The organism is Arthrobacter sp. 05T444, assembly GCF_056395905.1.
In genome coordinates, this window is sequence record NZ_JBFTKK010000003.1 from 57,672 (window position 1) to 171,375 (window position 113,704).

General features: G+C 63.4%; 106 protein-coding genes, 7 tRNA genes, 2 pseudogenes and 1 riboswitch (2 of these 116 only partly in view). Of the genes and pseudogenes, 51 read left to right on the forward strand and 64 right to left on the reverse strand.

Features of this window, described 5'->3' with window-relative positions; all coding sequences use genetic code 11:
* Positions 1-336 carry the start of a CaiB/BaiF CoA transferase family protein gene (locus AC1DD3_RS04440; protein WP_476881047.1) on the reverse strand. The gene continues 813 nt to the left of window position 1, outside the view, so 336 of the gene's 1,149 nt are visible here — the first part of the coding sequence; the start codon lies at positions 334-336; the stop codon falls past the left edge of the window.
* A 64-nt stretch (positions 337-400) separates the two neighbouring features.
* A complete protein-coding gene (locus AC1DD3_RS04445; protein ID WP_476881048.1) occupies positions 401-1,606 on the reverse strand; it encodes an FAD-dependent oxidoreductase in 1,206 nt (401 codons plus the stop codon).
* 118 nt (positions 1,607-1,724) lie between these two features.
* Between AC1DD3_RS04445 and AC1DD3_RS04450 the strand changes: the two genes are divergently transcribed.
* From AC1DD3_RS04450 to AC1DD3_RS04490, 9 genes and pseudogenes are all read left to right on the forward strand, one after another.
* A complete protein-coding gene (locus AC1DD3_RS04450; RefSeq protein ID WP_476881049.1) occupies positions 1,725-2,663 on the forward strand; it encodes a LysR family transcriptional regulator in 939 nt (312 codons plus the stop codon).
* A 172-nt stretch (positions 2,664-2,835) separates the two neighbouring features.
* The gene (locus AC1DD3_RS04455; protein WP_476881050.1) at positions 2,836-3,027 is read left to right on the forward strand and encodes a ferredoxin; all 192 of its coding nucleotides are present in this window, start codon (positions 2,836-2,838) and stop codon (positions 3,025-3,027) included.
* Positions 3,024-4,208: a cytochrome P450 gene (locus AC1DD3_RS04460; RefSeq protein WP_476881051.1), complete on the forward strand. Its 1,185-nt coding sequence runs from the start codon at positions 3,024-3,026 to the stop codon at positions 4,206-4,208. The genes AC1DD3_RS04455 and AC1DD3_RS04460 overlap by 4 nt, the downstream gene beginning before the upstream one ends.
* Positions 4,209-4,216: 8 nt before the next feature.
* Positions 4,217-5,623, forward strand: a complete 1,407-nt coding sequence (locus AC1DD3_RS04465) for an MmgE/PrpD family protein (protein WP_476881052.1) — start codon at positions 4,217-4,219, stop codon at positions 5,621-5,623.
* A gap of 1 nt (position 5,624) precedes the next feature.
* Positions 5,625-6,446 carry an HTD2 family dehydratase gene (locus AC1DD3_RS04470; protein WP_476881053.1) on the forward strand — a complete coding sequence of 274 codons (822 nt, stop codon included), beginning with the start codon at positions 5,625-5,627 and terminating at the stop codon, positions 6,444-6,446.
* Positions 6,447-6,795: 349 nt separating this feature from the next.
* Positions 6,796-7,362 (forward strand): annotated as a pseudogene (locus tag AC1DD3_RS04475) (recombinase family protein).
* 481 nt (positions 7,363-7,843) lie between these two features.
* Positions 7,844-8,746, forward strand: coding sequence for a formyltetrahydrofolate deformylase (purU, locus tag AC1DD3_RS04480; RefSeq protein WP_476881054.1), 903 nt, complete (start codon positions 7,844-7,846; stop codon positions 8,744-8,746).
* Between the two features lie 2 nt (positions 8,747-8,748).
* Positions 8,749-9,264 (forward strand): tetrahydrofolate dehydrogenase/cyclohydrolase catalytic domain-containing protein, encoded by a 516-nt coding sequence (locus AC1DD3_RS04485; protein ID WP_476881055.1) that lies wholly within the window; start codon positions 8,749-8,751, stop codon positions 9,262-9,264.
* A gap of 1 nt (position 9,265) precedes the next feature.
* Positions 9,266-9,661, forward strand: a complete 396-nt coding sequence (locus AC1DD3_RS04490) for a hypothetical protein (protein WP_476881056.1) — start codon at positions 9,266-9,268, stop codon at positions 9,659-9,661.
* Positions 9,662-10,288: 627 nt separating this feature from the next.
* On the opposite strand, the gene AC1DD3_RS04495 is transcribed toward AC1DD3_RS04490, so the two are convergent.
* Positions 10,289-11,215 carry a LysR substrate-binding domain-containing protein gene (locus AC1DD3_RS04495; RefSeq protein ID WP_476881057.1) on the reverse strand — a complete coding sequence of 309 codons (927 nt, stop codon included), beginning with the start codon at positions 11,213-11,215 and terminating at the stop codon, positions 10,289-10,291.
* A gap of 139 nt (positions 11,216-11,354) precedes the next feature.
* Here AC1DD3_RS04495 and AC1DD3_RS04500 point away from each other — a divergent pair, with 139 nt between their 5' ends.
* Together AC1DD3_RS04500 and AC1DD3_RS04505 are read left to right on the forward strand one after the other, a co-directional pair.
* A complete protein-coding gene (locus tag AC1DD3_RS04500; RefSeq protein WP_476881058.1) occupies positions 11,355-12,674 on the forward strand; it encodes a hypothetical protein in 1,320 nt (439 codons plus the stop codon).
* 11 nt (positions 12,675-12,685) lie between these two features.
* Entirely contained in the window at positions 12,686-13,996 is a 1,311-nt protein-coding gene (locus tag AC1DD3_RS04505; RefSeq protein WP_476881059.1) for an MFS transporter, read from the forward strand.
* A gap of 395 nt (positions 13,997-14,391) precedes the next feature.
* Here AC1DD3_RS04505 and AC1DD3_RS04510 read toward each other — a convergent pair whose 3' ends face one another.
* On the reverse strand, positions 14,392-14,949 hold the full coding sequence (locus AC1DD3_RS04510; RefSeq protein ID WP_476881060.1) for a cysteine hydrolase family protein: 558 nt from the start codon (positions 14,947-14,949) through the stop codon (positions 14,392-14,394).
* 69 nt (positions 14,950-15,018) lie between these two features.
* Here AC1DD3_RS04510 and AC1DD3_RS04515 point away from each other — a divergent pair.
* The 4 genes and pseudogenes from AC1DD3_RS04515 to AC1DD3_RS04530 form a co-directional block, all read left to right on the forward strand.
* Positions 15,019-15,111: pseudogene (locus AC1DD3_RS04515) on the forward strand (hypothetical protein); the annotation flags it as partial.
* Positions 15,112-15,220: 109 nt separating this feature from the next.
* Positions 15,221-15,613, forward strand: coding sequence for a hypothetical protein (locus tag AC1DD3_RS04520; protein WP_476881128.1), 393 nt, complete (start codon positions 15,221-15,223; stop codon positions 15,611-15,613).
* A gap of 10 nt (positions 15,614-15,623) precedes the next feature.
* Entirely contained in the window at positions 15,624-16,199 is a 576-nt protein-coding gene (locus tag AC1DD3_RS04525; protein ID WP_476881061.1) for a HutD/Ves family protein, read from the forward strand.
* 882 nt (positions 16,200-17,081) lie between these two features.
* Positions 17,082-18,110 carry a DUF4192 domain-containing protein gene (locus tag AC1DD3_RS04530; protein ID WP_476881062.1) on the forward strand — a complete coding sequence of 343 codons (1,029 nt, stop codon included), beginning with the start codon at positions 17,082-17,084 and terminating at the stop codon, positions 18,108-18,110.
* 9 nt (positions 18,111-18,119) lie between these two features.
* On the opposite strand, the gene AC1DD3_RS04535 is transcribed toward AC1DD3_RS04530, so the two are convergent.
* From AC1DD3_RS04535 to AC1DD3_RS04550, 4 genes are all read right to left on the reverse strand, one after another.
* Entirely contained in the window at positions 18,120-19,169 is a 1,050-nt protein-coding gene (locus AC1DD3_RS04535) for an alpha/beta hydrolase (protein WP_476881063.1), read from the reverse strand.
* Positions 19,170-19,296: 127 nt separating this feature from the next.
* The gene (locus AC1DD3_RS04540; protein ID WP_476881064.1) at positions 19,297-19,746 is read right to left on the reverse strand and encodes a hypothetical protein; all 450 of its coding nucleotides are present in this window, start codon (positions 19,744-19,746) and stop codon (positions 19,297-19,299) included.
* The gene (locus AC1DD3_RS04545; protein ID WP_476881065.1) at positions 19,743-20,771 is read right to left on the reverse strand and encodes a hypothetical protein; all 1,029 of its coding nucleotides are present in this window, start codon (positions 20,769-20,771) and stop codon (positions 19,743-19,745) included. Before AC1DD3_RS04545 ends, AC1DD3_RS04540 begins: the two co-directional genes overlap by 4 nt.
* Positions 20,768-21,256: a hypothetical protein gene (locus AC1DD3_RS04550; protein ID WP_476881066.1), complete on the reverse strand. Its 489-nt coding sequence runs from the start codon at positions 21,254-21,256 to the stop codon at positions 20,768-20,770. Before AC1DD3_RS04550 ends, AC1DD3_RS04545 begins: the two co-directional genes overlap by 4 nt.
* Before the next feature lie 488 nt (positions 21,257-21,744).
* Between AC1DD3_RS04550 and AC1DD3_RS04555 the strand changes: the two genes are divergently transcribed.
* Positions 21,745-22,359, forward strand: a complete 615-nt coding sequence (locus tag AC1DD3_RS04555; protein ID WP_476881067.1) for a DUF433 domain-containing protein — start codon at positions 21,745-21,747, stop codon at positions 22,357-22,359.
* On the forward strand, positions 22,356-22,802 hold the full coding sequence (locus AC1DD3_RS04560; protein ID WP_476881068.1) for a PIN-like domain-containing protein: 447 nt from the start codon (positions 22,356-22,358) through the stop codon (positions 22,800-22,802). Before AC1DD3_RS04555 ends, AC1DD3_RS04560 begins: the two co-directional genes overlap by 4 nt.
* 499 nt (positions 22,803-23,301) lie before the next feature.
* Here AC1DD3_RS04560 and AC1DD3_RS04565 read toward each other — a convergent pair whose 3' ends face one another.
* Positions 23,302-23,631, reverse strand: a complete 330-nt coding sequence (locus tag AC1DD3_RS04565; protein ID WP_476881069.1) for a hypothetical protein — start codon at positions 23,629-23,631, stop codon at positions 23,302-23,304.
* A 71-nt stretch (positions 23,632-23,702) separates the two neighbouring features.
* Here AC1DD3_RS04565 and mobF point away from each other — a divergent pair, with 71 nt between their 5' ends.
* The 7 genes from mobF to AC1DD3_RS04600 all read left to right on the forward strand — a co-directional run bounded on the left by mobF (position 23,703) and on the right by AC1DD3_RS04600 (position 35,359).
* Positions 23,703-27,083, forward strand: a complete 3,381-nt coding sequence (mobF, locus tag AC1DD3_RS04570; protein WP_476881070.1) for a MobF family relaxase — start codon at positions 23,703-23,705, stop codon at positions 27,081-27,083.
* 540 nt (positions 27,084-27,623) lie between these two features.
* Positions 27,624-27,812, forward strand: coding sequence for a hypothetical protein (locus tag AC1DD3_RS04575; RefSeq protein WP_476881071.1), 189 nt, complete (start codon positions 27,624-27,626; stop codon positions 27,810-27,812).
* 420 nt (positions 27,813-28,232) lie between these two features.
* The gene (locus tag AC1DD3_RS04580; protein WP_476881072.1) at positions 28,233-29,174 is read left to right on the forward strand and encodes a toll/interleukin-1 receptor domain-containing protein; all 942 of its coding nucleotides are present in this window, start codon (positions 28,233-28,235) and stop codon (positions 29,172-29,174) included.
* 501 nt (positions 29,175-29,675) lie between these two features.
* A complete protein-coding gene (locus AC1DD3_RS04585; RefSeq protein ID WP_476881073.1) occupies positions 29,676-33,014 on the forward strand; it encodes a type ISP restriction/modification enzyme in 3,339 nt (1,112 codons plus the stop codon).
* Positions 33,015-33,059: 45 nt separating this feature from the next.
* Complete coding sequence (locus AC1DD3_RS04590) at positions 33,060-34,169, forward strand: DUF3644 domain-containing protein (RefSeq protein WP_476881074.1); 1,110 nt, start codon at positions 33,060-33,062, stop codon at positions 34,167-34,169.
* A complete protein-coding gene (locus AC1DD3_RS04595) occupies positions 34,166-34,873 on the forward strand; it encodes a hypothetical protein (protein ID WP_476881075.1) in 708 nt (235 codons plus the stop codon). The genes AC1DD3_RS04590 and AC1DD3_RS04595 overlap by 4 nt, the downstream gene beginning before the upstream one ends.
* 96 nt (positions 34,874-34,969) lie before the next feature.
* Positions 34,970-35,359 carry a hypothetical protein gene (locus AC1DD3_RS04600; protein WP_476881076.1) on the forward strand — a complete coding sequence of 130 codons (390 nt, stop codon included), beginning with the start codon at positions 34,970-34,972 and terminating at the stop codon, positions 35,357-35,359.
* Positions 35,360-35,895: 536 nt separating this feature from the next.
* On the opposite strand, the gene AC1DD3_RS04605 is transcribed toward AC1DD3_RS04600, so the two are convergent.
* The 9 genes from AC1DD3_RS04605 to AC1DD3_RS04645 form a co-directional block, all read right to left on the reverse strand.
* Positions 35,896-36,381 (reverse strand): hypothetical protein, encoded by a 486-nt coding sequence (locus AC1DD3_RS04605; protein ID WP_476881077.1) that lies wholly within the window; start codon positions 36,379-36,381, stop codon positions 35,896-35,898.
* Between the two features lie 741 nt (positions 36,382-37,122).
* Positions 37,123-37,635 carry a single-stranded DNA-binding protein gene (locus AC1DD3_RS04610; protein WP_476881078.1) on the reverse strand — a complete coding sequence of 171 codons (513 nt, stop codon included), beginning with the start codon at positions 37,633-37,635 and terminating at the stop codon, positions 37,123-37,125.
* Positions 37,636-37,697: 62 nt separating this feature from the next.
* On the reverse strand, positions 37,698-38,753 hold the full coding sequence (locus AC1DD3_RS04615) for an ArdC-like ssDNA-binding domain-containing protein (protein ID WP_476881079.1): 1,056 nt from the start codon (positions 38,751-38,753) through the stop codon (positions 37,698-37,700).
* 196 nt (positions 38,754-38,949) lie between these two features.
* Positions 38,950-39,459 (reverse strand): hypothetical protein, encoded by a 510-nt coding sequence (locus AC1DD3_RS04620; RefSeq protein ID WP_476881080.1) that lies wholly within the window; start codon positions 39,457-39,459, stop codon positions 38,950-38,952.
* The gene (locus AC1DD3_RS04625; RefSeq protein WP_476881081.1) at positions 39,446-41,266 is read right to left on the reverse strand and encodes a type IV secretory system conjugative DNA transfer family protein; all 1,821 of its coding nucleotides are present in this window, start codon (positions 41,264-41,266) and stop codon (positions 39,446-39,448) included. Before AC1DD3_RS04625 ends, AC1DD3_RS04620 begins: the two co-directional genes overlap by 14 nt.
* Positions 41,267-42,727, reverse strand: a complete 1,461-nt coding sequence (locus tag AC1DD3_RS04630) for an ATP-binding protein (protein ID WP_476881082.1) — start codon at positions 42,725-42,727, stop codon at positions 41,267-41,269.
* Complete coding sequence (locus tag AC1DD3_RS04635; protein ID WP_476881083.1) at positions 42,724-44,208, reverse strand: SCO6880 family protein; 1,485 nt, start codon at positions 44,206-44,208, stop codon at positions 42,724-42,726. Before AC1DD3_RS04635 ends, AC1DD3_RS04630 begins: the two co-directional genes overlap by 4 nt.
* Entirely contained in the window at positions 44,201-45,592 is a 1,392-nt protein-coding gene (locus AC1DD3_RS04640) for a type IV secretion system protein (RefSeq protein WP_476881084.1), read from the reverse strand. The genes AC1DD3_RS04635 and AC1DD3_RS04640 overlap by 8 nt, the downstream gene beginning before the upstream one ends.
* Before the next feature lie 12 nt (positions 45,593-45,604).
* Complete coding sequence (locus tag AC1DD3_RS04645) at positions 45,605-45,892, reverse strand: hypothetical protein (protein ID WP_043480665.1); 288 nt, start codon at positions 45,890-45,892, stop codon at positions 45,605-45,607.
* Positions 45,893-46,073: 181 nt separating this feature from the next.
* On the opposite strand from AC1DD3_RS04645, the gene AC1DD3_RS04650 reads away from it, so the two are divergent.
* Entirely contained in the window at positions 46,074-46,358 is a 285-nt protein-coding gene (locus AC1DD3_RS04650; RefSeq protein ID WP_476881085.1) for a hypothetical protein, read from the forward strand.
* Between the two features lie 391 nt (positions 46,359-46,749).
* Here the strand turns inward: AC1DD3_RS04650 and AC1DD3_RS04655 are convergent, their stop codons facing one another.
* Positions 46,750-48,900 (reverse strand): KAP family P-loop NTPase fold protein, encoded by a 2,151-nt coding sequence (locus AC1DD3_RS04655; protein ID WP_476881086.1) that lies wholly within the window; start codon positions 48,898-48,900, stop codon positions 46,750-46,752.
* A gap of 356 nt (positions 48,901-49,256) precedes the next feature.
* On the opposite strand from AC1DD3_RS04655, the gene AC1DD3_RS04660 reads away from it, so the two are divergent.
* On the forward strand, positions 49,257-50,306 hold the full coding sequence (locus tag AC1DD3_RS04660; RefSeq protein WP_476881087.1) for a hypothetical protein: 1,050 nt from the start codon (positions 49,257-49,259) through the stop codon (positions 50,304-50,306).
* Positions 50,307-50,370: 64 nt separating this feature from the next.
* Entirely contained in the window at positions 50,371-50,874 is a 504-nt protein-coding gene (locus AC1DD3_RS04665) for a hypothetical protein (protein ID WP_476881088.1), read from the forward strand.
* Positions 50,875-51,050: 176 nt separating this feature from the next.
* Here the strand turns inward: AC1DD3_RS04665 and AC1DD3_RS04670 are convergent, their stop codons facing one another.
* From AC1DD3_RS04670 to AC1DD3_RS04680, 3 genes are all read right to left on the reverse strand, one after another.
* Positions 51,051-52,172, reverse strand: coding sequence for a C40 family peptidase (locus AC1DD3_RS04670; protein ID WP_476881089.1), 1,122 nt, complete (start codon positions 52,170-52,172; stop codon positions 51,051-51,053).
* Positions 52,172-52,645 carry a hypothetical protein gene (locus tag AC1DD3_RS04675; RefSeq protein ID WP_476881090.1) on the reverse strand — a complete coding sequence of 158 codons (474 nt, stop codon included), beginning with the start codon at positions 52,643-52,645 and terminating at the stop codon, positions 52,172-52,174. The genes AC1DD3_RS04670 and AC1DD3_RS04675 overlap by 1 nt, the downstream gene beginning before the upstream one ends.
* 300 nt (positions 52,646-52,945) lie before the next feature.
* The gene (locus AC1DD3_RS04680) at positions 52,946-53,848 is read right to left on the reverse strand and encodes an RNA polymerase sigma factor (RefSeq protein ID WP_476881091.1); all 903 of its coding nucleotides are present in this window, start codon (positions 53,846-53,848) and stop codon (positions 52,946-52,948) included.
* A 191-nt stretch (positions 53,849-54,039) separates the two neighbouring features.
* Between AC1DD3_RS04680 and AC1DD3_RS04685 the strand changes: the two genes are divergently transcribed.
* A complete protein-coding gene (locus AC1DD3_RS04685) occupies positions 54,040-54,363 on the forward strand; it encodes an ArsR/SmtB family transcription factor (protein ID WP_209753282.1) in 324 nt (107 codons plus the stop codon).
* Here AC1DD3_RS04685 and AC1DD3_RS04690 read toward each other — a convergent pair.
* Positions 54,317-54,820, reverse strand: a complete 504-nt coding sequence (locus AC1DD3_RS04690) for a hypothetical protein (RefSeq protein ID WP_476881092.1) — start codon at positions 54,818-54,820, stop codon at positions 54,317-54,319. The genes AC1DD3_RS04685 and AC1DD3_RS04690 overlap by 47 nt on opposite strands.
* Positions 54,821-55,062: 242 nt before the next feature.
* On the opposite strand from AC1DD3_RS04690, the gene AC1DD3_RS04695 reads away from it, so the two are divergent.
* Positions 55,063-55,323, forward strand: coding sequence for a winged helix-turn-helix domain-containing protein (locus tag AC1DD3_RS04695; protein ID WP_476881129.1), 261 nt, complete (start codon positions 55,063-55,065; stop codon positions 55,321-55,323).
* 58 nt (positions 55,324-55,381) lie between these two features.
* Positions 55,382-55,627: a hypothetical protein gene (locus AC1DD3_RS04700; protein ID WP_476881093.1), complete on the forward strand. Its 246-nt coding sequence runs from the start codon at positions 55,382-55,384 to the stop codon at positions 55,625-55,627.
* 18 nt (positions 55,628-55,645) lie between these two features.
* On the opposite strand, the gene AC1DD3_RS04705 is transcribed toward AC1DD3_RS04700, so the two are convergent.
* Positions 55,646-56,776, reverse strand: a complete 1,131-nt coding sequence (locus tag AC1DD3_RS04705; RefSeq protein ID WP_476881094.1) for a tyrosine-type recombinase/integrase — start codon at positions 56,774-56,776, stop codon at positions 55,646-55,648.
* 88 nt (positions 56,777-56,864) lie between these two features.
* Positions 56,865-56,946, reverse strand: a tRNA-Leu gene (locus tag AC1DD3_RS04710).
* A gap of 205 nt (positions 56,947-57,151) precedes the next feature.
* Here AC1DD3_RS04710 and AC1DD3_RS04715 point away from each other — a divergent pair.
* The gene (locus tag AC1DD3_RS04715; RefSeq protein WP_056625858.1) at positions 57,152-57,757 is read left to right on the forward strand and encodes an ANTAR domain-containing response regulator; all 606 of its coding nucleotides are present in this window, start codon (positions 57,152-57,154) and stop codon (positions 57,755-57,757) included.
* Between the two features lie 157 nt (positions 57,758-57,914).
* Here AC1DD3_RS04715 and pyk read toward each other — a convergent pair whose 3' ends face one another.
* From pyk to hisI, 11 genes are all read right to left on the reverse strand, one after another.
* Positions 57,915-59,405 (reverse strand): pyruvate kinase, encoded by a 1,491-nt coding sequence (pyk, locus tag AC1DD3_RS04720; protein ID WP_230116645.1) that lies wholly within the window; start codon positions 59,403-59,405, stop codon positions 57,915-57,917.
* A 70-nt stretch (positions 59,406-59,475) separates the two neighbouring features.
* The gene (locus AC1DD3_RS04725; RefSeq protein WP_230116646.1) at positions 59,476-60,933 is read right to left on the reverse strand and encodes a glutamate synthase subunit beta; all 1,458 of its coding nucleotides are present in this window, start codon (positions 60,931-60,933) and stop codon (positions 59,476-59,478) included.
* Positions 60,926-65,542, reverse strand: a complete 4,617-nt coding sequence (gene gltB, locus AC1DD3_RS04730; protein ID WP_230116647.1) for a glutamate synthase large subunit — start codon at positions 65,540-65,542, stop codon at positions 60,926-60,928. The genes AC1DD3_RS04725 and gltB overlap by 8 nt, the downstream gene beginning before the upstream one ends.
* 265 nt (positions 65,543-65,807) lie before the next feature.
* Positions 65,808-67,187, reverse strand: a complete 1,380-nt coding sequence (lgt, locus tag AC1DD3_RS04735) for a prolipoprotein diacylglyceryl transferase (RefSeq protein WP_476881095.1) — start codon at positions 67,185-67,187, stop codon at positions 65,808-65,810.
* 9 nt (positions 67,188-67,196) lie between these two features.
* Complete coding sequence (trpA, locus tag AC1DD3_RS04740) at positions 67,197-67,985, reverse strand: tryptophan synthase subunit alpha (protein ID WP_230116781.1); 789 nt, start codon at positions 67,983-67,985, stop codon at positions 67,197-67,199.
* 11 nt (positions 67,986-67,996) lie between these two features.
* Positions 67,997-69,325, reverse strand: coding sequence for a tryptophan synthase subunit beta (gene trpB, locus AC1DD3_RS04745; RefSeq protein ID WP_476881130.1), 1,329 nt, complete (start codon positions 69,323-69,325; stop codon positions 67,997-67,999).
* 105 nt (positions 69,326-69,430) lie between these two features.
* Positions 69,431-70,249, reverse strand: coding sequence for an indole-3-glycerol phosphate synthase TrpC (trpC, locus tag AC1DD3_RS04750; protein ID WP_476881096.1), 819 nt, complete (start codon positions 70,247-70,249; stop codon positions 69,431-69,433).
* 2 nt (positions 70,250-70,251) lie between these two features.
* Complete coding sequence (locus AC1DD3_RS04755) at positions 70,252-70,539, reverse strand: HGxxPAAW family protein (protein ID WP_230116650.1); 288 nt, start codon at positions 70,537-70,539, stop codon at positions 70,252-70,254.
* Positions 70,540-70,637: 98 nt separating this feature from the next.
* The gene (locus AC1DD3_RS04760) at positions 70,638-71,273 is read right to left on the reverse strand and encodes a Trp biosynthesis-associated membrane protein (protein ID WP_230116651.1); all 636 of its coding nucleotides are present in this window, start codon (positions 71,271-71,273) and stop codon (positions 70,638-70,640) included.
* Positions 71,273-72,943 carry an anthranilate synthase component I gene (locus tag AC1DD3_RS04765; RefSeq protein ID WP_476881097.1) on the reverse strand — a complete coding sequence of 557 codons (1,671 nt, stop codon included), beginning with the start codon at positions 72,941-72,943 and terminating at the stop codon, positions 71,273-71,275. Before AC1DD3_RS04765 ends, AC1DD3_RS04760 begins: the two co-directional genes overlap by 1 nt.
* A 67-nt stretch (positions 72,944-73,010) precedes the next feature.
* The gene (hisI, locus tag AC1DD3_RS04770) at positions 73,011-73,454 is read right to left on the reverse strand and encodes a phosphoribosyl-AMP cyclohydrolase (protein ID WP_230116653.1); all 444 of its coding nucleotides are present in this window, start codon (positions 73,452-73,454) and stop codon (positions 73,011-73,013) included.
* Positions 73,455-73,566: 112 nt separating this feature from the next.
* On the opposite strand from hisI, the gene AC1DD3_RS04775 reads away from it, so the two are divergent.
* Positions 73,567-74,211: a TIGR03085 family metal-binding protein gene (locus tag AC1DD3_RS04775; RefSeq protein ID WP_230116654.1), complete on the forward strand. Its 645-nt coding sequence runs from the start codon at positions 73,567-73,569 to the stop codon at positions 74,209-74,211.
* Between the two features lie 104 nt (positions 74,212-74,315).
* Here AC1DD3_RS04775 and hisF read toward each other — a convergent pair whose 3' ends face one another.
* From hisF to AC1DD3_RS04845, 14 genes are all read right to left on the reverse strand, one after another.
* On the reverse strand, positions 74,316-75,092 hold the full coding sequence (hisF, locus tag AC1DD3_RS04780) for an imidazole glycerol phosphate synthase subunit HisF (RefSeq protein ID WP_230116655.1): 777 nt from the start codon (positions 75,090-75,092) through the stop codon (positions 74,316-74,318).
* Positions 75,093-75,152: 60 nt separating this feature from the next.
* Positions 75,153-76,013, reverse strand: coding sequence for an ATP phosphoribosyltransferase (gene hisG / locus AC1DD3_RS04785; protein ID WP_230116656.1), 861 nt, complete (start codon positions 76,011-76,013; stop codon positions 75,153-75,155).
* 59 nt (positions 76,014-76,072) lie between these two features.
* Positions 76,073-76,336, reverse strand: coding sequence for a phosphoribosyl-ATP diphosphatase (locus AC1DD3_RS04790; protein WP_476876018.1), 264 nt, complete (start codon positions 76,334-76,336; stop codon positions 76,073-76,075).
* Between the two features lie 130 nt (positions 76,337-76,466).
* Positions 76,467-76,949, reverse strand: a complete 483-nt coding sequence (ribH, locus tag AC1DD3_RS04795) for a 6,7-dimethyl-8-ribityllumazine synthase (RefSeq protein ID WP_230116658.1) — start codon at positions 76,947-76,949, stop codon at positions 76,467-76,469.
* A gap of 16 nt (positions 76,950-76,965) precedes the next feature.
* The gene (gene ribA / locus AC1DD3_RS04800; RefSeq protein ID WP_230116659.1) at positions 76,966-77,667 is read right to left on the reverse strand and encodes a GTP cyclohydrolase II; all 702 of its coding nucleotides are present in this window, start codon (positions 77,665-77,667) and stop codon (positions 76,966-76,968) included.
* Positions 77,664-78,374 (reverse strand): 3,4-dihydroxy-2-butanone-4-phosphate synthase, encoded by a 711-nt coding sequence (ribB, locus tag AC1DD3_RS04805; protein WP_230116660.1) that lies wholly within the window; start codon positions 78,372-78,374, stop codon positions 77,664-77,666. The genes ribA and ribB overlap by 4 nt, the downstream gene beginning before the upstream one ends.
* Positions 78,371-79,009 (reverse strand): riboflavin synthase, encoded by a 639-nt coding sequence (locus AC1DD3_RS04810; protein ID WP_230116661.1) that lies wholly within the window; start codon positions 79,007-79,009, stop codon positions 78,371-78,373. The genes ribB and AC1DD3_RS04810 overlap by 4 nt, the downstream gene beginning before the upstream one ends.
* Positions 79,009-80,124, reverse strand: a complete 1,116-nt coding sequence (gene ribD, locus AC1DD3_RS04815) for a bifunctional diaminohydroxyphosphoribosylaminopyrimidine deaminase/5-amino-6-(5-phosphoribosylamino)uracil reductase RibD (protein WP_230116783.1) — start codon at positions 80,122-80,124, stop codon at positions 79,009-79,011. The genes AC1DD3_RS04810 and ribD overlap by 1 nt, the downstream gene beginning before the upstream one ends.
* A 184-nt stretch (positions 80,125-80,308) precedes the next feature.
* Positions 80,309-80,455, reverse strand: a riboswitch (FMN riboswitch).
* Positions 80,456-80,610: 155 nt separating this feature from the next.
* Positions 80,611-81,267 (reverse strand): ribulose-phosphate 3-epimerase, encoded by a 657-nt coding sequence (gene rpe / locus AC1DD3_RS04820; RefSeq protein ID WP_230116662.1) that lies wholly within the window; start codon positions 81,265-81,267, stop codon positions 80,611-80,613.
* Between the two features lie 41 nt (positions 81,268-81,308).
* Positions 81,309-82,901, reverse strand: coding sequence for an RsmB/NOP family class I SAM-dependent RNA methyltransferase (locus AC1DD3_RS04825; protein ID WP_230116663.1), 1,593 nt, complete (start codon positions 82,899-82,901; stop codon positions 81,309-81,311).
* On the reverse strand, positions 82,898-83,818 hold the full coding sequence (gene fmt, locus AC1DD3_RS04830; RefSeq protein ID WP_230116664.1) for a methionyl-tRNA formyltransferase: 921 nt from the start codon (positions 83,816-83,818) through the stop codon (positions 82,898-82,900). Before fmt ends, AC1DD3_RS04825 begins: the two co-directional genes overlap by 4 nt.
* Positions 83,815-84,417 (reverse strand): peptide deformylase, encoded by a 603-nt coding sequence (def, locus tag AC1DD3_RS04835; RefSeq protein WP_230116665.1) that lies wholly within the window; start codon positions 84,415-84,417, stop codon positions 83,815-83,817. Before def ends, fmt begins: the two co-directional genes overlap by 4 nt.
* Before the next feature lie 175 nt (positions 84,418-84,592).
* Positions 84,593-85,438: a cytochrome gene (locus AC1DD3_RS04840; protein WP_230116666.1), complete on the reverse strand. Its 846-nt coding sequence runs from the start codon at positions 85,436-85,438 to the stop codon at positions 84,593-84,595.
* Positions 85,439-85,537: 99 nt separating this feature from the next.
* A tRNA-Val gene (locus AC1DD3_RS04845) sits at positions 85,538-85,609 on the reverse strand.
* Positions 85,610-85,861: 252 nt separating this feature from the next.
* Here AC1DD3_RS04845 and AC1DD3_RS04850 point away from each other — a divergent pair.
* The 6 genes from AC1DD3_RS04850 (at position 85,862) to AC1DD3_RS04875 (ending at position 86,819) form a co-directional block, all read left to right on the forward strand.
* Positions 85,862-85,934 (forward strand) — tRNA-Gly (locus AC1DD3_RS04850).
* A gap of 47 nt (positions 85,935-85,981) precedes the next feature.
* A tRNA-Cys gene (locus AC1DD3_RS04855) sits at positions 85,982-86,052 on the forward strand.
* Positions 86,053-86,090: 38 nt separating this feature from the next.
* Positions 86,091-86,165 (forward strand) — tRNA-Val (locus tag AC1DD3_RS04860).
* 56 nt (positions 86,166-86,221) lie between these two features.
* Positions 86,222-86,294, forward strand: a tRNA-Gly gene (locus AC1DD3_RS04865).
* Between the two features lie 51 nt (positions 86,295-86,345).
* Positions 86,346-86,417: transfer RNA gene (locus AC1DD3_RS04870), tRNA-Val, on the forward strand.
* A 156-nt stretch (positions 86,418-86,573) separates the two neighbouring features.
* The gene (locus AC1DD3_RS04875; RefSeq protein WP_476881098.1) at positions 86,574-86,819 is read left to right on the forward strand and encodes an antitoxin; all 246 of its coding nucleotides are present in this window, start codon (positions 86,574-86,576) and stop codon (positions 86,817-86,819) included.
* A 163-nt stretch (positions 86,820-86,982) separates the two neighbouring features.
* Here the strand turns inward: AC1DD3_RS04875 and zapE are convergent, their stop codons facing one another.
* Entirely contained in the window at positions 86,983-88,020 is a 1,038-nt protein-coding gene (gene zapE, locus AC1DD3_RS04880; RefSeq protein ID WP_230116668.1) for a cell division protein ZapE, read from the reverse strand.
* Between the two features lie 221 nt (positions 88,021-88,241).
* Here zapE and AC1DD3_RS04885 point away from each other — a divergent pair, with 221 nt between their 5' ends.
* From AC1DD3_RS04885 to ybaK, 3 genes are read left to right on the forward strand one after another with little or no spacing between them, the layout of a single operon-like run.
* Positions 88,242-89,162, forward strand: a complete 921-nt coding sequence (locus AC1DD3_RS04885; RefSeq protein WP_230116669.1) for a sulfurtransferase — start codon at positions 88,242-88,244, stop codon at positions 89,160-89,162.
* A 52-nt stretch (positions 89,163-89,214) separates the two neighbouring features.
* Entirely contained in the window at positions 89,215-89,673 is a 459-nt protein-coding gene (locus tag AC1DD3_RS04890) for a SufE family protein (RefSeq protein ID WP_230116670.1), read from the forward strand.
* Between the two features lie 18 nt (positions 89,674-89,691).
* Positions 89,692-90,216 carry a Cys-tRNA(Pro) deacylase gene (gene ybaK / locus AC1DD3_RS04895; protein ID WP_230116671.1) on the forward strand — a complete coding sequence of 175 codons (525 nt, stop codon included), beginning with the start codon at positions 89,692-89,694 and terminating at the stop codon, positions 90,214-90,216.
* 15 nt (positions 90,217-90,231) lie between these two features.
* On the opposite strand, the gene AC1DD3_RS04900 is transcribed toward ybaK, so the two are convergent.
* A complete protein-coding gene (locus tag AC1DD3_RS04900) occupies positions 90,232-91,500 on the reverse strand; it encodes an alpha/beta hydrolase family protein (protein ID WP_230116784.1) in 1,269 nt (422 codons plus the stop codon).
* A 197-nt stretch (positions 91,501-91,697) separates the two neighbouring features.
* On the opposite strand from AC1DD3_RS04900, the gene AC1DD3_RS04905 reads away from it, so the two are divergent.
* From AC1DD3_RS04905 to AC1DD3_RS04945, 9 genes are all read left to right on the forward strand, one after another.
* A complete protein-coding gene (locus AC1DD3_RS04905) occupies positions 91,698-92,189 on the forward strand; it encodes a hypothetical protein (RefSeq protein WP_476881099.1) in 492 nt (163 codons plus the stop codon).
* 14 nt (positions 92,190-92,203) lie between these two features.
* A complete protein-coding gene (msrB, locus tag AC1DD3_RS04910) occupies positions 92,204-92,668 on the forward strand; it encodes a peptide-methionine (R)-S-oxide reductase MsrB (protein ID WP_476881100.1) in 465 nt (154 codons plus the stop codon).
* Positions 92,669-92,813: 145 nt separating this feature from the next.
* Positions 92,814-94,217 (forward strand): DUF6421 family protein, encoded by a 1,404-nt coding sequence (locus tag AC1DD3_RS04915; protein WP_476881101.1) that lies wholly within the window; start codon positions 92,814-92,816, stop codon positions 94,215-94,217.
* The gene (locus AC1DD3_RS04920) at positions 94,214-95,017 is read left to right on the forward strand and encodes an SDR family oxidoreductase (protein ID WP_476881102.1); all 804 of its coding nucleotides are present in this window, start codon (positions 94,214-94,216) and stop codon (positions 95,015-95,017) included. Before AC1DD3_RS04915 ends, AC1DD3_RS04920 begins: the two co-directional genes overlap by 4 nt.
* 51 nt (positions 95,018-95,068) lie before the next feature.
* On the forward strand, positions 95,069-96,157 hold the full coding sequence (locus tag AC1DD3_RS04925; protein WP_230116676.1) for a threonine aldolase family protein: 1,089 nt from the start codon (positions 95,069-95,071) through the stop codon (positions 96,155-96,157).
* 82 nt (positions 96,158-96,239) lie between these two features.
* A complete protein-coding gene (locus AC1DD3_RS04930) occupies positions 96,240-96,896 on the forward strand; it encodes a DUF3000 domain-containing protein (protein ID WP_230116785.1) in 657 nt (218 codons plus the stop codon).
* 57 nt (positions 96,897-96,953) lie between these two features.
* Positions 96,954-98,276: an HRDC domain-containing protein gene (locus AC1DD3_RS04935; RefSeq protein ID WP_476881103.1), complete on the forward strand. Its 1,323-nt coding sequence runs from the start codon at positions 96,954-96,956 to the stop codon at positions 98,274-98,276.
* A 118-nt stretch (positions 98,277-98,394) separates the two neighbouring features.
* Entirely contained in the window at positions 98,395-99,711 is a 1,317-nt protein-coding gene (locus tag AC1DD3_RS04940) for a thiolase family protein (RefSeq protein ID WP_476881104.1), read from the forward strand.
* Positions 99,708-101,864: a 3-hydroxyacyl-CoA dehydrogenase NAD-binding domain-containing protein gene (locus tag AC1DD3_RS04945; RefSeq protein ID WP_476881105.1), complete on the forward strand. Its 2,157-nt coding sequence runs from the start codon at positions 99,708-99,710 to the stop codon at positions 101,862-101,864. Before AC1DD3_RS04940 ends, AC1DD3_RS04945 begins: the two co-directional genes overlap by 4 nt.
* 46 nt (positions 101,865-101,910) lie before the next feature.
* On the opposite strand, the gene AC1DD3_RS04950 is transcribed toward AC1DD3_RS04945, so the two are convergent.
* The 4 genes from AC1DD3_RS04950 to AC1DD3_RS04965 form a co-directional block, all read right to left on the reverse strand.
* Positions 101,911-102,867 (reverse strand): DMT family transporter, encoded by a 957-nt coding sequence (locus AC1DD3_RS04950; RefSeq protein ID WP_230116680.1) that lies wholly within the window; start codon positions 102,865-102,867, stop codon positions 101,911-101,913.
* Positions 102,864-103,469, reverse strand: coding sequence for a TetR/AcrR family transcriptional regulator (locus AC1DD3_RS04955; RefSeq protein WP_476881106.1), 606 nt, complete (start codon positions 103,467-103,469; stop codon positions 102,864-102,866). Before AC1DD3_RS04955 ends, AC1DD3_RS04950 begins: the two co-directional genes overlap by 4 nt.
* Positions 103,470-103,588: 119 nt before the next feature.
* Complete coding sequence (locus AC1DD3_RS04960; RefSeq protein WP_230116682.1) at positions 103,589-104,380, reverse strand: TIM barrel protein; 792 nt, start codon at positions 104,378-104,380, stop codon at positions 103,589-103,591.
* A complete protein-coding gene (locus AC1DD3_RS04965) occupies positions 104,377-105,498 on the reverse strand; it encodes a Gfo/Idh/MocA family oxidoreductase (RefSeq protein ID WP_230116683.1) in 1,122 nt (373 codons plus the stop codon). Before AC1DD3_RS04965 ends, AC1DD3_RS04960 begins: the two co-directional genes overlap by 4 nt.
* Positions 105,499-105,602: 104 nt before the next feature.
* Between AC1DD3_RS04965 and AC1DD3_RS04970 the strand changes: the two genes are divergently transcribed.
* On the forward strand, positions 105,603-106,613 hold the full coding sequence (locus AC1DD3_RS04970; RefSeq protein ID WP_476881107.1) for a LacI family DNA-binding transcriptional regulator: 1,011 nt from the start codon (positions 105,603-105,605) through the stop codon (positions 106,611-106,613).
* Here the strand turns inward: AC1DD3_RS04970 and AC1DD3_RS04975 are convergent.
* From AC1DD3_RS04975 to dxs, 8 genes are all read right to left on the reverse strand, one after another.
* Positions 106,610-108,136: an ABC transporter ATP-binding protein gene (locus tag AC1DD3_RS04975; protein ID WP_476881108.1), complete on the reverse strand. Its 1,527-nt coding sequence runs from the start codon at positions 108,134-108,136 to the stop codon at positions 106,610-106,612. The genes AC1DD3_RS04970 and AC1DD3_RS04975 overlap by 4 nt on opposite strands.
* Positions 108,133-108,894, reverse strand: coding sequence for an energy-coupling factor transporter transmembrane component T family protein (locus AC1DD3_RS04980; RefSeq protein ID WP_476881109.1), 762 nt, complete (start codon positions 108,892-108,894; stop codon positions 108,133-108,135). The genes AC1DD3_RS04975 and AC1DD3_RS04980 overlap by 4 nt, the downstream gene beginning before the upstream one ends.
* A gap of 4 nt (positions 108,895-108,898) precedes the next feature.
* On the reverse strand, positions 108,899-109,720 hold the full coding sequence (locus AC1DD3_RS04985; protein WP_476875991.1) for an ECF transporter S component: 822 nt from the start codon (positions 109,718-109,720) through the stop codon (positions 108,899-108,901).
* 143 nt (positions 109,721-109,863) lie between these two features.
* On the reverse strand, positions 109,864-110,913 hold the full coding sequence (locus AC1DD3_RS04990; RefSeq protein ID WP_476881110.1) for a nucleoside hydrolase: 1,050 nt from the start codon (positions 110,911-110,913) through the stop codon (positions 109,864-109,866).
* Complete coding sequence (locus tag AC1DD3_RS04995; protein WP_476881111.1) at positions 110,913-111,890, reverse strand: aldo/keto reductase; 978 nt, start codon at positions 111,888-111,890, stop codon at positions 110,913-110,915. The genes AC1DD3_RS04990 and AC1DD3_RS04995 overlap by 1 nt, the downstream gene beginning before the upstream one ends.
* A gap of 71 nt (positions 111,891-111,961) precedes the next feature.
* Positions 111,962-112,180 (reverse strand): helix-hairpin-helix domain-containing protein, encoded by a 219-nt coding sequence (locus AC1DD3_RS05000; RefSeq protein ID WP_230116690.1) that lies wholly within the window; start codon positions 112,178-112,180, stop codon positions 111,962-111,964.
* A 33-nt stretch (positions 112,181-112,213) separates the two neighbouring features.
* Entirely contained in the window at positions 112,214-112,774 is a 561-nt protein-coding gene (locus AC1DD3_RS05005; protein WP_476881112.1) for a hypothetical protein, read from the reverse strand.
* Positions 112,775-112,885: 111 nt separating this feature from the next.
* Positions 112,886-113,704 carry the 3' portion of a 1-deoxy-D-xylulose-5-phosphate synthase gene (dxs, locus tag AC1DD3_RS05010; RefSeq protein WP_476881113.1) on the reverse strand. It continues 1,155 nt past the right edge of the window, so the window shows 819 of its 1,974 coding nt (coding positions 1,156-1,974); its start codon lies beyond the right edge, outside the window; the stop codon is at positions 112,886-112,888.

Below are 113,704 nucleotides of genomic sequence, written 5' to 3' on the forward strand. Positions count from 1 at the left end.
ACCACGCAGAGCTTCAGCGCCAAGCCCAAGACGCTCTGCCGCACCGGGAGCCAGGTTCTGCACGAACACATCCGCGCTGCGCACCAACTCGTGAACCGCATGATTGCCCTCCGGGCTCTTCAAATCCAGAGCCACCGACTCTTTAGACCGGTTCAACCAGACAAAGTGGCTTGCCATGCCCTTGACAGTTTCGTCGTATCCGCGGGCAAAATCGCCTGGACCGGGCCGCTCGACCTTGATGACCCGAGCGCCCAAATCGGCAAGTTGGCGCGTTGCGAACGGCGCGGCGACTGCTTGTTCGAGCGAGACGACGGTGATACCGCTCAGAGGAAGCATGTAAAGACTCCTGACGTGATGATGCCGGATAGCTGGCTGTTTCGGTGATGCTGGAAGGAGATTCCTAGACCCTCATCAACGAGGGCGTCTCCAGCGTTTTCGTGAAGTAAAGGACCTCTGCCGCGAGCTCAGGATCCGCGCTCATGCGCCGGAACACCTCCAGGTCCTTGTCCCTGCGGACCGGATCCGACGAGTGAAAGATCAACTGTTTGTTGGCTATGGCGCGGGGACTGGCTTTTGTTATAAAGGCGGTGCGGCGCAAATCCGCGTACGCATCGAGGACGGTATCGTCCGCCTGCCCGGAGATCACAGCGCCCAAGGCCTCGTTGAGAACATAAGAGTCGAACAGACCCATGGTCAGTCCGAAGCCACCCGTGGGATTCGTGGCGTGGGCCGCGTCGCCGGCAAGCAGGACACGGCCAACGCGGTACGTCGGAGCGCTGCGCTGATGCATGCGATAGGGGGCAATGGCCTCCAGCGTCGTGCCCCCGGCCACCTCGGGGCCGAAGATCTGCTCCAGGAAGCGCGGGAGCCGGTCGACGACCCCTGCTTCGGGCAGGACGGCGTCTTCCATGTAGGTGTAGCGCCACAGTCCATGCGGACCCGAATTGTCGATTTTCACGATAATCGCTCCCAAAACCTCGTCCACATAGAACGTGGTCTGGGCCCAGCCCGGACGGTCGTCAGGAAACCGGACATTGGCGGCAACGAACCGCTCGGGCCAGGTGAATCCCTCGAACGGAAGATCCAAGGCCTGCCTGACAGCTGAGCTCGCGCCGTCGGCGCCGATGAGCCACTGAGCGCGCAGCTCGACACGACTACCCTCGTGATCGGCCGTGACCGTCACCGCTGCGTCGTCCTGCGTCACTCCTGTGACCTTGTGTCCCCAGAGCACTCGCGCGTTTGGGAACTGCTCAAGGTGGCGCAAGATGATCTTAGCCAGTGCTCCCTGGCCCAGGTGGAGGTTGTAGGGGTGCGAGACGCGACCCTCCAGCGCCTGCAGGCCGTAGTTGATGGTTTCTCCCGTGTCCCGGACGTAATGGGCATAGTCCTGCTTGAGGAACCCGGCCTGGGTAGCGTCGTCGAAGAGGCCGAGCCGGTCAAGCCCGTCCAGAGTGGACCAGTGGTAGAGGATGGCACGGGGGGCATCCTGCGGTTCGGACGCGCGTTCGACGACGGTGACGTCGAGTCCCTGCTGTGCCAGGCCCAGGGCGTTGAGCAGACCGGTAGGACCGGCTCCGGCTACTATCACCTGCTGCTGGTATTTCATGTTGCCTCCGTAGTGGACGTGCGTAGCGAAGTGAGCGTGGCCGCCCTCACATCAACCGTCACCCAGATCGATGCATACATCAAATACCAATTTGTAGCGGTTGCCATATGCTAAATGCATGGATCTCCGGAATGTTCGTTATTTCATCGCCGTGGCTGAGAACGGCTCCATCACCGAGGCGTCACACGCTCTGCGCATCTCGCAGCCGCCGCTGAGTATGGCGATGGCCAAACTCGAGAAGGAAGTCGGGGTGACATTGTTCGAGCGCAAGCCCCGCGGGATCGAACTAACGTCCGCTGGTGAGTATCTTCACCACGCGGGTCAGCGCCTGCTGGCCGAGGAGCGCAGAATCGCGGACACCCTGCGATCCATGGGCCAAGGGCTAGCTGGAGAACTTAAGTTGGGGTGTGAGCCGATGTGCCTGTGGCGGATCGGAAGCACCAAGATCTCTCAATTCCTCTCGATTTACCGCAACGTGACGCTGGATCTGACCGACGCCAATCCCAAGGTGCAGTTAGACCGGCTCGCCGACGGCACCCTGGATTTGGCGATTATGCCGGTCGTGACCGAGGAGCCGCTCCAACCCATTAACGGGGTGCACTTCGACGTGAAGATCGTCGACGAGCTTCCGCTGACTCTCATCGCCCCCAAGTCGTGGGGGCTCGATGAGAGCAGTCCACTCGATGTAGCCACACTGGCGGACGCTACCTGGATCCTGCCGGCCCGAATCCCGGGGGTACGCATACTGTGGCGGATCTGGTCCGACAAGTTCTCGCCGACGGGGGCAACTCCGACGGGAGTTATTCCGGTGCCCACGGTCATGACTGCGGCGCAGTTGGTCGGTGCCGGCGTAGGGGTTTCTCTATCCAGTCTGGAGATGGCCCGCCTCCACCCTGACGTCGCCCAAATCCCCGTAAGCGGGGGGTGGCCGAACGTGCCGATCGCGATCGTGAGGCGACGGGAAGGAGTCGTAACCCCGGTCGCCGAGCGGTTCGTTGCGCTGTTTTTGGACGATGAGCAGATCCCAGTGGACCCCAACACGCCCTTAGAGCCATAGTAGTGAGCGAAGGATCGCGGCATATATGAAATAGATGGGTAGCGCCCAATATTGGTATTTGTGAAATGTCTCATGCGCCCGCAAGGTAGACCATGAACGACACGGCCGATAGCGTCCCTATCAAAGTAGGGGCGGCACCGGCCTGATAATCCTGAAGAAGGGCGCCCTCCCCATGATCAAAGTCAACGTAGACCTGCAACGGTGCGATGCCAATGGCACCTGCGCTGCCTTGATGCCCGACGTGTTCCAAATCGACCAGGAGGGCACGCTCGAACAGCTGCGTTCCGAGGTCGAGGAGGAGCGCGGGGATGATCTCGAAGAAGTCATCCTCTGCTGCCCGATGGGAGCGATTTCGCGATCATGACAAACACCGTGCCTACATTCGAACTGTTCGCAGCAAACGCGACTGATCACCCAGGCGGCGCGCTTCCAGACGGAGGTATCGCCTCCGGTCCCGAAGGTTACGCGGTCCTGTCATACCAACTGGCCACCGATGTCTTACGCAATCCACGGTTCGCGAACTCTGCGCTAAAACTGATGGAAGAGTTCGGCATCAGCGATGGTGCCGTCCATGGTTTTCGAGCTCGAAGCATCATCATGCAGGACGGAGCGCAACAGCTGCGCCTGCGCACACCGCTTGCCCGTTTCATGGGCCCCGCGACAGTGCAGAACACCCGGGAAATGCTCACTGATATTGTGACCCGCATCGTTGGCGAACTCGACGACACGAAGCCAGTGGACTTCCACGCCGGCGTAGATCGCCGCATCCCGTCGTTGGTTTACTGTCATCTCGCCGGTGCTCCGCGAACCGACGCCCCCAAAGTGCAGGAACTCTCCGAGCGAACGCTGGCCCTGCTGGCCAGGGATCCCAGCCTGAAACCCGACATCCTGGCCGCCTACGACGAACTGTTCGAATATCTGAGGGATTTGATGGAACGCAAGCGCGCCCAGGGTCTCGGCGACGACATGCTCTCCCACCTGATGACGCTCGCGGATAACGGCAAGCTCACCGAGCAGGAACTCTTCGACGAAGCAACCTCGATGCTCGAAGCGAGTTCGGTAAACACGGGTCACCAGATCGGCCTGGTGGTGTGGAATTTGCTGCGCAACAGAGAAGTCTGGGAACAAATCCTCGCCGACCCCACCTGGATCCCGACCGCAGTCATCGAAGCGCTTCGTCTGTATCCGCGAACCGGTGTTGTGAGCAAGATTGCCATGGAAGACATCGAGGTCGGCGGCATCACCATCCCCGCCGGGACTGACGTCCATGTAGCCGTATGGTCCGCCAACCGCGACCCGGAGAGGTTCGAGAACCCCGGTGAATTCGTCCTGGGCCGCGAGCGGAACCAGCCGCTCACGTTCAGTACGGGCCCGCACAACTGCCTTGGACAAGGACTCGCCAAGGTGGAGATCGAAGAAGTAGTCGCGCACCTCGTCCGCCACTACCCTCAGGCCCGCGTCATCGACTCCGAATCCGCCATAAGCCAGACTGCCGGGCGGTGGACGATTAATCAGCTCACCGTCGACCTGGGCCCCCGACACTAAGGTACTCCATGTCACTCACACCTGAACGGCAGCGGTCCCTCACCGAACAGCTCGCCGAATACTGGTCCAAGATCAGCTACGATAACCTCCCAGCCGAGGTGGTGTCCGGGATCAAAGATCACATCCTCGACACACTCGCCGTCGCTATGGCCGGCATCGCCTCAGAGGAGTCACGCCGCGTCCGAAAAGCCCTCACCGGCATCTCCAACGGCGGCCCAAGCCTCGTCTGGGGAACCTCCGAACGCCTGAACCCCGCACACGCAGCACTCGCCAACGGAACCTCGGCCCACGCCCGTGACTTCGACGACGGCGGCGGGCCGGGACATGCAGGATCGGCGACCCTGCCGGCCGCGATCGCTGCCGCAGAACTCAGCGGTTCCAGCGGCAAGGAACTGATTGTTGCCGCATGTGCCGGATACGACATCAGCTATCGGCTCTTGCAGGGCATCGGCGGTTTCGCTGCCCACACCGACCGCGGTTGGCATTCCACCGGTACCTTCGGCACCTTCGCTGCGGCCGCTGCCTGCGCCAAGATCTTCCAGCTTGACACGACCACCTTTGCCGATGCCCTTGGCATCGCCGGATCGTTCACGGGAGGAGTCTGGGCCTTCATCGAGGACGGCGCCTGGACCAAGCGTGTCCACCCGGGCAAAGCCGGAGAATCAGGAATTGACGCTGCCCTTCTCGCCCGGGCCGGTGTCACCGGCCCCCATCGGATCTTCGAGGCACCATGGGGCGGAATATATGCGACCTATGGGGACGGCAAAGGTTTCCCCGAACGAGTCCTTGCCGGTCTTGGCGAGACGTTCAATGTCTCCACGTCCTATTTGAAACCCTACGCATGTTGCAGAGGCAGCCACTCAACTGTTGATGCAGTGATGAAACTGATCGATGAACGTGATCTGCGGCCCTCCAACATCCGCTCCATCACCGTGACCGCCGGAGAGACAGCGATCAATATGCTCAGCGTCGACCCCATTGAGACGGTGTTCGATGCCCAGTTCAGCCTGCCCTACGCCATCAGCGTGGCGCTGGAGAACCGTTCTGTCGGGCTGGAGCAATTCGACCCGCCCCGCATCACAGAGCCCCGGGTCCAGGAGATCTTCGGCAAAATCTCGATGGTACTCGACGAATCCATCCAGCTCGAGGACGGCCCCCGCCTTGATTTCGAGCTGATAAACGGCGAAAAGATCACTCTCCTGGCGGGGAATCCGACGGACGCCAAGGGCTCCGAAAAGAACCCCATGACACACGCCGAGGTCGTTGCCAAGGCACGTGCCCTCCTCCGCCCCTACGGCGAAGAAACGACCGTGAAGCTCATCGACGCAGTGGAAAATCTTGATTCCTCACCCTCCATCGACAACCTCATCGCGGCACTCAGCGCTACCGCCTCCGCGACCAAGATAGAGACCTAACATGACACCAAATACCTCGACAGGCCACATCGAACGCACGGAGTACATCGCAGCGGAACCGGTGGAATCCCTCGCTGCAGCCATAAACATCGACATACCCTTCGGCGACGGTGCGACGGTCCCTCCACTTTGGCATTGGCTCTACCTTTTGGAGCGCAGCCGTGCGAGTGAGCTCGGCCCGGACGGGCACCCCACAGTCGGCATTCCAGCACCTCCAGGACCTGACCGGCGCAGAATGTTTGCCGGTGGGAGGGTTTCGACCTTCGGGCAGCTCAAGATTGGTGCGCCGGCGAAAAAGGTCATTTCGGTGGCCAGGTCAGTCGAGAAGGTCGGCCGGACCGGACCGTTGACGTTCACTACCGTTCGCCATGACATCTTCCAAGCCGACCAGCTCCTGATTCGTGAAGAACAGGACATCGTCTACCGCGCTTCAGGAACCGGCTCCCTGCCGCAACCCCCAGCCCCCCCGGCGCCGCCGGCGGGCCCAGTATTGAGGCAGGTAGTCGACGAAAAGCTCTTGTTCCGATTCTCCGCGTTGACATACAACACACACAGAATCCACTACGACCGCGACTGGTGCCTGAATGAGGGCTACAAGGGTCTGGTCATCCACGGGCCTCTTCTGGCTCTGATGATGGGTGAACACATGCGCCGCGAAGGGATCGACCTGGTCGGAAAGACCTTCGGATACAAGCTCGTCTCCCCGATGACCAAGCCACAGACGTTCTCCATCGTCCCGGGGCCGAATGGTCTGGAAAACGGTGCCGAGGCGCGCAGCGCAGAAGGTGCAGTCTGCGCGGTGAGCACCCTGTCCGATGTGTAGCACGCCATTCACTGCTACGACCACGGCACCGTCGGCTAGACACTAACGTATACGCTGTTCCTCCCCGGGAAGGCAAAGACATTGGATGAAAAAACGAATGAATCCAAAAAAGTAGAACCCCTGGAGGGCTCTCCCGACTACGAGCTGATCGCGTCACCCTGGATCGGACTCCACTACAAGTGTGAAACGGTCAGTGGCTGGGTGAGTGAGGCCACCCCAAGCTGACGCCCTCGGCGGTCCTTGAATTCCTTGCAGGACGAGACCCAACACTCGACCTTATTTGCAGTCGGTGGAAGGTGGGTGCTCCGGCAGGAAACTACCTAAACGGCACGAGGGTTAGGAGGCGCCCATGTCTGGACAGCGGATTGGGTATGTGCGCGTGAGCAAGCTGGACCAGAACGAAAAACGTCAGTGTGAAGGCCAGATTCTGGACCGGAACTTCACGGATAAGGCCTCGGGCCGGGACGCGGCCACGCCAGAGCTCCCGGAAATGCTGCGGTTCGCCCGGGACAGGACACCGTGGTGGTGCACAAGATGGACCGGTTGGCCCGCAACCTCGATGACTTAGGTAGCTGGTCAAGGAACTCGCACGCAAAGGGGTACGGGTAGAGTTCGTCATAGAGAGCCTGGTCTTCACCGGCGAGGACTCCCCCATGGCCAACCTCATGCTCTCCGTCATGGGCGCATTCGCCGAATCTGAACGCTCCCTCATCAGGGAACGCCAGCGGGAAGGCATCGCCCCGGCCAAGCAACGCGACTCCTAAAAAGGACGGAAAAAAGACCGTCACACCGGATGGTCCGCCGAGATGGTTCAGCGCGCGCCGGCAGTGGCGTCCCGATAGTCCTCCTTGCCTATGGGCACGGGTTCAGCCGGGAGACCGACTACCAGTACCTCCGCCGAGCCAAGCTGGAGTGAGCCGCTCACCCGCCTGCGCCGTCGAGTCCAAAGTCCATGCGGCCGTAGCTTGACCGTATCTCCACTATCGGCGCTCAAGGCACAGGAGTGGAAGGGGTCCCAAGTCGGATAATAAAGTCGTGTTGAAGTTGTCGCCCCGTCCGCGACCTTCCAGATGCATTAAGAGGACCTACTCAGAGCTGGTAAGCAATCTGAACTTAATTACTACTCCTGTTTTTCGTGCTTTTGCCGCTGACGCTTGTTACTTACGATGAAGAGACAAGGCTGTTGGTCTCGCCTGACTACGAAGAGAACAAGCCCTGACCAAATCGATTATTAAGGTGGCAACAATGACGTACGCCGTCGGCTCAGGCGAATGACAGCGAATACCTCTGCCTGTTTCTGTCTTGGGCAACCGGAATACACCTACCGGCTTGATAAAAGCGGTCGCGGGTGTAGATGCCTTTTAATACAAGTCCAAAAGAATCACGAGGTGATCATCTTGCAACCGTCTAGCATTACGCTTCCGGCCAAGCCCGCTGCAGTTAACGGCACTGCTGATATCGGCCGGCTTACTGTCAGCTGCCCTGATAAGCCGGGCATCGTCGCCCAGTTGACGCAGCTGCTCGGAGAGCACGGGGCGAACATTGTCTCCCTGGACCAGTTCACGACCGGCGCCGAGAACGGGACCCTTTACCAGCGCACCGTGTTCCGCCTTCCCGGATTTGCCGCCAAGCGGGAAACCCTCGAAGCGGACATTCAGACAAAGCTCGCCGGCCCGCTTCAGATGGACTGGAAACTTGCGGATGCGTCCAAGCGCAAGCGGGTAGCGATCTTCGCATCGAAGACCGACCACTGCCTGCTGGATCTTTTGTGGCGGCACCGCCGCGGGGAGATTCCCATGGACGTTGTCATGGTTATTTCCAACCATCCGGATCTCGCCGATCAGGTCCGCCCGTTCGACATACCCTACTTCTACGTCCCAGTGACCGGGGATAAGAAGGACGCCGAGCGCAGGCACCTGGAGCTCCTGCACGGCAACGTGGATCTCGTGGTCCTGGCCCGGTACATGCAAATCATCTCCGCTGACTTCCTCGATGAGGTCCAGGTGCCGGTGATCAACATCCACCACTCGTTCCTGCCCGCCTTCATCGGCGCCGGACCCTACCAAAAAGCCAAAGACCGCGGCGTCAAGCTTATCGGCGCCACCGCCCACTACGTCACTAAAGACCTCGACGAGGGCCCCATCATCGAACAGGACGTCATCCGCGTCACCCACCGCGAAACCACACCCGAACTCATGCGCTCCGGCGCCGACGTCGAACGCAGCGTCCTCTCCCGGGCTGTCACCTGGCACTGCCAGGACAAAGTTATGCGCGACGGTAACACCACGATCGTGTTCTGACCGTGACCGCCCGCATCATCGACGGCAAGGCACTCGCCGGCCTCCGGCAACAACTCCGGACCGAAGTCGAACAATTCAAACACTCCACAGGCCGGCCCATTGGCCTGGCGACCGTGCTCGTCGAGGACGACCCGGCCTCCGAGGTCCATGTCGGCAGCAAACGCCGGCTCTCCCAACAGGCCGGAACTGAGGACCATTACCGACGTCTGCCCAAAGACGCCACCAAGGATGAAGTCGCTCAGGCAATCGATGAGCTGGCAGCCAACCCTGCCGTCTCAGGCATCCTGCTCCAGCCCCCCCCCCACTGCCCGCCCATCTTGCCGAAGGCGGACCAAATGACAGTAACGTACGTCGCACCAGCCTTCGTAGTTTCGCCGACGAGTCGGACTCACTTAGCCGCTTACGAAATGTGCGTCGCTCCACGCCGCCCCGACTTGGCAGGCGATAGCATTGTTGGGCCTCTTCAGTCCCAAAAGTCTTGGCTTGGCCGCCGCAGACTGACCGACGGAGGGGGCTGAAGTGTTGCCGCTCTCATTTCTGCAGACCTTGCGTGTGGAGATCGTTCCATCCAAAGACGCTGCCACTAGGCTCCTTCGTGAGTTTCCTCCGCCGGCGGCTGTATCGGTAGCAGCACTTCCTCGCCAAGAGAAATCGGAAACAATCGAGACCGCTGTGATGCTAAGCCAGGAAGGGTATGCAGTCACCACCCACCTGCCCGCACGCGCCTACGGTGGTGAGGATCATTTGTGGGGAGATCTGGAGCGCTTAGCCAATGGCGGCGTACAGGTCTTGCTGGTAATTTCGGGCGACAATTCCACAGCCTCGCAAGCCTTTCTGTCCAGTACCGAGCTTGCTGCGACGGTCCATCGGCTCTTTCCAGGGACGTTCACGCTCGACGTTGCCGGTCACCCATAGGGACACCCCACCACCGGGAATTGCCTCCGTCCGCTACAAGCCAAGCAGCAGCATGCAGCTTCCTTGACGACACAAATGTGTTTTGCGACGGATGAACTGGCTGCTTATCTCGATCTACTGCGGTCGGCCTTAGTCACCCTTCCTCTATGGGTAGGCGTGCCCGGCCCCGTCAGCAGAACGCCGCCTCATGCGGCTAGCAGCCAAGGTGGGGCGTATCAACGTCAATGGCCCAACTCGGGAAATGCAAGACATGGCCCGGCAACTTCGCAGCACCACGGTTCGATCCGCTGCCCTTCCTAGCGTCGCTCGCACGCCGCTCCGAAGGCACCCTGCTCCACGAATTTCACTTGTTTTCGTTCAATGACTTCAGCAACCTGCGTCGACTTGTGGGAGATCTTGCCGAACTGCATCAATCAGCCGCAAGCGCCCAGGGCCAGGGGATCGTTTAGGGTCGAATCTGGCGAGTAGTCGTCTACGAATTCCGGTACCCGAAACGCTCCTCAGCCTCAAGGATTAGAAGACAAGGCTCAGCGAGCTGCTTCCACCCTTGACCCACGGTGCGATGGCTAGCACATGCCATTGCATTAATTCCTTAAAGACGAGGAGGAACCTCGCCTTGCCCTGGATTCACGGAAGGGCTGAGGACGCCAGGACGTCCCGGGCGACCTGAATGAACTTACGTGCCCGCCTGTTCAGGTTCACGTCCGCGGGCCAGACGCCCACAATGCTTTCGTCGGGGATGGCCGGCCGGATTGGAACATACGAAACTTCAAGTCCCTCGTACGTCAAGTTGTGGGCGGGCCGATGAATCATCAAGGAGTATCCAAGCCCTTGGGCGATCATCCCCCGGATCAGTTCATACTCGCTCCCCCGGTAGCCGATTCGCGGCTGCACTCCGGCCCGCTGAAAGATGCTGAAGCTGTGCGTATTAGCGGGGTCAGCATCGAAGAGAACGAGCGGCTCGGACTCCAGCTCCTTCAGTGTCACGCTGCTCTTCTTGGCCACACTGTGGGTCGCGCCAACCATTACGTAAACGGTCGCTGCCTTGAGATGTTCCTTCCTGAGGCCTTCAGGCAAATACAGGTCATAGAGCACCACACAGTCCAGCTCATTGAGAATGAGATTCTGGATGAGCTGTTGCTGGGCCTTGATTGTGTAATTGACCGAGACCCGCGGATGGTGCTCGGAAAAGTACTTCGTCACCGCCGGCAGGACTGTGGGTGCCAACGTCGGAAAGCAGCCAACAGACAACGGGCCTACAAGCTCTTCAGCCTCACCTGCCAGTGCCAGCTCTGCCTCCCCCGCCCTGCGCAAAATATCCTTTGCTTCTGCATAGAAGCGGTGCCCGCTCGACGTCAGCTGCGTTCCGAATGACTTCCGGCCGACCACAAGCTGCGCTTTTACAGTCCGCTCCAAAGCGGTCAGACCGGACGAGACGGCAGCTGACGAAACATTCAGCCTCTGAGCAGCGGCGGCCAAGGATCCGGTCTCCGCTACCGAGCACAGGTACTCAAGCTGCGTTAATGTGAACTTCGGCGTCAAGCCATCCTCCAAATGCCTGTTTCAGCAGTAATAGCTTATTAAGAAAGATCAGCTTAATTATAACCATCATTATTCGCGCTTTTGTGACTGTCGCCACCTCCCTACGATGGAACCATCAGACTTACCGCAGTCCTCTTCGAAGGAGAAGAATATGGAAATCACTGTCGACAGCATGCGCACCGGACTGGACATCGCCGCATCATGGGGAAAGCTCGAATACACCGGATGGCAGGATGAGAATCTCTCTTGGAAGGAAGACGCTTACATCGGCGACTGGTCGTATCTGGACGAACTGCGCGTGGTCGGACCGGATGCTCTGAAGCTCTTCTCCGACTTCGCCGTCAATAGCTTCGCCAAGTTTGCCATCAGCCAGGCGAAGCACGCGATTTTCTGCAACTCCGCCGGCAAAGTCATCGGAGAAGGCGTTTTGACCCGCTTGGGAGAGGACAATTTCCTTTTCAACGCACGAGGGCCCGTCAGCACGTGGATTCAGTACAACTTTGAAAAAGGTGGATACGATGCGGAGCTGGACCTTCGAATTTCCGAATTCAAATTCCAGGTATCCGGTCCGAAGTCGTTGCCGCTGTTGCAAGAGCTTGCCGCCGATGACCTGACGGAGACAAAGTTCATGCACGTAACGAACTCCAGCATCAATGGCATCCCGGTCCGATTCCTCCGCCAGGGCATGGCAGGAGAAATCGGCTTCGAGCTCCAAGGGCCGGGCCAGCAGGCGGAACAGATAAGAGCGGCAATTCTCGCTGCCGGTACAAAGTACAACCTGCGCCGCATGGGTGCACGTACCGCCATGGTCAATCACCTTGAGGCAGGTTTCCCCACCGTTACCCACGACTATTTGCCAGCCATCACCGGCGCGGACGAAGCTGACTACTTCCAGGCATACGACCGGCCCGTGGACAACGACACGAGCGTCGAGTGGTACCAAAGCTTCCAGCGCTGCATGAAGGTCAAGGGAAGTTTCACCGGGGCCGACCCCAGCGCCTGGTACCGCAGCCCTATCGAACTCGGATGGGCGCGCAATGTGAAGTTCGACCACGACTTCTACGGACGCGAGGCCCTTGAACGGGAAATGGGAGAACCGACACGCAAAATCGTGACCCTGGTGTGGGACATGGATGATGTGAAGGACGTCTACGAAACCTTGTGGAACGACGAGGAGCCCTACGACTTCATGGAATTCCCTCGTGCACAATGGTTTGCTATGTACGCGAGCTCCGTCGTGGACGGCGAGAATGAAATTGGATCGACCACCTCACGCGGATTCAGCTACTACTTCCGCAAAGTGCTCTCACACGCAGTCCTCGACCTTGCGTACACTGAACCGGGAACTGAAGTGGAGGTCATCTGGGGTGACCCCGGACACCGGCAGAAGCGCATCCGCGCAACCGTCCACAGCTACCCCTACAAGGCCGACAACCGCCGGGCTGAGCTCGCTTCCGCCGCAAGCGCTTAGGGACCACGGCCATGACAACCGAAACGCTCACCACGCAGGCAGCCCGCTCGGAGCGCCGGGTACTCGCCGGAACGCTGGTCGGAACCACCATCGAATGGTACGACTTCTTCATCTACGCACAAGCCGCGGGCTTGGTCTTCGCTCAGCTCTACTTCGCGCCCCTGGGACAGCACGGCGGCGCCTGGCCACAAATGGTCGCTTGGGCGTCGCTGGGTATCAGCTTCCTCTTCCGCCCCCTAGGAGCCATTGTCGCCGGGCACCTCGGGGACCGATTCGGACGCAAGGGCGTGCTGATCATCACCCTCATCCTCATGGGTTCAGCAACCAGCCTGATTGGGCTCCTGCCCACATATGGACAGTGGGGCCTCGTCGCTCCGATTCTACTGATCCTCCTGCGCGTCATCCAAGGCCTCTCAGCCGGCGGTGAATGGGGCGGCGCCGTCCTCATGGCAGTCGAACACGCACCGACACACAAACGCGGCTTATTTGGTGCATACCCTCAGATCGGCGTACCGGCAGGAATGGTACTGGCAACCTTCGTTGTATTCGTCGTCACTTCGCTGACCACCGACGAAGAATTCCTTGCTTGGGGCTGGAGAATCACCTTCTTGTTGTCCCTAGTGATGATAGTCATCGGCTACTTCATCCGGCGCGCTGTCGCTGAGAGCCCTGTGTTCGAGGAAATGGTGGCCCTCAAGCACGAAAGCGCCGCGCCGCTGAAGGTGCTAATCAAAAACGATTCGAAAAAGATCGTAATCGCCGCTCTGTCCTATATCGGCAGCAACGCAGCCGGCTACCTGTTCATCGCATTCTTTTCCTCCTACGCGATCCGCGCCCACCGCATGGACCAGTCCCAGGTACTGCTTGCTTCAACCGTCGCGGCGCTCTTCTGGGTCGCCTCGACACTCTACGGAGGCAAAGTCTCGGACAGGATCGGACGAACTAATGCACTGAAGACCGGCTACATCATCATGTTTGTCTGGATGATCCCGCTGTTCCTGCTAATCGACTCCGCCAACATCTGGTTCTATGCGCTGGGGTTGATCGTATTCACAATCGGAAACGGCCTGACGTACGGGCCACTCTCGGCGATGTACTCAGAAATTTTCCCGGCGCACGTTCGCTACTCCGGGATTTCCATCTCCTACGCATTGGGAGCGGTATTCGGCGGAGCCTTCGCACCACTGGTTGCCGAGTATCTCCTCGGGGCCACGGGAAGTTCATTTTCAATCGCCTTTTACATAATGGCCCTGTTCATTGCCTCCTACATCGGCACTTCATTGATCAAAGAACCCAAGGGTGCCGACCTGAGGGCACGCTGAGCCAACTAGCTGGACGGACAATCCCAGTCGGGGCGGAACCGCCGAGAAAGCGACCCGCCCCGACTGCGATCACGTCGCGAGGACACTAGACCACAACGTTCGCCCCAGTCCGTCTGCCCACACATCCATGCCGCGCTGAAAAACCTGCTGTGTCCGGCGAAGGGGCCCTTTTAGTTAGCAGCCCCGACCAGCAAGTAAGCAAGCGTAAGCGCGTAGCAAACTTTGCATCCAAATCGGACCATTGCTTGTGGCGGGCCGTCTCGGAATGCCGCAGTAAAGGTGCGCTCGACGATCGTCGTGATGGCTTCGTCTCTGAAGATTTCGGCAAACTTAGGAAGGTGTTCTGGTCGGCTTCTGGCCCACCACTTCATTCGGCGGCCTCCAGTTGCAGGCAGTCAGATAAAGAGGGTCTCGCTTTTGACCACGTTGATCATCGGCGACAATAACTCCATAAGGTTAAGTGCTTGATCACGCGCAGCATCGCTCTGGCCAGCGCACGCGTCTTCAACGACTGTGACGTATCGACCTGCGTCTGCGGCACCCAGCGCGGTGGCGAGTATGCAGCAGTCGGTCGCCACGCCTGTGAGAACCATCTCGTCTCCGGCGGGGATCCGGTCCGCCAGTGCCGTCCCCCATTTGGAGAACGTGGGAAGGTCAATGGAACCGTGGACCTGAACGTCTGGAAGATCGATGTTCCAAATTGGATCACTAGGATCCAGGCGCATGCATTGCCAGCGGTCGTAGTACGAGGACCACGAACCTTTTTCGGCCGGGTCAGGGACGAACCGGGTGAGGAGAGGTTCCAGGCCGGAGGCAGCCAAAGCCGCGATAGTTCTGGCGGCCTCGTCGTAGCCTGGGATATGCCACTCCCCCGCTTGGCGGAAGGCGCGTTGCATGTCGATCACGATGAGGTGGCGTTTTGCCCCGCCCGTCGAGATTTTGCTGCCCGTCATGATTTCTGGCCTTTCCGCCCGGCGTGGGGGTTGGCGATACCGATGTATTAGGTGGTGGTGTATTCGGCGATGCCCTCGGATGCATCCGTCGTCTTCCTGAACACCGCAGTAGCCGGCGCTGCCGGACTGCTCGCCTGGGCACTGGTGGAGCGCATCCGGCTCGGCAGTGCCACCAGCATGGGAGCGGCCTCCGGCCTGATCTCAGCCCTCGTCGCTATCACACCCGCCCTGCGGAGCGGTCAGCCCGCTCGGCGCCCTGTCCATCGGGCTCATAGCTGGAGCCGTATGCTCTCTGGCCATCGAACTGATGTTCCGTTTGGGCTTCCGCGATTCACTCGACGTCGTCGGCGTTCACCTCATAGGTGGCATCATCGGCACCCTGCTGATCCGATTCTTCGCCACGGCTGCAGCCCCCAACAAGATGAACGGGCTGTTCTACGGCGGCGGCTTCGACCTTCTGGGGATTCAGACACTGGCAACCGTAGCCGTCCTGGCCTACTCCTTCGCAGTGACGTGGGTCATTGCCAAGGTCCTCGACGTTACGATAGGCCTGCGCATTCACGAAGCCGACGAGCTGCGCGGTATCGACATCGCCGCCCACTCGGAGGCCGCCTACCTCAGCGACGAAGAACCCGTGGAACTCGGCTCCTCGCACCGTGCCTAGACCGACCCCGATGGACCCTTCGTGGCATAAGACCTCAACGTCGATCATCAGCCCGGGACGCCTGCCTGATGTCCCGTGGAAAAACGGGGCAGGAACCACCAAGGAAGTTGCTATTTCCCCCAGTGGTGCAGGCCCAAACGACTTCTGGTGGAGAATCAGCGTGGCCGACATCGTCGAGGACGCGGCGTTCTCAGTATTCCGCGGTACGGACCGGCATTTTCTCCTCACATCCGCAGGCACGCTCGCCATGGACATCGACGGAGAGCGCCGCACCGCTACCTCTGGCCGGCCTGTAGCCTTTCCCGGCGAAGCGGACGTGTCAGTCAGACTGGTCACCGGGCCAACCTCAGTTATCAACCTCATCACCAACCGCGCCTTCTGCAGAGGGGCCATCGACGTGCAGCAGATTCACGGGCCACTAGTCACCGACGTAAACACTGCCGCGATATTCCTCCTCGACGGAACAGCATGTTTGGATGATGGACAGAGGATGGATCCAGGCAACATCCTGATACCCGGCCATAAGGCGCCGCAAGTTATCGCCGAAGATGCAGTCATTGCCAGCGTCCTTGCGCGGCGGGCCTAGGTGGGGCAAAGCCCAGCACTGATCTGGGGCTGGGATCATCGGACCGCCGGCCGACAGACCAGCGATTATAAATCGCCAAGAAGAAAAGGCCCAGCCTGCAGGATAACGCTGCAAATTAGCGCGAGAATGAGCTTTCGCCGACCGTTTCAGGACCCCACCCACAGAACAAATCATTCGTTCAGCGACCACGCAGATCGGAAAGGCGCAGGACGTGAACCGCCCACGACACCTGTACCCTAACGGGTCGGTACTTCTGCTAGTCGTGGGTTATTGGCCGTTAGTCACCTACCCCATCCTGGCGGCAGCGCGAGACCTGGCAGGATACGGGCGTCTCCTATAGGTGCCTGGTCAGGCGTTCGACGGAGCCGATCGGCTTCTCGACGTCACAGTTCGGCAGGCCCACCCGCGCTGGCCGATTAGAGGGCATTCCTATTTCGCCGCGGTCGAAGCAGGAGAGATGATGGAGCGGCGGCGTGATCCTGTATTCACAGCCAGGTCCGTCGTCGAACACGCCGAAGTCGCCCTCGCAAACCCATCCGGCGCACCCAATAAATTCCAGCGAAGCCCCCGAGATTCGACGGTGTCATGCCGCCCCGCTCCTCGGCCCCCATGAACCACCAAAGCATCATCGCTGTTTGTCATTCTGATCCCCATAATCGCTGGGCGGGTCCTCCGCGCAACCAGGGCGCGACGCGCCGGGACCGGCCCAAATTTTCGTTCGGCGTTCCTCCGTCACTTATTTCCTCGCGAAATTTTGGCTCGCTCCCGGTTCCCCAAGTTGCACTCCGGGCCCCTCGTACCCAGCGGTGATTCCTCTATCAGAACGACGCACACATCTGACTGACACACCCTGTGCCGGCCGGCCGCTGAAGGAGAAGGATCATGGAGCCGCTCACCATCAAAACCCCCGCCGACGTCCTCAGTTTCATCGGCCACACCCTGGGGTTTTGGCCCCACGAAAGCCTCGTCTGCATCACCCTCGCCGACAACCACGTCGGAGCAACCCTCCGCGTCGACCTCCCGAAACCAAGCACCGAAATCAGCTACGCAAAGATGGTGGCAGGCTACCTCAGCCACGACACCAGCGCCGAAGGTGTGCTCTTCGCCGTCTACACCTCGGAACCCAGGAACGGCGACCACAAACCACACGCGGCAACCATCGCTGCGCTCACGGGCGCCCTCGCCGAGCGAGGACTCACCATCAGGGAAGGACTCCTCGTCGGAGACCGGACAGTGTCACAGTACGACGGCGATCCTGAGAACGGCGTCCGGCTCCCCTTGAGTGACACCCAATCCAGCCAGATCAACGCCGAATTCGTCTACCGCGGCAGCACCATCGAACCCACTAACCGCATCCTGCTGCCAGCTTCGACCAAAGAATTCCAGACCCTGGATGCCGTTGAGAGCCGTGTCGCCGCAATTCAAGGCATGAGCCATTGGGAGGCGATGGCGCAGGCCAGGAGGCTCTGGACAGAAATGCTCGAAGCGAAGACATACCCGGACGACGAGCAGACCATGGGGCTGATCGCGAACCTCCAGTTCCCCGCCATCCGCGACCAGCTCATGGCCGACATCCCCGGAATCGACGAACCTATGGACCGGATCCTCCTGGCCCAAACGCATGGCAAACCGCAGTGGTCCCGCGTCGAGTGGGCTGAGCAACTACTGGTCCATGCCTACACGCACAGCGCCACGAGGCACTCCGCTCCGTCACTGACTGCCATCGCCTTCATCAACTGGTGGGAAGGCAGGGGCAGCAAGGCCCACCAGTTCCTGGAACTCGCCCTCGAAGCCGACCCAAACTATCGTCTCGCCAGGCTCAGCGACCAAATGATCGGAACTGGAATGGTCGCCGGCTGGAGCATGGACAAGGGCACGGCCTACCGGGACCGGGGACTCGAAGCATCCTAAACCCAACAATCATGGGGACACGGACGACGACGGCGGGACGTTCCGCAGCCAGCTCTCCACCACCGCGTCCCACCCGTCCGGATCGGAATTCCACTCCTGCGTGTGCTCCGAGGAAGGGAAAGTGAGCAGCGTTGCCAGCGCGGGGCGCCGGGTGACGAACTCCCGGGAAATGGCAAAGGGTGTCGAACGGTCCCCCTCGTTGTGAATGACAAGGATGGGAACACTGAGTTCGTCCGCCCGTGCCAAGAAGTCCAGGGCAGGAAACTTTAAGGGATCATCCAAGCCTGTGATCCAGCGCATTCCGGAGGACCCAAGCAGTTGCAGTCCAAGCCGTGCAACCCAACCGGGGAGCATGCTGGACCTGGCGTTGGCCATCAGGGTGCTGCGCCAGTCGATAACGGGGGCGTTGAGCACGAGCCGCGAAATGAGGTCCCGAAACTCCGACGATGCCGCTAGCTGAAGGGCGATTGAGGCACCGAGGGACCAGCCGAAAAGGACTATCTGGCGCGCACCTTGCCCCACGGCATAGGACACTGCCGCTTCAACGTCACGGCATTCGGTCTGCCCCAGGTGATACCTGCCGTCCGACGATGCTGGAGAATCGCGGTCGTTCCGAAGTGAAACAACCAAAGATGTGTATCCCAGTCGGTCCGCAACTGGCACGCCGCGGAGTGCGCCGGCCTTCGATCCGCCCAGGCCATGGATATGGATCGCCCAAGTGGAAGAATCTCTGGACGCCTGCGTCGGTGTGAACTTCCAGGCGGGCGCCATGCCGTTCTCGACTGGAATTCGAACGTCCGAGTAGGGCAGCCCTAACGGCTCCGGCGTCGGATAGACGTACCCGCTCCAAACGCCCGCCTTCGCAGTCTCGAAATCCCCGGAGTCAACCCGTTCAACCCGGCGGGTTACCGTTCCGGCGCCAGCGTCCGTGGAGACGACCTCTCCGATGCAGGCATGCCCTGTGCCGTTGGCAAACCAAATGCTGTAGCGGCCGGGACCCGTCGTCCGGACCGATGCAGGTAACTCCACCGTGAGCGGTCCGTCAGCGTTGTGGAACACGCGAAGGATTTGCAGGTCTTCCCTCCTTTGAGTCTTGGGAACCACAACTTGCCGGGCAAAATAGGCCGCCCCGACGAAGACGGCAGCGCCAGCGATACCACAACCTATCGCCACGGCGGCAGCGGCCCTACGCATCGGCGTCGTCCTCGGGAGCCTTCAGGTGTTCGCCGATGGCTTTGCGTAGGCGCAGCAGTGTCTCCGGAGAGATCCCCTCCAGTTGTCGTGCAGCAAAGTTTCTCACTCGGTTTTCCCGCAGTGTCCGCAGTAGCTGAAGCTGCGCATCCACCAAGTCGGGCACGTCGCCGTCGTCGTCCAGCAAGTACTTGGGATCAACGCCGAAGAATTCGGCGAGATTCTTCAAGAGCTGAGGGTCCGTCGCCATGGAACTGTCGCCGGCACGCATGTAGGCCCAGCGGGAGCGGGACAACGGCGTCCCGCGGTCAGACATGTGCTTGCTTATCTGCGGATATGTCAGGGGCGCTGAACCTTGGGCCTCAAAAAGATCCAGAAGGAGGTTTAACTTCCGCGCGAGTTTCGCCTGCGGCTGTTCGGGGAACCCAGCTTCGCTGTCGGTCACGGAGTCGTGTCCCCCTTCCGTGACAGCCTCGGTCGTCGATGTCCGGATGCTGCCAACCGGGCTCCAAGATGCTGCTCCGCTTCTCGGAGAACATTCAGGTCATTTTGACTCAGCAATTGGGCAAGGTGCGGGTCCACGAACAGCGCGTCCTGGATCTCCACCAACATCCGATGCAGCCGGCGCTTGGGTGCATCGTGGCGGTGGACCGCAGTTTGAGCCAAATCCAGGCGGACCTCGGATCGCTCCGACGTGATTCGTTCCCAGAGACCAGACAGTTGATCGACGAGGACAGCTGCGGCACGGGCATCAGACCTGCGCGCCAGCCGACGTGCGACGGGCGGCAAGGCCAGGCCCCCGCACAAGAAAACCATGGCTCCCACCAGCGTGACGTCGTAGACGTAGGAGAGACGCGTCATGGCCTCGAGATCCCCCATGAGGTGAAGTACGTCCATCCCCAACACGCCAAGGACCATCACCGCAGCCAAAGCGCAGCCCAGGCCGATGAACATAAAAGCGATGCGGAAGTACGGCCTCGCCATCTCGCCGCGGAACCTGAAACAGGTAATGCCGGTGATGGCCACCACCACGCCGATATAGAGGAACTGGACGCCCGAGTATGCGGCCGCTGGCCACTGGCTTCCAAAATCCCTCATGAATGCAGTGGAGGTCTGCGGAGCATCAACCAGGCTGAAGCTGACGATGAGGGCCACAACCACAATCCCGAGAATCGAAAGCCCTGCTCTGCTGTGAATGTCCACGGTCTCGCTGGCATCAGCTGCGCGCAGGATCGCGCGGGACAGGAAGTAGATACCCACAACCATGAAGATGTTGGCGATGAGATCCAGGAGATTCCGGCTGCCGAGTACGCGGTCTCCCACGATATAGATCCGGTCAACGTTGAGCGTGAGAGCAGTGGCGATGGTTCCAGCCGCCACCAGGATGCTCTTGTCTTTGCGCCGCCGCAGATCCGGCAGGAGGCACAGCGCCAGACACCAGATCACGGCTGCGACAATGTCCTGAATCATCCGAAAATCCGTTCAAACGACCGCGGCTCGAGGCTGCTGTCCCGGATTGCCGCGGCAAAGAGATCCGCCAAGGTTTCTGCAGCGGCCTCGATATGGTCCAGGAAGTCACTTCGCCCGAGGATCCGCGTTACCTGTTCGCCGGACAGGTTGGGAAACCACGTCTCCGCATAGTTTGAGGACACCACCAGCTCATCGTGTCGAAGCACCATGTGGCCCAGTTCGTGAAGGATGAACTGCTGGCGATGTAGTGCCGACGGCGTCGGCGCGTGCAAGATTATCTCTGTACTGTCCGTGGACAGCCACAGCCCGCAGACCGACCCTCCGTTCAGGGACTCAGCAACGTCGACCTCAATCCGCCGACGCCGGAGGTTCTCAACGATCGATATCAGCCGCTCCAACGAAAGACGGCTCGGCAGATTGAGTGCCAAGAAGCCTTCTGCAGCGCATCGCGCCGGCGAATATTTGGCGGACGCTGTGCCGTCCATCGGAACCCCATCCTGCGGCCGCCGACTTATGCCGCACGGTCGCCATCTGATCTGTCGGTCCGCTCCTCCTGGACCATCAAGAGGCGCCTCTGTTCCATTGAACGCCCATGCTCTGGACATGTCCAGAGCATATCCTCCCGGGGCATTTTCCGCAGTGGTGAAACTGCAACCTTTCAAAGTTAACCGAATCCCGATGCGCAGCCGTCCTGGCGTGCCATCCGGCTGTATTCTTTGGTGAGTGCTCACGAGTGATGGGCACAGCCACCATGGGGGTTGGTATGAACGACGCAGAACGTAGGGCTTATCGGACACCAGATTGCCCGGAGTGCGGAAGCCGTGGAGCTGTCTCCTGGATTGACGAGCGAAGTTCTGCATCGACGACAGCTCAGTGGCTGCCCGCCCGACCGAGATGCACGAATCGGCGATGCCCGCTCTCAGATGCACGGGAAGCCGCTTCTGGCCAATGGCAGCTCGGCGAAAACTGAGTCATGACCTTTCCACTCGAACTGACCTCAGTCCTCTCCGGTGCCACTGCCCATCAGCTTCGCCTTTGGCGCGGACGGGGCATCCTTGTGCCAGAAGTGAGCCGCGACAATCCCGCGCTCTACTCGTATCGCGACGTCGTAGCGCTGCGCACAATTGCTTTCCTCCGGGCTCGGACGTCCATGCAAAATATCGGTAAAGCCTTCGATTCAATGCGGCTGATGCAGTTCACGGAACACCCGGCAACCTACAAATTTGGGCTCTCCGGGACGTCAATCGTTTTCCAAACCCCCGAGGGCGTCACAATGGACCTCTCCAAAAACGTAGGCCAAATGCTGCTCTTCACACTCGAGGAGATTTTTGAACCATATACGAATCTCAACAACGAAACGGTGGTGAATTTCCGGCGGCCCAAGCCACACCTTGAGGTCGACCGCGGGCGGCTCGGAGGGTGGCCAACTATCGGCAGTTCACGAATCGCCTACGACACCATCGCGTCCCTCGTGGACGGCGAAACAGTCGGGCCCGAGGACGTGGCCTACTACTACCCCAACGTCAGCGCGGCTGCCGCCCAAGACGCGATAGAATTCTCCGGAATGGTCAAGGCGGCAGCGGCATGAAGTTTTTCGTAGACGAAAACACTTCTCCACGGATCGTGACGACCCTGGGGCATATATTCATGACCCATGAATTCGTAACGCCAGAAGCATTGGACCTGACGGGGGCAAGCGACGTCGAAGTCTTCGAGCGTCTTGGCCACTACAGTTTTGACGCCATCATCACGAAAGACAAAAACCAGCTCGATAACCCCCACGAACTCCAGAGCCTCTATGAGAACGGGATCCATTGGCTTGGGTACAAAGACATCAAGGGCCTAGGTGGCGTGCCCCTGATGGCAACCGTCACGGCAACACTCTCCGGCGGGCTCGTACCCGTACTGAAACACTGGTCGGATAGGCCCCGCTGCTACAAACTCATGCACGGCGGACGCGAGCCCGGCCAAAGATTTAAAGCTTTCGACGTCGACACCCAGCACTGGCGGACCAGAGGAATCAAGCTCTGACGGAGAACATAAGCCTCGCCAGCAGGTTGACGACGTCATCAACCTGCTGGCGGTAGTCACGTGGCCCATTATCCGCCGGACGCTACTGACCAGGCCGATCCGCGGGGAACTTCGTCCTCTGGTCATTGGAACCAGACCCCGATCAAGCATTTCCACTTCCTTGGCTCGGATCAAGTGCCGATCGAAGCCACGCGTGCATGGCTCGCCTCCTAGGACCCTCTGCGTCCGCCGCCGAACGCCGATCGTAGCCCCGCGGCTAAGCTGTCCCCACTCCAACCACAGACCTTCACACCTCTGGCATCCAAGGCATTCGCCGTGAGCGCGGACTCACGGCAAGTCATGTCGTAACCAGAGCCATCCAAGATGAACCAACGTGAGCGGGAAGAATTGCGTTGACTGTGGCGAGAGCTTCGCGCCTTCGCGCTCGTCTCAGCGCTTCTGCTCCACGCGCTGCGCCAACAGACAACGCGATCGACGACGGCGGCAACGCGCCTCAGCGTTACGCCCGAAGCCCGCCACGACCGTTCAACTCCTGGACACCGATGCCGAGCGAGGCCCGGCGGGCACTCACTCTAAATCGCGGGTCAGGCTGACTGCCGCTCTCGCGGTCAGCAGGCAAGGCCAAGAATCCCTCCGCAACCAACTCCGGGCTCAAGCCGTAGACATCGACCGACTCGAAGCTGAGAGCACCGAGCAGCGTGACGTAATCAGCAACCTCCGTGCCGACCTGGCACGACTCCAATCCATCCAGCAGGCCGACGCCCACGACCTGGTCCACCTCGCCGGTAGGCTGCTGACTCTGACTCAGGCCACCGGCGTCGAGCTCCACGGAAGCACCAAGGCGCTCTTCCGCCGCCGAGGCTGGACGGCCACCAAACGGAACCCAGAAACCCAAAGCCAATGACCATGTCCATCGCCCGGCTTTCGGCCCAGTCGGGTCTGAAGTACCTGTTCAAGACCACGATGATGGATGACCTAACAATCACACCCGCGGATGCCACCACGTACTACATGAAAGCCGGAACACCGCAGGGGCGCTGGCTCGGGTCCGGCTTGCGAGGCATCAACCGGACCGCCGGAGACGTCGTCACGGAATCGGACGCCAAAGCAATCTTCGATCACGCCACCCACCCGGACTCCGGCGAAACTCTGGGCCGCCCCCACGGCCAACCCACCATCGTGCAAAACAGCCAGGGCCGCACAGAGACGCGGCACGCCGTCGTCGGCTTTGACCTGACTTTCAGCGTCCCCAAATCCGTCTCCGTCCTCTGGGCGCTGAGCCCCCGCACACTCCAAGACCAAATCCTCGAGACCCACCACCAGGCGGTCAACGCCACCCTCGAGTGGCTCGAAACTTACGTCATCCACACGAGGGCCGGCCGCAACGGTGTCGCCCACCTCGGCACGCGCGGCGCTATCGCTGCTGCCTTCGACCACTGGGAGTCGCGAGCCGGGGATCCGCAGCTCCATACGCACATGGTCATAGCCAACCGCATCCAGCGCATCACTGACGGCGCATGGGTCACGCTCGACTCACGGACTTTGTACAAGGCTGCGGTAGCTGCAAGCGAGCACTACAACGGGCTCCTCTTCGACGCCCTCCACCGTAACCTCGGCACCCATACCGATGTCCGAGTGCCGGCCGCGAACACCCACAACCCCAGCCAGCAACTAACCGGCGTCGACGATGCCCTGATCCGCGAATTCTCCAACCGCTCGCGTCTGATCGATCTCGAAACAGATCGGCTGGTGGCCGAATGGACCACCAGTCACGGCACTCCCCCAACCGCGACAACCACCATCAAGCTCCGCCAGCAGGCAACACTTTCCACCCGGACCGCCAAGCCGGAAACAGCCATCCCTCTGCGCCAGCTCTCCGCCCAGTGGTGCGCACGGGCGACGGCCAAGGGCTTCGAATCCCGAGAAGTGCTCGCCAACACCATTCGACGCTCCCACAGAACTCCGTTCCGCCCCGGTGACTTCACCCCGAACTGGGTGGACGCCGTGGGCTCCCTGACCCGCGAGCGCGTCGCCACGAAGCGCGCCACCTGGAACCGGTGGAACCTGCTGGCGGAAGCCGAACGTGTCTTCGCCGAAATCCGCTGCCAAACTCCTGCGGACCGTCACACCATGATCGATGCCATCGCCACGGCTGCCGAAGCCCAGTCCGTCCCACTGAATGAGTACCGGTACACGCTCCCTGCGGACGCCCAAGCCAATCTCCGCTTCGCAGACCACAGCATCTTCGACTTCCATGGCGCCCGCCTCTACACGGACGCTGCCACCCTCGCCAATGAGGACGTCGTGTTGGGAGCAAGGAACGACGACGGCGGCCCGGCGGTGAGCGCCGTCGTCGCCATGGAGTCACTCTCCAGCTACAAACACCGTGGTCGGCTCGAGCTGCACTCCGATCAACGGGCGGCGGCAGCCAACGTCCTGCTCAGCGGCAACCGGCTCGACGCCGTTGTCGGTCCTGCCGGAACCGGCAAGACGACCACCCTGGGCGCAGTCAAGGCAGCCTGGGAAGCCGTCTTTGGCGTCGGCACCGTGGTTGGATTGGCGCCGGCGGCGGCGAGCGCCGAGGTCCTTGGGCGGGAGCTTGCACTGACCACGGAGAATGTAACCAAGTGGCTGTACGAATCTATCGGTCAGGGCGCCGGCAACCGGGCTGCACAGTTCTTCGACACCGAGCGGCGGCTCGCCAATCTGGTGACCGTCGGGGGCCCGCAGGCGACTCGCCTCGCCCAGAGAGCCACCCGGCTTGCCGCGGAACAGGACAGGTGGCGGTTCCACCCCAACCAGCTGGTCGTCGTCGACGAGGCCTCCATGGTGTCCACCCTGCAACTGTCTGCACTGGTACAGCAGGCACGGGATGCCGGGGCCAAAGTGCTCCTGGTGGGAGACCCGGGGCAATTGGACGCGATCGACGCCGGCGGTGTCCTAGGCTGGCTGGACCGGCAAGGCAAGACGGTGCGGCTGAGCACGATTTGGCGGTTCAAAGAGGCTTGGGAGCAAGACGCCTCACTGAAGCTGCGCGCCGGGGACTTCGATGCCATTGCTGACTACGACAGCCATGGGCGCATTCAACACGGGGTGCACCTCGACATGGTCGACCGAGCGTATCTAAGTTGGCAGGCCGACATCCACGCCGGCAGGTCGTCCATTCTCATCGCAGCGGACAATGACACGGTGGGCATGCTCAACCAGCGCGCCCAGGCCGATCGCGTGGTCCAGGGTGCCGTGGATGCGGAAGACTCGGTATCACTCAGCGACGGACTTCATGCTGGCGCTGGCGACACTGTCATTGCCCGCCAGAATGACCGGACCGTAACCGATAGCAGCGGTGACTTCATCCGGAACGGAACCATGCTCGACGTCGTCCGTACAGGCAGCCGCGACGGCTCGCTGACCGCGGTTCGCCGAGACACCGGCGCAACGATTAGCTTGAGCCGTGACTACGTTGAGGCTTCAGTTGAGCTGGGATATGCGACGACGGCCCACCGCTCGCAGGGCATCACCGTGGACACGGGCCACACCGTCGTGACCCAAGGTCGACTCACGCGGGAGCTGTTGTACGTGAGCATGACCCGGGGACGGGGAGGGAACCACGCGTACGTTAGCGAGAATGATCCCTTGGATGACGAGCCTATGGATCCCGCTATGCAGGCGTCGTGGCGGCAGATCCTGGGCGAGGTCCTTGCCGCCGAAGGCGCCGAACGGACGGCTCACGAAGTCCGTGATGCCGAGCAGTCGAAGGCTGACAGCTTGGAGCGTCTCAGTGCTGAGTACGATTACCTCGCACAACTGGCAGCGGCTGAGGATCTGTGGGAGTTCCTTGAGGCGCACTCGCCGGGCACGGTCTCCGAGCTTCAGCAATCGCCCTCGTGGGGCGCAGCTGTAGCTGCGTGGCGCACATCAGTTGGAGTCAGCCGGCCGAGCGCGCAACGCGTTGTTGTCACCATGGCCGCGATCATGGGCGACGCCGAATGGAAACGGAACCTCCTGGAGGCCTTGGGACCGTTCGTCACTCCCGAGGAGGCAACTGGCTTGCTTCGCCGAATTGCCATCTATAGGGACCGCTGGGGCATTGAGGATTCGCCCCTCCCTATGGGGCCAGCACCTGAGGATTACCAGTGGGAACAAAGGGAGCAGCGTGCAAATATCGATCGACTCGTTGAGCACGCAGGCGTCGCCTCCCCCAGCCCCGTGGACTCTCCGCGGTGTACTGATGACCCGAAGATGTGGGAAGACCGCCTTATCAATGTCGGCTGGCAACTCTAAACTGGTCGGGAAGGTAATCCATGGATGCGAACCCAGTCCTGAAGCCGAAGCTTGCAACGCCTGCTTTGATCCTGAGCAGCGTGGCAATCGTTGCGTGCGTCGTCTACCTCGCCGGGACCGTGGCCGCCAACGGGCCGGCCAACTTGTTCTTGCTACTGACCGGGGCCATGGCACTCCTCGCGGCAGCAGCCGCCGGGGCGGTCTGGTCGGCCCGAGCACGTAGGCGGCGTTCATGGATGGCTGACGCTAAGGAAAAGTGGCATCACTTTGATGACATGAAGCGAAGCAGTGGCACCACGGCGGAGGTTACGGTTCTGAGCGTTGACGCACTTGAACCCACGGGCTCTTGGATCACCATCAAGTGGAACCGCTTCGACCACGTTCAGCGCGCATGGATCGAAGCTCTGCCGGAGCCAATCTGGCCTGGATCGGTACTGCTTATCTCCCCGGATCCGGCACAAGTCAGGCCTGGCGCACCATGGCCGACAACTTATTACTTACGGGCTTCAGATTCTCTGGCCTGGGCACCTGGCCTACCCGGTGACCGGAGCGGAAAACATCACCCTCGTCCCGGGCTCTGACCAGATCTTCACGCTCACTTACCACTACCCGGGCGACCCGATCTTCCCGGGCGACCCGGTCCAGCCGGTGTCCATCCGGTACCACCTGGACTTCAACAGCGCCGGGACCGTCACCGAATCCACGGCCACGGCGGTCGGCACCTTCTAACAGCCGGAGAGAAGAACCGGTCACAGGAGGCGGGAAGAGGTGCCTACTTCAAGGTCATCGACAGGAAGCCACTGGTTCCGTACACCAATGGACCCAAGAGGGACGGGGAGGAGAAAGCACGCCGCGTGAAGACCCCTTCGTATGGTGAATCGATGGCCCGCGAACTGAGCTACTAACCGTCTATAGACCGCGATACCCCGTGCCACTCGCAGGTACGGGTTTCGTGGTGGATAGCCGCAATTCTCCTATGCAATCGATCATCGCGGGCGGACGCGCTGCGTCAGCGCCTGTAGCTGTGCCAGCAGACGCCAATGTCAGCGCTCGTGTGTGATTGCTCATCGACCGAATGGTGGACGCCCACAGACGCCGCCAGATAACCAGGGCGCGTTGATTGTCGGCCCCTCCAAGTAGCCTGTGAATATGACACCCGCGCCAAGAGCATTCATCAGCCACGCCACAGAAGATAAAGACCGATTCGTTATTCCCTTCGCCACCAAACTACGGCAGAAAGGCGTCGAAGCCTGGGTTGACCAATGGGAAATCAAAGCTGGTGAATCGCTGGTCGACCGTATTTTCGAAGACGGCATCAAGGACGCCGCGGTCTTTATCGTTGTGCTCTCGAAGGTCAGCATTGCCAAACCGTGGGTCCGTGATGAACTTGATGCTGGCGTTCTCAAGCGGATTGCGGGCAAAGCCAAGGTGATTCCCATCATCCTCGACGAAGTCGAGGTGCCCGTCTCGCTCCAGCACACACTGTATCTGTCCGTTCCCATGGATGGGCTGGAAAGGGTGCTGGAGAAAACCGTACATTCCATTTTCGAGATTGATACTCGGCCGCCATTGGGTACGCCACCCGCTTACGCCTCTAATAACTCCCTGCCGAGGCTCCTGCCAGACCCCGTGGACAATGTTGTATTCAACGCGATAATCGATCTGATCCTGGACGAATCAGCAGGTACGATCAGCAAGGGTTCCCTCTCGGAGCTGTTGGCCCCCATGGGGATATCAACCGATGCCGTGGAAGAGAGCGTCGAGATACTCGCCTCCAAGGGGGAGATACGTATCCAAAAACTATTGAGTGGAAGCTGGTTTATGAAGGACGTCCCAGCCGACTCGCTACTCCGTGGGCTGGAGGCCAGGGGAACCGATATCGCCGGGCTAAAACTCCGTCTACTTGCTTCAGTTGTCAACGACCCGGCCAAGTCATATAGAACCTTTGAAGGTCAGCCTAGAGCCGTGACTGACGCTCTGCTTGCCTCCCTGGAGAAGCGCGGACTTATCTCGTGCATCCGCGTCCTGAGCGGCGAAATATTGATTGGCCAGGTCACGGCCGAGGCCACTCGACTGGTTCGGCGAGGTTAGCCCGGATCTCCCTAACGCTCCTTCTCCGGTTTGGGTCCTATTGTCACCGCATGGGAACGACTGCTATGGAGAGACGCTGCCCCTTTTGCACTGCTCCACTTTCAGAGCGGCAGACCGGATCCTGCGGCGAACGGGAGTGTCTCCTGGCAGCCAAACGGGCTCGTGCCCTCGCACGTCGGGAGGGAGACGCTGGCAGGCGACCTCTTCGCACGCGGAGCGACGACGGACGGACGATGGAGTTTCCGCCTGAACTTGAATATCTTGATCAAGACCCAGGCGTTACGACGGAACAGATGTTGCATGCCCGAACGAACCCCGCACTCAGGCGAAGAATCGTTGAGAAGAGAACAACCCGACGAACAAGGTTACTGGCGCGGCTCAGGGCCATCAGGTGATTTCGAGGGAGACAGACTGCCGCTATCCCTCCGTAACCACGGAACACTCAGCGGGACGTGCGTGTCTCGATTAGTAACTGTCTGAGGTAGAGGGTTGAATACCAGCATGGGGATAAACGAAGCGGTAGCATCCGCTGTTTCAGACTTCGGCAAAGCAGCCAAGTCAAAGCTCACGGCCGTATCCATGAGCGGCCAACCAGAAGACCAGCTCAGAGGCCCAATCGAGCAACTCTGGGCGAGCCTGTGCTCTGCAACAGGCAAGAACGTCGACAAATTGACTCTGGTGGGCGAAACGTCGTTGGCGGATCTTGCGGTCCGACCGGATTACGCCGTCGAATACAACGGATTACTTCTCGGCTTCATCGAAGTCAAGGCTCCGGGCAAGGGAGCTGATCCGCGACAATTCGGGGATGCTCATGACCGAGCACAATGGAAGAAGCTCCAGGCTCTGCCCAACTTGATCTACTTCGATGGCCAGGAGATGTCCCTCTGGCAAAACGGTAGTCTCCAGGGCTCGATTGCCAAGTTCGGTGGCGAAATAGTAAAGGTGGGCGCCGCTCTCACGCCCCCCGACAATCTCCTTCAGATATGGGAATCGTTCTTCTCATGGGAACCTATTGCGCCCAGGACACCCCAAGCTCTTGCGAAGATGTCAGCCCAGCTGTGTCGATTGCTGCGTGATGAGGCAGCTGAACAGTTGAAGGTCGGAAATGAGGAACTTACCGGCCTAATGAACGATTGGAAAGGTCTTCTCTTTCCGGAGGCGTCTGCCGAACAATTTGCCGACTGGTACGCGCAATCCGTCACATTTGGCCTCCTTCTCGCTCGTGCTCGCGGAATTGACCTTAGTCAGGGCGTCGCTGGGGCAGCTCGCGACCTGTCTGCGAGTACGAAGACACTCATTGGCTCAGCTCTACGAGCCCTTGTGGACACGTCGGCTTCGCAAGACGCCCTGCAAACCTCTGTCGCCACCATGGGACGCGTGCTGGCAGTCGTCGATTGGGCCAAAATCTCAAAGAACGACCCTGACGCCTGGCTCTACTTCTACGAGGGTTTCCTTCAGACTTACGATACAAAGCTTCGGAAAAAGACCGGCTCTTACTACACTCCAGTGGAGGTAGTTCGAGCAATGGCGGGGTTCGTCGATGAGGCTTTGGTTTCTCACCTCGGGCTCACAGAGGGCCTCGCCGATAAGACAGTCACCATCATCGACCCCGCCATGGGCACGGGAACATTCCTGCTTGAGATTATTAGGCGAATTTCTGAGTCAGTCTCTTCGGACCAGGGACCTGGCGCTGTCGGGCCGGCACTTGAGGAATCGCTTAAGCGGCTCATTGGCTTCGAATTACAGCTAGGACCATTCGCCGTTGCGCAGCTGCGTCTCCTCGCAGAGCTCCAGGAGTATGGTCTTTCCGCAACCGACCCCGGGCTCTTGCGGACATATGTAACGAACACCTTAGAAGACCCGTTCGTCGAAGAAAAATCTCTCGGCAGCTGGTACCAGCCGATAACGGAAGCCCGGCGTGCGGCAAATAAGGCCAAGGCAGAGGAGGAAATCCTAGTCGTCATAGGCAATCCTCCGTACAAGGACAAGTCCCGGGGGAAGGGCGCTTGGATTGAGAAGGGCTCAGATACCTACGACAGAGCCCCCCTAGAGGACTTCTTTCCACCCACGGAATGGGGCGTCAGCGCACACAGCAAGCACCTATACAACCTCTATGTATACTTCTGGCGTTGGGCAATGTGGAAGGTTTTCGATCACCATAAGCTCGCTGACAAGGGCGTGATCTGCTTCATTACCGTTGCAGGCATGTTGCACGGCCAGGGTTTCCAAGCGATGCGACGGAGCATCCGTGAAAAGGCCGATGACGTGTGGGTCATCAACTGCTCGCCTGAGGGCTTCACACCGCCGGTCAATACTCGTGTGTTCGAAGCCATGAAGCACGAAGTGTGTATAGTGCTGGCAGTCAAGAATGGCCGCACGAGCAGCGACGAACCTGCAACTGTTCGTTACCGTGAACTTTCCTCTGGTCACCGCCGAGGCAAGTTCGCGGAGCTTGAGAGTGTTCGGTTGGCTGACGATAACTGGGCAGAGTGCGATTCTGCATGGCGTGCACCTTTCTTGCCCCAAAGCGGTGATGCGTGGCTGTCCTATCCCAGCCTCACCGATTTGTTCAGATACAACGGTTCCGGCACGATGCCAGGGCGAACATGGGTGGTCGACCCTGACGCGGACTTCCTGAAGAAGCGCTGGGAAGTTCTGCTGGCGGAAAGCAACCTGATTGCCAAGAAGGCACTAATGCAGGAGCACAGCCGAGACCGACGCTTGGACACGGTATTGAAGGACAACCTGCCCGGCTTCAAGGCGACAAGTCGAACGCTGAACGACGAAGACGGAGAGTGCCCGAATCCTATTCAGATTGCGTTCCGTTCCCTCGATCGTCAGTGGATAATCCCCGACAAGCGAGTGATCAATCAGCCTAATCCCACGCTCTGGGCGGCGAGGTCAGAAAAGCAAATGTGGCTGACTGCACCCGCTAGCGAAAGCCCGTTTGGTGGAGCTGCGCTGACAGCGGCCGCTCTCATCCCTGACCTTCACCACTACGGGGGACGTGGTGGCCGAGTCTTCCCTTTGTGGCTCGATAGCACGGGAACCGTCTCGAATCTGGTTCCTGGCCTTGCAGCACTCCTGGCCAGGAAGCTCGACATAGCTGTCACGGACGAAGACATCTTTGCTTACGTAACTGGAGTCAGTTCACACTCTGGATATACAAAAACATTTGCGAAGGATCTCGAAAGCCCTGGCCTCAGAATTCCGCTAACGTCGTCCGCTGATCTCTTTCAGCAGCTGGCAGCTGTTGGCAGGAAGATTCTTTGGCTTTACTCCTATGGCACTAGGTTCGTCGATCCTTCGGATGCGCGTCCCGCTGGCGCTCCCCGCTTGGCAGCCGATCTCCGCCCAGCGGTCCCGGCTGGTAAGTCCATCCCGAACAATCCGGAGCAGATGCCGGAATCGATTGCTTTCGATGCCAAGGCCGGCGAGTTGATCATTGGCGCAGGCCGTATCTCAAACGTCACTCCTGAGATGTGGAGCTATACGATTTCTGGAAACCAGGTCGTAAAGCAATGGTTCAGTTCGCGCCAGAAAAACAGGGAACGAGTAGTCATTGGGGATCGCCAGGTTTCCCCTCTACTCAAAGTTCACAGCGACCGATGGACCGCCGAGTACACAACTGAACTCCTGGACCTACTGAATGTCGTCGGAATTCTTGTTGACCTTGAAACTGAACAAGCAGGTCTTCTGAAGCAGGTACTCGATGCACCGACAGTCAATGTCGACGAGTTAGCCACCGGTGGGGTCCTGCCCGTGCCGCCCACGGAACGGGACCCTAAGAAGGTTCTAGCTGCCGTCGATGCGGCTACCGGGCGACTGTTTTCAATTTAGACAACCTCTGACCGCCCGCCTCCACTCTGAGAGGGATGGGTTGGCTTGAGTGCTGAATCAACGAGGGGAAAAATGGCGCCGCTGACTCGCTGGCGACGGATGCTTGATGCGTCCAGAGAAGAAGCCGTCCTGGCTGTAAAGCTGTTCAACGACCCAACCGGCGAGCGAAGCCTCGAAGCATTTGTGGTCCATATGCACCTCGCGTGGCTCTATCTCTTACAGGCCGAATGGACAAAGGCGGGGATGGACTATCGCGTTCCAAATCCGGCACGCAAGGGCTGGTTCAAGAAGATCGACGGGGAGCACCAGACACCCTCACTTGAATGGTTCGTAAAAGAAAAGTGGAACGACGGGTCAGCCGTTCGTGCAAACCTCGAGTTTTTCGTCCGATTGAGGAACAAAATCGAGCACAGGCACAGCGGCAGCAATGACGCCCTGTCCACCGTAATAAGCGGTCAATGCCACGCTTTGCTCCTCAATTACGAGGAAGGAATCGTGAGTGTAGGTGGTCAGCGTGACTCGCTCGCAACAGTCCTAAGGTTCCCTGTATTCGTAGGAGGATTCACGGATCACGGTAAAGACTCCATCGTGAAGCTAACCAACTCCCTTCCCGCTGACCTTCGAACTTTTCTGGCCGACTACGACAAATCACTCAACAACGCTGTATCAAGAGATCCCGGCTACTGCCTGCGGCTGAGTGTCGTCCTGGAGAAGGGAAACAGGAAGGGAGATCTGTCCATGCAATATCTCAAGATGGATGATATGGATGAAGAAGCCCGCAAGGTTCTTGAGGATGCTGCCGCCAAGGGAGTCATGATCACGCATACGAAGCAGGTTCAAATCGCCAATCTTGGGCTGTTGAAGGCGGGGACCATGAAGGACAACGTTGCGGCGGCGTTGCCTTATGTTTTCAATATGAGCCACTTCACTGCGGCTTACAAGATAGGCAAATTCCGTCCCCCCAACGGCGCTCCGAATCCACACGAAACTCGGGAGGATTTTGCTATCTACGACGAAGCACACAATGACTATACGTACACTCCTGCGTACCAGAAGTACTTGATAAAGAAATGCGCGACCGTCAGCGGTTTCAAAACGACGACAGGGAGAGAAGCCGTACTCAAGGCTGATGCGCCATCTGGGGTGACCCCGTGACCGATGTCGCCTCGCAGGTCCCCGAAGAGAGAGAGTGGGCAGAACGGTTCAAGACGTTGGCCCTTGCCGGGCTTCAAATGGTTCCGCTGGGTGGAGGTGCCATAGCTCAGGTCGTTGGCGATTCATTGGCGCATAAAAGCCGGAAGCGTGACCTCGAATTCTTCGGCATGCTCGCCTCACGGCTCGACGCCCTTAGGCTTGCGGTCGAGGGGTGGTCAGCTGCGGATGCCTTCGACGACGACCAGTTCGCGGCACACGCACACCGTCTGCTCCGCGCTGCTCAGGAAACCGCAAGCGACGAAAAGCGTCAGATGCTAGCTGCCGCACTGGCCTCCGCAGGATCATGGTCGCCCCTATCCGAGCGCGAGGTTGAGCGCTTCGTCGACATGGCAGCCCGGTATACGCCCTTGCACGCAATGATGGTCAAGTACTTCGAAAGTCCGATTGCATGGTTGTCCGAGCATTCGGCGACGTGGACTGGCTCTGGTTATCTTGCCGGAGTCATCGGCACCGTGCTCCAACAGCATGTCTTCCCGGGAGACGATGTCTACCCCGCCGAAGTTGGCCGAGTCTGCAACGAGCTCAAGAATGATGGGCTCATCAACTTCACGGGATTCAACGTGATTGTGACCGGCCAGTCGATGACAGCACCACAGATCACGCCCCTGGGTCTCAAGTTCCTTGCGTTCCTCGGGGCTACTTGATCGGAAGTTGTCCTTGGGACTGCTGAGCGAAGTCTCTTACGGTCATCTCGTCGATCCGCCAGGAACGACGAAAGGACAACCGAAGGACTGATCCAAATGACCGCTCGTAGGACCCCCGCCAACCGCAAGCCGGCCGCTCCCCGCACGACTGCTCCCGTCAAGCTGTCCGGGGAAATGGTCGAGGCGCCGTCTGAGGCACTAGCCAACGAAGCTGCCGCCGCTGAGTCGATCGCCCAGGATGATGAGGCACCCGCTGACGAAGTCGCCGAGGCCATCGCCGAACTCGAAGCCGAAGCCGAAGCGAACGGCACGCGCAAGGCACCGGCAAAGAAGGCCTCCTCCAAGGCCGCTGCACCCGCCAAGGCTCCCCTCCGCACGACCCACACCGACTGCACCCACGCCAAGTCGGGTGCTGAAGGCAAAAAAGCACGCGCCGCATGCCGCCGTGAACGTGCAGCCGAAGCCGCAAAGAAGGCCAAGGCATGATCCCCTAACCAACCCACGACCCCCGGCAACGGGGGTTAGTGGCGGACGTGGGAGAAAGGGAGCGATGACCGTATCGCACCGACGCGCTGCGACCCATCTATGTCCGAGGCGTCCGTTGTGCGCTCCCTGACGATCCAACGACTGTCGCTGTGTGTGAACGTGTCACTTCGCTAGTCCACTCGATTACACGCCCGCTCACGCTCGATTGCATTGATGTGCCGCCGAATCGCCGTGCCTGTCCCGTGCGACTGCCGCGCTCTGACGTCGCCCGTCATCGCGTCGATGCGTGATGATGCGTGCGACGCCTGCCGCCGTCTGACGTGATGCCCTGCGGGTCTGCTGGCGGGTCCTGGGCGTCGGGCGGTGACCATGGGTCGACATCCCTCCCCCGGGACGCTCTTTTTCCTCCCGGCGCGTTCGGGTGGGCAGATTGTGCACAGGTTTGGCAAATGCGAATTATTCGCATTAACTGTCAGAATTTGCCCTTTTCGAGGTCTACGGGGGACGCGGACATGGGTCGGAACGGGTGGACCAGCTTACTTGTTGCGGACCTCGGAAACGCCCAGATCTTGCCGGCACAACTCCTGCAGTCTCTGCAGTTTCGCCATGAAAACCTTGCCGTGCTCGTCCATTGACCGGGCACGTTCTGGATCCTCATCGTCATAGCGCACTGAGTCCTTGGCAAATTCAAGAAGAGCGTGTGAAGCCGCCCGTGCGGCTTCGAGTATGTCGTCACCGGCGACCAACATTATTCGCGAAAGGGGAAGCCTCGAATCATCGACGGCCTGCGCGTAGCCAGCCACGTCTTGCGGCTGAATGAGGGGCACTTTGTCGAAGGCAGTCCTGGCAGCGTCAACGAAGCCCGAATACGATTCCAACTTCTCGTTTCTTAGCCAACGATCGTGCTCCTCCACGCGATCAGCCCTTTGCTTCCGTATCCCAAACATGTTGTTGATGATGGCGGCGCCGGTCGCACCACCGACCAGTGAGAGCAACGGCACGAGCCAGATCTGTAGGTCCATAGAGGCACAGTAGCTTTCATTCCCGCTACAAACCCGTACCCGTATATATATAACGGGTACACGGGTTCGAAACCCGTTTTGATACGGGTTCAGCGGGTTACACGGGTTCGCTCTGACGCCTTGAAAACACGCGGAACAAACCCGCTGAATTCGTCCAGCGGGTTCAACCCGTTTTGAGGACGAAAAACAAACCCGCTGCGCCTTTTTACACGGGTTCATAAGAACGTCCTATTAGGCTGAACATCATGAACCGACAATATCTAGTGGAACAAAACTGCCCCGAGTGTGGCATCCGGACCAGAGTTTCGTGGACACACATCTCTCAGAAGAATGCATCAGGGATAACCACCTTGGACATGTGGAGGGGCCTATGCGTCCCCGACAACCACGAGCTACCCGAGCACCTTCGTCCCAGCAACCTGCGATAACTGACTCGTGAACACATCGTGATCACAATTTGCTGTGATCACTGCGAACCTGGCGTGATGACTAGTGACCCAAAAAGCGCGTGAATTCAGTCTTTTTACGCTAGGAACGCTGCTCAGACGCCCTGTTGCGTTTCACTCGTAATGAAAAGGTCATCAGTTGATCGGGAAGATGCTCAGCCTTGGGAGCGTGTACTTTCTCGAACAAAGAAGTGGTCAAGCCACCCCGGCGCCAACCACAAGGGAAAGCGAGCTGGCGCACTCACCAACCCGCTTAGGCACCGCCTCACGCCCGCCATGCGGACGGCCCTCTGCTTCAGAAACTCATCTCACTCCCTGCCGGCACTCCGAAAGGGGGCACCACCACCGAGGTCTTGGAGGTGACGTTGTAGGCCGGCGTAGCAGCCTCCGCCGCTACCGGCGCCTCTAGACCCGCACGCACTTCAGCCTCCGGCGCAGCAACCTGCGCATGGGACATGCGCTGGTATACCGCAGTCCCGAACCGGAGATCCGGTCCAATGGTGTCGGCGACAATGCGTCGAGCTTCGCGGCGTTCGCCGTCCTTCTCGTACGAACGGAATTCCAGTTCGCCCGCAACGGTGACCGGGTCGCCCTTTCGCAGTGAACTCGCCGAGTTCTCGGCCAGCGCACGGAATGCGGAGACATTGTGGAAGACGGGTTCTCCGTCCTGCCAAGTGCCGTCCGCGCCCTGAATTCGCTGGTTGACGGCGACGCGAAGCTTAGCGTGAGCCACTCCGCTTTCGCCGACGCTGAGTTCGGGATCAGCAACCAGGTTGCCGGCGATGCTGATCGGGATTTTAGTGCCCATGGTTCTTGTCCTTTCCAAAGCCGGTGGGACTCTCCCGCCGGACAAATTGTTGCTAGTCGAGCTCACGGGCCGGCCATTACCGGTCCGTCAACCGACCGCAAAGGTTGTTCCACGCCCACATATGCCGCGGACGGACTCACATGTGGGTCCGCGTCGGCGCTGGTGATCTTGCCGCCAAATCCCGGCGGGTGTGTAATTTCGAGAATTCCCTTGCTGGCAGCAGTGACCCGTCCTAGTACTGACTTCGCAATATCCGCACGGGACGCTGGGAGCCTATGTCCGGCGTCATGAGCCATCGCGTCTTTCTCCGCGTCAATGACGGCGTCAGCCCATCCGGCGAGATAGGTCGCGGACTGAGGTCCGCGGTCGATCCCGTGGGCCTTCAGTACCGTGTAAGCCACGGATTCGGCTTCCACCTCAGCAAGTCCGCGATGATCTGCGCTGCTGCCATACAGCCTGCCGACCGCATCGTCGGGGCCATGAAGCAGCACATGCCCAAGTTCGTGTGCCAGGACAGCTGCACGCTCTTCTGGGCTGAGCCAGGCGCCCACCTGGACCCGGCGGTGGGCGAAATCCGTGAATCCGCTCGTCAGCCCGTACTGGGCGCCTGTCACGTCGACTTTGAAGCCATGGCTGCCCGCCACCGTGGTCAGAGATCCGCACAGCCCAGCTACGTCCAGCACAGATTCGGCACCGCCGCGGGGAACGAGCAGCGGCGTGCCCTGCGTTTGTGAGACGTCGAAGACTGCCTGGCCTCGCCAGCCAGTGATGACCGTCTTCTTTCCATCGTCGACGGCGCCATGGGGCACATGCTCACCCGCAGGGATCCGTTGCCGGGTACCGTCAGGAAGCGTGACCTGCTGGAGTCGGGCTGTGCGGGGAGCTATCACCCAGAGTGCATGCTCACCTCTCAGCACCGCGCGGCCGTGGCGAGCCCATTCCTTGTACCCTGCCACCAGTGTGGGCTCTTCGGTACCGCGCTGGGCCATCTGCATCTTGAGAAGAGCGACATTGCCGCCCGAGTAACGCCACAACGTTGCGGAAGCATCCAACAGCATTTGCCACTGCGACGGAGATTCGACTGCCTTTTCCAGGATCCGGTGGAGGCCATCCGTCAAGGCAGAGATACGCTCCTCGGGCGTCATGCGGGAATTGCCCGATTCACTCCGGCCCGGCGCAGCATCTGCCGCCATTGCACTCGATACGTCTTCAGATTCAGGGGCCACGACAGCCGCCCTTCATGCTTCTTGGAATCCGGCCGGGACCACCCCGGGGATACTTGTTCATGTCCTGGGGCGGGACAACAGCATGACTTCAGAATTCGTTTCCGATCTGGTGGGAACCCGCCTGCCACTCAACGAACTCGGGTGCGTCGAGCCGGAGGGTTCTCACTGCGGACTCCTTGTGCGCCTGTAGGCCGACGCACCCAGCCGTCCGGGTATGGATCCTCAACCGCTCGACGGCGTGCGGCAGCCGTTCGTGAAACGCCAACGGCCCGAACCCGGGATCGTCGCTGGCGTAGGAGGCCAGTTCCGCGCGCTGCAGAGCATAGAGTTCGGCCACAATCTCGGTGTGGCGCCACCAGCAATCCGGAACCACCGACGTCGTGAGCTGGTATGTGGCGACAAGCCAGCGGACCCAGACCGCCAAAGAACGCCACACACTACCGGCCTGCTCAGCTGTCATTTCGCGCCAACGGTATGTGACGCCGGATGCCCGGCCGGGTGGCCGGAATGCAGAGCGGAAGAGCTCGGCGGTCAGCTCGTCGTCGTCCGCTCCGGCCGACGGGATCTCAAAGCGTTCGACGTCGTCATGGCTGGCCATCGGCCGGCTCCTCAGTTGCTGCCTGTCTCAGACGGTGCCCATCAGCCAAGGTCCGTTCTAGCTCCAGTTTTGACCGACCGAGCTCGGCGGCGTCTTTTCGTTTGTGCCATTCGCGCAGATCCAACAGAATGGGCCGCGTTCTACGTCCAAGCATCAGGGCGGTGCCCGCGGGCAAGCGCCTGATCTCATGAAGTGGCAGGACCGGGCTCTCCCTGATCTGTTCGCCGTCCTGCCTGCCCTGTGCAGACCAGGAACGGGTATTAAGGGTCAGGCTCCGCTCCCCCAGCAGCCCTGCCAGCGAGCGCAGGTCACGTTCGTCGGAGCCTCCGCCGAAGATCACTTTGATGATGGCCGAATCCCAGATAGTGGCCGCCTCGTCGATTGACCAGCCAGTCCGTGCTTGGGACAGGGATTGGAGAACCACCAGCGTTGATATTCCGATGCCACCGCCGTCAGACAGAGCGATGGGCAGGCCCGGCCATGGGGCCAGGTTGGCAATCTCGTCCAGAACTAGGGACAGCGGCGGATCCAGCCTTCCTCCCTTGGCGACAAAGGCCAGTTCGCGCGCCGCGTTGTCGATGTCGTCGATCAGAGCCGAAAGATAAGGCCCCGCCGCAGCAGCTCCAGCACGCGTGCCGATCAGATACAGGGTCCCGCAGTCCCGAATAAAGCACTTAGGGTCAAATTCTTCAGACTCGTCCCGAGGGTCCAGCGCAGCGACCACCCTTGGTGACGACAGCGGCGCGACAGCTGCCGACACACCAATCCAGGAGTTGGACGTGTTCCGCGGGTCATCCTCGAGGATGCCCATGAGATCGGCCTGCCACCCCAGCGCCGCCGCCGGTTGGCTCAGGACCTCCAACGCCTCACGTGCCAAGACCGGGCTCGAGGACCAGCGCCGAAACGCGCGGACGCCCTCGCCGGACAGTGCTGCGGCATGAAGGAGGCATTGCAGGATGATCAGCGAGCGCTTCTGCCATGCAGCGTTCTCTCCCTTCATCTCCGTGTCCGCAGTGATAACGAGAGCACGGCGCGTGGCGGTATCCGGGTCCTCGCATCCGCGGACGGGGGACCAGCGAAGTGTCGAAGGCAGCCCGGACATGCCTTGCGGGTCGAACACTGTGACCGTCCTGCCGCGTGTAGCGCGGGCCTTCATCGTGACCACCAGGTTGTCGGCTCGCGTGGATGTCGTGACAACAGCCCCCGGCGCATCGAGGATGGCATTGATGACCACGTAGAGGCCCTTACCGGATCGCGGAGCACCCTGGATGACCATCGATTCTTCTGTGGAGACATGAATGGTGACACCGCGGGAACGGCCCAACGTCCAGGCCACGTCCTGGATCCGCGGTTTGGCGAGGCCTGGACGCGTGAACTTGCCGCGCTTCAGAACGGCCCTCGCTCCAAAATCCTGGAGGATCTCGGTACGGCGCGCGATGCCCTCGCGGCTCAGAATGTCCTGGCGCAGCCACCCGCCGGATTGCTTCCACCGCCTCCAGGCAAAGACAGACCCGACGGCGAGCGCAGCCGCCAGAAGGAGGACCGGGCCAACGAGCCACCAGATACTGCCGGTCCCGACGTCGCATCCCTGCGGTACGCGGACGATCCAGTCGATCCGACCGATGAGAAGTCCGACGGCGGCGGCCGGGTTGAACGGCGACGGCTGACTGCCGCCGCATCGCCAGGCCATCACGACGTTAGCTGCCCCCTGGACCAGGAAACTCAGACAGACATAACCGGCCACGGCGATAAGCCCGGCCGTGACCAACGGACTGTCGGTGCCTCGCCGCGAACTCATCTGTGGCATTCAGATCATCCTGTCGTCGGTGCCGAAGACTTCAAGCTCATCGGTCGTGACCCGGTTCGCCACAATGAAGGAACGGTTCCCGACCTTCCAGAGGCCAACGCCTTTGGGGAGGTTCTCTACGTGCTCGCATTCGGCCTCCGACAGGCCCAGGGCTTCTTTCGTCAGTCTCATCGCGTCGTGCTTTTGCCGGTAGATGATCCTGGTGTCCGCCTCGGTCAGCAGGCCGAGTGCCTTCTGCCGGTGCCCGCTGGTGCTGTCTCCGATTTCGTTGAGGTCGGCGACTTTGTGCATGATGAGCAGGTTCGCAATGCCGTAGGTGCGGGCAAGCCGCCATTGCTCGCTCATTTTGGCGAGCATGTACGGGTCGGCCAGCATGCGCCAGCCTTCGTCGTAAACCACCAGCCGTTTGCCGCCGTCGGGATTGGTGACGGCTGCCTCCAGCCAAGTGGCACCGCACGCGGCGGCCAGGGACAATGCTTGCTCCGAGGCGCCGATGAGCGCAGAAGTGTCCATCACCATCATGGGCGCATCGGCGTCGAAAGCGACCGTAGACGGGGCGTCAAACATACCTTCCAGGTCACCGGAGACTGTCCGTCTCAGGGAGTGGCTGACAGCCAATCCCCCGTCCTTGCCCACCAGCCCGATCGTTTCCTTCGACGGGTTCAACAGATGGTCCAGAACCATCGGCAGCGTCGGATTCGAGTTCTCAGCAACCGTCTCCATCAGAGCCATGTCCAGGGCAGTGTGCTCCACCGGACGGAGGGGCATGCCCTGCCGCATGAGAGAAACCAGTGCCACCAACAGGTAGCGACGGCGCTGGCGCACCACCGCCTGCCACTGAGCCTCACTCAAAGCGCTGGACCGCGGCCCCGCGTCGAGTGGGTTGACGCGGGCAGCGCGGCCGGGGCCCACGGAAATGACCTTGCCGCCAACCGCATTGGCGACGGCGACCCATTCGCCTTTGGGATCGGAGGCGACGGCGGCCTTCCGCCCCAGCGTTATGGACCTAGCCACCAGGGACTTTCCGCACATGGATTTCCCGGTCCCCACGGTTCCGATGACCACGATCGAGGGTCCGCTGATGACGCCCTTGTCATAGAGAATCCACGGATCGTAGGAAAATGCTCCCGACCCGAAGACGTCTGTGCCGATATACGTGCCTTCGTGGCCGAGCCCGGATTCTGTGAGGAACGGATAGGCCGCGGCGAAGGTCAGGGTGGACGCGCGGTGGGGTGCCGGCCGCAGGCGGTGCGGGCCACGCAGGGAGTCGGGTTCCTTGCTCCCCCAGTCTCCGCCGTGATCGGTGGTGTCCAGCCGGGTGGCGACCATCTCGCCAGCCCGGTTTAGAACAACCGCCCACGGTCGGCTGTCAGCGGCAGCCGACTGCCGCCGTCGTTCCTTCCGCTCCTTGCGGTTCACGCCCGACGGCAGGTATTCCACCGACTGGTTTGTCCTCGTCATCGCAGTCCCCGCCCGAACGGGAGCGCGCCGGCGACGAATGCGGCCCATTGCTGTCCGGCCAGCAGGCGCAATTCGACGAATGCTCCCGCGGCCGCCGACTCCAGCTCCTGCCGGTGGCGGGCCAGGTCCTCCAGGGTCCCTGCAGTAACGGTCACGTAGGCAGCGGGCCTGACGTCTCCGTGTCCTGCGACGATCTCCTCCTCGCGCTGGGCGACCTCTTCTTCCTCAGCCCGTTGCTCGCGGGTCAGCGGCCTGTCGAAGCGGGTGTTGATGCGGCGTCTGGTTTCATGGGCCTCCTGGGCGGAGCGAATGTCCCGCAGTGCCTCGGTTGTGGGCACGGCCCGAATCACCTCCGTCACGGCGTGCCGGAAGTCGCCCACATAAATCAGCGGATGGAGGAAACCTGGAAATACCTTCTGCCGTGGCCACTCAGCGATCCAGAACGTTTGATGAAAGCCGGAATCCGTTCGTACGTATGTCCAGTGCTCTTCCACGGCCATGGGCCCAGCAGACATGTTGGGCGCAACGGAGTCTCGAGCTTGGGATTCCTTCTGTTTCTTTGCCCCGCTTGCGACGGCGGCAGGATCGAAGGCGCCCCGAACGACGTCGAGGATTCCGCCCTCTGGCAGCCACTCCTCGACCTTGACGCTGTGCGTCCCCAGCGCGGTAGTCATGGCCTCGACCTCCAGCCGAAGCACCCGTTCGACGCCGAGCAGTCCCCCGCCTGATTCTCTGATCCGGCGTCGGGCCTTGGCCGTATCAACCACGACTGCGATCAGGAGATCGTGGCTCATCGTGGATCCCGCTGCCGAAATCAGATCCTCGTACGCGCGCTGACCCCAAGTGCGCTCGCTGGAGTCACCGGCCGGCTGCGGGGACGCCTTTTCGTAGAAGTCGCGCAGGGCGGTGGACGGGTAGGGAACCGTGAAGTCCTGCACTGAGATTCTTGCGAGGCTTGTCCGCTGCGCCATGCCAGCCTGTACGCGGGACCAGGCCTGCACGGCCCACGCTTTGTCGTCGCTGTCTAACAGCGCAAATGACCGGGTGCTGCAGCGAAGGACGGCTGTCGCCTCCCTGCCGCGGGCGTCCACGATGAAACACTCCCCTCGCGAGGTCCGTCGCAATTCCAGGTTCCCCAGTCCCCCTGGAAGCGCCAGCCGTCCGGCAAGGACTGCTCGTTCAGGTCGGGTTAGGAACCTTGTTTGTCCGGCCAGCGATCGGTAGAAGAACAGGAGGGCATGGCTGGCCCATACCGGATACGGAATCCGTGAATACTGCAGCAAGCCGAGGAGCATCAGTACCAGCCACAACGGTCCCGACGCGAACAAACCGACCGGTCCTTGGGATGCCGATGCCAGGCTTGCCACCACGACGCCGGCCGCGAGCAACACCAATTGGTACCACTTCAGTCCCATGAACAAGCCGCGGCGCTCGTAGCGGGGGAATTTGACTGCCTCGAGGGTGCGTGAATTTTCAGACATGGATATCACCGTCGGTTGGGGGCCGGATTACTCCTGGCGGGTGGATGGGTGGCTGGGCCGTCGGGGCGATCGGCGGCTCGCCGTTCGGTAGCTTCGACGACGACGGCTTTGGTGGCTCGCTAGGGGCTTTGCCCCCACCTCTGCTTCCCGACGCCGGTGCGCCCGGGGCTTGGCGTGGCTGTGCGCTGCTTCCCGGTGGCGAGGCCGGGCTGGCGGCCGACGTACCGGCGTCGAGCATCAATGCACTGGCATTCCCACCTGGCGCCGATGACGCCGTCGTACCCGTTGGCCGCCCCGGAAGAGGGGCGCCGGCCGGCAGTGCGCGGGTGGGAAACTGCTGACGGCTCGACTGGATTGGTCGGGTCATCGTTGAACGGGCAGCCATCCCTGCCAAGGTGAAACGGCCACCGGTATGGCGACTGATCTGCCGGGCTGTGAAGCTGGAAGTGCGGGTGAGGACGTGGCCGCCACCGGCCGTCTGTGCGGCCGCGGCCAGCTCGCCTCCGGCAAAACTCACGAGCCGCAGTGCCATCAGAGGCGCACCGCAGGCCAGTGCCATGCCCACGACGCCGGCAGCCAGCCCGGCGAATGACTTCGAGTCAGCGAAGAGCTTGATAGCAACGGCCAGTACAGTCGCGGCAAGCGGTTTGGCGAGCAGCAAGGCAACCACGATCTCGCACCACCGACGGGCCCAAGTTTTAGTTTTCTCCCACGGCATGAGCATGAGAGCGACTGGAGCAACGGCGGCGAGCACGATGAGCGCAAAAGACCGAAAGATCATCGAACACATCAGGATGAACGCCAGGATCCAGACAACGATAACTGCCATCACGGTGACGACGACCGCACCGGCGGCGCCGCCGGCGGTTCCCGGGGCCAACGACACGACGTTCCATTCCCGGCCGGAGTCCGCTGGGGCCCGTTCGAAGCCAAAGAGCCGCATGAACACCAGGTAAGGATCCGTTCCCATGGAGTCGAGCAGCGCGGAGGCTGCAGAATCGCCCACCTTGGTGAGCTGGCGGACGAGGTAAACGGCACCGGCCACCAATGGAACGGCTGCGGCGCCACCAACCAGGGCTCTCACCAGACGCCGGGGCTGTTGGCTGATCAGACCAGACAGCAGTTGGAGGATCATGGCGACGACGAGTGGCGTCATCATGATGACCACCCACCAATTCGTCAGACCTTCGACCGCCGTCCATTGAGAGTCGTCGACATCAGAGACACTGAACGCGCCCGTGATGAAGGACCAGATCCAGGACGCGGTGCCTTGGAGAATGTTCGCGAAGAACGACGTGATGGAGCCTTGGACGCCGTCGTTCGCTTGCGAGACGAGACCGCAACCGGGCGGCCACCATCCGTTCAGATCGCACTGAACCGGCATGACGGACTGGGCCTAAAATCCGAGATTGAACGCCGACTGGGACCAAAGGATGTAGCCGTTGATCCCGCCCAGTATTGCAGCCACGGGTCCTGTCCAAAGCAGGATCATGCCGCCGCCCGACGCGAGCCGCGATGACTGGCTGAGCTTGCCGGCGAGGAGCATCGCGGCCCCTACTATGGCAACTATCGCTATCACGATGAAGGCACCGACCAGGATGCCTCCGCCGATCTGCTTGAGCGATTCGAGAAAAGGGAAGTTCGTGTTTGGGGTGATGCCAGGGTCCACAGCTGCCAGAAACATCGCGCGCTCCATCTGTCGTCGTCGAGGGAATGAGGGGTTTGGGCTCACGACTTCATGGAGGTGGTGGGGCGGGGCTACATGACCTTGTGCATGGCCTGACAGATAAACCAGTTGCCACTTTGAGGCGGGGACAGGCTTGGGCGGGGGCTCTCATTCGAATATATGTTCTATAATTCTTATCGTGATCAAGCGTGGTACTCCCGACGACTCCGAGCGCATGTTTGCCAGGATTCAAGCCGAAGAGAGCCGACCGATTGATGACCCAGCTCCGATCCGAGACTTCCCGAAGTATGGCCGGCCTCTGGTCTACGTGAGCGGGATCTACGGCAAGGCTGTGGGATGGACGCACACTTACGGCCTGATTGAATGGCTGGACCCTTCAGGTAAGTACCACCTGGGCTGGGCGCACTCATCGAGCATCAAGAGGGTCACACCGGAAGAGTGGAAAGGCGCGAGCGGACTGTAGCAGTCCTCAGCGATCGACATCAGCACTCAGAAATGGTTGCGTGGGGTATCAATCTTGCCCGACGACATGTTCCGCCAGTTTTGTCGACGGGGCCATTCTGCTCTGCGTTCTGCCTTGGCAGCTTCAACAGGGAACCCCCTCCCGTCGCTGTTTTTGACTGCTGGCTGTCGGAGCATCGCATAGCTGTGCCCGACGGAGCCGGGGCAACCTAACGGCGAGCCGCGGACGGGTTGGGGGAGGAATTAAGGGACTTCGATCGAGAGGTTCCATCTTCGAACTTAGGTACCATCCTTCACGATCGAAAATATAGCCTGGCCGACTCACTGCCTACCGCAAACTCCCTGTAAATGCGTTGTCGGTAAGGAGTGGAGTTCGCCTGCCGGCAGCGTCCCTAAGCGACGCTTCCCGTTGCTCGGACTTCGTCGGCCAGACCAGGAAAATCTGCGTAGACACAAGCCACTCTTTGCGACAAGGTCGGCCGCGCTTCAAAGCGCTGGAGGAGGCCTGGGGCGTCGGATCCTTCTCCTGCGTCCTTCAACGCAGCTGCAGCCCTTTCAAAACCAAGAAGTTGTTCTATCAACTCCGCGGATAGATGATGCCGGTCAAGCATCCAGGTGCCGTCACTGCTGTGGCCGATGGGGACCAGCAGTGCGACAAAGGTGGCAGCCTGCCAGCCTTTGTCCCCGTCGATGAGCTCCCAGAGTAATCGCGTAGCCCGGGAAGGATCGGTGAATTCCCTCAGTGCCCAGAGACAGCGCAGGGTCCGTTCGATTTCATCTTCAGGTCCTCTGGGGTCGAGACCGCGTAGCTGTGCCTCTATCGCATCGGCAGCGTTTGATTTTGCCTTTGCCAACCATTCGGGAACAGCTTCTTCCCGTTCCGGCCTTCCAAGATCTCGGACGATGTCTGAGACAAAGGCAAGACCCGAGGAAGTGACGCTGCATTGATTCAGGAGATCAGTGGCAAGGTCTGCTTCAAGCCCCGAAAGGAGGTAACGTCCCAAAGTGAGCAGTTCGAAGGACGGTGGACCGGCTTGTATTCCCGAGCCCTCCTTACCGATCACGTCGTACTGCCGAGCAAGCATAAGCACCAAGGGGCCAGTAGGGAGATCCTTGTGATCGTGACGCATTATCTTTTGGACCACCATGCTGGCGTTCTCAGCCAGGAACTTTTCGACCTCCTCCGACGCGTCGCCGGATTCCCCTTCTCCAAGCTGACGCAGCGCTTCCGCGACCTTGCTGTTAGGCAGATCGTCCCGGGGAACCCCGGCCTGAGTAAACCTGTAGAAATAGTCCTGATGCCCAACACCACACCGTCTTCCGATGTCGGTCCGCGCTTCGGCTCCGTATGACGTCTTATTCTTCGCGCTTCGCAACGGCAGGAAGAGCTTCGCCAACAGATTCAGAAGTTTGTGGGGGTGGACGGCCTCCAAATCCGTCATGTACCCGCTCCAGCGAGCCCATTTCTCCTCGTGACTTTCCTTTACCAGCGGGTCCCACTCTGAATACTGGCCCAAAAGTTCCGCGTCATGTTCCTCAATCAGCGCGAACACGGCGGGTTCGAATGTTCGGATGAACGTCATCGCTACAAAATCTGGAAAGTCAACTTCACCGCTCAGCTCAGCCCAGGCGGCATCTACCTGCGTAAAAAGTCGCTTTACCGCTCGTGGTTGGGCCAGGTAACTCCGCATGCATTCCCACCACATGGAAGAGAAACGTTCCGACTCGGAGGGCAGCAGTTCGAACCCATGGTTCTTCTGTACCTCGGCCAAGACGAGATTCAGCAACTCCAATTGTTCGCCGCTCAGCATAGTCGGAATATCCAAGCGAAGCTGAATCATTTTTTCCAGATAAGCCCTGGCTCTTCCACTGTCGTTGTCCACAAGTCCGGTACGTCTGAGAACATCGATCAGGGTCGCCTCGTCGTAGCAAAGCAGGTAGTACACGTTGGGAAGCCGCCCCAACATGCGGACGAGCTTGAAAGTGGTCAGCAGCTCATCGGGCCCGAGGCGGTCCAGATCGTCTATGAGCATGAGGACCGGATGCTTGAGGGCTCGGAGGTCTTCGGCTACCTTTGCCCGAAGTTGCTCCGGGCTCGCGTCGCCAGAAACAAGCTTGCCTAACCCGTCAATAATGCCGGCGGCGTCAACACCCGCAAGTGACCCTAAGCTCCCTAGTGGAGAAATGCTGGAAATCCACGAGCCAACCTTTTTGCGCGTCCCCTTCTCCTGTAGTTCTTCAGGCAGTGCCGAGTTCAGCTCCGAAAAGAACCCGGGGATTGCACTGTCCAGGGACGAATATGACCAAGGGTTGTACCGGGCTGTTTGCCATTTCCCCTCTTTCTGCAAGGTTCGTTCGACGGCGTTGAGAACTGTTGACTTACCACTGCCCCACGGCCCCACGAGAGCAACCACCGCACTATCTGTTCGGTTGTTCATCAGCGCCAAAGACCGAACCAGGCGCGCTACCAGGTCACCGCGGTCGCGGCCTGCATCTGAACCAACGAGAGGGTCATCACCGTACAGCGCGGAGGATTCGTCCATTACCTGACTTTCAAGTCGAATTCGTACGTCGGCAACCACTTTGGCGGAGGTTGGACAGACCGTTGAACGGCGAAACCGTGTGCAGGCGACCGCTGGCCTCAGATTAGGATAATGGCTGCCGGGATGACCGTGTACAGGAAAGAACCCCGAGGGCACAGTGACGTTAGCGACCAAGCCTTTCGCGAAGGATTGTAAGGGCCGAGGCGAAACAGTATGCCTCACAGGGAGGATACACGCGGGTATCTGGCAAGATAGGCAAGTAGTTATCTCCTCCTCACCTATTGCTTCGCTTGGCTTGCTCCCGCGGGAATATGGAACGCGGGGACGAGACCGCGCGCAAGAGACTGGGGACCTTCATGACAACCTATGGATTTCGGCTGTTCTCTGTCGCCCTCCATGAAGGGCGGAGTCAGAAGACGTATCCATTTATTGATCCGAAGCGGCGCGAACAGGGCGATTACCGGGCCTTTCTGGAACGAGTGCTCCCCAGTCACCGGGATCTTGTCCATCGCGGCTTCCCTCATTACGCCGACGCCATCGAAGAGGACGGCGAACTAACCGACCGAACTAAGCCTCTGTTCAAACTACTTTCGTTCCAACGAAAAGGCGACCATTTGCTTATCAGCGTGGAACACGGACGTCGTTCAGGTCACAAGAATGCCCTAGCCGATCCGGACGACATTGATGAGGCTGACCTGGACATCTCCAACCATTACCCGGCACGCACCTACCGAGCAGCCCTCCTGTTCCCCACGGCAGGGGATGCCGGGGTGCTCGCCGTGGAGACGATCAGCCGTGCCTGCCCCCAAGCGGCAATCGTCAAGTACCTGTCCAAATGGGCTAAGGACGACGCGGACTACAGGATGGGACAGGAAGAGTTCACGTATTTCCCATGGTGGCGGCTGACAGCAAAGATGGTTGGGGACGATGAAACCCGTCGGCGCTTTGTAACGAACGGTGCCGTAGAGTCCATTCGACTGACGCGGTATGCCGTCACGGCCGACCGCAAAAGGCTTTCGGAAGAGTTCGAACTCACGTCGAAAATCTCCGGCCCTGATCAGCAGCAGGACCTCAAAGCGCGCGTTGGGTCGTGGTTCAGTCGGAAGCAGCACGGAGAATCCGTCGCAGCCGCAGATGCCGCGAAGGAAGTCGCTGCTATTGTCAGCCAAGACGTAAGTGGTATCGAATTCGACGACGTCGATGTCGTCATCAAGGATCCGGAGACAGGTCAGAAAAAGACTGTCGGCCCGGACGCCTTCTCCGACGTTTTTGTCTATCCCGTAGGTTACGATTCGGAGCCAGAAGACGATGAACTGTGGGCGGCTGTGCGGTCTCGGGTTACAAAGCTGCAGCGGAACCTAAAGACGCAGTTCGAATGGGACGGCTGGCCTCAAGCGAAGGGATGAGAAGGTGTCTCGTTTTTCAATCCTTCCCATCTTCCGGGGCCACTGGCGTGGGCTAACGAACGATATGGCTGATGGAACAACTGCTCCCGACTGGCCTGTCCGAATAACGCTCGTAGCGGTAGCAGCGGCTGTTCTGGTCTGCAGCTATATCTTGGGCTGGCAGATTGCCTCACCGTCCGCCACGCTGTCAGCGATGGCTCTCCTCTCGGCGGGATTGCTGGGGGTGTTCACCCAGCTGTCATCCCTCCGCATTCGGTTAACGGACAGACCCGATGAAGCGTGGTTGGACGTCGAGCGGGATGGGATCGATGAAGCTGTTGCCCACGTCCTGTTTGCCTTTCTCCTCTGCATCTCTAGTGGTGCGTTGCTGGTGATTGGTATGAACCTGGTCGCGTGGTACCGGCCGGGCACCCCGGAACTCGATCGATGGTGGTCAGGCCCAGTGCTGGCGATAGGCGCCTACATCGTGATGACTTTCCTGATTCTCGTACCGAAACTTTATGCCGCGTATACAGAAATGAACTCTGTGCGAAATGAGCTCAACGGCTTTCATCGCCGAAGAAGATGAAAGACCAGATCAGGCTCAACTCGCTCGGCGGTTATAAATTCCTTGCTCTTACGCCAACGCAAGGTGCCCACTTGTATTTGGCTTAGCCTGCTGGCCCCTTCTGATACACATTTTTAGGGCATACTCCGGGAGAACTAGACAGCAGGCGGTGGTGAGGGTCGGCGGCGCCGCAGCTTCTACCGGTACGTTAGTAGGTCGAAATATGCCGTATCTGAATTCCAGGCGATCGGATGCAGCAGGGTCCCCACAGAAGGGTTGAGCGCGCTGTACATCATCCCGTCGCCGGCGTAGATCCCAACATGGCCCCAGGTGTCCGGCCCCTGCGCGTTCTGCACCACCAAGTCTCCTGGCTGCGGATTGTCCGTCCGCTTACCGACCCTCCATTGCTCCACCCTCGGGAGGTTGATTCCGGCTTGCCGGTAGATCCACTGGACAAAGCCAGAGCAGTCCCACGCTTTGAAGGCCGTCCCGCCCCACACATAGGACCCGCCGAGGCCGGCTTGGGTAAACCGCAGGATATCCTTTCGGATTTGGCTTAGGTCTGCCGACGGCGCTGTCGGCGCTGAGACGGGCGGCGTATCGACGCAAGGAGCAGGTGCCGTCCCGCCGTCGAGCGCATCAACGATGGCCGATGCGTCCGGCTCCCATCGCGCGTACAGCTCAGGAAACGCCGAGACCTGGACAGCCTGGGCAGCCTGGCCCTTGGTCATGGATTGCCATCCGGGAATGTCCAGCAGTCCGCGAGGGCTTCCCTTGTTGGGACCAGACGGTCCGCCATAGAAGGCCCGCACGTTATAGATGGGATCCATCAGTTCTTCGACACTCCCCCAGCCGGCAGCCGGACGTTGCTGCGCGGTGCCAAGGGAGTCGTGGTCACTTCCAACGCCGTCGTGCGGGAAGCTGAGTGATCCGGGGACGTTCACGTTCGCCAGCATTCTGAGACTGGATTCCTGAAGAGCCATCATGATTGCGATGATCTGGCCATCACGTGGCACGCCCAACTGCATGCCGACTGAAACATAACCCTTTGCAAGGTCCATTTGCCGAGCTGTCAGGTTGACGGGCGCCTGGTTGGGAGCGCCGATGTCCAAGACAGCACGCTCGTTGGCGTCCGGCTGACCGCTCGAACCGGCCGACGCGCAGACAGATGAGTCGCTCATCGCGTTGGCGCCGAGCACCGAAACTGCCGCGCAGAGCGCAAAGGCGCCCGCCAGGACCGCCGTCGTAACCGCGGCAAGCAAAGCCCGCACGATCGTGCGACGCCTTGCCACTGCGGCAATCACCGCCGGAGCCGCCATTAGTAGACGATCCTGTTCGGCGCGGCATAAAAGCCGACCATGACGCAATGGTCCGCCGGTGCTGTCGAAGCTGGCGGACAGTTGACCATGACGCTGACTGGGGCCGCATACGTGTTGCGGACTGAAATTGACTGGTCCAACACGCGGAGAGAGACGGTGCACACGTGGAGTCCCGCCCACGGTGCCGGTCGCTCTCGCACCTTAGCAAGCTCGCTGTCACACATCATGGATTCCACCGTTGCCGAACGGATCGCCTGCTGCCCGGCCAGATACTGATAGGTTCCGGCATTGATCCCAGTCGCCTCGAACTCCTGGACGAACACAGCCAGGGGATTGGACCCGTCCGGGAGCACATGCCACCAGTTGCGGAGCCCGGAGTACACCTCGGAGTACGACGCCTTCCGCGTGTCCCATGTGTAAATCGCTGTGGCCGCCGCCGAAGCCAGCCTTCGGAAGTCAGTCGTGCGGGGCACACCATAGGTGGCGGGTCCTGCGACGGCGGGAGGCGTCGTCGAAGTCTTCGACTGCGGCCCACCGGAGGGAGCCGCCGACACTTGGGGAGCCGGCCCCCTCGACGATGCTGGATCCGGCTCAGGTGCGGGCCCCGGGGTTGGCCGCGTCAAAGCGAACAACACGGTCGCCACACTCAAGACTACGAACGCTACGAGCAACCATCGCCGTCGGCGGCTCAAGCCAGGCAATGCAATTCTCCGGGTCAACGACATTCCAGCCTCCTCGCCAGTTCATTGCAAATGAGCGGCTGAGGACATGACTTAGCGTGCAGGTCGCCTTGCACTCTGGAGAATCCGCCAGGCCGTTTGATACAGACGCCGGGCGAATCCAATCTGCACGGCAACATAGCGCTCCGTAACGCCGAGTTCAGCGGCCAACGCCGCCAATGCCCTGGCGCGGTCCGGCCCGCTAACACCCGTACGAACGATGGTTTCCGCAGTTCGACGGAGTACCGGAGTGGGCAAGCATTCTGCCGCACGCTGGCACACGTCCCCGATGTTGCGGATCTCCTGCGGCTCAACCTCCAGCGCGCTTTGAACAGTCCTTGCCGTCTGGCGCACCACCGTCGCCGCATGCCAGCGGCGCCGGTCCTGCGGCGAAGGCGGACCGAACTGGCGTGGCCCGGTCAGGCTGTCAACGGCAAGTTCCCAAACGTCGTCCGGCACACTTGCCCCGGTCAGTTGGATAATTTTTCGCGCCCATTCCTTGTCGATGATTTTCTCAGCACTGCGATCCACACCGCCGACAACTAGCATCGCCAGAGCATCGAGCGACGCCGATCCGTCCGGATCTCCGGCTTCAATCAGCAACGGCAGAGTCGGATGGCTCAGCTCGCGGCGGATGTGCGCGGCGCACACGTTGATGCACACTCCTTGGACCCAGGCACCGAAAGGGACTCCCGGAAGCTGGCGATATTGTCCTCGGTTCACTCCATCCCACACCGCAACCCGGATGTCCTGCATAACGTCGTCCACGTCGCAGGCCCTGCCGAGCCGGGACAGATGCGAAATGACATATCGGCGCACACCGTCAACGGCGACCATGATCTGATCCACCGGGACTGCCAGCACTGCCGGCGCTGGTGGTGTGCGCAGGGAAACATCAACGGTAACTGCATTTGGTTCGTCATGTTGGGCCTGATTTGCTCTGGCTTCGACTCGCATTGGTCTTCACCGCTTCGACTAAACGCTTCCGATAAGTCCGGTGACGGCATGCCCGACACCTCAAGAATGGCCGCTAAACCAGGGCCGACCACGAATGCAATAAGGCTATGCAAACTATTCTCAAGGATAATTAAAGTATCGTCAAGACGACGAGTCTTACTTTTCTTCGAACTGTAGATAAGAATGGTTCCATGCCAAGGATTACGCAGCCTCATGACGACGCCTGGTCGGCCGACGTCGAGGCCGCCGTCGCGACCTTTGGCAACCGATCACGGAACGAGATCCTCCGCTACCTGTCGGCGCACGGCCCCGCTTCCCGTGGGGACATTGCGGCATCTGTCAGCGCCGGCGAACCGAGCGTAGCCAAGCACCTGCTCGCACTGGAGGAATCGGGCGCAATCCTAGTCGACGTGGAACCAGGCCGTCGTCACGGCCGCTCGCCGCGCTATTCAGCCAACCCGGAACGGATCAAGGAGCTACTGGCGGCTCATCTTGAATATCTTCTGGAGGGCTAGCCGCCGCCCGCTCCCCACCAGGGTGCCGACCAATATCCTTGTTGAGATACTCAGAGATGGCCTGCAACGTCTCCGGTGATACGTCCCCAAGAGTTCGTGCGGCGAAGGTCTTCACGCGAGCCGCACGCAGGGACTTAACGAACTCAAGCTGCGAATCGATTCGCTCCGGCAAGGTAGAGTCATCGCCAACCAGATAGGACGGGTCAACCTTGAAGATGTCGCAGAGGCCAGCCAGCAACACAGGATCGCTGACCAGACGGCCAGTCCCCTCTTTCATGTAGAACCATCGTGCCCGCGACAGCTTGATGCCCCTGCCGGCAAGGTCCGCTTGAACTTCCCTGAACGTGACCGGCTTCCCTCGTTCGGCAACAACTACATCGAGCAGCAGATTCAGTCGACGGGCAAGCTGGGCCTGAGGCGACAGCCCCTCACCATGCCCTGCCTCGTCAATCCGCATAACCGCCCCCTGATCAGCAACGTCAACACCGGTGGCCCCGCCAGCTACCTTCGGCCCACCTACGCTCAGTATTCCGCGTGTCCTACGGCACGGCAATCAGGGCCCCCGCGCCTTGGAAGATTCATGGGCAGAAAAAGGCCCTTCCATCATGACCACTGGAGGGGTAACCTGCTCCTGTAGACCCGTCTACAGCAACGCACTCATTCATTCCTTAGGTTCCGGTCTCAATGTCGAACATCCTGATGAACCGAACGCGAAGCCAAATAGTCCGCTTCTTACTCAAGAACGGCCCATCAACGTGCAGCGAAATCGGAGCCGGGCTCCAGGCATCGGCGTCGACCATCCGCCGGCAGCTCAACTTCCTTGGAAACGCCGGTCTCGTCCAACGAGCCTCGAGCCAGTTCACGGCTTCTCCGGAGAACGTGCAGCGCCAGACCGATGACTTTGCAGCGACTTTCCATCGCCCGGTCATGCAGCCGGATGGCCTTGCTCCAATGAACTAGGGCAGGACTCAGCACCGAGCTCCGGCCGCAGCAAAATCACGAAAGGATCGAGGAAGCCATGAAACTCGAATTCTTCGAACCGGCCGAGGCCGCCACGGTCCTCAAGTGCTCAGAGGCATGGCTCCGTGAAGGGGCCGCCAAGGGAGAGTTCCCGCATTCCGTCTGGGGCAAGGGAAAGATCGTCTTTACGTCTGTCCACTTGAAGGAAATTGCCCAGCTGCGCGAAGTCCGGTCAACGAGTACGTCACCGGCCTCCGTCCGAATGATCGGTACCCGGGCCCAGGCGCGACAGAAATACTCCTAGTGTGAGCGAGTGCCGCCGCTAGCCACGCCAGACAACAGCGGAACGCTCGACGGCGTCCGCAGCATCTTGCAGGGCCTGAGGCATCAGGTGGCCGTATACCTCTTCCGTCGTGCGGGTGGAAGCGTGCCCCAGCCGCCTGGACACGGTGAAGAGGGAAACGCCGTCCTGGATCAGCCACGACGCGTGGGTATGGCGCAAATCGTGAATCCGGGGTGACTTGGTCAGCCCACGGGCTTGCGCCGCCTTCACTGCCGGAACCCAGTAGTGATGCCAATACAGCTTGTGAATGATCCGCTCACCCTTAGGGGTGGTGAACAAGAGATCCGAACCGGGCCTGCTGGCCACCAAGGGAATGAGCACCTCCACCAAATGAGGGTTCAGGGAAACCGTCCTCTTGCCGGCACCCGTCTTGGTGGCGCCGATGTAGTACTCGGAATCAGTACCGCGCTTCCATGCCTTATTGATCCGAATTGTGGCGGGCTTGGACATGAGGTCCACGTCTGCCACAGTCACGGCAGTGGCCTCGCCAAAGCGCGTGCCGGTCATAACCAGGAACTCGGTGAACGCCCTGTACCGGTCCCCCATCGTCTCGAGGATCATCCCAAATTCGGCGTGTGTCAGGAACCGGGCTTCATCCTCTGCCTTCTCACCTGACGGGAGCTTTACGCCGCGGCAAGGATTATCTTTCCGGTAGCGGAGCATAACCGCTGTCTCCATGGCCGCATAGATGAGGCCGTGGTTGTTCTTGATCGTTTTCGGAGACCTGCCCTTCTTCTGCATCGTCTTGATCCAGTAGGTCAGGTGCCGGTAGTCGAGCTTGTCGACAGGAATATGACCGATGACGTCCGCGATGTGAAGCTTCAGCATCGTTTGGTACGTGCGAACTGTGCCGACGGACGGGCGAACCAGAAGGTCGATGTGCTCTTGGATCACCGCAGCAACCGTGGGTTTCTTGGTCTGGTTCTTGACCATCGCATGTTGTGCGATTTCGAAGGACTGATTGTTCGCGTCAAGGAGGCGTTTCAGCGTCTGGGCTTCGGCTGCCGTGGCGAGGGTTATCCCCTCTTGCTTCTTCGTTTCGGGGTTACGCCAGCGGACGGTGAACGACGTGGATCCGTTCGATTTTTTCCGCTCCCAAATGCTGGCCATGCCCAAAATTCTAGGCTTCGTGTGCACAAAAAACGAGCTTTTGTGCACACTACGGGGGTTAAAACCCCGCTGACCTGCGGAAACACTGTGCCCGAGGTGGGACTCGAACCCACACACCTTTCGATACCGCATTTTGAGTGCGGCGCGTCTGCCAATTCCGCCACTCGGGCGCGGAGTACACGGAGTAACAATCGTAGGCCCACAGCGTGTTGTGAGCAACGCAGCCACTTCCAGTGCGCGGATTTACTCTACATGCAGATAGGCTGAATTCCAGAATCGCGCCAGTGCCGCCGCAACAAGCCATGCAGATCCAAGTACAAACCCGGGCGCAACTAAGATAGTCATGTTCCCGCCGTACCTTTTCAAGGAGATCCCGTGTCAGAACCGACGGAGTCAAACACCACGTCCCAGCCGGCGCGCCGCGTAATTGTCGCCGAAGACGAAACCCTCATCCGCCTGGACATCATCGAGATCCTGCGCGGCGAGGGCTACGACGTCATTGGCGAGGCCGACAACGGCGAGAAGGCCGTGCAGCTGGCCGAGGAGCTCAAGCCCGACCTCGTCCTCATGGACGTCAAGATGCCCGTCATGGACGGCATCACCGCAGCCGAGAAGATCGTCAAGGCTCGCATCGCCCCCGTGGTGCTGCTGACCGCCTTCAGCCAGAAGGAACTCGTGGAGCGCGCCCGCGACGCCGGCGCTATGGCTTACGTGGTCAAGCCCTTCACGCCGGCCGACCTCATCCCCGCCCTGGAGATCGCCCTCTCCCGCCACGAGGAGATCAAGGCCCTCGAAAACGAGGTCACGGACCTCCAGGAGCAGTTTGCCACCCGCAAGCTCGTGGAGCGCGCCAAGAGCCTTCTCACCACCAAGATGGGCCTGACGGAGCCGGAAGCCTTCCGCTGGATCCAGAAAACCTCCATGGACCGCCGCCTGAGCATGCGCGAAGTGGCCGAGACCATCATCAACCAGGTCAACTAACACCGAGACCAAGCAACCAAGGAGGGTCCCCGCCAATCGGCAGGGACCCTCCTTTTGTTCCCAGAAGAACCTTTTCGTTCTCAACGAAAAAGGGAGGGTCCGCGCCCAACGGCGGGGACCCTCCCTTTTGGTCTCAGCTACCCAGCAGGACCTGGAACTAGCTCTTCTTCTTCTTTTCCGGCCAGGGGCCGAGCTTCTCGCGGTTGGTCGTCCCCTCGCCCAGGCGTGAGGTGTCGGCGAGGTCGCCCACCTTGTGGACCTTCAGCGAGTTGGTGGAACCGGCCTTTCCGGGAGGGGAACCGGCAGCGATGACCACAAGGTCACCATCTTCCACGAGCTCCATGTCCAGCAGGCTGCGGTCAACCTGTGCCGTCATTTCATCCGTGTGGCCCACCATGGCCACCAGCACCGGCTGGATGCCCCAGGTCAGCGCCAGCTGGTTCCACACGTGCTCCACCGGAGTGAACGCGAAGACCGGCTTGATCGGGCGGAGGCGGGACAGGCGGCGTGCGGAGTCACCAGACTGGGTGAAAGTACAGATGTACTTGGCGTCCAGCTGATCGGCGATTTCGACGGCGGCACGGGTGATGGCGCCACCGCGGGTCTTGGGCTTGGTGCCCAGCGGGGGGACGCGCTCCAGGCCGTGCTCCTCGGTGGACTCGATGATCCGTGCCATGACCTTGACGGTCTCGATCGGGTACTTGCCCACGCTGGTCTCACCGGAGAGCATGACCGCATCGGCGCCGTCGAGCACCGCGTTGGCGCAGTCGGAAGCCTCAGCGCGGGTGGGGCGCGGGTTGTCGATCATGGACTCGAGGACCTGCGTGGCCACGATGACCGGCTTGGCCCAGCGCCGTGCCAGTTCGATGGCGCGCTTCTGAACGATCGGCACTTCCTCCAGCGGAAGCTCCACGCCAAGGTCGCCACGGGCCACCATGATGGCGTCGAACGCGTCGATGATTTCGTGGAGCTGCTCCACGGCCTGCGGCTTCTCGATCTTGGCGATCACCGGAACGCGGCGGCCTTCTTCGTCCATGATCTCGTGGACGCGCTTGATGTCCGTGGCGTCACGCACGAAGGACAGGGCAACCATGTCCACGCCGCGGCGCATCGCCCAGCGCAGGTCGTCCTCGTCCTTCACGCTCAGCGCGGGGACGTTGACGGCAACGCCCGGCAGGTTGATGCCCTTGTTGTTGGACACCATGCCGCCCACGGTCACCTGGGCGACAACCTTGACGTTGTCCACTTCGATGGCGCGCAGCGCGACCTTGCCGTCATCGATCAGCAGCGCGTCGCCCACGTTGACGTCCTCGGTGAGGCTCTTCAGCGTGGTGGAGCAGATGTCCTTGGTGCCGGGCACGTCCTCGGTGGTGATCGTGAAGATATCACCGACAGCCAGCTCATGGGGGCCGTCCACAAAGCGGCCGAGACGGATCTTCGGTCCCTGGAGGTCGGCCATGATGGCAACGGCCTTGCCGAGATCCGCCGCAGCCTTACGGACGTTCTCGTAGGTGTTGTCATGCACGGAGTAATCGCCGTGGCTCATGTTCATCCGGGCTACGTCAACGCCGGCTTCCAGCACCGCGAGGGTGTTTTCATAGCTGGCAATCGCCGGTCCGAATGTGGCCACAATCTTTGCGCGTCTCATATACCTACCCTATTGGTCTCTTGCATTGGTTAAGTTGTCGTGGAGGTGAACTTTCACCTCCGAGGCATCGCTAGAGGACGGCGATGGCGCGGTCCGTCGGGGCCACGGGAGCCGGAAGGATTGTGCTCCCCATCAGGAACTTGTCCACCGCGGCTGCGCAGGCACGGCCTTCGGCGATGGCCCACACAATGAGCGACTGGCCGCGTCCGGCATCGCCGGCCACGAACACGCCCTCGGTGTTGGTCATGTAATAGCCGTCGCGGGACACGTTGCCGCGGCCGTCGAATTCAGCGCTGACCTGCTCGGTGATGCCGGCAGGCTCGGCACCGGTGAAGCCCAGGGAGAGGAACACCAGGTCCGCGGGGATGATCCGCTCGGTGCCGGCCTTGGGCAGCCGCTTGCCGTCAACGAACTCGGTTTCGGCGACCTTGACGCCGGTCAGCTTGCCGTTTTCACCGACAAATTCCACGGTGGAGGCGAGGTACGTGCGCTCACCGCCTTCTTCGTGGGCGCTGGCAACTTCGAAAAGCGTGGGAAAAGTCGGCCAGGGCTGGTGGCCCGCCCGTTCCGCCGGGGGCTGCTTGCCGATGGCCAGGGTGGTCACCGACGCGGCGCCGTGGCGGTGCGCGGTGCCGAGGCAGTCAGCGCCGGTGTCACCGCCGCCAAGGATCACCACATGCTTGCCCTTGGCGTGGATCTGGTTTTCCACCGACTCCCCCGCCACTACGCGGTTGGCCGGCACGAGGTAGTCCATCGCGAAGTGGACACCGTCAAGCTCGCGGCCCGGGATGTTCAGGTCGCGCGGCACGGTGGCGCCGGTGGCAATGACCACTGAGTCGTAACGGCGGCGCAGCTGCTCCCACGTCACGTCCGTGCCGACGGCGACGCCGGTACGGAAGCGGGTGCCTTCAGCCTTCATCTGCTCAAGCCGGCGGTCCACCTGCTCTTTTTCCATCTTGAAATCGGGGATGCCGTAGCGCAGCAGTCCCCCGATCTTGTCGTCGCGTTCGTAGACTGCCACGGTGTGGCCCACGCGCGTCAGCTGCTGGGCGACCGCCAGACCTGCCGGGCCGGAGCCGACGACGGCGACCGTCTTGCCGGTGAGGCGCGTGGGAGGCAGCGGGTTGACCCAGCCGTTGTCGAAGGCCTCATCGATGATGGAAACCTCCACCTGCTTGATGGTCACGGCGGGCTGGTTGATGCCCAGCACGCAGGACGCCTCGCAGGGAGCCGGGCACAGGCGGCCGGTGAACTCGGGGAAATTGTTGGTGGCGTGCAGCCGCTCAATCGCTTCCTCGCCCTTGTCCCGCCACATGAGGTCGTTCCACTCGGGGATCAGGTTCCCGAGCGGGCAGCCCTGGTGGCAGAACGGCACGCCGCAATCCATGCAGCGGCCGGCCTGGCTCTTGAGGACACCCTTTTCCTGGGCCTCATAGACTTCCTTCCAGTCCATGATGCGGACGGGAACGGGGCGGCGTGGCTGGGTTTCACGCTGGCGTACTTTCAGAAATCCGCGTGGGTCAGCCACCGGTCACCTCCAGGATTCGAGACCAAACTTCTTCGCCGTCGGGGTCCAGGCCCTCTTCGATGGCGTCAAGACGGGTTTGCAGCACGGCCGCGTAGTCGCGCGGCAGCACCTTGGTAATGCGGGCAGCGGTGTCATCGAAGTTCTCGAGCAGGCGCGCCGCGAGCTGCGAGTCGGTTTCCTCGACGTGCTTGACGAGGAGGCCGTGCACGATGTCGCGGTCCTCGGCGTCCAGGTCGCGGAGCTGCAGCTCGCCGGACTCCAGCGCCTGCTTGTTCACGCGGGTGGTCCGCAGGTCCAGAACGTAGGCCGTGCCGCCGGACATGCCGGCGCCGAAGTTGCGCCCGGTCCGTCCGATGATGAGCGTCTGGCCGCCGGTCATGTACTCGCAGCCGTGGTCGCCGATGCCCTCGACTACCGCCGTGGCGCCGGAGTTCCGGACCAGGAAGCGTTCGCCCACCTGGCCGCGCAGGAACATTTCGCCGCTCGTGGCGCCGTAGCCGATCACGTTTCCGGCGATCACGTTGCTCTCCGCATTGAACACGTTGGTGCGGTCCGGGCGGACGATGATCCGGCCGCCGGAGAGGCCCTTGCCGACGTAGTCATTGGAATCGCCGTACATGCGCAGCGTGATGCCGGCAGGCAGGAAGGCGCCCAGCGACTGGCCGGCCGTTCCCGTGAGCGTGATGTCGATAGTGTCCGTGGCCAGCACGTCCGTGCTGAACGTCTTGGTGACCACGTGGCCGAGCATGGTGCCCACCGAACGGTCGGTGTTGATGACATCCACGGCAATCTTCACCGGGGCGCGGTCGCTCAGCGCTTCCGCTGCCATGGCGATGAGCCGCTGGTCGAAGTGCTTGTCCAGCTCGTGGTTCTGGCCGGTCAGGTTCCGCAGCGGGGCGTCGTCGTCGAACTCCAGCCCGTGCAGGATCGGATCAAGGTCCAGGCCCTCGGCCTTCCAGTGGTTGATCGCCTCGCGGGTGTCCAGCATTTCTGCGTGGCCAATCGCTTCCTCGATGCTCCGGAAGCCAAGTTCCGCGAGGATTTCGCGGACTTCCTCTGCCAGGAACTCGAAGAAGTTGACCACGAACTCGGGCTTGCCGCTGAAGCGGGCCCGCAGCTCGGGGTTCTGCGTGGCAACGCCCACCGGGCACGTGTCCAGGTGGCAGACGCGCATCATGATGCAGCCTTCGACCACCAGCGGGGCCGTGGCGAAGCCGAATTCCTCGCCGCCGAGCAGGGCAGCAATCACGACGTCGCGGCCGGTCTTGAGCTGGCCGTCCACCTGCACCACCACGCGGTCGCGCAGGCCGTTGAGCATGAGCGTCTGCTGGGTCTCTGCGAGCCCCAGCTCCCACGGGACACCGGCGTGCTTGAGCGAGTTCAGCGGCGAGGCGCCGGTTCCGCCGTCGTGTCCGGAAACGAGCACGACGTCGGCCTTCGCCTTCGTCACACCGGCGGCAACTGTGCCGATGCCCACCTCGGAGACGAGCTTGACGTGCACGCGGGCCGAAGGATTGGCGCGCTTGGCATCGTAGATGAGCTGCGCAAGGTCCTCGATGGAGTAAATGTCGTGGTGCGGGGGCGGGGAAATCAGTCCGACGCCGGGGGTCGAGTGGCGGGTCCGGGCAACCCAGGGGTAAACCTTCTGGGCCATCAGCTGGCCGCCTTCGCCGGGCTTGGCGCCCTGAGCCATCTTGATCTGGATGTCGTCAGCGTTGGTCAGATACAGGCTCGTGACACCGAACCGGCCGGATGCGATCTGCTTGACGGCGGAGCGGCGCTCGGGATCGAGCAGGCGGTCCACGTCCTCGCCGCCTTCACCGGTGTTGGACTTGCCGCCCAGGCGGTTCATCGCGATCGCGAGCGTTTCGTGGGCTTCCTTGGAGATGGAGCCGTAGCTCATGGCACCCGTGGAGAACCGCTTGACGATGCTGGAGACCGGCTCCACTTCCTCGAGCGGCACTGCGGGACGGGCGCCGTCCTTGAACTTAAGGAGACCGCGCAGGGTCATCAGGTTCTCGGACTGGTCGTCCACGCCCTTGGTGTAGGACTTGAAGATGTCGTAGCGGCGCTCACGCGTGGCGTGCTGCAGCCGGAAGACCGTCTCCGGGTTGAAGAGGTGCGGCTCGCCGTCGCGGCGCCACTGGTATTCGCCGCCGCCGAGCAGCGGGCGGTGCGGCTGCTCAATGCCGCCCTCGGGGTAGGCCATCTGGTGCCGTGCGGACACTTCGGCCGCGATGACGTCCAGGCCCACGCCGCCCAGCTGGGAGTGCGTGCCTGAGAAGAATTCGTCCACGAGCTCCTGGCCCAGGCCGAGCGCTTCGAAGGTCTGCGCACCGGTGTAGGAGGCCACGGTGGAGATACCCATCTTGGACATGATCTTCAGGACGCCCTTGCCGAGCCCCTTGATGAGGTTGTAGACGCCATCCTGCGCGGTGACGCCAACGACGTCGCCTGCTGTGATGAGCTGCTCCACGGACTCCATGGCCAGGTACGGGTTGACGGCCGAGGCGCCGTAGCCCACGAGCACTGCCACATGGTGCGTCTCGCGGACGTCGCCGGCCTCGACCACGAGGGCCGTCTTGGTGCGGTTGGCGCTGCGCAGCAGGTGGTGGTGCACGGCGCTGACCAGCAGCAGCGAAGGAATGGGCGCCCACTGGGCGTTGGAGTCACGGTCGGACAGCACCACGTACTGCACACCGCGGTTGATGGCGCCCGAAACCTGCTCGCAGATCTCGGTCAGCCGGGCACGCAGGGCGTTCTCGCCGCCCTCGGGCCGGTAGAGGCCGCGAACCTTCATGGCGACCTTGTCGCCGTCAGCATTCTCGATGTTGGCGATCTTCGCCAGCTGGTCGTTGTTGATGACCGGGAACGGCAGCGAAACCTGCGGCTGGCGGACCTGCTTGGTGTCGAGCAGGTTGCCGTTGGGGCCGATGGCGCACGTCAGCGACGTGACCAGCTCTTCACGAATCGCGTCCAGCGGCGGGTTGGTGACCTGCGCGAAGGACTGCACAAAGTAATCGAACAGCAGCCGGGGGCGCTTGGACAGGACGGCAACCGGCGTATCGGAGCCCATGGCACCCAGCGGCTCGGCCCCCGTGCGTGCCATCGGGCCGAGCAGGATCTTGAGCTCTTCGGTGGTGTAGCCAAAGGTCCGCTGGCGGATGTTCACGGACGCGGCCGTGTGCACCACGTGCTCGCGCTCGGGGAGCTCGTTGAGGTCGATCAGGTTGTCCTTGACCCATTCGGCCCAGGGGTTCGCCGCGGCGACCTCGGCCTTGACCTCTTCGTCGTCGATGATCCGGCCGGCTTCGGTGTCCACCAGGAACATCTTGCCGGGGGAAACGCGGCCCTTCTTGACCACCTTGGAGGGTTCGACGTCGATGACGCCCACCTCGGAGGCGAAGACGACCAGGCCGTCCTCGGTGATCCAGTAGCGGCCGGGGCGCAGTCCGTTGCGGTCCAGCGTGGCCCCGACGAGGTTGCCGTCGGTGAACGACACAGCGGCCGGTCCGTCCCACGGCTCCATCAACAGGGAGTGGTACTCGTAGAACGCACGGCGTGCCGGATCCATGGTGGCGTGGTTTTCCCACGCCTCCGGGATCATCATCATGATCGAGTGCGTGATGGGGCGGCCGGAGAGCCAGAGCAGCTCCGCCACCTCATCGAAGGACGCCGAGTCAGAGGCACCGGGGGTGCAGATCGGAAACAGTTCTTCCGGGGAATCCCCCAGCAGCGGGTTGGCCAGCTGGGACTGGCGGGCGCGCATCCAGTTCCGGTTGCCCTTGACGGTGTTGATTTCACCATTGTGGGCGATGGTGCGGAACGGCTGTGCGAGTGGCCAGGACGGGAAGGTGTTGGTGGAGAAGCGGGAGTGGACGATCGCGAGCTTGGTCTTGAAGCGCTTGTCGGAGAGGTCCGGGTAGAACGGCTCCAGCTGGGCCGTGGTCAGCATGCCCTTGTAGACGATGGTCCGTGAGGACAGCGACGGGAAGTAGACGCCAAACTTGTTTTGGGCGCGCTTGCGGATCCGCCAGGCGCGGGAATCGAGTTCGTTGCGGTCCAGCTGCTCGCCGGTGGAGGAGGCGAAGAACGGCTGCGAGAAGTACGGCATGCAGGCGCGGGCCATGGCGCCGACCAGGTCGGCCACGATCGGCACTTCGCGCCAGCCGAGGACGGTGAGGCCCTCGTCAGCGGCGAGGCCATCGATGCCTGCCTTGGCGGCATCGGCCTCACGCTGCTCGGCGGGGAGGAAGGCGGTGCCCACGACATACTGCCCGGGTGCCGGGAGTTCGAATTCGGTGACGGCGCGGAAGAACTCGTCCGGTACCTGCATCAGCAGCCCGGCGCCGTCGCCCGTTCCCTCGTCGGCGCCAACGGCTCCGCGGTGCTCGAGGTTGCGCAGGGCCGTGAGCGCGGCATCAACGATGTCGTAGCCGGGCTCCCCGCGCAGGGTGGCGATAATCGCAAGACCGCAGGCGTCCTTCTCCTGCTCCGGGTTGTAGAGCCCGGCTGCCTCGGGGAGCGCCGCAAACCGTTTAAACGGTGACATGGCGGCGTCCGGCTGGTTCGGTTCGGACCAGCTGGGGCTGTGAAGAGTTTGGGTCATGGGAGACGTCCTTCCTCCTGATCGTGCGTATGGAAGGGACAACGTTGGCCCCACTCAGAGCGCCGGTGTGATGGGCACAACAAAGTGTTAGTTACTGGAAATTGTAGGGCAGGGAAGACTGCTGAACTAACAGTTACGCAGGCTCTCCGCCCGGGCTTGACCGGTCAGCAGCTCTATGCTGCCCGGCATGGGCCCTGATGCCACGACGCTGTGGTGTTGGGCGCTCCAAGCGGTGGCTCTGGCTGCCCTCGGTGCCGGCGCTGAACTAGCGGGTGCCGTCAGCTTTCGGCGCAGGTCCGGTGGCAGCAGCACCGGATTTTCCGGTGTCCGGCGAGTCCTTGGCGGACGTGTTGCCGCCAGTGGCTGCCGGCACTGCTTCCGTTGGGGCAGAAGCGTGGCCTGGACCGTTTTGGTTATCTGGGAGATTATCACGCGATTCACTATCTGAGACAACGGCGTCCGCATCACGGACGGTATCGGCTGCTGCACGACGGCCGCTTGCCTTCTCCGGCGAGGTCCCGCCGTCGTCCGTTTTCCCGGTGACAGCCGGCGCTACCGACGCACCGACCGTCTCTTTAGCGGGGCCCACGTCGCCGTCCGCCGTCTCGCCGACGGGTCTGTCACCGCCCGTTTCGTCGGCGGACTTGTCGCCGGCCGTTTTAACGGCGGCCTTGTCGCCGGCCGTTTCGACGGCGGACTCAGTGCCGGGCCCGGCAACGGGCTCACGGCCGGGGAGGTAGACGCTCTGCTGATCGCCCTTCCTGCGCAAGCCCAGCACGATGAACACGGCCAGAGCAGCGATGAACACTAAGATGCTGGTCCAGACATTGAGCCGTGTGGTGATGCCGAAGAGGCTGATCTGTTCGGCATCATCGATGCGCATGGCTTCGATCCACACCCGGCCCAGTGTGTAGTACATGGCGTAGACCCAGAAAAGCCGGCCGCGGCGGAAGTGGAACCGCCGGTCCAGCGCCAGAAGGATGAGCACACCCACGAGGTTCCAGAGCGACTCGTACAGGAAGGTGGGGTGGAACAGCGTGTCCGCAGGGAATCCGGACGGGAAGTTGGGGTTGTCGGAGTCAACCTGGAGACCCCAGGGCAGCGTGGTGGGGCCGCCGAAGAGCTCCTGGTTGAAGTAGTTGCCCCAGCGGCCAACGGCCTGCGCGAGCAGCAGTCCCGGCGCCGCGGCGTCCAGGAACGCCGTGAGCTTGACGCCCGCCCGGCGGCAGCCGATCCAGGCGCCGAAGGCGCCCAGCACCACGGCACCCCAGATGCCCAGGCCGCCGCGCTGGATTTGCGGGATCAGGGACAGGTCCCCCGTGCCGTCAAAACCCGGCCCGAAGTAGGCGTCCGGGGAGGAGAACACGTGATAGAGCCGGCCGCCGATGATGCCGAACGGGATGGCCCAAATGACGATGTCCCACACGCTGCCTTCGGGAGCTCCGCGCTTTGCCCACCGCACCGACGTCAGCCACAGGCCGACGATAATGCCCGCGAGGATGCACAGGGCGTAGGCATGGATGCGCAGCGTGCCCCACGGCAGTGGAATGTCGAAGCCGGACCAGTCGGGGCTCGGAATGCTCGTCGGGACGAAGCCCGCCGGCACCATATTCGCCAGCGCGGCCGCGGAGTGGAACATCTGCATGATGGAGGGCTACTTCCTGGTCAGTCCGGCGCTAAGGTCTTTGGTCAGGCTGGCCACGGCGTCCACGCCGCCGTCGCGGATGGCGGACACGAGGGCTGTTCCCACGATCACACCGTCGGCATAGGCGGCAATTTCCGCCACCTGGTCCGCGTTCGATACGCCGAGGCCCACGCAAACACGCTCCGCGCCGGCCTCTTTGGCCGCGGCCACCACGCCCTTGGCTGCCGTGCTCACGGACGACCGGGCACCGGTGACACCCATGATGGAGACGGCATAGACGAAACCCCGGCTGGCCTCGACGGTGCGCCGCATGCGCTCGGTCGAGGACGAGGGGGCCACAAGGAACACCCGGTCCAGCCCGTACTTGTCGGAGGCTTCCATCCAGTCCGCGGCTTCGTCCGGGATGAGGTCCGGAGTGATCAGGCCCGCTCCCCCGGCTTCGGCGAGGCGGCGGGAAAATTCGTCCACGCCCATCCGGATCACGGGGTTCCAGTAGGTCATAACCAGGACGGCAGCGTCGGTTTCGGCCGTGATGCCTGCCACGACGTCGAAGACCTGGCGGACGTGGAACCCGTTGGCGAGGGCTTCCGTGGTGGCGGCCTGGATGACCGGGCCGTCCATTACCGGATCCGAGTACGGAATGCCGATCTCGATAAGGTCAGCGCCGTTGCGTGCCAGGGCTATGCCGGCGGCGATGGTTTCCTCGACGCTGGGGTAGCCGGCGGGCAGGTAGCCGATGAGGGCCGCCCGTCCTTCCGCGCGGGCCTTGTCAATGGCGATTGCCGATTTGCTGGTCATCTGCGCGGTGCTCACAGCTGTTCCCCTTCCTTGCCGATGGCGGCCTCTGCCGAATCCTTCTCCAGGAGGTCGAACCATTCGGCTGCTGTTGCCACATCCTTGTCGCCCCGGCCGGACAGGTTGACGATCACGATCTTGTCCGATGCGTTGCCCGCTGCGGCCTCCTCAGCGGCCAGCCGCTGCCCCACCTTGATGGCGCCGGCAAGGGCGTGCGAGGACTCGATGGCCGGAATGATGCCTTCGGTGCGGCACAGGAGCCGGAAGGCCTCCATGGCTTCGCTGTCCGTGATGGGCTCGTAGCTGACCCGTCCGATGTCGGCGAGGTACGAGTGCTCCGGGCCGACGCCCGGGTAGTCCAGTCCGGCGGAGATGGAGTGCGATTCGATGGTCTGGCCGTCGTCGTCCTGCATGAGGTACGACCGCGCACCGTGCAGCACGCCGGGCCGGCCGAGCGTGATGGTCGCCGCGTGGCGTCCGGTTTCCACGCCGTCGCCGCCGGCCTCGAAGCCGTAGATCTTAACGGAGGCGTCGTCGAGGAAGCCGTGGAAGATGCCGATGGCGTTGGAGCCGCCGCCGATGCAGGCGCAGACCGCGTCCGGCAGGCGGCCGGTCTGGTCGAGGATCTGCGCGCGGGCTTCCTCACCGATGACCTCGTGGAAGTAACGGACCATCGCGGGGAACGGGTGGGCGCCCGCTGCGGTGCCGAGCAGGTAGTGGGTGTTTCCGACGTTGGCCACCCAGTCGCGGAGCGCCTCGTTGATGGCGTCCTTGAGGGTCTGCGACCCGTTCGTGACAGGAACGACGGTGGCTCCCAGGAGCTCCATCCGGGCCACGTTCAAGGCCTGCCGGCGGCAGTCTTCCGCGCCCATGTAGACGACGCATTCCAAGCCCAGCAGCGCGGCGGCCGTGGCGCTGGCCACGCCGTGCTGGCCGGCACCGGTCTCGGCGATGACACGCGTCTTGCCCATGCGCTTGGCAAGCAGCGCCTGGCCCAGCACGTTGTTGATCTTGTGCGAGCCGGTGTGGTTGAGGTCTTCGCGCTTGAGGAAGATGCGCACTCCCCCGGCGTGCTCGGCGAACCGCTTGGCCTCGGTCAGAAGCGAGGGCCGCCCGGAATAGTTCTTGTTTAGATCGGCGATCTGCGCGGTGAATTCGGGGTCCGCCTTGGCTTTTTCGAACGTGTCTTCCAGTTCGTCCAGGGCCGCAATCAGTGATTCAGGCATCCATCGGCCCCCGTAGGAACCGAAGTAGGGTCCCGGGGCGTGGCGCAGCGATGCGCCTCCCTGCAGGAATGCGTCCACCGAGCCTTCGTCAGAGCCGGCTGTCGGCGCTTCGGCCATCAGTCTCACCATCCTGTTCACTTTTGACTAATTGATGTCAGGCGGCATCCGGTGCGCAGCCTATTGCGGGCTGTTTCCCGGATGGCGCCACGGTTAGGGCGAAGCTCAGACGCGGGCAGCGATCGCTGCTGCCCCGGCTGCGGCGAACTCCGCGATGCGTTCGCGCGGTGTGGCGTCACTGACGAGCGCCTCTCCCACGAGGATGGCGTTGGCGCCGTTTGCCGCGTAGCGGGCGACGTCGTCGGCTCCCCGCACGCCGGATTCCGCCACCACGACCGCGCCGGCCGGAATGCTTCCGGCCAGTGAGGCAAAAAGGGACCGGTCGACGTCGAGCGTCTTGAGGTTGCGCACGTTGACACCGATGATCCGGGCGTCGGCATCCACGGCCCGCTCGATCTCCTCCGGCGTGTGCGTCTCCACCAGGACATTCATGCCAAGTTCCCGGCTGAGCGCACTAAATTCACGCAGCTGCTGATCGGACAAAGCGGCCACGATCAGCAGGACAAGGTCCGCACCGTGGGCGCGTGCCTCCCAGATCTGGTACTCGTCCAGGGTGAAATCCTTGCGGAGCAGCGGGACGTCCACGCGGGCCCGGACCGCATCCAGGTCCGCCAGCGAGCCGTTGAAGCGGCGCTGTTCGGTCAGCACGCTGATCACGGCGGCGCCGCCGTCGGCATAAAGCGCCGCCAGCGAGGCCGGGTCCACGATGTTCGCGAGGTCGCCCTTTGACGGGCTGCGGCGCTTGATCTCGGCAATGACCTTGAGCTGATCGCGGGTGGCCGACGGCCCGTCGAGGGCTGCCCATGCGTCGCGCGCCGGAGCCGCTGCCAGGGCGCGGTCCTTGAGTTCCGCGAGGGACACGAGGCGCTTGCGGCCGTCCATGTCCTCCCTGACACCGGCATTGATGTCGTCGAGAACCGTCACGGTTAGTGGCCGGTGCCCTTGATCTTGCTGCCGCCCACGCCGTAGCCCGCCTTGCGCATGATGAAACCGGCCAGCAGGCCGAGCACCATGACCGCGGCACCTGCCACGAAGATGGGGGTGCTGGCGATGACAAACGCGATGGCGGCGATGAGGGCGCCGATCAGCATGACGATCACGCAGGTCCACGCGGCCGGGCTGTTGCCGTGGCCCAGGTCAATGCTGTGGTCGATGCCGTGGTGCGTCTTTCCGGGCGCCGCGGGCTTAGTACCGGAAACAGTGGCTTTGCTCATGTGAATCTCCTCAGGATCAATACTGCTTACATTCTGCCATTTTTTGGCGCGGCCTTAGTCATCGGCAGGCACGCCGCGTGGCTCCGTGACCATCCGGCTCAGGTGGGATCGTCGCCGCGCGAGAGCCGGTCCCAGCTGTCGATCTCGTCGACAGGGCCGGTCTGGGCGCCACGGCTGCCTGGTGCGGCGGTGTCGTACTTGGTCCGCGCCTTCCAGCGCCGTCCCGCCGGGACAACCAGGAGCCCGCCAAGCGCGAGAAGGGAACCGGCGACGACGGCGAGGACGGGAAACGCCGTGACGCCCACCTCCGCGCTGCTCCCGCTGATGCCGGTGGCAGCGGCGATGGAACCCTGTGCGGCCGCCAGCGGGTCCGCGAGTACGGTCGCCGCAGCGGTGACGATCCCGACGGCCGCCAGCACGATGATGGCCGTAATGATCCAGCGGGCGATCCTGCCGGCGATGGACGCGGCGAGGCCGCCGGCCAGCGCGACGAGGGCAAGCGCGGTCACCGTGGTGGCTGCCTTGCTCCCCTGGACCTGGAGTCCGTTCTGTTCCGCGGCGCCCTGTCCCAGTTGCTGCGGGTCAAGATGGACAGTCAGCCAGGTCTGGGTGGTGGTGCCGAAGACCGCCAGCGCCAGTACGGCAATGAGCAGGACCACGGTGGATTTCCGCGCCCATGCCGGAGTGCTGCTGCGGGCTTTGGTCTTGGCGGCGGACTCTGCCGGAACCGCCATCAGGACTCTGTTCCGGCTTCTGCGCCGGCTTTCGGGCCGGTTTCCGTCCCGGCCGTCCGGCCGGTTTCCTTCCCCGCCTTCCGGCCGGTTTCCTTCCCGGCCTTCCGGCCGGTGGCGTCAGCCGCGGAGACAGAGTCCGGCGCGATGTTGTGCAGCGAGCCCGCCGTGTGGACTGCACGGAGCGGAGCGGCCGCCTTGTTGACAGTTTCCAGCGCCTCGGTGGGATTGACTGAGTCCGCCACGATGCCGCCGCCGGCCTGGACATAGGCCCGCCCTTCGCGCAGCAGCGCCGAGCGGATGGCAATGGCCATGTCCATGTCCCCGGCGAAGTCGAGGTATCCCACCACGCCGCCGTAGATTCCGCGCCGGTGCGGCTCAAGCTCATCGAGCAGGCGCAGGGCGCGGGGTTTCGGGGCGCCGGACAGTGTTCCGGCCGGGAAGGTTGCCTTCAGGACGTCGTACGCCTTCGCGGTGGGGGCGAGCCGTCCCACGACCGTGGAGACGAGGTGCATGATGTGGCTGAAGCGTTCCACCTCCATGAACTGCGTCACGTCCACGGACCCCGCCACGCAAACCTTGGAGAGGTCGTTTCTGGAGAGGTCCACCAGCATCAGGTGTTCCGCCCGTTCCTTTTCGTCCGCCAGGAGTTCTTCGGCGAGGGCCTTGTCCGTTTCCACGGTCTTGCCGCGCGGGCGGGACCCGGCAATGGGGTGCGTTATGACGTCGTCGCCGGTGACCGTCACCAACGCCTCGGGCGACGAACCGACGATCGAGTACTCCCGGCCGTCCGCGTCCTCGAGGCTGAAGATGTACATGTAGGGGCTCGGGTTCGTGTTGCGGAGCACCCGGTAGACGTCAAGCGGGGATGCGCCGCACTCCATCTCGAAGCGGCGGGAGATGACCACCTGGAAGACTTCCCCGTCAACGATCGCCTCCTTCCCGCGGTCCAGGGCAGCGAGGTAGGCAGGCTCGTCCCACCGTTCCTGGACACTGGACGCGAAGTCGAGGGCCGCGGGCTCCAGCACTGACACGGGCTGGGTCACGGGAGTACTGACGCGGGCCAGCAGTTCCTTCACGCGAGTGACGGCATCCTGCCAGGCTTCGTCTACGCGGTCGGGGCTGTTGTCGAAGTTGATCGCGTTCGCGATCAGCAGCACCGTGCCGTCCATGTTGTCGTGGACGGCCATGTCCGTGACGAGGTTCAGCGCCATTTCGGGCAGCTGAAGATCGTCTTCGGGAGGGCTGGTCAGCCTTTCCCAGTGCCGGACGGTCTCCCAGCCGAGGAAGCCCACAAGCCCCGAGGTGAACGGAGGCAGTCCGTCGAACCGGTCGGTGCGCAGGGCATCGATCGTGTCCCGGATGGCGTCGACCGGGTTGCCGTCAACGGGAACACCGGTGGGCGGTTGGCCAAGCCAGTGTGCCTGCCCGTCCTTGGTGGTCAGTGTGGCGCGGGACCGTGCGCCGATGAAGGAGTACCTGGACCAGGCGCCGCCGACGGCCGCCGATTCCATCAGGAAGGTGCCCGGCTGGCCCTGTGCCAGTTTCCGGTAGAGGCCGATGGGCGTTTCGGCGTCGGCCAGCACCTTGAGCCGGACAGGGATGACACGGCTGTGGCCGGCAAGTTCCCGGAATTCTTCCAGGCCCGGGCTGATGATTCCAAGGTCCTGCATGGCTATTGGTTCTCCGTCTGTTCTTGGGTTGTGCCTGATTCGATGGACCTGGTGAGTGCAACGCGGGCTATTCGGCCGTTCCGGTCACGACGTCGAGGCCGCGGCCGTCGAAGCACGTGCGTGTTCCGGTGTGGCAGGCTGCGCCGACCTGATCGACGCGCACGAGGAGGGCATCGCCGTCGCAGTCGAGGGCCACCGATTTGACCCACTGCACGTGGCCCGAGGTGTCTCCCTTGCGCCAGTACTCCTGGCGGGACCGGGAGTAGAAGGTCACCCGGCCGGTGGTCATCGTGCGGCTCAGGGCTTCGTCGTCCATCCAGCCGAGCATGAGCACCTCGTCGGTGTCGTGCTGCTGCACGATCGCGGCCACCAGTCCGGCGCCGTCCCGCTTCAGGGCAGCGGCGATTTCGGCGGGAAGCGGGCTTGCGGACGGGCGGTCGCCGGCAGCAGTGCCGACGGCGGCGGCAGGGGCTGAACCGGGTGTGGGGCTGGGGGCGGGCTGCTCAGACATCAGGTCAAGTCTAGTGCCTCACCACATGGCCCCGATCAGTGTGAAGAACAGCACAAATTGGCGAATCGATTCGCTGCGCAACTGCCCCGGCGACGTGCTAGTTTCACAAGTGATGCATTTCGTCGACCCGTCCCGAGAAGTCCTGGCCGAAACCCTGCTGGCGGCCGGCCCTGAGTCCCCCACGCTTTGCCGTGGCTGGAAGACCAGGGACCTGGCAGCACACCTGTATCTGCGCGAGCGGAAGGCCGCTGTGGGCCTCGGCCTGATCATCAAGGGCCTGTCCAGGGCTTCCGACAAAGCCACGGCCAAGCTGGCTTCGAAGCTCAAGACGGCCGACGATTACAGCAAACTGGTGAACTCGTTCCGCGCCGGACCGCCTGCTTTGTCGCCGATGAAGATCAAGGCGCTGGACGAAAGCTCCAACCTGATCGAATACTTCGTCCACACGGAGGACATTCGGCGTGCCGTGGACCGCTGGGCACCGCGTGCCCTCGACGAGGAGTATTCAGAGGCCCTGTGGGATGAACTCATCAAGCGGGCTGCCATCCTTTACCGCGGCGTGGACCTCGGCATCGTTCTCGTCCGGCCCTCCGGCCCCCGGCATGTCGCGAAACGCGCGCCGGTCTCCGTAGCCATCGTCGGCGAGCCCGGCGAACTGCTGATGCACGCCCACGGCCGCACCCGCCATGCTCTGGTGACCTTCGAGGGCCAGCCGGACGCCGTCGCGCTTCTTCAGTCAGCCGAAGTCGGGCTGTAAGTGTCACCGAGTTAGCCTGTCGAACCACCGCTGATTAAGCCTGCCGAAATCAGGTGTCAAAAGTCTGGTTTCGACAGGCTCAACCAGCTGGTCTGCCGGCTTTCCTAGCGGACTTCGAAACCGGCTTCGCGGATGGCCGCCTTGACCTGCGACATCATGTCGTCCGGGCCCCAGTGGAAGATCGAGGCGGCCAGCACGGCGTCCGCACCGGCCTCGACGGCGGGCGGGAAGTGCGCGGGTTCGCCGGCACCGCCGGAGGCGATGATGGGGACCCTGACGGCGGCCCTGACGAGCCGGATCAGCTCGAGGTCGAAGCCGTCCTTCGTGCCGTCGGCGTCGATCGAGTTGAGCAGGATTTCCCCGACTCCCCGGTCGGCAGCTTCCGTCGCCCAGGCGACGGCGTCGATTCCGGTGCCTTGGCGGCCGCCGTGGGTGGTGACTTCAAAGCCCGACGCCGTGGGCTCGGATCCGGGGCGGGTGCGCCGTGCGTCCACGGACAGCACCAGCACCTGGGAGCCAAAGTGCTTGGTGATTTCGTCGATGACGTCGGGGCGTGCCACGGCAGCGGTGTTGATGGACGCCTTGTCCGCACCGAAGCGGAGCAGCTTGTCCACTTCGGCAACCCCGCGGACGCCACCGCCCACGGTGAGCGGGATGAACACTTCCTCTGCGGTGCGCCGGACGACGTCGAACGTCGTTTCCCGGTTGCCCGACGACGCCGTCACGTCCAGGAAGGTGAGCTCGTCCGCGCCGGCGTTGTCGTAGCGGTGGGCCAGTTCGACGGGGTCTCCGGCGTCGCGGAGTCCTTCGAAGTTGATGCCCTTGACCACACGGCCGGCATCAACGTCCAGGCACGGAATGACGCGTACGGCTACAGCCATGACTTCTCCTGTTGTCCTGCAGAATGCTGTTAATGAAGGGCCCGCGTTTGCGGAGGCGGCTCAGATGCGGCAGGCGTGGATGCTGCTGACCAGGATGGCGCGGGCGCCGAGGTCGTACAGCTCGTCCATGATCCGGTTGGTTTCCTTCTTGGGGACCATGGAGCGGACGGCAACCCACTCGGAATCACGCAACGGCGAGACCGTGGGCGACTCGAGGCCGGGGGTGAGCGCGGCGGCTTCCTCTACGAGGTCCTTGCGGATGTCGTAATCCATGAGCACGTACTGGCGCGCCACCAGGACGCCCTGGAGGCGGCGGATCAGGACCTCGATCTCTTTCGAGGTGCCGTTCGCGGCGCCTCCCTGCCCGGTGCGGCGGATCAGGACGGCTTCGGACTTGAGAATGGGATCCCCGAAGATCTCCATGCCGGCGGCCTTGAGCGTGTTGCCGGTTTCGACGACGTCGGCGATCGCGTCCGCCACGCCGAGGCGGACAGAGGATTCCACGGCACCGTCGAGGCGGACGACTTTGGCCTTGATGCCGCGGTCTGCCAGGTAGTCGCGCAGCAGGCCGTCGTAGCTAGTGGCCAGCCGCTTGCCTTCGAGTTCGGACACGTCGGAGAAATCGCCTACCGGACCGGCGAAGCGGAAGGTGGACGCCGCGAATCCCAGCGGAAGCAGTTCCTCTGCCTCCACCTGTGCGTCCAGAAGGAGGTCGCGGCCGGTGATGCCGACGTCAAGCGTTCCCTGGCCCACGTACACGGCGATGTCCCGGGGGCGGAGGAAGAAGAATTCGATCTCGTTGTCAGGGTCCACCATGACCAGCTCGCGGGTATCGCGGCGCTGGCGGTAGCCCGCCTCGGAGAGCATCGCAGACGCGGCTTCGGACAGGGATCCCTTATTGGGTACAGCTACTCGCAGCATGGTAGGTCTTTCTGGGGTTGGAAGTTTTCAGTTCAGGCAAGCGGGCCACGCGGACGCGGCTACAGATGCTTGTAAACGTCTTCCAGGCTCAGGCCCTTGGCCAGCATCAGGACCTGCAGGTGGTACAGGAGCTGCGAGATCTCTTCGGCCGCGGCGTCGTCGGACTCGTACTCTGCCGCCATCCAGACTTCGGCGGCTTCCTCCACGACTTTCTTGCCAATGCCGTGGACTCCGGACTCCAATTCGGCGACGGTGCGGGAGCCCTCCGGACGGGTGGCTGCCTTCTCACTCAGTTCTGCGAACAGCGTCTCGAAATTCTTCACGCCCTCCAGACTACTTGCTCCGGGCCGGACCCCGCCTGTCGGGCCGTTGCATGACGGCGGGGATGTGAGCGAATACACACGCTGGGTGCGTCCGCCCCATCCCCGCTGTCTCGACTGGCCTTGCGGTTACTCAGTACTGCTTGAGCAGCAGCGCGGTGGTCAGCGCAGCTGTGACGGCCTCGTGGCCCTTGTCCTCCGAGGAGTCCGGCAGTCCCGCCCGGTCCAGGCCCTGCTCCTCGGTGTCGCAGGTCAGCACGCCGAACCCGACCGGAACGCCGGTGGTGACGCTGACGTCGGTGAGCCCTGACGTCGCCGCCTGGCAGACGTAGTCGAAGTGGGGCGTTCCGCCGCGGATGACGACGCCGAGGGCAACGACGGCGTCAAAATGCGGTGCCAGCCGCGCTGCGGCTACGGGAAGCTCAAAGCTGCCGGGCACCCGGAGAACGGTGGGTTCGCTGATGCCCGCGTCCTTGGCTGCGCGGAGCGCGCCGTCCAAGAGTCCGTCCATGATCTGGGTGTGCCAGCTGGCGGCCACGATGGCCAGCTTCAGCTGCGAGGTTTCCGCCGGGTTGAGGGTGGTGAGGTCGATCTGTGGTGCGCCGTGTCCGCTCATGGGTGGTGTTGATCCTTCAGTCTTGTTCGTGGTCAAAAGTGCCTGAGCCGTTGCCAGGTACAGTCGCGGCCTGCCCATCCAGGGTGAGCATGTGGTCCATCCGGTCCTTCTTGGTCTGAAGGTAGCGGATGTTCTGTTCCCGTGAGGGCACCTCGGTGGGAACCATCTCCACCACCTTGACGCCGGCCTTGGCCAGTCGGTTCTGCTTGTCCGGGTTGTTGCTCAGCAGCCTGATCTCGTGGAGTCCCATCTCGGCCAGGATCTGCGCTGCGGCGTTGTAGCACCTGGCGTCCACGGGCAGCCCGAGCTGCTCATTGGCCTCGACCGTATCGAAGCCGGCCTCCTGCAGGGCGTAAGCCTTGATCTTGTTGGCCAGTCCGATGCCGCGGCCCTCCTGGCCGCGCAGGTACAGGAGCGTACCGCCGTTTGCCTCGATCATTTCCAGGGCATAGGCGAGCTGCTCGCCGCAGTCGCAGCGGTAGGACCCGAAGACGTCGCCGGTGAGGCATTCGGAGTGCAGCCGGACGAGGGGAGCCTTGCCGTCCCTGGGAGGGTTGGGAGAGCTCACAGCGAGGTGCTCCGCGCCAGTGATCAGATCGGTCCAGGCCTGCGTCACGAGGTTCCCGAACGCCCCGGGCAGCTGCACCACAGGACCGCCGCTTACCGGATGCGGCACCCGGCCGTTGCTACTGGTCTCCGCTGCTTGAGTTGCGGTCATCGTCTTTCCCCTTCTCCGGCCGGACTGGCTTCCGGACTGCTCCCCTGTGAAGATACACGGTCGTTTACCTCAAGGTATGCCACGAGGTCCTCGATCGAAATCAAGGGGCAACCGTGTTCCGCGGCGAAAACCCGCAGGCCATCCAGCCGCATCATTTCACCGTCGTCGTACACAACTTCTGCGATCACGCCCACAGGCTCCAGTCCGGCGAGCCGGCACAAGTCCACGGCCGCTTCGGTGTGGCCGGGGCGTTCACGCACTCCCCCCTTAACGGCCCGCAGCGGGAAAATATGCCCGGGGCGTGTCAGCGACTCCGGTTGGCTGCCGGGGTCCGCGAGGACCCTGGCGGTCAGCGCCCGGTCCGTGGCAGAGATGCCCGTGCTGACGCCGGCGGCGGCATCACAGGAGACCGTGTATGCGGTGCCCTTCGCATCCTGGTTGACCTCCACCATGGGCGGCAGGTCCAGGGCATCCGCGCGGGGACCCGCGAGCGGAACACAGATGACGCCCGAGCTGTAACGGATGGTCCAGCCCATCAGGGCCGGGGTGGCGTGCTGGGCCGCGAAGATGATGTCGCCTTCGTTTTCGCGGTCCTCGTTGTCAACCACCAGCACGGGCCGGCCGGCCGCCATTGCCCGGACAGCGTCCCCGATCGGATCAAGCGTCAGCGTGCCGGTGGCAGCCGAATCGAGTTTTGCCGCGCTCACTTCTGGTCCTCCGTAACCGTTGCCGTGCCGCTGAACGCCAGCAGCCGTTCGGTGTACTTTGCCAGTACGTCCACTTCGAGGTTCACTTTTCCGCCGGCCGGCTTGGCGCCCAGTCCGGTGTCGGCCAGGGTGGTCGGGATAAGGCCCACCTCGAACCAGGGAGCGGTTTCCTGGGCCGGGCTGACAGCCGTGACCGTGAGGGAGACGCCGTCGATGGCGATGGATCCCTTCTCCGCGATGTAGCGCGCCAGCCGCAGCGGCACTCCGAACCGGAGCCGTTCCCAGTTCCCTTGGGCCTCGCGTTCGAGGAGTTCGCCGACCCCGTCCACATGGCCCTGGACCACATGGCCGTCAAGGCGGCCGCCTGCCGGCACGCAGCGTTCAAGGTTGACGGCGTCGCCCGCGGTGAGTTCGCCGATGGTGCTGCGGATGAGGGTCTCCCCCATGACGTCGACGCTGAAGTCCTTGCCGTCAATCTCGGTCGCGGTGAGGCAGACCCCGTTGACGGCGATCGAACCGCCCAGCGGCAAACCGTCGGCGGTGCCGGGGGCGTGCAGGCGCAACGTTGCGCTCACATCCCCATTACGGTCCACGGACAGGACCTTCCCCTGCTCGGCAATAATTCCGGTGAACATCAGTAGCCTCCCATGGCTGTGCCCGCTGCTGTGCGGGCAGGTAGTGAATTGGTTGACGTGGAGTGCGCCGCTGCCGGCGCAGGGCTTTGGGTGGCATGCGGTCCTGCCGGACCTTCCGGACGCAGGTGCAGCCGAAGGTCCCTGCCCAGCTTCTGGACTGCTCCGCCGGAGGCTGCATCCCATTCCCAGCGCTGGGCATCGGCAAGGGTGCCGATTCCGAGGCCGCTGAGCGCAGCGATTCCCGATCCGAGCAGCGTGGGCGCCAGGTACACGATCAGTTCGTCCACCAGGCCATCCGTCAGGAAGGCGCTCAGGATCTTGGATCCGCCCTCCACCATGACGTGACGCGCGCCTGCCGCAAACAGCAGGGACAGTGCCTCGCCGGGCTCACGGGTGGGCAAATGGAGGATTTTGCCGTCGTCGCCGCGCACGGCGGCGTCGTCGGGAACGTCGCGAAGACCCATCACGGCCCGCAGGGGCTGTTCGCCGGAGGCATCGCCGTTGGCATCCCTCGCCGTGAGCCGCGGGTTGTCCACGAGGACTGTCTGGGTGCCGACGAGGATGGCGTCGATCCGGCGCCGGATGGCGTGGTTGTCCGCCAGAGACTCCGGGCTGGAGATCCACTGGCTAGTGCCGTCTTCAGCAGCGATCCGGCTGTCCAGCGTCTGGGCGATGTGCAGTGTCACGAAGGGGCGCTTGGCCTCGACAGCCTGGAACCAGCGCCGGTTCAGCTCCAGCGCGCGGTCCGCTGCCAGTCCGCTCCGCACGCCGACCCCTGCGGAGCGCAGGGTGGCTGCCCCACCGGCCGCTGGATCGTGGGGGTCGTCGACGGCGTACACGACATTCGCTATTCCGGCATCAATGATCGCCTGCGCGCAGGGTCCCGTGCGTCCCACATGGTTGCAGGGTTCCAGGGTGACCACCATGGTGGATCCGCTGAGATCCACTCCTGTGCTGACCGCTGCCGCTATGGCGTCGGCCTCGGCGTGCGCCGTTCCGGCCCCGCGGTGGTAGCCGGTCACCAGGTGACGGCCGTCAGGGCCGACGACGACGGCACCCACCAGGGGGTTGGCGCCCCGCGGCCCCTGCAGGGCAGCTTCCAGGGCGATGTCCATGGCGGCGGTTTCGGCGGCGCTGAAAGCGTGGATCGGCTGGCCGCTCACGTGGAAACCGCCGGATCCGGCCACACGGTACGAATGTCCATGCGTCTGTGTCGTTCCTTCCCTCTCGAACCGCGATGGCTCCGGGGGTATACGACAGTGCAATGCTGCGGCGTCAGTAGACGCCACAGATACAGCCGTACGTGCTTCTCTCATCCAGACTTTAACTGTCGGTACCGGAATTTCACCAGTTCAACCGTCCGCCGGGCTTTCCGAGGAAAAACCGGCTCGCGGGTCGCGGACTGTCACCGCCGGTTCGGACTTACACCGACCCCGGAGCACGTATTGTGTGTTGCTATTCTGACACAACCCGGAGCATGCTCCGGGTATTCCCTGCCATGGACCGTCACGGAATCCGTAACGTCGGCAGCGCCCGGTGGACGCACGCCGAACCGCGTTGCCGTCCGGGCCCGCCGGCCAAAGCCGTCGAACACCGTCGAGCTAGAGCGAGCCGGCCTTTCGCAGGCGGTCGATGGCCCCGGCCGGATCAGCGGCGCCGTAGACGGCCGAGCCCGCGACGAAAACGTTCGCTCCGGCCTCAGCGGCACGGAGGATCGTCTCCTCGGTGATGCCGCCGTCAACCTGGAGCGCAACGTTCACGCCGGAGCCTTCGATGGCGGCGCGGGCGCGGCGGATCTTGGGAAGCGTGAGGTCCAGGAAAGCCTGGCCGCCGAATCCAGGTTCCACTGTCATGATCAGCAGCATGTCCAGTTCCGGGAGCATCTCCAGGTAGGGTTCCACCGCGGTGGCCGGCCGCAGTGCCAGGCCTGCTCTCGATCCGCGGGCGCGCAACTCCCGCGCCAGCTTAACCGGGGCGATGGACGCCTCCGCATGGAACGTCACGGAGGCGATGCCGGCATCCGCGTATTCCGGCGCCCAGCGGTCGGCGTCCGAAATCATCAGGTGCGCGTCCAGGGGAACCGGGCTGACCGCCTGAATCCGCTGCACCACCGGCAGCCCGATGGTCAGATTGGGGACAAAGTGGTTGTCCATCACGTCCACGTGCACCGAATCAGCGTTGCTGATTCTCTTCAACTCGGCTTCAAGGTTGACGAAGTCGGCGGAGAGGATGCTGGGGTTGATGCAGCACTGCGGCATGCGGGTCCTTTCGCGGGTGGCAAATCAGGGCTTGTTGTGGATCAGCGCTTCTTGTGGATCAGGGCCAGGAACATGGCATCTGTGCGGTGAATGTGCGGCCAGAGCTGGGCCGTGAGTTCGTGGCCCGCGTCAAGATGTCCGGTCAGGCTCACGGCATCGAGCGCGTTTCCGGCGTCCAGCAGTTCGAGGTCGTCGCGCTTGCGGAGTGCATCGCTGACCACCGCCGTGGTCTCGGCCGGGTGCGGCGAGCACGTCACATAGGCCACCACCCCGCCGGGCTTTACGGCGTCCAGTGCCGATTTGAGCAGTTCCCGCTGCAGGGGGCCGAGATCGACCAGGTCCTTGGGCGTGCGCCGCCACCGGGACTCAGGCCTGCGGCGCAGGGCACCGAGCCCGGTGCAGGGTACGTCCACGAGCACCCGGTCAAAGCGTTCCGGCTGCTCGCTGCCTACTTCCCTGCCGTCGCCGGTCCGGACGTGCCAGATGTCGTTGGGGACGGCGGCCAGCGCCTGCCGGACCAGTTTGGCGCGGTGGGGTGCGGGTTCGTTGGCCAGGAGGGTGGCGCCACGCTCGTTGGCCAGGGCGCCGAGCAGTGCAGCCTTGCCGCCGGGGCCGGCGCACAGGTCCAGCCAGGCTTCGCCCTCCCCCGCCACGCTGATCGCGGCAGGGCTGCCAAGGTCAGTACCGCCAAGGTCCACGGCAGCCAGTGCGCGGGCGACCAGCTGCGAGCCGACGTCCTGGACGCGTGTGGTTCCTTCCCGTACCGAGGAGAGCCGGCCGAGGTCCCCGCCGCTGGAAAGCGCGGAGCCTTCGACGAGTTCGCCCGGTGCAGCGCCGTTTTCGAGGGCCTCGTCCAGGCTGCCCAGTCCGGGCAGCGCTACCAGATTGACCACAGGGGCAGCATTGTCCGCCTCAAGGAGGTCGTTGATTTCGGTGACCGGTCGGCCATGCGCCACGAGAGACTGCCTGAACGCACGCACGATCCATTCCGGGTGGGCGTAGCGGACAGAGGCTACCTTGGTGGCGTCCTGCTCGTCGCTGAGCAGGACTTCCAGCCATTCCTCCAAAGTCCGGGCTGAGACCTTGCGCAGCACGGCATTGATCAGGGTGGACGGACCGGCGCCGATCACTGCGCGGGCCAGCCCCACCGTCTGGTCCAGCGCCGCATGGGCGGGAACGCGCATGGCCAGCAACTGGTGCGTGCCGATGCGCAGGGCATCCAGGACAGCCGGGTCCAGCTGGTCCAGGGGCCGGTCCACGCAGCGTGCCAGAACGGCGTCGTAGGTGCCCTGGCCACGCAGCGCGCCGTAGCTCAGTTCGGTGGCGAAGCCGGCGTCGCGCTTGTCCAGCCCGTGGTGCCGGATCCTCGACGGCAGCACGAGGTTGGCGTAGGCGTCCTCGGAGGCAACCGCGCGCAGCACTTCAAAGGCCACCAGCCGGGCCGGATCAGCGCGCCGGGTGCGCTGGGACGGTGCATTCTCGGTGTAATTGCGTTGCGGGCCGCGGTTCCGTTCCCTGCCCTGGGCGTTCCGGAGACTGCCGTCCCGGCCCCGCTGGACGCCGCCCTGGCCGCCCTGTCCTGCACGCTGGGGGCCTTTTCCACGGCCGCTGCCGCTTGTCCCGGACTCGCTCATTCGAACACCACGCTTTCAAGTGAAGCCTGTCCGCGCGCCCAGTCAGCGGCGGTCATCATTTTCTTGCCCGCAGGCTGGACCCGGGTCAGCTCGACCGGGTGCGAGCCGGTTCCCACCAGCACGCTCTTCCCGTTGAGCGCCAGTGCCCCGGGCTCCAGCGCCGGAGCCTCGGGGCGCAGCAGCACGGGTTCGAGTTTCAGCCGCTGGCCGTCCAGGGTGGTCCAGGCGCCGGGCTCCGGGGTGACCCCGCGCGCCCGCCTCCCGACGGCAAGGGCAGGCTGCTGCCAGTGCAGCCGGCCGTCATCGAGTCCAAGCTTGGGAGCCAGCGAAACCTGGCCCTGCTGCGGGAGGGCCACGGCCTTCCCGGCATCCACCGCGGAGAGCGTCTGGGTCAGCAACACGGCGCCGCTGTGGGACAGCCTGTCCAGCAGTGCTCCCGCGGTGTCATCCGGACGGACCGCTTCGGTGAGCGTCCCGAACACGGGGCCGGTGTCCAGCCCCTCCTCCAGAAGGAAGGTGACGGCCCCGGTGACGTCGTCCCCGGCGATGACAGAGCGCTGCACGGGCGCAGCGCCGCGCCAGGCCGGCAGCAGGGAGAAGTGGAGGTTGATCCAGCCGTGGCGCGGAATATCCAGTGCGGCTCGCGGCACCAGGCCGCCGTAAGCGACGATGGCCGCCACATCAGGGCGGACGGCAGCAATCCTGGCGGTGACCTCGGCATCAACCTTGGCAGCGTGAATGATTTCAATGCCCAACTCTGCGGCGCGCGCTGCGACGGGTGACGGCGTGAGCACGCGTTTGCGGCCTATCGGCGCATCCGGCCGTGTCAGCACCGCAACGACGTCGAACCCGGCGTCTACCAGCGCATTCAGCGACGGGACGGCTACTGCCGGTGTTCCCGCGAAGAGGACCTTCATCCGGCGGCGCCGAAGCTGCCGGCACCGGACGTTCCGGCTCCGAAGCTGCCGCCCCCGAAACTGGAGCCGACCGTTTTGGCGCGCTTCGCCGTCGTCCGTTCGGTGATGGAGTCGTAGTTGGCGTTGCGGATGGAGCGGAGCGCAGCCTTGCGGTCCTCGCCTTCGAGGCGGTCCGTAAAAAGTATGCCGTCAAGATGGTCGGTTTCGTGCTGGAAACAGCGGGCGAGCATCCCTTCCGCATCGACCGCGACGGGGTTCCCGTGCAGGTCCACGCCGGTGACCCGGGTGGCACGGTGGCGGCGGACGGGGAAGCCCAACCCGGGAATGGAGAGGCAGCCTTCCACTTCGTCGGGTTGGAAGTCCTCGCTGTTTTCCAGCACGGGGTTGATGACATGACCTTCGAGCCCGCCGATCCGGTAAGTGAAAACCCTGAGGCTGACGCCGATCTGCGGCGCGGCGAGGCCTGCACCTTCCACGTCCTCCATGGTTTCGGTCATATCGGCAACGAGCCTTGCCAGCTCGGGCCCGAATTCCGTGACAGGGTCGGCGACCGTGCGGAGCACGGGATCGCCGATGATACGGATATTCAGAATTGCCATCTGCAGTCATTTCCTCACGGTGGACGGTAACGGATCCAGACCAGTTTAGTTGCTGCCGCCCCGCCGGCACCCCTGGTGGTTACGGCTGCTGACGTGGATGAACAGTGCTAGGCGTGCTGACATGCGCCCGTGGTGAACTCCGTGCTCATGCCAGCATGGATCAGGTAAACACCGGTCAGGCAAACACCGGCGGCGCCACCGGCAGCAGTGCAGGCCCGGCGCTGAGGGTGTCGGCGGACATTTCCCAGACGCGCCGAAGCGCGCAGAACTTCCACCAGTGGTGCCGCAGCACCTCGGGATTCGCCCGGACGGGGCGCACCTCCGTCTCACCGATGGCGACTGCCAGCAGTACCGGAGCCTCACCGTGCCGCCAGGGTTCCCACTCCCCCGCCTCTGCGTCCACCAGGCTTTCCTCCGCCTTCATTCCGGCGACGAGCTGCATGACCACCTTGTCATCCAGCGGCTTGACCTGGCCGTCCCGCGTGGTCCCCTTGGTCTTGTAGTCAATGAGGCAGGTCCGTCCGTTGATCTTGGCCACGAGGTCCAGCGTTCCGGCGTACCCAACCGTCGCGTTCCAAACCGTGATCTCCGGCGCCACGGGCTCCACGCGGAACAGCTCCCACCACTCATCAAAGCGGGCAGCGAAGGCTTCTTCGCCATTGGACGCCAGTGCCTCGCGGGTTTCCTGCATCCGGTGGGGCTTGCCCAAGGCACGGAGCGCCACCTGTTCGCAGTAGTTGTGCACCCGGTCGCCGCGCCGGGCTGCGTCGTCACGGTACGTTTCTGCGGCCTTGGCCGCGCGGTTCACCGCCTGCCGGACCTTGGCCGGACTGCCCAGGATCTCGGGAAGGGAGGGATCCTTGGCGAGGCTGCTGGCGCCCATGTAGCCAAACCAGCCGTCCAGCCCATGGGGCTGCTGGCCGATGACTGTGGTGATGGAGGGCACCGAGAACGCTTCCGTGGTGGAGCGCGCGTACATCCGGCCGTATTCCGTGGCGTGGGCGAGAAGTGGATCAGTCATGGCGAGACTCTTTCACAGGGGGCTGACAGTTAAGTCGGGAAACAGAAAAGTCCGTCCCGCCCAGATTGATTTCCCTGGGCGGAACGGACCATTCATCGGTGGGCGATACTGGGTTCGAACCAGTGACCTCTTCGGTGTGAACGAAGCGCGCTACCACTGCGCCAATCGCCCCGATGCATTTGAATGCTAGCCCACGATGCGGGGTTTACGGAAATCGGGTGGGCGGCGGCGTACAGCGACCCAACAGAGACGCTTGAATTACACCTCTGTAATTCAAGAATTCGCCTAGAATTCAAGGAAGTACGGGGGTCTGCGCCAGCGTCGGGGAGGTCGATTTGGAGATTCCCTGAACCTCCTATAGAGTTTTTACTCGTTGGAACGCGAGGAAATGCCGCTCAAGGCAAGGAATCGAAGCTCCGAAATGCGGACGTAGCTCAGCTGGTAGAGCACCACCTTGCCAAGGTGGATGTCGCGAGTTCGAATCTCGTCGTCCGCTCGCAGGACACTGTCACGGCAATGATTCTTAAGAATCGATGCTTACACGGTGGGTTGGCCGAGAGGCGAGGCAGCGGCCTGCAAAGCCGTATACACGGGTTCGAATCCCGTACCCACCTCGGTGAAAACCATGGTTTCCGGTCTAACCGGATTCAATGGGCGATTGGCGCAGCGGTAGCGCGCTTCCCTGACACGGAAGAGGTCACTGGTTCGATCCCAGTATCGCCCACCAGAGCAAGGAAACTTGCTCGTTGTTGAACGCCCGGCCTGCCGGGACGTACTTCATGCGCGGACGTAGCTCAGCTGGTAGAGCACCACCTTGCCAAGGTGGATGTCGCGAGTTCGAATCTCGTCGTCCGCTCTCTGGAATCCTTTCGGATTCGAACCCAGGATTTACCGGTTTTCCGGTTCCGGGCGATTGGCGCAGCGGTAGCGCGCTTCCCTGACACGGAAGAGGTCACTGGTTCGATCCCAGTATCGCCCACACAGCAAGCAGCTCTCCGGAGCTGCTTTTTTCTTGCCCTCACGCAGCGGGACCCTCACCGGTTTGACAAATTTTGTCAACTGATTCTTGGCATAGAACCGACGCAGGGCTAGGATCGATTGCGGAGGAGCGATCTGGCTCCGCGATTGAAGGGAGGTGCTCGTGGGACTAATTGACGATCTAAAGGGCAAAGCTCAGGGTCTGATCCGCGGCAACGAGCAGGCCATCAAGGACGGCATCGAAAAAGCGGGCGACTTTGTCGACTCGAAGACGGGCGGCAAGTACGCCGGCCATGTAGATAACGTCCAGGATGGCGCTTCCACCTACGTTGACAACGCAGACGGTACGCCGAACGAGGCCCCGGCGGGCCAGGTAGTGCCGCCGGTCGAGAAGGCTCCGTAACAAGGATTTGCCCGGGCATTGCCCCGACACGTCAACGGGGGCGCCGGTCCCGCCGAGAGGCGGCACCGGCGCCTTTGGCGTTTAAGTGCCCTTGGCGTTTAACTGCCCGTGTGTCGACTGCCTGAGGCGTTCAAGCACTCTTGACGCTTAAGCGGCCCGGTCGCTAGGACGGCTCGTGGTTCTGGCCTTCACGGGCCAGGGCGGTGAGGCGCGAGACCGCCCGGAAGTACTTCTTCATGTAACCGCCGGTCATCATTTCTTCCGTGAACAGCTTGTCGAAGGGGACACCGCTGGCAAGGATCGGAACGTCCTTGTCGTACAACCGGTCCGCGAGCACCACGAACCTCAGCGCAACAGCCTGTTCGGTAATCGTCTCCACATCCCGCCAAACAACACCGTCCACTCCGTCAAGGAGCTTGCGGTAGCGGCTCGGGTGCACACCGGCAAGATGCGCGATCAGGGTCTTGAAGTCATCCTCCGCCACAGTCTGGCCATCGAACTCGGCCTTCATGTGGGCGTGGAGTTCACTGTTCCGCAACGGGGACGGCGCCGCCGGCAGTCCGCGGTGCCGGAAATCCTCGCCGTCGATCCTGAGGACATCGAACTGGTCTGCCAGGACCTGGATCTCCCTCTGGAAATCGACCGCAGCGAACCGGCCGTCGCCCAGGGAGCCGGGCAGCGTGTTGGAGGTGGCAGCGAGCTTGACACCGGCGTCGGCGAGTTCGCGCATGAGCCGGGACATCAGGACGGTATCGCCAGGATCATCAAGCTCAAACTCATCGATGCACACAAGCTTGTAGGAACTCAGCGCTTCAACAGTTTTCCGGAAGGACAGGGCGCCCACCAGGTTGGTGTACTCAACGAACGTGCCGAAGGCCTTGGGCCCCGGGGCAGCGTGCCACAGCGACGCCAGCAGGTGGGTCTTGCCAACGCCGAAGCCGCCGTCAAGGTAGATACCGGCCCTTGACGTGTCCTTCTTCGCGAAGAGCCTTTTGAAAAGTCCCGCGCCGTCGCCGGCGCCCACACCCCCGGCGAATGCTTCCAGCGCGTGCACGGCTGCAGCCTGGCTGGGCTGCGAAGTATCAGGCCTGTAGCTGGCAAAGGACACCTGCCCGAACCTGGGCGACGGGTAGAACCCTTTCAGGAGCTCATCCACTGACACCGCCGGCGTCCGGGTGGCAAGCTTTTCGATCTGTACCAAGGTGGTCCGTTCTGCTGGTGACTTATCCCCAGAAAGAATACCGGCAATGGCACCGCCTCCAGCCTGCACGGTGCACGCACGCCCGGAAGCCGTGACCAAGCGCACATTTCGTCCTGTTAACGGGGGGAAGCTTTCACCGCGGCCCGTGGCTAGTGTTGGAGCAGTGACCGACCGGTTCCTTCGGCGGTCTGCCGTGACCGTTTCAGTGAAAGGCCATATGAATGTCCTACCCAGTTGAACAGAACGAAAAGTTCGCCGCCTACGCCAACCCCGAGCGGCTGGTCTCCACGGAGTGGCTCGCCGCCGCCATCGACGGCGGAGCCCTGGACAACGGAAAACTCGTGGTGGTGGAGTCCGACGAAGACGTCCTGCTGTACGAGACCGGGCACATCCCCGGAGCCGTCAAGGTCGACTGGCATACGGACCTGAACGACGAAGTGACCCGCGACTACGTGGACGGCCAGGCTTTCGCGCTCCTGGCCGCCGCCAAAGGCATTTCCCGCGACACCACCGTGGTGATTTACGGCGACAAGTCCAACTGGTGGGCCGCCTACGCACTCTGGGTCTTCACTCTCTTCGGACACGACGATGTACGGCTGCTCGACGGCGGCCGCGACAAATGGATCGCCGAGGGCCGCGAGCTGAGCACGGCCGTTCCGTCGCCCGCACCCGGCAACTACCCCGTCGTCGAACGCGACGACGCCCCGATCCGCGCGTTCAAGGAAGACGTCCTTGCCCACCTCGGAAAGCCACTGATTGACGTACGCTCCCCCGAGGAATACACCGGCCAGCGGACCCACATGCCTGCCTACCCCGAGGAAGGCGCACTCCGCGGAGGCCACATCCCCACGGCCGCGTCCATTCCGTGGGCACGCGCAGCTGCCGAAGACGGCACGTACCGGAGCCGCCCGGAACTGGAGGCGCTTTACCTGGACGAAGCCGGGCTGACGGAAGGCGACGACGTGGTGGCCTACTGCCGCATCGGCGAGCGTTCCAGCCACACCTGGTTTGCGCTGAAGTACCTTCTCGGCTTTGACACCGTACGGAACTATGACGGCTCCTGGACCGAGTGGGGCAATGCAGTGCGCGTACCGATCGTTAAGGGTGCCGAGCGCGGCGCGGTCCCCGCGGGCGTTAGGTAAGCAGCCGTAAGAAAGGGACCGGGCGGGAACAAAAGTGCGTAAGCTTGAAGCGATGAGTACTTATGCACTGCCCACCGCGCTGGCGGAAATTGTCGATGACTTCCAGGCACTGAGCGAGCCCGAGAGGCTCCAGCTGCTGCTGGAGTTTTCTCTGGGCCTGCCCGAACTGCCGGAGCGGCTGCGGGACCACCCCGAGCTGCTCGAGCAGGTGGTTGAGTGCCAGTCGCCGTTGTTTCTGACCATCGAGACGGAGAAGAACGACGGCGGGTCCCCCGCCTTCCGCCTGTTCTTCAAGGCGCCTCGCGAGGCCCCCACGACGCGGGGCTTCGCGGGCGTGCTCCATGAAGGGCTGGACGGCCTTACGGCTGAGGAAATACTTGCGGTGCCGGACGACATGCCTGAACTGCTGGGTCTCACCCGGGCCATCACTCCCCTCCGGATGCGCGGGATGACGGCAATGCTTGGGCGGATCAAACGCAAGGTTGCCGCTTCTGCCAGGCTCTCCAGCTAGGGTTTCAGGCCCGGGCCAATGGCGCGAAAGAACACTTCCCAGGGAACGCCTGCCACAGCCGCACTGGCTGCGGCGGGCGTTTCCTACACCCTGCACCCGTACAGCCACGACCCCGCCGCAGCCAGTTACGGGCTGGAGGCCGCCGAGGTGCTCGGGGTTGACCCTGCACGGGTCTTCAAGACACTCATGGTCGAGGTGGACGGCAGGCTCGCCGTCGGCGTCGTTCCCGTGAGCGGAAACTTGGACCTGAAGGCGATCGCGGCGGCCCTGGGGAGCAAGAAGGCCGCCATGGCGGATCCGGCTGCGGCCGAAAGGCGGACCGGCTACGTCCTGGGCGGCATCTCGCCCCTGGGCCAGCGGCAGCCCTCCCCCACCGTCATCGACGACAGCGCGCTGGCGCTGGCCACCATCCTCGTTTCCGGCGGCCGCAGGGGCCTCGACATCGAACTCGGCCCCACGGACCTGATCCGCCTCACGAAGGCCATCACCGCACCGATCAGCACGGTAGCGGCCAGCGCCAAAACCATCACCGGCGGGCGCTAATCGCCCCAGCCGGCGCTAATCCCCCAGGTCACGTTCCACGCCGGACTGCCGGCCGGGAGCCTGCCCGGGACCGGGCTGACCCGGATTCAACTGTCCTGGATTGAGCCGGGGCGCAAGCTGCTGCTGCAGCCAGGCCTTGACCAGGCTCTCCCACCGGACCGGATCGACATTCCACTCCTTGGCATGCCTCGCCTGCCCGAACGCCTCGAACGTCACCATTTCGGGGTTCTTCTCCGCGAGGACAGCGGATGGTCTGTACGGCACGTATTCGTCGTCCACGCTGTGAATAATCAGGGTCGGCGTCCGGAGTTCCACCGCCCGGGACACCCAGTCCATGGCCTTCAGGTCCACCGGCGCAGCCAGCCCGGTGAGGCGGCGCCCGAGGCGGTGACCCATCATCAGCTGGCCATACCGGCCGACACCGGACGGGATCCTGTTCAGTTCGGCGTGGTGCGCCAGCACGTTGACCCAGTCGATGACGGGTGCGTCGAGGACCATGGCCCGGATGGCATTGCGGTGCCTCGAGAGATCGGCAGTCTGCAGGCAAATGGCGCCGCCCATGGACCAGCCGAAGAGCACCACCTCCCGGGCCCCATGGGAGAGGGCGAAGGCGATGGCGGCGTCGATATCCCGCCATTCGGTGGATCCCAGGCCGTACCTGCCATCCGGCGCCGAGGGCGCCAGCCCGTCGTTTCGGTAGGAAACCAGGAGGCTGGTCAGTCCCAGCTCGTGCGCGGCCCGGGCTGCACGCAGGCTTTCCTGCCGGGTGGCACCGCGGCCGTGGACCATGATGGCCCACGTTTCGGCGCCGGGCTCGGCGCGGATCAGCCACGCGGGAGCTGTTCCGCCATCGACTTCAATGCCGACGTCCTCCGAGGCAAGTCCGACGGCGGAGGGATCGGGATACACGGCACCACTCCACCAGCCGCGGCGCGCGGTTTCCAGGTTTCCCTGGTAGACAGTCTCCACCTCGCGCAGCACTGTGCGCTCGGCCGGAGAGTAGGACAGGACCCTGCCGATCCTCGCGTGGCCGTTCCCACCATCGAAGAAGAGGCTGTACACGCCGTCCTGGGTTGTCTCCGGTGTCGCGGCAAGGATGACCTGCAGGCCCCTGCCCACCCTGATCACGGCCAGCACTTCCTGGTCCGCCGGCCGCGCACGGGAGGGCGTCAGTACGCGCCTGGCGAAGTACAGCGCCAGCGCCGACGATCCGGCCCCCAGGAGTGCCGCCGCAGCGCTGCCGGCAATAATTCCGCCGAGCGTCCATTTAGCCCGCAGGGTCATCTTGCTGGCCGGCTGCGCCGTGGTGTCCAGCAGGGCCGCCGCCCCCTGCTGGCCGGTGCCGGGAAACAGGTGGCGCTGCAGCTCTGTGCCTGGCCGGAAGGAGGAGTCCATTGCACCATTGTTACCGGAGTCGGCTCCCGAGGCACATCCGGCGGCAAATGCATGCGGGCACGGTTCCGCCGGGCTAGGCTGATGGCATGAGCGATCCAATCGTCATTCTCACAGAAGAGCCGCTGGGTGCGGACGACCGCGTCAACATCGAACGCCTGGTGAACGGGGGTGACGCGCCTCTGGTCGTGCTGGTCCCAGCCAACACGGAACGGCATCTGCTGGTGGATTTCCTTGAAAACCTCTCCATGCTGGACATCGCCAAGGCCTTCCGGGAGCTGACGGCACACGCACCGGATCCGGACACGCAGCGGGCGGCCGCGGCGGAGACATTGTCCGTCTCGCTCCGCGCCCTTGAGGGTCTCGGCAGCGGGGTCTCCGGCGAGACGGTGGATGGCGGGGCGGTCAACGGCCTGGTGGCCAAGGTGAAGGAACTCGGCGCCGCACAGGCCGTCGTCATCACTCGGCCGCACGCGGTATCAGACACCTTCCACACCGACTGGGCCAACAAGGCCCAGGACCGCCTGGGGCTCCCCGTGCTTCACCTGTACGCGGGCTCGGGATTTATCGGCGACTCCTGAGCGTTGATGAGGCTATGAGCACTCCAGAAAAAGCTGAAAACACGGTAGGCACGCCGGTGGTCCGGAGCGACGACGAATGGCGCCGCGAACTCACCCCGGAGGAGTACCGCGTGCTGCGCCAGGCCGGCACGGAACGCCCGTACACGGGCGAGTACTGGGACACCCACACTGCGGGCGTCTACCAGTGCCGGGCGTGCGGGACCGAACTGTTCACCAGCAACGAGAAATTCGATTCCCACTGCGGCTGGCCCTCCTTTTGGGCACCCTTGGCAGAGGGAACGGTGCGGTATATCCACGACCGCACTCTCGGGATGGACCGCGTCGAGGTGCGGTGCACCAACTGTGATTCCCATCTGGGGCACCTCTTTGAGGGCGAAGGCTACGGCACGCCCACCGACCAGCGGTACTGCATCAACTCGGTCTCCCTGAGGCTGGTCACGGCCGAGAACGCAGACAGCACCGCGGCCACGGAGTCCTGAGGCTTCCCGGCGCTACACCTGGCCGGCTTGAACTGATCGATGAGCCTCACAGTTTCTTATGCTGAGGCCTAAAATGGATTAGGAACTCTGGCTGCTTGTTACGCTCGGCGTAGATGCTCAGGCAACCAGGAAGGCCACGCCGAAGATGACCATTACAGTTACCACCGCCCCCGCAAGGATCTCCGCGGACCACCCCGAATGGCGGCAGCTCAAGGCAGCAGCCACGGCCTTGCGCGGACTGCAGGTCCAGGACGGCTCCGTCCCGGACAAAGCGGACCACGCAGCCGCGGCGGGCCTCGTTTTGGCCATCATTGACGCCGTCGAAGCCCTTTCACCGTCCTTCCCGCACGATGCCCGCTACCTGGAACTCCTGGCCAGCGACTTCACCCGCTGGATGGAGGCCGGATTCGGCATCCCTGACTTCCTGGATTCCCTGCTGGCGTTCCAGCCCCAGGAGCACCGCCACAACGGGCTTCAGCACCTGGTGGTCTTCCCCATGTACACCCAGAATGGCAGCAACAGCCGGCTCGTTGAGGCTGTGCTGATCGACGTGATCTGGCCCGAATTCATCGCCGGGCTCGAAGAGGGAGAATACTCGAACAAGCTGTTCGTCCCCATCCGTTTCCTCGACTTCACACCTGGCTACGACACCAACTCCGCCGTGCTGTTCCCGGAGACCGTGGCCGTCCGCGAAACCCCCAAATTCACCTGGGGCGCGATCTTCGCAGACCGTGAGGCCGCCCGCTTCCGCCGGGTCCTCCGCGCCGCCGCGGACACCACGTCCCTGGAACTGCCCGCCGGGGCCGCCGAACTTCTCGAGGACCAGGAACTCACCGAGAAAACGTTTGTGATGTGGGATCTGATCCACGACCGCACGCACATGCGCGGCGACCTGCCCTTCGACCCGTTCATGATCAAGCAGCGCATGCCGTTCTTCCTGTACTCGCTGGAAGAGCTGCGCTGCGACCTGACGGCCTTCCGGGAATCCGTGAAAATCGAAAAGGACGAAGCCGCCGATCCCGAGGCCCGCCGGCATGCCAAGCTGGTCCAGTACGCCGTCATTTTCGACCGTATTTTTCGCTTTGCCATCACGGGCAGCCGGGTCCGCAACTACGACGGACTGGGCGGTCAGCTGCTGTTCGCCTGGCTGCACCAGCACCGCGTGCTGCACTGGACCGACAGCCGCCTCAGCCTCGACTGGGACGAAGTTGCCGGCGTCGTCATTGACCTCGGCGCCCGGATCGAGGAGCTGTACTGGCGCTCCATCGACCGGCCCAAGACCGCCCACTGGCTGGCGGCTTACGAGCTCATCTCCGGAACGCTGACCCCCAACCCGGCCTCGGTCTGGGCCAAGGGGCCGGGGGCCCTCCCCCTGGACGGGCCGCCGCGCGGCCTCACCGACCAGGTGCTGGACGACGAGTTCCCGCTGTCCATGTTCTACGAAGCGCTTGAAAAGAAGATGCGCCACGTGATCGAGTCGACCGCCGGCATCACCGGATCATCAGACGCAACCGGCACCGGCCCCGCCGCGGAGGCGATGACTGAATGACCGGAAACAGCACCCCCACCGTCGTGGTCACCGGCGGGAGCGGCCCATCGGGCATCGCCGTGGCACGCGCCCTGGCGCGGGCCGGCTTCACGGTATACACCGTCGGGTCGGACAGAGACCGGATCGAAGCCGCCGCGGCGCAGGCCGGCAGCGGTGTCACGCCTCTCATCTGCGATCTCGGCAGCCTGCCGGCCGTCCGCGAACTCCGCGGAGCCCTTGTGCGGACAGCGGGCAGGATCGACGGCGTCATCCACCTCGTGGGCGGCTGGCGCGGGGCCCAGGGTATCGCCGACCAGAGCGACGAGGACTGGGACTTCCTGGAACGCAGCTCCGTGACGACGCTCAGGAACGTGACCAGGGTGTTCTACGACGACCTCGCAGCATCTGAGGTCGGCAGGTTTGCCATGGTGTCCTCGACGGCGGTCACCGTGCCGTCCGCCGGCGTTGCCAGTTATGCGGCGGCCAAGGCCGCCGCCGAGGCGTGGACCATGGCAGTGGCGGACGGGTTCCGCCAGGACCAGCACTCCGAAAGGCAGGCGGGAGCAGGGCAGGCAGGCGGCGGCCGGCACCTCTCCGACGAACCGTCCCGTGACGAAGAACAGTCCAGTGACGCTGAACAGCACAGCGCCGCAGTCGTCCTCGTGGTCAAGGCGCTCGTGGACGGTGCCATGCGGAGCCGCCAGCCCGAACGCAAGTTTCCCGGTTACACCGACGTCGAGGATCTGGCAGCCGCCGTCGTCGGCCTGTTCGGAAAACCCGCCGCTGAACTGAATGGGCAACGGATGCTGCTGACCCAGTGACAGCAGCAATACCTGGCCGGAACTCCTTAGACTGAAAGCGTGACCAAAGCGATGACAACCACTGTAGAAACGGCCGGCAACGGCACCATGTCCCGGCTGCACGACGCGTCAGTCCGGGGCTTCGCGTCGGACAACTACTCGGGCGTGCACCCCGAGGTGCTGGCCGCCCTCGCCGCCGCCAATGAGGGCCATCAGGTGTCCTACGGCGAAGACGACTACACAGCACGCCTCCAGGAGCTGATGGAACGGCACTTTGGCGAAGGCATTGAGTGCTTTCCCGTCTTCAACGGCACCGGCGCCAATGTGCTGTCGCTGCAGTCCCTGCTCCCCCGCTGGGGGGCGGTGGTCTGCGCGTCAACGGCCCACATCAACATGGACGAGAACGGCGCTCCCGAGCGCATCGGCGGCATCAAGCTACTTCAGGTTCACACGCCGGACGGCAAGTTGACTCCTGAACTCATCGACCGCGAGGCCTGGGGGTGGGGTGATGAACACCGCGCCCAGCCGCTGGCCGTCTCCATCACACAAACCACGGAATTGGGCACGTGCTACACCCCGGAAGAGGTGCGCGCGATTGCCGAGCACGTCCACGCCAAGGGCATGAAACTGCACATGGACGGCGCCCGGCTGGCCAATGCCGCCGCGCACCTCGACGTCCCGCTGCGTGCTTTTACCCGCGACGCCGGCGTGGACATCCTGTCATTCGGCGGCACGAAGAACGGGCTGCTGTTCGGCGAGGTGGTGGTGGCGCTGAATCCGGAAGCCGCCCACGGCCTCCTCTTCCTGCGCAAGATGAACATGCAGCTGGCCTCCAAGATGCGCTTCATGTCCGCCCAGTTCATCGCGCTCCTGGAAGGCGACCTGTGGCTGCGCTCGGCCGCGCACGCGAACGCCATGGCCGCTAGGCTGCGGCACGCGGTGGACGCCATCGACGGAGTGGAGCCGACCCAGAAAACGGAATCCAACGGCGTCTTTGCCATCCTGCCCGAGGGCGTGGCGGACCGGCTGCGGACGTCCTTCCGCTTCTACGACTGGAATGAAGCTGCCCGCGAAGTCCGCTGGATGTGCTCCTTTGATACCAGCGAGGAGGACGTGGACGCATTCGTCGAGGCCATCAGGAGGGAGCTGTCCGCCGGGTAGGGTCAGCCGGATTGCCGGGGCTGGATTGCGGCGGCCGGCGGCGAGCCTGCGGGGATCGGCGGGTTCCAGTGCGTAGCCTGCGATTGTGAACGCACTGGCCCAGGTTCCTGCGGATTTTCTTTACGCCTTGGGAACGCTCCGGAAAGCACGATGCCGCAGTGAGCTGCGCCTGGACGAGATCCCGGCGCCGTCGCGGCTGGCGCCGTTCGCCGTTGCACTTGGCGCCGAGGTCATCGGCACCGGCAGCCTCGGCAGCGACTACGCGGCTGTCCACGGTCCGGCGGCCATGGCCCTGGCCCGCTCCGCTGCTGCCAGCGACTCCGACGGCGATGAACTCGCCACCGGCCGCTTCATCTTGCTGCACGATCCCGACGGTTCCGCCGTCTGGGACGGCGAATTCCGGATCGTGACCTACATCCGGGCCCAGCTGGATGCGGACATGGGCAACGACGAAATGCTCGGCTCCGTCGCCTGGACCTGGCTCGTGGAAGCCCTGGAAACGCACCGCGCCCCCTACCGGGCCGCGGGCGGAACGGCTACCCGCGTGCTGTCGGAAAGCTTCGGCACGCTCTCCGACAGGCCCGGATCAATCGACATCGAACTCCGGGCATCCTGGACCCCTGCCGGCGCCGATGTCCAGGCCCACCTTGAAGCCTGGTCCGACATGGTCTGCACGTTTGCCGGCCTCCCTCCGCTCCCCGATGGCGTCTCCGCGCTGCCCCGCAGGCGCAGGAACTAAGGGCCCCGCCCATGGTGACTCCGCCCTGCGGCGTGCTGCCGGTAAACTAGGGGCATCATGACCCCTCAAAATCCGGAAAACACCACAGCCGGCGCCCCGGCTGCTGAAACCACACCCCACATCTCGGTGGAAGGCTTCGATAGCCGCGTCCCCGTTGTCATCGACCTCGACTCCCCGCGCGACGGCGTGCCGCTTGTCATTGAGACGCAGTCAGGACTGGAGCGCTGCGCGGCAGCCATTGCGGCCGGCACCGGCCCGGCGGGGGTTGACGCGGAGCGGGCTTCGGGCTTTCGATACGGTCAGCGCGCCTTCCTGGTCCAGATCCGCCGCGAGGGATCGGGCACGTGGCTCATCGATCCCGAACCCTTTGACGACCTTCGGATCATCAACGATGCCCTCAAGGGCGTCGAATGGATCCTGCATGCGGCCAGCCAGGACCTTCCCTGCCTTTCAGAGCTCGGCATGTGGCCCGACAGGCTGTTCGACACCGAACTCGCGGCCCGCCTGGCAGGACTCCCCCGGGTCGGACTCGCCGCCGTCATCGAGCAGCTCCTTGGATTCGGCCTCGCGAAGGAGCACTCGGCGGCCGACTGGTCCACCCGCCCCCTGCCGGAACCGTGGCTCCGTTACGCCGCCCTCGACGTCGAGGTCCTGACGGAGCTGCGTGAGGAGCTCATCGAACTGCTAGAGGCAGACGGCAAGCTCGACTTCGCCGAGCAGGAATTCGCTGCCATCCTCGCCGCCGGACTTGCGCCGCCAAGGATCGACCCCTGGCGCAAGACCTCGGGGCTCCACCAGATCCGCGACCGCCGCCAGCTGGCTGCGGTGCGCGAGATGTGGCTTGAACGCGATTCGCTTGCCCAGAAGCGGGATGTGGCGCCGGGCCGGCTGATTCCTGATTCCTCCCTCGTGGCTGCAGCCAAGGCCATGCCCGCGACCGTGCCGCAGCTGCTGGGCACCAAGGGATTCCATGGCCGGGCCGCCCAGCGCGAGGCCCCCCGCTGGCTCCGCTGCATCGCAACCGCCCGCACCTTGGACGACCTTCCCCCGCTGCACCTCCCGACCAATGCACCCCCGCCGCCCCGGGTCTGGGCCGAGCGCGACCTCGCCGCCGCGGAGAGACTGTCCACAGCCCGTCCTCTGCTGCAGAAGAAGGCCGAGGAATTCAATCTTCCGCTGGAGAACCTGCTGACGCCTGATTACCTGCGCCGCGTCGCCTGGCGCCCGCCGGCTGACATCAGCGAAGCGTCGGTCGCCGAAGAGCTCAGCGCACTGGGCGCCAGACCGTGGCAGATTGAACTTGTGGCGCCGCTGATCACCGCGGCATTCCTGAATCCGCAGCCCCTGCCGCCGAAGGAACCCAAAGAGCCCACGGCCTAGCAGAAATCCGCTCCTTGCACGCTAAGTTACTGGCGAGTAACATTGGGCTCACTGACGCTTGGATCCCTGATGACTTCTGGCCAGGATCCGGCACCAACGTCTCAATGAGGAGCAGCACGTGAGCCAACACCGAAGCAGCGGAAATCAGCGCGTTGTCCGCGACGTCGTCTTCGTGGACGGCGTGCGAACGCCTTTCGGCCGGGCCGGCGAGAAAGGCATCTACGCCGGCATGCGGGCTGATGACCTGGTGGTCAAATGCATCCGCGAACTGATGAGGCGCAACCCGGCCCTGCCCGCCGCCCGCGTCGACGAAGTGGCCGTCGCGGCAACCACCCAGACGGGCGACCAGGGCCTCACGATCGGGCGGACGGCTGCCCTGCTGGCGGGGCTGCCCCGCACGGTTCCCGGCTTCGCCATCGACCGCATGTGCGCCGGCGCCATGACCGCCGTCACCGCGACCGCAGGCGGCATCGCCTTTGGCGCCTACGACGTCGTGATTGCCGGCGGCGTGGAACACATGGGCAACCACCCGATGGGTGCCGGCGCCGACCCCAACCCGCGTTTCATGTCTGAGCGGCTCGTGGATCCGGCCGCCCTCAACATGGGCAATACGGCGGAGAACCTGCACGACCGCTTTCCGGCCATCACCAGGGACCGCACTGACGCGTACGCGGTTGCCTCCCAGAACAAGCTGCAGGCCGCGTACGGCACCGGACAGATCCAGCCGGACCTTGTTCCGGTGGCCACCATGAAGCCCGGCCAGGGCTGGACCGTCAACACGGTGGATGAGCCGCCGCGCCCGGGAACCACGCTGGAAGACCTGGCCTCGCTGCGGACGCCCTTCCGTGCCCACGGCCGCGTGACGGCGGGCAATGCTGCCGGACTGAACGACGGCGCCACGGCGGCGCTGCTGGCATCCTCCGACGCCGCGGCGGAACTGGGGCTGGCCGTGAAGATGCGGCTCGTCAGTTATGCCTATGCGGGAGTGGAGCCGGAAGTCATGGGCATCGGGCCCGTTCCGTCGACCGAAAAGGCCCTGGCGAAGGCTGGCCTGGACATCGGGGACATCGGCCTGTTCGAAATCAACGAGGCATTTGCCGTCCAGGTCCTGAGTTTCCTGGACCATTTCGGGATCTCCGACGACGACCCCCGGGTCAACCGCTACGGCGGGGCCATTGCGGTGGGCCACCCGCTCGCCTCCTCCGGCATCCGGCTCATGAACCAGCTTGCCCGGCAGTTCGAGGAGGACCACACCGTCCGCTACGGCATCACCGCCATGTGCGTTGGCCTGGGAATGGGGGCCACCGTCATCTGGGAGAACCCGCACCACGCCGACTACAGCGGGGCGGGGCCCCTGAACGCCGAAAACACCGCAGAAATATCCGCCCGCAACGAGTCCCCGGCCTCCACCCACACCGCAGGAGCAACAGCATGAGTGCAGCAGATTTCCGCAAGCTCGCCGATCTCTTCCCCGACGAGACGGTCACCCACTCCTACGTACAGGACATCGAGCTGCCCGCCGCCGCAGGCGGAGCAGGCGGAGGCACCTTCGCTCTCATCACCCTCGACAACGGGCTGGATCATTCCAAGCCCACCACCCTTGGGCCCAACACGCTCGTGGAACTCGGCACCGTTCTCGAAGGACTCCGTGACCGGGCCGCCAAAGGTGAGATCGTGGGCGTTGGCGTGACGGGCAAGCCGTATTATCTCGTGGCCGGCGCTGACCTGTCCGCGGTGAAGTCGCTCAACAACCGGGAGCACGGCCTGTGGATGGCGCAGCTGGGGCACGATGTCTATGCCACGCTTTCCAACCTTGGCGTGCCAAGCTTCGCGTTCATCAACGGCGTGGCACTGGGCGGAGGTCTGGAAATCGCCCTGCAGTCCACGTACCGCACTGTCTCCTCCGGAGCCGGGGCGCTGGCCCTCCCTGAATCCTTCATCGGGCTGGTTCCCGGCTGGGGCGGGGTCTATCTGCTGCCGCGCCTGATCGGCCCCGAAAATGCCCTCAGGGTCATGATCGAAAACCCGCTCAGCAACAACCGCACGCTCACCGGGCCGGATGCCTACAGGCTGGGCATCGCCGATGCCATGTTCGAACCGGCCGACTTCGTGGAACAGTCCGTCGCGTGGGCCGCGAAAATCATCTCCGGCGAGGTCACACCCGAGCGGCCCAACGCCGTCGACCCTTCTGACCCGGAAGTTGCCGCCCGCTGGGCCGGGGCGGTGGCGGCCGGCCGCTCCTTCGTGGAGTCCAAGACGTCCAACGCCTCGCCCGCACCTGCCAAGGTCCTGGAGATCATGGAGACCACCCGGACCTTGTCGGAGGCAGACTCCGCGGCATTGGAATGCGAAACCCTGGCCGGCCTCATGCAGACCGACGAATTCCGCTCGACGGTCTACGCATTCCTTGACCTCGTGCAGAAGCGCTCCAAGCGCCCCACCGGCGCACCCGACCGCAAGCTCGCGCGCCCCGTGACCAAGATCGGCGTGGTGGGTGCCGGACTGATGGCCAGCCAGCTTGCCCTCCTTTTCGCCCGCCAGCTCAAGGTCCCTGTCGTCATGACCGACATCGACCAGGCCCGCGTGGACAAGGGTGTGGGCTACGTGCACGCAGAAGTGGACAAGCTGCTGGGCAAGACGCGGATCAGCCAGGACGCCGCCACCAGGACCAAGGCGCTCGTGACCGGGTCTGTTTCCAAGGAGCAGTTCGCAGATGCCGACTTCGTCATCGAAGCGGTCTTCGAGGAACTGAACGTCAAGAAGCAGGTCTTCGCCGAACTGGAGGCCGTGGTCTCCCCCGACTGCGTCCTCGCCACCAACACGTCATCCCTGTCCGTCACTGCCATGGCCGCAGACCTGCAGAACCCGGAGCGGCTGGTGGGCTTCCACTTCTTCAACCCGGTGGCCGTCATGCCCCTGCTGGAGATCGTCCGGGCCCCCCGGACAGACGACGCGGTGCTGGCCACCGCCTTCGAACTGGCCAAGGGGCTCAAGAAGACCGCAGTGTTGGTCAAGGATGCTCCGGCTTTCGTGGTCAACCGCATCCTTCTGCGGCTCATGGGCGAAGTCACCGCGGCCTTCGACGAGGGAACGCCGGCGGACGTTGCAGACAACGCCCTGCGGCCCATGGGCCTGCCCATGACGCCGTTCACGCTGGGCGCGATGGTTGGCCTGCCCGTGGCACAGCATGTGCAGGAGTCGCTGCATGCGGCGTTCGGCGGGCGCTTCCCGGTGTCGCAGAACCTGCAGAAGCTGATTGACAACGGGGTGAAGTCACTCTGGGCGGCTGCTGCCGACGGCGGCCAGGAAATTCCCCCGTCGACGCTGGCGCTGATGTCTTTCGGGACCTCCCCTTCAAGCGGCGAGGAAGTCCTGCGCCGCACGCAGGATGCCCTGGCCGAGGAAATCGGCCTCATGCTCGACGAAGGCGTGGTGGCCGGGCCGGAGGATATCGATCTCTGCATGATCCTGGGTGCGGGCTGGCCGATGTTCCTGGGCGGCATTACTCCTTATCTGGACCGGGTGGGCGCGTCCGAGCGTGTCAACGGCAGGCGCTTCCTGGCCCCCGGAGTGGCGTCCCGGCCGTAAGTTTCTGCCGGCGGCGCGGCCGGGCGGTGTCGGGCCCTTCACGTTTTTAACGTGACGGGCTCGACGCCCGGACTTTTTCGGCCTGCCCGTAACGCGCTGTAGCAGCAGGCAGCGTCAGCACGAACAGGCTTCCTGCGACCAGCGCGGCACCAACCCAGGCCGGAGCCGGCAGGCGTTCGCCCACTACTGCCACCGCCAGGATGGCGGCCACCACTGTCTCAGTGAGGGATATCGTAGTGGCCGTGCTGGCGCGGACACGTGCCAGGCCCCAGCCGAACAGAACGTAGCCGGCAAACATCGGAACTAGGGCCATATACACACCGACGGCCGCGTTCTGCCAGGAAGTGACGAGCGGAGTGCCGGTTATTGCCAGTACGGGCATGAGCAGTAGCCCGCCTATGCCGAAGACGGACCCCATGACTGCTGTTGAGGGTACGCCCGTGTTAATCAGGCGGTGGGCGGCCCAGGAGTAGACCGCATACGTGAGCCCGGCAATCAGCCCCAGGCCGATACCGGCTGACGTGGACCATCCCAGATCCGCTGCCGGATCACCTTGCCCCGCTCCGGCGAAACACAACAGCACGGTACCGGACAGACCGAGCACCGCGCCCACCGTCCACCGTCCCGTAAATCTTCTCTTGTCCACAATCCGTTCAATGACGGCGGAGGCGAGCGGAGCTGAACCGATGGAGACAACGGTCCCAACCGCCACGCCGGCCAGGTGCATTGACGAGTAGAAGGCGAGCGGGTACGTTGCGACGGCCAACGACCCCAAAGCCATCGTGGACCACTGGCTGCGCAGGGATGTGGCGAACGCCATGATCGATCGTGCTGCAATCGCCGCCTGGAGCAGGCCGCCCAAACCCATTGCTGCCGCTCCGATCGCGAGTGGGCTTACTTCGGGGGCGAAGGTGGCCGCCGTTCCCGTTGTGCCCCACAGCACCGAGGCGGCCAGGACAAACAGCGCCCCCCAGGAACTTCCCCTGAAACCTGCGTTCTTCACAGGCCGCCGATCAGCGTGGCCGCAATCCCGCGGGCTTCCTGAATACAGCTGTCGTTGCCTTCGAGGCCTGCCCGGGCCATCGACCCTTCAAGCAGGAACGCCAGGTGCCGGGCAATTGAACCCGCCCGATCAGGTGAGTGCGGAAGGAGCTCGGCCACATGCTCGGATAACAACGCTTCAACCTCCTCCTTGTGCCGCCGGACCACCGTCCTTCCAGAGTCCCCGGCGGGCAGCTCGGCTGCGGCGTTGAGCAGGCCACAGCCCCGAAAGCCATGCTCGTACGCCAGACCGGCGTGATCTGCATACGCATCGAAGACCGCGAGGACGCGCTCCCTGGCGCCGGTCGCCCTCTCCAGCCTCATCCGATAGAGCCCCATCCACTCCTCGTGGCGGGCAGTCAGGTACGCCGTGATGAGGTCCGCTTTCGAGGCGAAGTTGTTGTAGAGGCTCTTCTTGGCCACGCCGGCCTCTGCCGTAATGGCGTCAATTCCCGTTCCGGCCAGGCCGTCTGCATAGAATCGCCGCGAGGCCGCCTCGATGAGTGCGTCGCGGGCACGTCTCTTGGGCGGGGCGCCTCCTGGTGTCAGCTGCTTCCCGGTCATCAATGCTCCTCGCGAGTGGTGTGCATAGTAGGTAGCCTAGTCTACCTACGCGCCCGAGTGCGCCAGCGCAGCGGTACCGCGTACCATGACCAGCGCCATGAAGGTGGCCGTCGAGCCGGTCAGACGTCGAAGGCGGATCCGAAGGCGGCCAAGGCGGTGTCCCCTGCTTCCAGGCTCTGCCCACCGAAGGCACCTGCCTCCAGGCCGATGACGCCGGTGTACCCAGCATCTCTAAGGGCCGAGGCGACGGCACGGTAGTTGATCTCCCCCGTACCGGGTTCGAACCGGCCCGGAACGTCTGCAACCTGGATCTCCCCGATCCATGGCCGGGCGGCACGGACCAGTTCGATCAGGTTTCCCTCTCCGATCTGGGCGTGATAGAGATCCAGCATCATCCTCACGTTCGGATGGTCAACCGCCGAGACAAGGGCCATGGTGTCCTTTGCCCGGGCCAGCGGTATGCCGGGGTGGTCCAGAATCGTGTTCAGGTTTTCGAGTGCAAACGTCACGCCATGCTTCTCACCCAGCATGGCCAGACGCTCAAGGGTGCGCAGGCCTGTCAGCCACATCTCGCCGGTAGAACGGTGAAGCGGCCGGACGGCGCGGCCTCCCTCGCCGAGCTCGGCCGGGTGGACCACCATCCGTTCGACACCGAGTTCCAAGGCCGTTGGAATCAGCTTTTCCGCGGAGGCGAGCACTTCCGCGGCCCCGGCGGGGTCGATGAGGCTGCCGCCAAAGTAGCCGCTCATCGACGAAAAGCGGGCCCCGGTGGCTGCAAGGGCCGCAATATGGCGCCCCCGGGTGTCCCAGAGCTCCACTTCGTAGCCCTGCCCCTGGATGCGGCGGACCCTCTCGATCAGCGGCAGCTCACCGTAGACCATTTCGGCACAGACGGCCAAGCGGAAGCTCATGCGTGCTCCCCCACAGAGCGGAGATCCGGCTCGGCTGCCCGCAGCGCGGCGATCGAGGCGACATCCACAGGCAGCCCGGTTCCGGCTGACCGTGCCGCGGCCAGGGCCACCGCCAGGGCGTTGCGGGCATCTGCCCAGCCCGGACCAGGAATTCCCATGGCCTGGACGCCCTCACGCCGCGCCGAAACTGCGTCGGCGAAGCGTCCAACTTCCTCCGTGTAGGCGTCGTGGAAGAGATCCACGTTTAAACGCACCGTGGAACTGCCGGTGCCGGCTGCGGTGTAGCTGGTCGCGCTGGAGGCCCGCAAACCGCCGGCTGTCACCATGCCGGCGGACCCGAACACCTCACCCCTCACGTCGTAGCCGTACAGTGCGTTAAAGTTCGCCTCGGCCACCGCAATGGCACCGTTGCTGTAGGTGACGGTGACGACCGCCGTGTCCAGCAGTCCGCCGGCTTTCGCTTCCGGGGCAACCAGCGCGTCAGCCACCGCGTGGACGCGCACTGGAATGGCGCCCGGATTCAGCCAGTTCAGCGTGTCAAAGTCGTGGATCAGGGTCTCCAAGAAGATCGTGTTGGGCGGGATGCGTTCCGGATTCGCGATCCCTGACGCGGTACCCGGGTCCCGCGTCAGGGACCGCAGCAGCTGGGGTGTCCCCACAACGCCGTCATCTATCAGCTTCCGTGCCGCGGCGAAATCGGCCGCGTAGCGCCGGTTGAAGCCAAACTGCACAATAACGCCGGCGGCCTCGGCCGCCGCCATGGCCTCATCCAGTTCCTCGACAGTGCGGCCGCCGGGCTTTTCGCAGAACACGTCCTTCCCCGCCCGGGCCGCGGCCGCGATCAGACCGGAGTGGAACCGCGCCGGTGCCGCGATGAGCACGGCATCGACGTCCGGGTCATTGATGACATCAGCGGGATCGGCGCTGATTTTCGCAACGCCCAGCCGGCTCGCGAGGGCCTCGACGGCGGGCATGGCCGGATCAGCGATGGCTTCGAGGCGGGCATTGGGAATCCGGCGGGCAACAGACTCGGCGTGGAAGGTTCCGATCCAGCCGGCGCCGATCAGGGCGATTCGGACGGGACGGTCTGCGATGACCGGGTGCTGACGGTAACTCATGGCGACTCCTGGGAGAATCTAGATCGTTCTAGTTCACCCATGGTGGCATGCCGCTGGCTTCCTGTCTAGATCGTTCTATAGACTGCTTCAGAACAAGGAGCAGCATGACGGAACAGCAGCGGCGCCCCACTCTCGTGGACGTGGCCCAGGCAGCAGGTGTGTCACGGGCTTTGGTCTCCATCGTGATGCGCGGTGCCCCCGGCGCCGCGGAGGCCACCAGGCAAAAAGTCCTGCAGGCCGCACGGGAACTTGGCTACAGGCCGGACAGCCGGGCGCGGTTGCTTCGCAGCAGCCGAACCAGATTGCTGGGCCTGAGTTTCTCCAGCTCCCAGCCATTCCACGCTGAAATAGTTGATGCTGCCTACGCGGAGGCCCAAGGTCGCGGTTACGAAATCGCACTCAGCGCGATCGCCAGCGGAAGGCCCGAAACCCGGGCCATTGAGTCGCTCCTGGATTTCGGGTCCGAAGCCCTGGTCATGGTCTCGCCGGCCCTCAGCAACGAGGAACTGGCGCGCTATGCCAGCCAAGTGCCGGTCGTCAGCCTCCTACGCGACGATGTCGGGGACTCCGTCGACTCTGTGAGCAGTGACGACCGCGCAGGCATCAGGTTGGCGGTCGGGCACCTCATCGGACTGGGGCATCGCCACATCGTGCACGTGGACGGAGGGACAGCCGTTTCCGCCGAAAAGCGCAGCGCAGCTTTCCGTGCCGAGATGCAACACCACGGTCTGGACGCCGTTGTCGTCACTGGTGGCCCGAACGAAGAGGACGGGCTCAGGGCCGCCCGGTGCTTGCTAGACACCTCGCTGGTGCGAGAAGTGCCTACAGCTGTTGTCGCGTTCAACGACAGATCAGCCCTCGGCGTGATTGAAGGCTTCCGTGCAGAGGGTCTGCGGGTTCCCGCTGACGTTTCGGTGCTCGGTTATGACGACAGCCAGCTGGCCCGGCTCAGCTATGTACAGCTCTCATCCGTCAGCCAGGACGCGCCGTTGCTTGCCGCGGCGGCCGTCAACCGGGCCGCCGACCGCGTGGAGGGAGCGGAGGCGCCGGCCCATGTCGTGCGCACCCCGCATCTGGTCGTCCGCAAAACCACCGGCCCTCCCCGGGGCTCCTAGGAGCCCGCCAGCACACCGCCGCTGAGCTTCACCGTCCGGTGGGCGTGCGCCCGCGCAAACGCGAGGTCATGCGTCACCAGTACGACGGCGGCGCCGCGGCCGGCCGCCGCGGAGATGGCGGCGGTGAGCCGCTGCAAACCGTGGGCATCAAGCGCGACCGTCGGTTCGTCGAGGGCCAGCACTGCCGGCTCCCGCGCCAGGACCGTAGCCAGTGCCAGCAGGCGCTGCCCGGAGCCGGAAAGCTCATGGGGATGGACGCCGCCGGCCCCGTCGAGTCCCACGGACGCCAGCGCTGCTTCTGCCCTGGCCTGTGCCCCGTCGCCGAACAGCCGCTCCAGGCCGAACGACACCTCACGCTGCACGGTCCGCTCGAACAGCTGGTCATGAGGATGCTGGAACAGCAGCCCGAGCCGCTCGGCCACAATTCCCGTCGGGACTCCCGAGATTGCTTTTCCGTCCACGCGGACCTCCCCGCGCAGCGGCCTGAGCAGCCCGTTGAACAGCCGCAAAAGTGTCGACTTCCCCGCGCCATTCGGACCGGTCACCGCCACGATTTCTCCCGGCCGCACGCTGAGGTCCGCGTTGTCCAGCAGGAGCGATGACCCGGGGCCGCCAGCGTGATACCCGAACGACACGCCATCCAGCTCCAGGGCGGGTGCAGCCGCCGGTACCGGGGAGAGCCGGGGCTGTGCCTGCAGTGAGCGCTGCCCGGGCAGCCCGCTGACGACCACGCCGGCATCCGCGAGCGAGTCGCCGGCAAGCAGCCGGTCCGGCCGTCCGGCCGCTGTCACGGCCCCGCCCTTCAGGACGATCCACTGCGACGCCGTGCGGGTCAGTGAGTCGGCGTGCTGGCTCAGCACCACGACAGCCGTGCCGCGCGCCAGCTGGGCTTTGACCAGTCCCGTCAGTGCCCGCGCCCCGGCGTCGTCAAGCGATGCCAGCGGTTCATCAAGAATCAAAATGCCCGGATCAGCAACAATGGCGCAGCCGAGCGCAAGGCGCCGCAGCTCTCCCCCGGACAGGGTTGCCGGGTCCCGCTCCAGCAGCCCGGTGAGACCGGTCCGGTGGGCCGTTTCAGCCACGATCCGCACCATGTCTGCCCGCGCCGTCCCGCGGTTCTCCAGGCCGAAGGCTAGCTCCTCCTCCACCGTGCCGCGGACGGCGGAGAGCATGGCCGCCGCATCTTGGGGCACGTAGCCGACGTGGTCGGCCCAGGCGGCGGCATCGATCCGCGGGTCGTCGTCGGCCCCGGAGTAAACCAGCGGGCGGCTTTCATCCGTATTGTCACCGACGTACAGCTGCAGGGTGCCTTTCAAAGTTCCGTCGCGGCCACCCTCCAGCCACGCACCGAGCAAACGGCCCAGGGTGGATTTTCCGCTGCCGGAACCGCCAAGAACCGCCGTCAGGGATCCCGGGACGGCCTCTACCTGCACTCCGCGCAGGGCCGGAGCGGAGTCGCCGTGGAAGGCGAAGGAGTCAATGGCTGCCTGCAGCGTTGCCCGCGCCGTTTCCTGCCCGCTCATGCCGGACCGCCGGTAGGGTAGGATGCCGCGATCCGCAGGACCACCGCGACGGCGGCCAGCAGGAGGGCGACAACGCGGAAGCCACGCTGGGCGTGTGAATCGTTGACTTTCCGGTAAGTGGTCCTTGGACCGGGGCGCCCGAATCCCCTGGCATCAAGTGCCTGGGCCCGGGTTCCGGCATCGTGGACCAGGCCCAGCACCAGCGGAATCATTTGCAGCCGCACGGCCCCCAGACGGCTCCGGATGCCTTTGCCCACCACCAGCCCGCGCGCTTCCTGTGCCTGGCGGACCTTCCCGAGCCGCGCGGCAATGATGGGAGCAAGCATCAGTGTGGATGCCAGGACATAGCCGAACTGCGGAGGAAGGCGAAGGGTGGCCAGCGCGGCAACCAGGTCCGGCACCCTGATGCTGAACGAAAACAGCATGAGTACCAGGACGAAGGCGGACGTGCGCAGCCCCATGTCGAGGGCGAACCCCAGCCCTTCTGCCGTGACCCGAGCCGGCCCCCAGTGAACCAGCACTGTGCGGCCCTCGGGGTAAAAGAGTCCGTGCATCACCAGGAGCGAGAGCCAGAACGGCGCCAGGATTGCGGTGCCGGCAAGAAGGACGCGGCGTGCGCAGCCGTTGGCGGCGGAAAGGGCGACAGCACCGGCCGCGACGGTGAGGGAAAACGCCCAGCTGGATGCCGCCGTCGTAATAACCAGTACTGCTGCGGCGGCTGCAAGCAGGGTGAGCGGATTAAGTCGGGGCGCGGCCACCGGGTCAGGAATCCCTTTTGGCCGGGTCCTTGCCTGCGAGAACGTTGAAGCGGCGCACGAACGGGAACTGGAAGGTGGTGCGCCGCGGGAGGGCGTAGACCAGCGTGGCCGCGATGGCGAAGACGATGGCCTTGTCCATGGGGTCCGATATCAGGGCCTGCTTGGTGATGGCGGCGAGCAGAGTGTCGCCCATGGCCCGGAAGGCACTGACGATGGCGCCGGTCCCGGCCCCTGAGGTTCCGCCGAAGACGAAGGCGGCGATGGGCGCGGAGACCACGCCGGCCAGGATTCCAGTGACGAAGCCCGCAACCGGTGCGAGGTAGAAGCGCCGGAACAGCCCGTAGCGGGCGGCGGTGCCGGCGAGGAACCCGATCAGGGCCGCACCCGCGGCGAAGGGCAGGACGGTGGGGTTGATGAAGGACCAGACGATGCTGCTCAGGGCGCCGGTGGCGGCGCCGGCCGCGGGGCCAGCGAGCACGGCAACCAGCACGGTGCCGATGGCATCGAAGTAAAAGGGCAGCCCGCTGGTGCCCATGAGCTGACCCAGAACGATGTTCAGGACCAGTGCCACCGGCATGAGCACAACTGTCGACGTGGGAAGCGTGGGGAGCACACCGGCGATCAGCAGGGCGGCGCCGAGCAGGAAGCCGCCCAGGGCAACGAGGGCGGAGACGCTTCCCAGTCCGCCCGCGATGTCGGCGGGCTGGGTGAGTACGAGGTAGACGAAGGTGGCCGCGATGGCGGCGGCGCCCAAGAGCTCGAGCAGGCGGCGGTTTCGGCCCGCCTGCTGTCCAGGGGTGGGAAGGGTCAGGGACGGCTGTGACATGGTGGATCCTTAGGCTGATGACGGCGGGTCCCGCCCCCGTGGCGTGATCTTCCGCGTACGCAAAAGTTGGCGCCTATGTCACCTTGGCCCGGCTACCATCCTACCGACCGCCGGGCACGGCGTGCTACGCGCAATCCGTGGTGCTACGGGTACACGCGGTGCCCGGATGCCGGGAGGGCGCGCGCCAGGGACCCCACTGACGCAATCAGCTCGTCAAAGCACTGCGCGGGATCGTTCGACGTCACGATGCGGGCGTTGGGCGGCTCATTCCAGAGGCCACGGAAGTCCGCCACCGTGGTGCCGAAAAGCCGGGGTGACTGGGTTTCCACGTGCACGGTTGCCGTCCGGGTCTGGAACGGCGTGCGGCCGATGGCGGCGGCGGCGGCGAAGGCGTCGTGCATGTGGGCGACATATCCCTGGTCATACAGCCGGTGAAATTCCATGTAGAAGCGGATGGCGTCCGCGAGGCAGGCCACGAGCGGATTGTCCGAGGCGCTGCGCTGCCCTTCCGGCTGCTCCGGCAGCACGAGCTCCGGTCCGGCCGCCCCGGCGGCCTCCGCCAGCCTTTGCAGGTGCTCCGGCCGCAGTTCGATCCGCTCCGTGGTCTCGAGGGCGCACACCACCGGCAGTTTGTCCGAGGGAAGGCCGGAGTAGGCGGCGAAGACCTCCTGCGCAGCGTGCGGGTCAACGGACACGTTCCATTCCGCCGTGGGGGTGGTGTTGCCCTGGTAGTTGAAGCATCCGCCCATGATCACCAGGCCCCTGAGCAGCCTGGGGAGTTCCGGCTCGCGGCGCAGTGCCAGCGCGAAGTTGGTCATCGGGCCGGTGATGAGACCTGTGATCTCCCCCGGATTGGCCCGGACTGTCTCTACCCAGACGTCCACGGCATGGCGTTCCGAAATTGCCTGTGCCGGCGGCGGGAGTTCTGCGTAACCGATGCCCTGCGGGCCGTGCGTCTCCTCGGTGGTCACCAGCGGTATCTTCAGCGGCGCCTCGGCCCCGATGGCCACCTCCACGCCGGACCAGCCGCAGAGTTCCAGGAGTGCCAGGTTGTTCAGGGCCACCTGCCGTGCGCCCACGTTTCCTGCGGTGCAGGTGATGGCCTGGATCCTGACCTCCGGACGGGACAGCAGGTAGACCAGCGCGAGGGCATCGTCGATCCCGGTGTCGACGTCCATCAGGATGGACTGCATCAGAACAGGGCCACCTTGGGGGTCTGCGGGAAGATGGCGTCCAGCTCCGCCAGCTCGGACTCGCTGGGCACCCAGACGACAGCCTCGGCGTTCTGGCGGACCTGCTCGGGCCTCGTGGCTCCTGCGATGACGCTGCTGACCGACGGCTGCGCTGCGAGCCAGGAGAAGGCCACCTGCACTTCGGTGAGGTCGCGGGCGGCCGCAAAGGCGCTGAACTGCTCCAGCTGCCGCCAGTCCGCGTCGTCCACAAGTTGGGTGCGGGTGTGGCTCAGCCGCGAGCCTTGCGGCGCCTGGTGCGGGGCATACTTACCGGTCAGGAGTCCGTTCGCGAGGGGGAAGTACGGCAGCACCCCGATCCCGTAGGCCTCCGCTGCCGGCGTGACTTCAAGTTCGGCGCGGCGGTCCAGCAGGTTGTAGTGGTTCTGCGCCGAGATGAAGCGGGCACCGCCGCGGGCCCGGGCGACAAATTCGGCCTCGGCGATCTGCCAGCCGGCACGGTTCGAATGGCCGACGTACCGGACCTTGCCGCTGGTCACCAGCTCGTCCAGGGCGTCGAGGGTCTCTTCAATGGGGGTGAGCGGGTCCGGGGTGTGGAACTGGTACAGGTCGATCCAGTCGGTGCCCAGCCGCCGCAGGGAGGACTCCGCGGCGCGGATGATATAGCGCCTGGAACCGCGGGCGCCGTGATCGCTGCCGTTGGCTCCGCGCATGTCCATGCCGAACTTCGTCGCCACCACGGCTTCGTCCCGCCTGCTGCCCAGCGCCTTGCCGAGCATTGTTTCGCTGAGCCCAGGTTCCCGGCCGTACGTGTCCGCGACGTCGAAGAACGTCACCCCCGTGTCCAGGGCGGCATGCACGACGGCGTCAGTCCCCTCTTGTGATTCCGTCACCGTATTGGCCCGGCCAAGGTTGTTGCAGCCAAGTCCCACGACGGAAACGGTCAGTCCGGATTTTCCAAGACGGCGGTATTCGCTCATGGATTCACCCTATAACGGCAGCCAGCGGCGGCCCGTCATTCCAGGTCGAAGCCGGTCAGCCAGGGGCCCGCTCAGCTGGCGGCAAACCCCAGCCCGTGCTCGTCCAGGGCGTCCTGCAGCTGGGCCATGGTTTTGGGGCACATGCCAGGCAGCTCTGTCATCTGCCGCATTCCGAGCTGGGCGAGCTGCTCAAGCGTCTCAACGCCTGAATGGGCCAGCACCCTGCGGGCGGGCGAGGCAATGCCCCGGGGAATCGGTGTTCGGCCTGGCTGGACTGACTTCTTTGTCATGGCGTTCTGCCTTCCATTGAGCTGCGGGCTTTGTTAGAGGGTGAAAGCTGTGGCTTGCTTGGGTGAATGCTTGAGTTTCAGAGCTGTCGGATCGCTGAACGGGGCTGCGCCGATGCTCAGCTTGGTGAAGTCCAGGTCCTCACCGCGGATGCAGACCTTGATGGCGCTGACGGCTTTGTTGACATCCGGGCAGAGGCAGAAGATGTTCAGCTTGGAGTCGCTGAATTCGGAGCGTTCGACCGTCCCGAGGCCGCGCCAGGCAAGGTGGCTGATCAGGGCATCCTTGGCCTTTTCTTCGAGGTACCGGTCCCGGCTGGTGCCTTCCCGGGTCTTGAGGGCGTACTGGGCAACTACCCAGAACTGCTTTTCATCCGCAATTTCGGCATAGCCGTCTTCGGCGCACTGCACGGCGAAGGCATCCATCAGGCGCTCTGCTGCCTCGGCGTCCGGAACGTCAGTCTCATCGGTCTTGCTCTGGTGCCCTACGGCCCCGTGGTTCATGACGAACTGGCTGCAGTCCTCGTCGTACCAGGCCTCCCTGAACTGGAGGGCCCCTTCTTCGTCACGCTTGTAAACCCGGATAATCCCGCTCATGCCGCTCTTTTCTGGATCGCCCGCGGTCTGTTGCCGCCGAACGGTGGATGGTGGTGGGCCTTTATGGCCTAAAAACTCGGTGGTGGCCGGTGCGAACGCCGTGCGGAGCCCTTAAAGAATGGGCAGGCTACCGGTACTGGGATGTTCCTGCCCCGGCAGGGGACGTGCGAAAGGCACCTTGGTTCCCAGAACCTGCGCCACGACGTCGTGGGTGATCTTTTGGGCCGTAAGGCCCACCCGTTCAAGGACCTGGCTGCGGGTGCCGTGGTCCAGGAAGTCGACCGGGAGGCCCACCTCGTTCAGGGCGGTGTCCACCCCGGCGGCACGCATCTCCTGGCGGATCCGGGAGCCGACCCCGCCGGCCCGCACACCGTCCTCGATGCAGACGACCAGCCGGTGGTGGGACGCGAGTGCCACGATGGAGCGGCGCACCGGAAGGACCCACCGGGGATCCACCACTGTGGAGCTGATCCCCTGGGCGCCCAGCCGGTTGGAGACATCCAGGGCGAGCTCGGACATGGCGCCGACGCTCACGATCAGGACGTCGTTTTCGGTGGATCCGCTCGGCCGCCGGGCCAGGACGTCAACGCCGTCGCTCAGCCTTTCCAGTGCCTCGACCTCCGCGCCGACGCTTCCCTTGGAGAACCGGACCACGCTGGGCGCGTCCTCGATGGCGACGGCTTCCCGCAGTTCCTCCCGGAGCCGTGAGGCATCGCGTGGCGCCGCCAGGTGGAGCCCGGGGACGATCTGGACCATGGCCATGTCCCACATGCCGTGGTGACTGGCGCCGTCCGGGCCGGTGACGCCCGCGCGGTCCAGGACGATGGTCACGCCGGCTTTGTGCAGGGCTACGTCCATCAGCAGCTGGTCGAACGCGCGGTTCAGGAAGGTCGCGTAGATGGCGACGACGGGGTGGAGTCCGCCGAAGGC

Excerpts from the sequence above, each read along its gene's own strand:
- AC1DD3_RS04975 (WP_476881108.1), bottom strand. The coding sequence starts at position 108,136 with ATGAGCGGGCAGGAAACGGCGCGGGCAACGCTGCAGGCAGCCATTGAC.
- AC1DD3_RS04580 (WP_476881072.1), top strand. The coding sequence starts at position 28,233 with ATGACACCCGCGCCAAGAGCATTCATCAGCCACGCCACAGAAGATAAA.
- AC1DD3_RS04510 (WP_476881060.1), bottom strand. The coding sequence starts at position 14,949 with ATGACGGGCAGCAAAATCTCGACGGGCGGGGCAAAACGCCACCTCATC.
- lgt (WP_476881095.1), bottom strand. The coding sequence starts at position 67,187 with ATGCAGATGTTCCACTCCGCGGCCGCGCTGGCGAATATGGTGCCGGCG.
- AC1DD3_RS04560 (WP_476881068.1), top strand. The coding sequence starts at position 22,356 with ATGAAGTTTTTCGTAGACGAAAACACTTCTCCACGGATCGTGACGACC.
- AC1DD3_RS04680 (WP_476881091.1), bottom strand. The coding sequence starts at position 53,848 with ATGCGAGTCGAAGCCAGAGCAAATCAGGCCCAACATGACGAACCAAAT.
- AC1DD3_RS04970 (WP_476881107.1), top strand. The coding sequence starts at position 105,603 with ATGACGGAACAGCAGCGGCGCCCCACTCTCGTGGACGTGGCCCAGGCA.
- AC1DD3_RS04455 (WP_476881050.1), top strand. The coding sequence starts at position 2,836 with ATGATCAAAGTCAACGTAGACCTGCAACGGTGCGATGCCAATGGCACC.
- AC1DD3_RS04945 (WP_476881105.1), top strand. The coding sequence starts at position 99,708 with ATGAGTGCAGCAGATTTCCGCAAGCTCGCCGATCTCTTCCCCGACGAG.
- def (WP_230116665.1), bottom strand. The coding sequence starts at position 84,417 with ATGGCAATTCTGAATATCCGTATCATCGGCGATCCCGTGCTCCGCACG.
- AC1DD3_RS04885 (WP_230116669.1), top strand. The coding sequence starts at position 88,242 with ATGTCCTACCCAGTTGAACAGAACGAAAAGTTCGCCGCCTACGCCAAC.
- AC1DD3_RS04470 (WP_476881053.1), top strand. The coding sequence starts at position 5,625 with ATGACACCAAATACCTCGACAGGCCACATCGAACGCACGGAGTACATC.
- AC1DD3_RS04695 (WP_476881129.1), top strand. The coding sequence starts at position 55,063 with ATGAACCGAACGCGAAGCCAAATAGTCCGCTTCTTACTCAAGAACGGC.
- AC1DD3_RS04990 (WP_476881110.1), bottom strand. The coding sequence starts at position 110,913 with ATGCAGTCCATCCTGATGGACGTCGACACCGGGATCGACGATGCCCTC.
- AC1DD3_RS04685 (WP_209753282.1), top strand. The coding sequence starts at position 54,040 with ATGCCAAGGATTACGCAGCCTCATGACGACGCCTGGTCGGCCGACGTC.
- AC1DD3_RS04755 (WP_230116650.1), bottom strand. The coding sequence starts at position 70,539 with ATGAGCAAAGCCACTGTTTCCGGTACTAAGCCCGCGGCGCCCGGAAAG.
- AC1DD3_RS04655 (WP_476881086.1), bottom strand. The coding sequence starts at position 48,900 with ATGGACGAATCCTCCGCGCTGTACGGTGATGACCCTCTCGTTGGTTCA.
- trpA (WP_230116781.1), bottom strand. The coding sequence starts at position 67,985 with ATGACCAGCAAATCGGCAATCGCCATTGACAAGGCCCGCGCGGAAGGA.
- AC1DD3_RS04500 (WP_476881058.1), top strand. The coding sequence starts at position 11,355 with ATGGAAATCACTGTCGACAGCATGCGCACCGGACTGGACATCGCCGCA.
- AC1DD3_RS05005 (WP_476881112.1), bottom strand. The coding sequence starts at position 112,774 with ATGAGCGGGATTATCCGGGTTTACAAGCGTGACGAAGAAGGGGCCCTC.
- AC1DD3_RS04825 (WP_230116663.1), bottom strand. The coding sequence starts at position 82,901 with ATGAGCGAGTCCGGGACAAGCGGCAGCGGCCGTGGAAAAGGCCCCCAG.
- AC1DD3_RS04660 (WP_476881087.1), top strand. The coding sequence starts at position 49,257 with ATGACAACCTATGGATTTCGGCTGTTCTCTGTCGCCCTCCATGAAGGG.
- AC1DD3_RS04445 (WP_476881048.1), bottom strand. The coding sequence starts at position 1,606 with ATGAAATACCAGCAGCAGGTGATAGTAGCCGGAGCCGGTCCTACCGGT.
- AC1DD3_RS04450 (WP_476881049.1), top strand. The coding sequence starts at position 1,725 with ATGGATCTCCGGAATGTTCGTTATTTCATCGCCGTGGCTGAGAACGGC.
- AC1DD3_RS04460 (WP_476881051.1), top strand. The coding sequence starts at position 3,024 with ATGACAAACACCGTGCCTACATTCGAACTGTTCGCAGCAAACGCGACT.
- pyk (WP_230116645.1), bottom strand. The coding sequence starts at position 59,405 with ATGAGACGCGCAAAGATTGTGGCCACATTCGGACCGGCGATTGCCAGC.
- AC1DD3_RS04610 (WP_476881078.1), bottom strand. The coding sequence starts at position 37,635 with ATGGGCACTAAAATCCCGATCAGCATCGCCGGCAACCTGGTTGCTGAT.
- AC1DD3_RS04765 (WP_476881097.1), bottom strand. The coding sequence starts at position 72,943 with ATGCAGGACCTTGGAATCATCAGCCCGGGCCTGGAAGAATTCCGGGAA.
- AC1DD3_RS04625 (WP_476881081.1), bottom strand. The coding sequence starts at position 41,266 with ATGCCACAGATGAGTTCGCGGCGAGGCACCGACAGTCCGTTGGTCACG.
- AC1DD3_RS04620 (WP_476881080.1), bottom strand. The coding sequence starts at position 39,459 with ATGGCCAGCCATGACGACGTCGAACGCTTTGAGATCCCGTCGGCCGGA.
- AC1DD3_RS04840 (WP_230116666.1), bottom strand. The coding sequence starts at position 85,438 with ATGACTGATCCACTTCTCGCCCACGCCACGGAATACGGCCGGATGTAC.
- gltB (WP_230116647.1), bottom strand. The coding sequence starts at position 65,542 with ATGACCCAAACTCTTCACAGCCCCAGCTGGTCCGAACCGAACCAGCCG.
- hisI (WP_230116653.1), bottom strand. The coding sequence starts at position 73,454 with ATGTCTGAGCAGCCCGCCCCCAGCCCCACACCCGGTTCAGCCCCTGCC.
- AC1DD3_RS04760 (WP_230116651.1), bottom strand. The coding sequence starts at position 71,273 with ATGGCGGTTCCGGCAGAGTCCGCCGCCAAGACCAAAGCCCGCAGCAGC.
- ribH (WP_230116658.1), bottom strand. The coding sequence starts at position 76,949 with ATGAGCGGACACGGCGCACCACAGATCGACCTCACCACCCTCAACCCG.
- AC1DD3_RS05000 (WP_230116690.1), bottom strand. The coding sequence starts at position 112,180 with ATGACAAAGAAGTCAGTCCAGCCAGGCCGAACACCGATTCCCCGGGGC.
- AC1DD3_RS04925 (WP_230116676.1), top strand. The coding sequence starts at position 95,069 with ATGACAACCACTGTAGAAACGGCCGGCAACGGCACCATGTCCCGGCTG.
- AC1DD3_RS04670 (WP_476881089.1), bottom strand. The coding sequence starts at position 52,172 with ATGGCGGCTCCGGCGGTGATTGCCGCAGTGGCAAGGCGTCGCACGATC.
- AC1DD3_RS04555 (WP_476881067.1), top strand. The coding sequence starts at position 21,745 with ATGACCTTTCCACTCGAACTGACCTCAGTCCTCTCCGGTGCCACTGCC.
- AC1DD3_RS04905 (WP_476881099.1), top strand. The coding sequence starts at position 91,698 with ATGAGCGATCCAATCGTCATTCTCACAGAAGAGCCGCTGGGTGCGGAC.
- ribD (WP_230116783.1), bottom strand. The coding sequence starts at position 80,124 with ATGGACATCGCCCTGGAAGCTGCCCTGCAGGGGCCGCGGGGCGCCAAC.
- AC1DD3_RS04635 (WP_476881083.1), bottom strand. The coding sequence starts at position 44,208 with ATGTCTGAAAATTCACGCACCCTCGAGGCAGTCAAATTCCCCCGCTAC.
- msrB (WP_476881100.1), top strand. The coding sequence starts at position 92,204 with ATGAGCACTCCAGAAAAAGCTGAAAACACGGTAGGCACGCCGGTGGTC.
- AC1DD3_RS04915 (WP_476881101.1), top strand. The coding sequence starts at position 92,814 with ATGACCATTACAGTTACCACCGCCCCCGCAAGGATCTCCGCGGACCAC.
- AC1DD3_RS04700 (WP_476881093.1), top strand. The coding sequence starts at position 55,382 with ATGAAACTCGAATTCTTCGAACCGGCCGAGGCCGCCACGGTCCTCAAG.
- ribA (WP_230116659.1), bottom strand. The coding sequence starts at position 77,667 with ATGACCGCAACTCAAGCAGCGGAGACCAGTAGCAACGGCCGGGTGCCG.
- AC1DD3_RS04645 (WP_043480665.1), bottom strand. The coding sequence starts at position 45,892 with ATGTTTCTGGCAGCTGTGGACCCTGGCATCACCCCAAACACGAACTTC.
- AC1DD3_RS04775 (WP_230116654.1), top strand. The coding sequence starts at position 73,567 with ATGCATTTCGTCGACCCGTCCCGAGAAGTCCTGGCCGAAACCCTGCTG.
- mobF (WP_476881070.1), top strand. The coding sequence starts at position 23,703 with ATGACCATGTCCATCGCCCGGCTTTCGGCCCAGTCGGGTCTGAAGTAC.
- AC1DD3_RS04900 (WP_230116784.1), bottom strand. The coding sequence starts at position 91,500 with ATGACCCTGCGGGCTAAATGGACGCTCGGCGGAATTATTGCCGGCAGC.
- AC1DD3_RS04955 (WP_476881106.1), bottom strand. The coding sequence starts at position 103,469 with ATGACCGGGAAGCAGCTGACACCAGGAGGCGCCCCGCCCAAGAGACGT.
- AC1DD3_RS04600 (WP_476881076.1), top strand. The coding sequence starts at position 34,970 with ATGACCGCTCGTAGGACCCCCGCCAACCGCAAGCCGGCCGCTCCCCGC.
- AC1DD3_RS04525 (WP_476881061.1), top strand. The coding sequence starts at position 15,624 with ATGGACCCTTCGTGGCATAAGACCTCAACGTCGATCATCAGCCCGGGA.
- AC1DD3_RS04640 (WP_476881084.1), bottom strand. The coding sequence starts at position 45,592 with ATGCCGGTTCAGTGCGATCTGAACGGATGGTGGCCGCCCGGTTGCGGT.
- AC1DD3_RS04920 (WP_476881102.1), top strand. The coding sequence starts at position 94,214 with ATGACCGGAAACAGCACCCCCACCGTCGTGGTCACCGGCGGGAGCGGC.
- AC1DD3_RS04545 (WP_476881065.1), bottom strand. The coding sequence starts at position 20,771 with ATGATTCAGGACATTGTCGCAGCCGTGATCTGGTGTCTGGCGCTGTGC.
- hisG (WP_230116656.1), bottom strand. The coding sequence starts at position 76,013 with ATGCTGCGAGTAGCTGTACCCAATAAGGGATCCCTGTCCGAAGCCGCG.
- rpe (WP_230116662.1), bottom strand. The coding sequence starts at position 81,267 with ATGCCGCAGTGCTGCATCAACCCCAGCATCCTCTCCGCCGACTTCGTC.
- AC1DD3_RS04550 (WP_476881066.1), bottom strand. The coding sequence starts at position 21,256 with ATGGACGGCACAGCGTCCGCCAAATATTCGCCGGCGCGATGCGCTGCA.
- trpB (WP_476881130.1), bottom strand. The coding sequence starts at position 69,325 with ATGGCCGAAGCGCCGACAGCCGGCTCTGACGAAGGCTCGGTGGACGCA.
- AC1DD3_RS04935 (WP_476881103.1), top strand. The coding sequence starts at position 96,954 with ATGACCCCTCAAAATCCGGAAAACACCACAGCCGGCGCCCCGGCTGCT.
- fmt (WP_230116664.1), bottom strand. The coding sequence starts at position 83,818 with ATGAAGGTCCTCTTCGCGGGAACACCGGCAGTAGCCGTCCCGTCGCTG.
- hisF (WP_230116655.1), bottom strand. The coding sequence starts at position 75,092 with ATGGCTGTAGCCGTACGCGTCATTCCGTGCCTGGACGTTGATGCCGGC.
- AC1DD3_RS04960 (WP_230116682.1), bottom strand. The coding sequence starts at position 104,380 with ATGAGCTTCCGCTTGGCCGTCTGTGCCGAAATGGTCTACGGTGAGCTG.
- ybaK (WP_230116671.1), top strand. The coding sequence starts at position 89,692 with ATGGCGCGAAAGAACACTTCCCAGGGAACGCCTGCCACAGCCGCACTG.
- AC1DD3_RS04465 (WP_476881052.1), top strand. The coding sequence starts at position 4,217 with ATGTCACTCACACCTGAACGGCAGCGGTCCCTCACCGAACAGCTCGCC.
- AC1DD3_RS04530 (WP_476881062.1), top strand. The coding sequence starts at position 17,082 with ATGGAGCCGCTCACCATCAAAACCCCCGCCGACGTCCTCAGTTTCATC.
- AC1DD3_RS04985 (WP_476875991.1), bottom strand. The coding sequence starts at position 109,720 with ATGTCACAGCCGTCCCTGACCCTTCCCACCCCTGGACAGCAGGCGGGC.
- AC1DD3_RS04630 (WP_476881082.1), bottom strand. The coding sequence starts at position 42,727 with ATGACGAGGACAAACCAGTCGGTGGAATACCTGCCGTCGGGCGTGAAC.
- AC1DD3_RS04995 (WP_476881111.1), bottom strand. The coding sequence starts at position 111,890 with ATGAGCGAATACCGCCGTCTTGGAAAATCCGGACTGACCGTTTCCGTC.
- AC1DD3_RS04965 (WP_230116683.1), bottom strand. The coding sequence starts at position 105,498 with ATGAGTTACCGTCAGCACCCGGTCATCGCAGACCGTCCCGTCCGAATC.
- AC1DD3_RS04690 (WP_476881092.1), bottom strand. The coding sequence starts at position 54,820 with ATGCGGATTGACGAGGCAGGGCATGGTGAGGGGCTGTCGCCTCAGGCC.
- AC1DD3_RS04665 (WP_476881088.1), top strand. The coding sequence starts at position 50,371 with ATGGCTGATGGAACAACTGCTCCCGACTGGCCTGTCCGAATAACGCTC.
- AC1DD3_RS04890 (WP_230116670.1), top strand. The coding sequence starts at position 89,215 with ATGAGTACTTATGCACTGCCCACCGCGCTGGCGGAAATTGTCGATGAC.
- AC1DD3_RS04605 (WP_476881077.1), bottom strand. The coding sequence starts at position 36,381 with ATGGACCTACAGATCTGGCTCGTGCCGTTGCTCTCACTGGTCGGTGGT.
- AC1DD3_RS04810 (WP_230116661.1), bottom strand. The coding sequence starts at position 79,009 with ATGTTCACCGGAATTATTGCCGAGCAGGGGAAGGTCCTGTCCGTGGAC.
- AC1DD3_RS04585 (WP_476881073.1), top strand. The coding sequence starts at position 29,676 with ATGGGGATAAACGAAGCGGTAGCATCCGCTGTTTCAGACTTCGGCAAA.
- AC1DD3_RS04505 (WP_476881059.1), top strand. The coding sequence starts at position 12,686 with ATGACAACCGAAACGCTCACCACGCAGGCAGCCCGCTCGGAGCGCCGG.
- AC1DD3_RS04705 (WP_476881094.1), bottom strand. The coding sequence starts at position 56,776 with ATGGCCAGCATTTGGGAGCGGAAAAAATCGAACGGATCCACGTCGTTC.